Below are 113,361 nucleotides of genomic sequence, written 5' to 3'. Positions count from 1 at the left end.
TCGATCGGATCGCCAATGCCGTATACGGCGAAGAATACGACGACGGAGACCGCCAGCAGCACGAAGACGCTCTGAAGGAGCCGCTGCAGGACGTAGGCCGTCATCGCTGACGTCTCATATTCATTGCGTGGTCGATCTGGCTCACCACGACGGAGCTCACTTGGCCGGCTTCACCGACATGGCGAGCGTCAATTGATCGGTGCGGCCTTCGACCTTGAGCTCGGACTTGTAGGCCCAGATGCCGCTTTCGAAATGCAGCGGAATGAAAGCGTTGTCGGCAAGGACGAGCCTGGCCGCCTGCTGCAGCAGCTCGGAGCGTTTCGCATCGTCGAGAGTCGAGATCGCGGTGCGGATCGTCTTGTCGAACTCCTCGTTCTTGTACTGTCCGTAGTTCGAGCCGCCCATGGTCTTGGCCTCGTCAGGGGTGGCCGGCCACTGACGGAGAAAGGAGGAAGCCTCGCCGCTGCTGGAGCCCCAGCCGCCGAGCGCGACACTGAACTCCTTCTTGGCGCGGCGCGGGAAGTAGATCGCGCGGGTCATCGCGTCGACCTCGGCCTTGATACCAATCTGGGTCAGGTACTGCGCGACCGCCTGGGTGATCTGGCTGTCGTTGATGTAGCGGTCGTTGGTGGTCGAGAGCGTGAGCTGGAAGCCGTTTGGATAGCCGGCTTCGGCGAGCAGCTTCTTGGCGGCCGCAGGGTCGTATTCGAGCTTGGCCGGTTTCGCCATCGTGCCGAACATGCCGGTCGGCAGGTACTGGTAGGCTGGCTCGGCCGCACCGTCCATCAGACGCTTGACGATGGCGTCGCGGTCGATGGCCAGCGACATCGCCTTGCGCACGCGCGGGTCCTTGAGCGGGTTCTTGCCGTCGGGCGCCTTGACGAAGGGGCTCTGGTCGCGACCGACATCGAGCTGAAAGTAGATGACACGGGTCGACGGCGTGATGACATGGCCGAAGCGCTTGTCGCTGCGGATGCGGTTAAGATCGCGCGCGGCCGGGTTCTCGATGACGTCGTAGTCGCCGGCAAGCAGGCCGGCGAGGCGCGGGCCGGCATTGGTCACCGGCACAAAGCGCACCACGGCCCAGGGCTCGGCCTGGCCCCAGTAGCTCGGGTTGCGCTCGAGCTCGATAGCCGAACCGCGGACATAGCTCTTGAGCTTGTAAGGGCCTGTGCCGATGGCGGACTTGCCGTCATTGAAGTCGTTGACCACGGGCCATGCGCCGGTCACGCCGCAGTTCTTGGAGATGTCGTAGCTGATCGGGCCGTGCTCGACGATTGAGGCGCTCAGGATCGGCAGGCCGGTGAGAAGGGTCGGCAGCAGCGGCTCGGGCGTTTTGGTGGTGATGACGAGCGTTTGCGGGTCGGGCGTCTCGACCTTGTCGAAGGCGCCGGTGATGTCAGCAAAGGAGCCGGAGACCTTGGTCTCGTTCTTCAGCGTGCGACAGAACGTGAAGACCACGTCCTCGGCGGTGAAAGGCTTGCCGTTCGAGAAGCTGACGCCGGGCCGCAGCTTGAAGGTCCATGTGGTCTTGCCGTCGTTCGACCAGGAGGTGGCAAGGCCGGGCTTCAGTTGCTGCTTCTCATCCTGCAGGACCAGGGCGTCAAAGATATGGGCGGCGAGCGCGTTGTTCGGGGTGAGGTCGTGATAGTGCGGGTCGACCGCTGTGGGCTCGGAGGCAAGCGCAATCTTCAGGGTCTGCGACCAGGCGGGGGTGCCGTTCAGGCAGGCGCCGGCAATACAGGCGAGCAGGAGCTGCTTGCGCATCTCGATCTCCATTCCCTTGGCTGGGGGCAGTTTTTGACAAATTTATTTTCGTCGATTAGCAAACATGAAAATTATCCAACGTCAATCGGATGGTCGCGTCATGTCACCGGTTCTGAAAGCGACGACGGACCTGGCAAACCGCATCGCCACCGTCTATCCGTCGCTGAGCAACGGGCATCGCAAGGCCGCCGATTTCGTGCTGCAGAACCCGCTCGACACGGCGACGATGACGATCGAGGGGCTGGCGGAGAAGAGCGGCGCCTCGACTGCGACCGTGACCCGTTTCGTCCGTGCCCTCGGATACGCCAACTACGGCGAGTTCCGCGCGGCGCTCTCGGAGGCACTCAAGCTCGCCATGGCGCCGGTGGCGAACATGGTGGATGCGCGCAGCATCACAGCTTCGCCCTTTGCGGCGCTGGTGGGCGCTCTCAAGGACGAGGCGGCCAATATCGAAGAGGCCATTGCCGGGCTTGATGAAACGACGGTTACGCGCGCGCTGGCGGCATTACTCAAGGCGCAGCGCATCTTTGTCGTCGGCATGGGCGCGAGCCATCATGTTGCTTCGTTCCTCGAGGATGGGCTTGCGCTCTATCTCGATGCCGACGTCATTTTCGCCGCCTCGCGCGGCGGACCGACGCATGCGATGCGACACATGCTCTCGGCCGGTCCGGACGATCTCGTGATCGCGATTTCGATGCCACGCTACTCGCGCTCGACGGTCGAGCTCTGCAATTTCGCGAAGAAGCGCGGTACGCCCGTGCTGGCGCTCACCGACGGACTGACGTCGCCGCTGGTGCCGATCGCCGACTTCGCGCTACTCGCTCCAGCGCGGAATCGGCTGCTGCCGAACTCGCCGAGCGCGATCTTCGCGCTGGCCGACGCGCTGGTGACCGCCGTTGCGCGCGAGCGCCCGGATGCGGTCGAGGCCCTGAAAGGGCTGAGCGAGAGCCTGCTCTGGACGTTTCACTACCAGGCGCCTTGAGAGCTGCTTCGATAAATGCGCTGGCAACGGACGCCATTCAGGGGCGAACGACGTTGGAGTCGGCATGGATGACGGGCGCTGCGTCTGCATTTTGCTGAACGTGCGCGGCGCTTCGGTCGACGCCCTGTTCCGCGCGGCCGATAAGGTTAAAGGCCGCAGTTTTGAGTTTCAGAATTTCGCTCGAGTGGAGGGCGGCGAGGTTGCTTAAGTGTATAGCAACCTGTAACAACTCGCCCGGTTAGGGCCACGTGGCGGAGTGGTTACGCAGCGGTCTGCAAAACCGTTTACACCAGTTCAATTCTGGTCGTGGCCTCCACTCCTTCTTCCTTCCAACCTGAGCGCACCGTTTGATAAGGACATTTCGTCCTTTGCAACACGGAGACGCTTTGTTATAGGCAGCGCTCATTGCTGAGGCTGCTTCGCGCCGTTCCCCGGTAGCTCAGTGGTAGAGCAACCGGCTGTTAACCGGTTGGTCGCTGGTTCGAATCCGGCCCGGGGAGCCAAGCAATATCAAGGAGTTGGGCCGAACTCCTGAAAGCCCAAAAATAGCGAAAAATCGATTGGGGCTACGCCGGGGGCCACATTCCGCATAGCTGAGATGCTGGCGAACCGCGCCAGATCATCGCCCCGGGGCGGTGTGCTTGACTCCGTTCTCCATTCGTTCTCTCTAAGCGGGATGGCCCGATCGCCCCGCCATCACAGGCTTCACGACAGCGAGGAATACCTCGCCGCGCTGTCTCGCGCCCGGCATATGACCACGCGCGCCTGCGCCGTGGTGAAGATCCGGGGCGAGACCTGTACGAGCGACTGGAGCGACTGTTGTGGGCGATCGACGACGTCGCCGAGGGGGTCACCGGCGATCGTGAGCATCTTTGGATCGATAATCCAAACCGCACGTCCAGCCGACGGCGTGAATGAGTGACGCTGCGACAAGCAGATGACGGTTTAGCTACACAGCCCAAAATGAAACGGTACGCTATAGTGGCAGCTAAAGGGGCGTTGAGCGCTCCCTGGCGCGTTTAGTCTTAGTCGCTGAGTTGCTGGCGATACTCGAAGTAAAGACCGAGCGCCTCCTCGAGTTTATCAACAACAACCCGCACATCTGCCGTGGCGCGTCCAGCGCGGTCCAATTTGTCGATCTCAAGTCTGAGGCGCTCTATCTCAGCTTGGATTTGTGCTATGTGCCGGTCGACCGTCTTTAAAGCGGCGACCAAAGTTTCCCGGTCCATACGATAAGAACCCGAAACGATGCTGCGCGACGACTTTACCCTCGTGCCGTGACAAACAAGCGTCGGTCTTCGTTTCCGGGATCTTCCCGCCCCCCTTCAAATTCAATGCACCACTTGCGTCCTGGCCTTGCCTGGAGAGCCAAACGGCATTGGCTTGGCGAAGGCGCGCGGAATGCGGCGGCCGCCGTGCTCTTACTTCGTTTGCCCGGTTGGTGGCGTCGTCGGTGCGGTGGTCTCATCCCCGAACCAGCCACCAGACCAACCAAGCAGCGCAAGAACAACGATAGCCGCGGCAACACCCGCGATGACCCGATTGTCCATGTCTCGTTGCCTCCCTGTTTGCTGCTATATCTGTGCAACAAACGCATCATGCAGATGATGGTTCAACTGTGCACTCCAAAATGAACGGTACGCTAACCGCCAACGGGCTGGCGAACAGCATCGGCCAGGCCATCATCCGAGCATCACCAGGCGCGGAAACCGGTCCAAAGGAAGCAGAGGAGACAAAGTGCTTGCCGAGGAGGTAGCAATATGGGCCGTCGTTAGCGTGGCCTTGCTTCTGGTAGCGGTAATGATCTGGCGTGGTGACGGGGCGCCAAAGATCGAGAAGTAGGCTATGATTATTGCAGGATTTAAACTGACACGCCCAAGCAGGTCGGCAAGGCCGACCGACAGATCGGAAGAGAGACCGCCAACTGAGGCGGCGCTAAAAGCAAATGTCCGAGATATTGCTGTTTGGGATGGGGCTTCTGATGATCGTCGGAGCCATTTTTGGCTTTTGGTATGTAGCCAAAGCAACCCGAACTGAAAAAAAGAGACGACCGCTGAGCCGCCATCTTCGCGGCAAAAAAACCCGCCGGGGTGAACCGGCGGGGTAGCGACTTCCGATCGCGGTACGCATACAAATCCGCGAACGCCGCGATGATCGCTGAAAGACGTTAACAATGGATTCGTTCCGCGTTCACGCCGCGATCACCAGGACCGCGGCGCCGTGACGGTTGGTCCGCCTATGCGAACGGCTTGCTCAGTGTCACCAAGTCGGCGGCGACCGACCGCGCTATGGAACGGTTCTTGTTATCCAGGCGCAAGCAGGTCATCGCTTTCATTCGCAGCTCGTCAACCGTCGAAGCAGGCAGCGCCGCGACCACGTTTGCAGCTTCGCTGAATTTTTCCCAGCAGTCGCTCTCTGCGGCCTTCTTTGGACCCTGGCCGACAGCCTGCATCACGCTAACCTTGCGATGGAGCCAATCGGAAGAAGCATCGAAATCATTTGGGTTGTGCTTTTGCCGCTTCTGCACGGTCTTTGCAGCATCCGCGGCTATGCTGTGGGCCTTGAGACATTCATCCCCCCTTGCTTCCAACTCTTCGATTGCCTCGAAAAGCTTGCTTTCTGCCTCTGGGGTCTCCGGTTCATCGCGATCATGCGGCGACTAGGAAAGTCCTTGACCTCGAAAACTTCATCGATATCGCAGCCGGCAAACTCAAATAGAAGTTGACGGGTCAATCGGATGTCCCAATCGCTATCATAGTCGCTGTATTTCCAGTCGCGGCCGAGCACGAAGTTAAAGAGGACCATGAGCTTTGCGCGCTTCCCTTCCGGCGTCTGTGCTTGGACGGGCCACAGATCCTTTACGAGAGCGTCCGCTGCTGCAAAGTGTGGCTCCTGGGCCTTGACTAGGCGCAAGTCGCATGACGCCACGCGCTCAGAAGCCATCCGCCGGCTTGTGGAGCTGGGGTTGAAGGCGAAGCGCTGACGCAGGCTGAGCGCGCTGTGGAAGTTGCATCACTAATGAATGAGGCCGCCAACTGAGGCGGCCTTACCCTTCATCGCGCCAAAAGCCTAAGAGAAATACCTTGCGTCGGCGGCGGTTCTGTCCGGCCTGCGCCTGAATGTCGGATAAATCGACACCTCGCCGCTTCATCCATAGCCTGACGGCTATCCCGAGGACCACGAAGGGCACAACAGTGAGTGCCAAATTCATGAGTGTGAGCGTCATGGCCCGCGGACACTAGCAAAGCAGCTCGAAATCTCAAGTTGAGAGAATGAACTCTGGTCGCGCTGATGGCGGTCGCGGGCATGCTTCGCGTGGATGTCCTTTCGCCGTGAGGCCAATATCCTCAACCGCGAGCTTGTCCGAGTTTTGGACACATGTTGATTGTCGGCGCGGGTTCCATCTTGGTGTTCTGGGCAGGAACAACGGGCTCGGGCACGGCGTTTTCTAAGTTGGACCGGCGTCAAGGAGGAAATCCCACATGATGAAGATCGCTCTTTCCGTGGCGGCAACCGCAGCAGTGCTGACGACTGCGCCTCTAGTCACTCCGGCCAAAGCCCAAGGCGTCAAGATGGCCCAAGTCGATGTTCAGATCGGACGCGACCGTGACTCCCGCTACGACAGGGATAGGGACTATCGCCGGCGGGACAACCGCGACCGGACTATTGGCATCGGTCCAGGCGGTATCACCGTTGGCCCTGGGGAGCGCTGCCGCATGGTGACCACCACAGTTGAACGGCGCGACGGGCGCAGTATCACGCGCAGGGAGCGTCGCTGCGATTAAACGGTAGGGATCTTCCATCTTGAAATGCTGGTCTCGTTGGACAGCTTGAGACCGGGGATGTGAGTTTTGCCGCAGGCGCCTTACATTCGCCCACTCCTATGCCGTGTCTGAGGAGCATACCTTATTGGCAGCGGCGCCCGAGCGGCCCATCAGCAGGTGCCGCGGCCCGAAGGAGGTAGTCATGAGTGACTTCGGCGTTTCCGACGCGGACATGCAGCGCGAAATCAACCGCGGCGCCCTGCAGCAGTTCTGGGACGCATTGCTCGGAGGGCGGAACAAGGAGGCCGTGCAGATCTATCTCGATGACGCCATCGTGCGCATCCCGCAGAGCGAGGACAGCATCACCGGTCGCGCCGACATTGCAGCGCGTGGTCTGCTCGCCGCCGGCGAGAGCCTGGTCAAAGTCAACAGCATCATCGGGGATGGCGGGCTCTGGGTCTCCGAATGTGAGACGCTTTGGGACCAGCAGCCGACGTTGCTCGTCAGCATTACGGAAATGAACGACGGAAAAATCATCCGAGACACCCGCTACCGGGCGCCAAAGCATCAAGCTTAGCGCACCGCGTCAAGTTGAGCGGAGCCCGAGCTCATCCAGCTGGGCCACATCAAGCATGAAGGGGCTCATGGAGAAGGGGCAATTCTCGATGCCCGGACTTGCGCCTGGTGTCCGCAATACGAAGTGCTCTCTGTCGACTACGCCGGTGAGATGGGTCCGCGATTTCCGTCGGAATCACGCTTCAACCATCACGGACGTCTGTCCGGCGCAAAGACGTGCTGGGAAGCAGCGCTGCGCACAAGTCCGCGGTTGACTGCGGCGTACCGCCGGCATCGACGCTGGTCCAGCCAACGGATGCCAGGTCATATCGTTCCTGGGCCTCTGCGACAGCGGCTGTCGCGTCCGAGGCGTCGCTGCTGCGTCGCCTGATCCGCTGCAGCCGAACCTCAAGATCAGCGGTGAGAAATATCCCGACAAAGTCGGCCGCAGCCTGCGTTGACACTGCTTCGATGGCCGATCGCTCGTCCTCTTTTGCAAACACCGCGTCGACAATCACCGAGTGTCCTTGCCGGGCAATTCTGCCAGCCTCCGCAACCAGATGCGCATAGACCTGGGCAGTGACGGAGGGCTCGTAGGCGGATGGTGGCAGCCGGTCCAGTTCGTTTGCGCCGAGCATTCGCTTACGGAGTACGTCGGAGCGCAGCACGACAGCTCCGGGCAGGGCGCCGATTAGCGGCGCTAGCAAGCGTGCCGCCGCGGTCTTCCCGGTACCGGATAGGCCGCCGATCGCAATCACGCAGGCCGGCGGCGGCACGAGAGCCGACTGCGCAAGCGTGAAATAGGACCTCGCGAGATCCAGCGCCGATTGATCCGATCCCTGTTGCGCCGAACGGTAGAGGAAAATGTTTGCGCGCACGGCCGCGCGCAAGGAAACGAACAGCGGGAGCAGGGCCAGCGCCTCGAGATTGTCCGGCGCGGTATCTTCGAGGTAGCGATTTAGAACTGTGTTTGCGGCATCGTCGCAGCCGTAGCGGATGAGGTCCATCAACGTGAAGGCGAGGTCATGCATCACGTCGATCGTGGCCAGGTTCTCGTCGAACTCGATAGCATCGAACAGAACCGGTTTGCCGTCGATCAACACAACGTTGGCAAGGTGCAGATCACCGTGGCAGCGGCGGACAAATCCCTCCGTGTTTCGCCGGGCGAGCAGAGCGGAAAGCTTCACGTAGGCCGACCTGCTGAGACGCTCGAGCCTGTCGCTTTCAGCGGGAGCGAACGCACTTATCGTGCGAAACGCGTCAGCGTTCTGCTGGATGATCGCCGGAATCGATTCCACCCAGGCTGAAGTTCGCGAGACCGCTGCCTTCGCATGGGAATTGGCAATCGCGTCAGCGACCGCGGTGGCCATCGCCGCGTCGATAGCATCGCGTTCTGCAAATCTGTCCAGCGTCGCTGTTTCGTCGAAGCGGGCCATGTCGAGCGCCCACTCCACCGGTTGCCCGGCGCCGTCGATCTTGAGAGTGCCATCCCCCTCACGCGTAATAGGAATGACTCGTCGATAGATGGTCGGAGCGAATGGCTTGTTCACGGCGAGCTCCGCCTCGCAAGCAGCCTTTCGCTGTTCCAGCGTGGAAAAATCGAGAAAGGGCAGCTTGATCGCCCGCTTGATCTTGAGTGCCCGATCGCCGCTCAAAAAGACGACGGCCGAGTGCGTCTCTATGCGCTTGGCCTGCGCGTCCGCGTTCAATGTCCTGCCGAGAAACGCTTCAATCTCATCCTGCATGGCTGGTCCGTGATGCCGATCCAGTGAGCGCCGTCAACGCTCATGATCTTTCCTGTTATGCCGGTCCCGGCGTCGTTGACGTGCTGTCCTCGGCCATCCGAAGCCTTCGTTCGACGGCGGCAATCAGCTCAACGCGACTGATCAGCCCGAGAAGCGATCCCGCTTCTGTGACCGGGATCTGCGCGACGCCGTGAATATCCATCAAGGCGACGACGTCATCCAAGGGGGCGTCCGGGTCCACGCAGATTGGCGCGGGCGTCATAACGCGCCCGACAAACAACGAACGATTGTGCGCGACTTGAGCGCTCGCCTTTTGCAGGAGCCCATCGAGCCAGCTTCGCCGTGGCTCGATGTCCAGTTCCGCACGATTCAGGAAATCTCCTTCGGAGATGATCCCCACAAGTTGGCCGTCTCGGTCGACGACCGGCAACGCACGTTGGTTGGTCTCCAGCAGAAGTCGTGCCGCATCTATCAGGCGCGTGTCCGGAGTCACGGTCGCAACCGATGTTCTCATGACATGGGATGCTTTCATGGCACGTTATCCAAAGTTGAATACCAATGCGCCAGCCATCTTCGGCACGCCGCGACACCTGACGTCAAGCCGCGGAATCCGTTATCGGCCCGACCACTAAATGTGGTGAAGAAACCATCGAAAAAGCGATCGATTTCTTGTCGCAGAATGAGAAACGGATTTGCCTCGCAGGTCGTTGGCACGCGATTTCCAATAGAGAGTGCGTGCGTCGCCTGAACTTCAAAACAATTGCGCAGGGCGAATTGGGCGCGTTTGATCGAAGTCAAGGAGTTCGCTTTGAGGGCACAGGTGTGCTGAACGGAGGCCCGATCATGAAAGCGATGCTGCTATGAGCGCGACGAGCGGGCGCCGTTTGCCCGGCGCCGATGTCGCGAGCGGTCGCAACGGCAGCAACGCGTCTCTCGTCGATATGCGCGCAAGTCCGCGGAGGCCATCATGAACGAACCGCACAGTCAAACAGCCGAGGAGGTCCTGGCAGCACTCGATACGAATGCCGATGCAGGCCTCAGTCAGGTTGAGGCGGCACGCCGCCTGGCGCGCTATGGCAGGAACGAACTCATTGGCGAACCTCCGCGCCCGGCATGGCGCAAGTTTTTAGATCAATTCGCCTCAATTCTGGTGGTGCTGCTGATCGCAGCGGCAGCGATCTCGGCCGGTCTCTGGCTCTACGAGGACAACGCGACACTGCCTTATGAGGCCATCGCGATCATGGCCATCGTCATCCTCAACGCGTTCATGGGCTACATCCAGGAAGCGCGCGCGGAACGCGCCGCTGCTGCCTTGCGGGAAATATCGGCCGCCCGCGCAAAAGTGATCCGCGACGGCGCAGGGCAGGACATTCCGGCAGCCGAGGCTGTGCCTGGCGACATCATCCTCATAGAGGAGGGTGACACCATTCCCGCCGATGCACGACTGATCCAGGCCACCGCGCTGCAGACGGCTGAAGCGGCGCTCACCGGTGAGAGCGTGCCAGTTTCAAAAGATGTCATTCCCGTCGCCAACAAGGCGGAACTCGGCGATTGGCACGACATGGTCTTCAGCGGGACCACGGCCGCTTACGGGCACGGCCGCGCCGTCGTCACGGCAACCGGAATGCAAACCCAGATGGGCCGGATCGCCGACATGCTGGAGAAGGCGCCGGACGAGGTCACGCCCTTGCAGAAGGAGCTTGACCGTGTGGGCAAGGTGCTTGCGGTCACGGTCGTCATCATCACCGTTGTGATGATCGGCACTATCTTCCTTGTCGGCGACGTCCACAGCTATTCCGAGATCTTCGACGTCATGATTTTCGGTGTCGCGCTGGCAGTCGCAGCCGTCCCGGAGGGACTACCGGCAGTCGTCACCGCCGTTCTCTCTCTCGGGGTGCAACGCATGGCAGGAAGGAATGCCATCATTCGTCGCCTTGCCGCCGTGGAGACGCTCGGCTCGGCGACCGTCATCGCCTCCGACAAGACAGGTACGCTGACCCGGAATGAAATGACGGTGAAGCGCGTGGTAACGGCGAGTGGCTGTGCGGATCTGTCCGGCACGGGCTACGCACCGGAAGGAAACGTTGATTTCATCGGCGACCGATCGGTCGGCAATTCCTTGCAGTGTGAGGTCGCCCGTGCGCTCACGGCAGCCGAGCGCGCCAACAATGCCTTATTACAGGAACGCGACGGATCCTGGATCGTCCAGGGCGATCCGACGGAAGGGGCCTTGATCGTCGCCGCGCGCAAGCTCGGCCTGTCCGCAGAAACACTCGACGCCCGCTTTGAGCGGATCGGCGAAGTGCCGTTTTCGTCTGAACGCAAACTGATGAGCACGGTCCATAAAGACGCGATGCGAAACGACCGCCTGATCCTCCTGACGAAAGGTGCACCGGATATTCTCCTCGCACACTGTTCTCACGAGCTCATCGGAAGAGAAGCGGTCCCCCTGACCGACACCCGTCGGGCTGATATTGTGGCGAGTAATGACGCGCTGGCGACCGAGGCGCTTCGAACGCTTGGCGTTGCGTTTCGATCACTGCCGCCGGAATGTGGCGCAGTCGACCATGAGGCCGAGCAGGACCTCGTTTTCATCGGGCTGATCGGGATGATCGATCCGCCGCGTCAAGAAGCGCGTGATGCGGTGTCGCGCGCGAGACGAGCGGGGATCCGCTCGATCATGATAACCGGGGATCACCCCAAGACGGCCGTCATCATTGCTACCCAACTCGGCATCGCAAATGACCAGCGCGTCGTAAGCGGCGCCGCGCTCGAGCGCATGTCGGATGAAGAGCTTGATCGGGCGGTCTGCGACGTCTCGGTCTATGCACGGGTCAAGCCCGAGCACAAGCTGCGCATCGTGGCGGCACTGCAGCACGCGGGGGCCACGGTTGCGATGACGGGCGACGGCGTCAACGATGCGCCGGCGCTGAAAGCCGCCGACATCGGCGTGGCGATGGGCATCACCGGAACAGACGTCTCCAAGGAAGCCGCCGACATGGTTCTTGCGGACGACAACTTCGGCACGATCGTCGCCGCGGTCGAGGAGGGGCGGGCGATCTTCTTCAACATCAGGAAGTTTCTGCGCTACCTGCTGTCGTCGAATATCGGCGAGGTCATGACGATGTTCTTCGGTGTGCTTCTTGCCGACATGCTCGGGCTGTCCGCTGCTGCTGGCGGCGACCTGGTGTTGCCGCTTCTGGCGACGCAGATATTGTGGATCAACCTGGTAACGGACGGCGCGCCTGCGCTCGCGATCGGTGTGGATCCCGCAGATCCGGGCCTGATGGAGCAGCCACCACGCCCGCGCGGCGAGGGCGTGATCACGCGGCGCATGTGGGCCGGTATCTTCTTTGTCGGCGCAGTCATGGCGACGGGCACGCTGCTCGTGCTGGACGCCTCGCTGCCAGGCGGCCTGATTGAAGGCTCAGCCACCGTCGCCTACGGACGGACCATGGCCTTCACGACGCTCGTGCTGTTTCAGCTGTTCAACGCCTTCAATGCGCGCTCCGACGAACGAAGCGCGTTTTTCGGCCTATTCAGAAACGTCTGGCTTTGGGCCGCGGTCGGACTTTCGCTCTTGCTGCACGCCTGCGTCATCTACGTGCCCTTCTTGCAGGTCGCGTTCTCAACCGTGAGCCTCAGTCCGATGGACTGGCTGTTCTGCGTTATTGTCGCGAGTTCTGTGCTGTGGCTGCGTGAACTGAGTAAGGTCGTGACGCGCCATGTCTGAGGGTTGAGGCAGCGCCGAGCGACCTCAGGACAAGCTTTTGTCGTCGATCCAACCAAAAAACTTGCAGTTCTTGGTTGCCTTCCACTTATGGCTTGACCTTGCCCAGGCGTCAGAACGCCCGGTGCAACATTGCGCGGCGTAGTGAGAAATCGTGCGAACGTGCGCAGTATCGCAGCCAATAGCCATTGCGGAGACGGATATCGAGGTGGTGCAATCCTTCCTCGAAGGTTTGAATGGGAGGACCAGCGACCAGGCTGTGCCCCCTCAGGATCGAATCCCAGATCGCACCGAACTCGGCGCCGTCTCGCGCCGCCTGCATGCACTCCTGAACCAAGTCATCGGCTATCTGATTCATGGGCTCCCTCTCGATTTGAAAGGGACTTTGCCCGGATCGGCTGGAGCCTGTGTTGACCCAAGTCAACGACGGCCGCGCGGCCACGAGCCGGCATTCCACCTATTCGCTCGTGATGTTGCGAAACGAAGCATGCTCCGGCATGCGTTGCGCGTGATTTTAGCGGAGACGGCAATGGACGTGGTCAGGACCTGGGGCGGCAAGTATTTCGGCTGGATCGAGGAGGGCGGTCTGTTCGCCCACGACGGCCGCCACGTCGGTGAGTTTCGGAAAGAGAACGTCTTCGGCGAGAACGGCAACTATCTCGGCGAGCTTCGAGACGGCCGTCTGATCACCAGCGAGATCAAGAAAGAGACCCACAGCTCGGTCGGGTTCTGGCCGAACCACAATGCGGTCCCTGGCCCCGCATCTGTTCCTGCGGATGAGCCGCCGCGGGACCTGCCGGAGGGCTACGAGGATTTTCCGGCGCTCTGAGGCGCTGTCGATATGTGACCCGCCGCACAGAGGCTTGCGTGGCCCCGCGTTAATGCGGGCCCATGACGAACGATAACCATCCCTACCAGGTCTATGCACTCGACGCCTTCGGCAACCGGGTGCGTGTCGGCCTCACTTATGCGGAAACACTCGAGTTCGAGCGCCTCGATGCGCTTGAACCGCTTGACGATCAGGGCAACCCCCTGCCGTGGCACGCGCAAAGCGATGACGTTCGTTGCGCCGAGGACCGCTGGTTCGAGCTTTATCGCAAGCATGAAGCCGCCCGGTTCCAGCTGGTCGAGGCGACCAAGCCGCACCTTGCGCGTTCGCGATCGTTCTCGTGGCGGCGCTGACTGGTCGATCCTTATCGCCCCAGCGGCATCATGGAACCGTCGCTATATCGCTGGTTGCGTCACCCCCAAATCTCGCGTGTGGGCCATTGGGCGATCTTCGCGTGATTGGAGTATGATGCGGTTACATCATCCGACTTTGGGCGAACCTGCTCCAGCCCAAAAGTGTGGCTTCTTTGCCCCATCCGGCCAGTTTCGCGCTGCACGGCCCGCCGAGGGGTTTCCCGTCACGAATGTGATGCCTATGGTTATTCCGCGCTTGGGCTCATGAGTCGGGGCGTTGGACGGCACCCGTGTCAACGACATGACCTGCGGGCCGTCCGGCGGAGTGAAAAGAATGGCTTTGTTCGACGGTCGGAAAGCGATCGCGGGGGTCGCCGCGCTGGCGTTCGCTTTTGGATTCGTCGATGTGAGCCGCGCCGATACCATCAATGCCGCGCTCGCCCGTGCCTACCAGAACAATCCGCAACTGAATGCTCAGCGCGCCTCCGTCCGCGCGACCGACGAGACGGTTCCGCAGGCGCTCTCAGGGTATCGCCCGCGCGTGTCCGTCGAGGCCAGCGTCGCTGAACAGTATACTGACGCACTGTCCGTGCAGCGCGGCTTTGGGCAGCAACTAACAACTTACGCGGGCAACCGCGGTTGGAACGTGCCGCGCAGCGTCGGCGCGACCGTCACGCAACCGGTCTTCAACGGCTACCAGACGGCGAATCGAACACGTGCGGCGGAAAGCCAGGTTTCGGCAGCACGCGAAGGCCTTCGTGTGCTGGAACAGACCGTGCTGCTCGCGGCGGCGACCATCTATATGGACTATCTGCGCGACGCAGCGATTGTCGAAGTTCAGCGCAGCAACACCCGCGTTCTTGAACAGACACTCAAGCAGGTACGCGATCGCTTTAGTGTCGGCGAGGTCACGCGCACCGACGTGGCGCAGTCCGAGGCGCAACTCGCAGCCGGGCGGTCGCAGCTTCTTGTCGCGGAATCGAACCTGACGACGACGCGCGCGAACTTCCGCCGCATCATCGGCAACGATCCAACTGCACTCGCGCCGGGCGCGCCGGTGGACCGGTTCCTCCCGCCGACGCTGCCAGGTGCGATCGAACAGGGCCTGATCCGCAACCCGAACGTCACCGCGGCGATGTACGGGATCGACGTAAGCTTTCTGAACGTCAAGGTCGCCGAGGGCGCTCTGTTTCCGACGGTCAATCTGGTGGCCTCGGTGCAGCAGTCTTACGAAAGCACGCTCGTTATCCTGAAGACATTCAGCGCCTCTGTCGGAGCGCAGGTCTCGGTGCCGATCTATCAAGGCGGCGCAGAATATTCGCTGATCCGCCAAAACAAGGAGACGCTCGCACAGCAACGGCTGGTGCTCGAGCAGGTGCGCGACCAGGCCCGCGCCACCGTGGCCCAATCATGGGGGGAACTGCAGGCTGCGAAGTCGCAGATCGCCTCCGCCCAGGCACAGGTCACTGCATCGGAGACCGCCCTCAACGGCGTTCGCGAGGAAGCTCGCGTTGGCCAGCGCACCACGCTCGACGTCCTCAACGCGCAACAGGCGCTGGTCAATGCACGTGTCAGCCTCGTCACAGCGCAGCGCGACCGGGTCGTTGCCTCTTATTCGCTGCTGGCGGCCGTCGGCACGCTGTCGCCATCGGTGCTCGGGCTCGCGACGTCCGTCTACGATCCAACCGTCCATTACCATCAGGTTCGCGACGCCTGGGGCGGCGTCCGCACTCCGGACGGGCGCTGATTGAACTTCGTCAATCGTTCGCCGTTGTCGCGGGCGATAGTGGCGTGCACTCGTCCACTGCTTGCATTCGATTGTTCGCGTGAGCTAGCGTTTTTACCGGCATCGACGCGATTCGGTTTTCGACTCGCGAGGCGCTAGTGCCACCGATCTGGTTTGCATCAAAAGTCCTGCACCAAGGTGCCGGAAGCGTGGTCAGTGGCAGTTGTGGATGGCGTCGATGAAGTGGATCTCCGCATGACGCAACCGGCGAAAGCGCAGGAACCCTCGATGGAGGAAATTCTTGCGTCCATCAGGCGCATCATCGCCGACGATGAAGCGAAGCCCGAGGCGGGGGCGCCGTCGGGTCCGCCACGCGCACAGGTGGCTCCGACCGAACCGGCAAAGCCACCACCAAGACCCGTCGTTGCAACGCCGGCTCCTCGCCCGGAGCCGTCACCAAAGATAGCCCAAGTGAAGCCCGCACCTGCTCCGACAGCGAAAAACAGCCAGGACGAGATCGACGCGATGCTCGCCGGCCTCGATGCGGAGACCACCACCAAGGAGGTCCGCGCCGCTGCCGCGCCGCCCGCTGACGACGTTTTAGAACTGACGGAGCAAATGGCGGTTGCTCAACCGAAGCCATCATTTCGGACCATTGAGCCGCCGAACGATGTCGAGTTTGCCGAGGCGTCCGAGCCGGCGAAACCGCCAGTGCGCGGTGTTGAAGAGCGGGTGAGGGAAAGAATCGCTGATGAAGTTACAGCCGCCTCGCGTCCGCTGATGTCGCAATCCACGGTGACCGCAGTCGATTCGGCCTTCAATGCCCTGGCGCAGACCGTTTTGAGCAACAATGCACGCACGCTGGAAGATCTCGTGAAAGAGATGCTGCGGCCGATGCTCAAGGCCTGGCTGGACGACAATCTTCCCAGCCTCGTTGAGAAGATCGTTCGTGCCGAAATCGAACGGGTTTCACGCGGACGTTGATCCGGCCGCGGCGCCGGCCCCGGCAAGCTGGCGGGCATTTGACCCGCTGTTGACCGTGAATATGTTGACTTGGCACCCGGGCGGGGCTTTTTAGGCCGCGCCCCGACACATTTTTGTTCTGGATATGATCGAAAAAAACTACCAGCCCGCGGATATCGAAGGCCGCATGTCACGACTTTGGGAAGAGGCCGGCGCCTTCCGTGCCGGCCGCGCCGGCGTGCGCGACGCCAAGCCGTTCACAATCGTGATTCCGCCTCCGAACGTCACCGGTTCCCTGCATATGGGCCACGCGCTCAACAATACGCTGCAGGACATCCTCTGCCGGTTCGAGCGCATGCGCGGTCGCGATGTGCTCTGGCAGCCGGGTACTGATCATGCCGGCATTGCCACCCAGATGGTGGTCGAACGGCAACTCATGGAGCGGCAGGAGCCCGGCCGCCGCGCCATGGGTCGTGAAAAGTTTCTGGATCGCGTGTGGCAGTGGAAGGCCGAAAGCGGCGGCACCATCGTCAATCAGCTCAAGCGGCTCGGCGCGTCCTGCGACTGGTCGCGCGAGCGCTTCACCATGGACGAGGGACTGTCGCGCGCAGTCTTGAAGGTGTTCGTCGAACTCTACCGCGCAGACCTGATCTACAAGGACAAGCGGCTGGTCAACTGGGACCCTGCGCTGCTGACCGCGATCTCCGACCTTGAGGTGCAGCAGACCGAGGTGAAGGGCCATATGTGGCACTTCCGCTATCCGCTTGCCGACGATCCGTCGCAATATCTCTGCATCGCCACGACCCGTCCCGAGACCATGCTCGGCGACGGCGCAGTCGCCGTGCATCCGGACGATGAACGCTACAAGCATCTCGTCGGCAAGCTCGTCCGGCTGCCGCTTGCTGAACGTCTGATCCCCGTGATTGCGGACGAGTATCCGGATCCCGAGAAGGGCTCCGGTGCGGTGAAAATCACCGCCGCGCACGACTTCAACGATTTCGAAGTCTGGCAACGCCATCGCGAAAGGGACTACTTCAAGAAGCAGCTCAACGGCGGCCTGATCAACCTGTTCACGCCAGCGGCCGAGCTCAACGAGAACTGCCCGCCACAGTATCGCGGGCTGGATCGCTATGCCGCGCGCAAGCGCATCGTCGCCGACCTGGAAGCGCTCGGCCTCGTCGACAAGATCGAACCGCATGTGCACATGGTGCCACATGGCGACCGCTCCGGCGTCGTGATCGAACCGCTGCTGACCGACCAGTGGTATGTGGACGCGAAGACGCTCGCCCGTCCCGCCATCACGGCAGTGCAGAACGGTTCGACCCGGTTCGTGCCGAAGAATTATGAAAAGACCTATTTCGACTGGATGGAGAACATCCAGCCCTGGTGTATCTCGCGCCAGCTCTGGTGGGGGCATCAGATCCCGGCCTGGTACGGACCGGACGACAGGGTGTTCGTCGCCGAGACGGAGGAAGAGGCCGTCGGCATGGCGCTCGGCTACTACGTCGAGCAGGAGGTCATCACTCCGGAACAGGGGCGCGAAATGGCGCTCGATCCGGCCAAGCGCGAAGGCTTCATCACCCGCGATGAAGACGTCCTCGACACCTGGTTCTCGTCGGCGCTTTGGCCGTTCTCGACGCTCGGCTGGCCGGACGACACGCCGGAGGTGAAGCGCTACTACCCGACCAATACGCTGGTCACAGGCTTCGACATCATCTTTTTCTGGGTCGCCCGCATGATGATGATGGGCCTTCAGTTCATGAAGGAGGTGCCCTTCAAGGACATCTACATCCACGGCATCGTGCGCGACGAGAAGGGCGCCAAGATGTCGAAGTCGAAGGGTAACGTCGTCGATCCGCTGGAACTGATTGACGACTTCGGCGCGGATGCGCTGCGCTTCACCATGGCCTCGCTCGCAACCCCCGGACGGGATGTGAAGCCGTCGCGCCAGCGCATCGAAGGTTACCGCAACTTCGCCACCAAGCTCTGGAATGCAGCGCGCTTCGCAGAAATGAACGCTTGCGCGTTGCCGACCGATTTTGACCCGAAGGGTGCGAAGGAAACCCTGAACCGCTGGATCGCGCACGAGACGTCACGTGCAGCGCGCGAGGTGACCGAGGCGATCGAAGGCTACCGTTTCAACGAGGCCGCAAGCGCCGTTTATCGTTTTATCTGGAATGTCTACTGCGACTGGTATCTCGAGCTTGCCAAGCCCGTGCTGAGCGGACCGGATGGCGCTGCAAAGGCCGAGACCCGCGCGATGGTCGCCTGGGCGCGCGACGAGATCCTGAAGCTGCTGCATCCCTTCATGCCGTTCATCACCGAGGAGCTTTGGGACGTCACGGCGGCTGGAAAGCGTGGTGTGCTGCTCACCCTGACGGAGTGGCCCTCGCTTGCGGCGCTGGACGACGAGGCCGCCGAAGGCGAAATCGGCTGGGTGGTTGATCTCGTCACTGCCGTACGCTCGCTGCGTTCGGAGATGAATATTGCTCCTGCAACGCTGGTTCCGCTTGTGCTGGTGACGCCATCCGCCGAAACCGAGGCGCGCGCGCAACGCTGGACCGACGTCATCAAGCGTCTGGCCCGAGTGTCGGAGATTTCGTCCGCATCCGGTATGCCGCAGGGCGCAGTACAATTGCTGGTCCGCGGCGAGGTCGCAGCGCTGCCGCTGAAGGGTGTCATCGATCTCGCAGCCGAGAAATCGCGGCTGGAGAAAGAGGTCGCCAAGGCCGAAGCCGACATCAAGCGTGTCGACGCGAAGCTCGGCAACGCCGATTTCATGGCCCGCGCGCCGGAAGAGGTGGTCGAGGAGCAACGCGAACGGCGCGAGGAAGCAGAGGCCCGCCGTACGAAGATCCTGGAAGCGCTGGAGCGGCTGAGAAGCGCAGCTTGACGTCTTTTTGCTCGAGGGCCGTTTTTCCCCTAGGCGCGGGGAAAACGCTTGCTGACAAACCGCGAGCCCTTGAGACCAAAACGCCAGGGCAGGTCGGCTGCCTTAGTGATGCCGATCCGCACGTCGATCATCACCTCCGGCTTCGACGTCGCGGCATGCAGCGCGAACGGCAGGACATCCAGCGGCAGCGCGTTGTGCATGTCGGTGACGCCGAGCGCCTGACAGAGCTTGCCGGGCCCTGAGCACAACGATTGCTCGTCCGGCATGCCGCGCCGCCGCCGCATGGCGGGAATGCCATAGGTCGGTTCCAGCGCGCGGATGAGCACGGCGCTCGCCGAGCCTTCTTGCTCGCAGACGAAGTTGAGACACCAGTGGATGCCGTAGGAGCGATAGACATAGGCGAAGCCGGGCGGGCCGAACATCACGCGGTTGCGCGGAGTGGGACCATTGTAGGAATGCGCGGCGGGATCGGTGTGATGATAGGCCTCCACCTCGACGATGGTCCCACCAACACCGCCAAACAGCAATGTTGCGCCGATCAGGTCGGGCGCGACGCGGTGGACGCTGCGGTTGAAGAACGCCTTCGTGAGGCGTTTGCCGAGTTTTGGCGTGACGTTCTGTTGAAGCATCGGTCAAATCTAAAGGCGGAGCGAAACCAACCGGTTGCGGTGCGGCAGAGGACGGATTAGGTATCTGTAACACGGACGGATCGGCTCATGGTTGTCGTCATCGACACAGTTTCCGCAAAGCCCCTGCGCCCCCGGCATCCGGAGAAGGCGCATCGGCCGGATATGCCGTCGCCGGCAAAGCCGGACTGGATCCGTGTGCGCGCCCCGAATACACGCGGCTACGCCGATACCCGCAAGATCGTTCGCGATAACGGGCTTGTCACCGTTTGCGAGGAAGCCGGCTGCCCGAACATCGGCGAGTGCTGGGACAAGAAGCATGCGACCTTCATGATCATGGGGGACACCTGCACGCGCGCCTGCTCATTCTGCAATGTGAAGACCGGCATGCCTGATGCGCTGGAGGCAGCCGAGCCGGAGCGCATTGCCGACGCGGTGGCGAAACTCGGCCTCGCGCACGTCGTCATTACCTCGGTCGATCGCGACGATCTCGCTGACGGCGGCGCTCAACACTTTGCCCAAACCGTTCGCGCCATCCGCGAAAAGTGCTCGTCGACCACGATCGAGATTCTGACGCCCGACTTCCTGCGCAAGGATGGTGCGTTGGAGGTGGTCGTTGCCGCCAAACCCGACGTCTTCAACCACAATCTCGAAACGGTTCCGTCGCGCTATCTTTCGGTGCGACCTGGCGCACGCTACTTCCATTCGATCCGCCTGCTACAGCGGGTGAAGGAGATCGATCCCACCATCTTCACCAAGTCCGGCATCATGGTCGGGCTCGGCGAGGAACGGCACGAAGTGTTGCAGGTGATGGATGATCTGCGTTCGGCGGATGTGGACTTCATCACCATCGGCCAGTACCTGCAGCCGACGCGCAAGCATCACGCGGTCGCGCGCTACATTCCCCCTGACGAGTTCAGCGCGTTCGAGAAGGTTGCCTACACCAAGGGCTTCCTGATGGTCTCCGCAAGCCCGCTGACCCGCTCGTCGCATCATGCAGGTGAGGATTTTGCGAGGCTTCAGGCGGCGAGGGCGGCCGCAGCGCGCTGAAATACCAAGCGATATGGTTCGTGACCGGCGGGTCCATTTCGGCCGCTGAAGGCGCCGGGAACTTCCAAGAGGCCCGCTGATTGCTGATGCCCGCAACGGATCCGCGTCGGGCCTACAACCATGAAGAGCGATGCGGCGGCGATGACAGGCAGGGGGCGTTGCGCCGCGACCGAGGGGTGTCTAGATGGGGCGCAGCACCGTTTGAGTCGTCCTGCCTGCAATGCCTCGATTTACCAACAAGCGCCGCGCCAATCACTCGGCCGAGAGAATGTTCGATCTCGTCGCCGACGTCGAGCGCTACCCTGAATTCGTGCCGATGTGCCATGCGCTGAAGGTGCGCCAACGGACCGCGGCTCCGGACGGCACAGAGACGATCATTGCCGACATGACTGTGTCGTTCAAATTGATCAGGGAAACCTTCACCAGCCGCGTCACACTGGACCGTCCGAACATGAAGATCCTGGTGGAGTATCTTCGCGGGCCGTTCAGCAGCATGGAAAATCGCTGGTCATTCGAACCGCGCGGCGACGATGCATGCGATGTCGTTTTCTTCATCGCCTACGAATTCCGCAGCCGAATGCTGGCGCTGCTTATGGGCGCGATGTTCGACGCCGCGTTCCACCGCTTTGCCGAAGCGTTCGAGAAGCGCGCGGACGCGATCTACCCGCGCCCGGCGCCGGCCGCTTGAGCTTGACGACCTTTGCTGGTCCGCGCGCAAGCTCCGTCAACATCTTCAGCGCCTCGACCACCGAACGCATGCGCACCGCTGTGCGCCCGATCGCTCCGAACCGCTTTTCACGCGTGACGACGCGGCCGTCGCGCGAGGCGACGGCGAGATGGACGAGGCCGACAGGCTTGCCCGGCGTGGCCCCGCCGGGTCCGGCGATGCCGGTAACCGCAACGGACAGACCGGACTTCGCCTTCTTCAACGCACCATTTGCCATGCTCACTGCAGCCTCGCGGCTGACCGCACCGAAATTCTCCAGTGTCTGGCTGCTGACGCCGAGCAGCTCGTGCTTTGCCTCGTTCGAGTAGGTGATGAACCCGGTGGTGACGACCGCTGACGAACCGGGAATATCCACAAGCGATGCACAGACGAGGCCGCCGGTGCACGACTCCGCGGTCGCGATCGTCAGCTTCTTCATCTTGCAGAGGTCAAGCAGCGCGCGGGCCATGGCACGAATTTCACTGGCGCTCACGTCGCAGGCTCCGGATTAAGCGTTAGTAGTGCGGGGAATTTGAAATTCCTGCCAACGTCGCGGCGAACTCGTCCCAGGAATTTCAAATTCGAAACCCGCACTACAGTTATGAGTTAGCTAGTGTCCCGGTTCTAACGTTCGCAACCGAGGTTGCCGCAAAGCAATGCGAACGTTAGAACTGGGACACTAGTCCCACGGCAGCCGAATGGTCGCACTTGCCGTCGCCGCCATGCCTTCCTCACGGCCGGTGAAGCCGAGGCGTTCGCTGGTGGTTGCCTTTACAGATACACGGGATACGGGTACGTCCGCAATCTCCGCGATGCGTGCGCGCATAGCATCGCGCAGGGGGCCGATTTTGGGGCGCTCGCAGATCAGCGTCACTTCGAGACTGGCGACGCGGCCACCGCGTGCGCGGACGCGCCGTACCGCATCTTCCAGGAAGCGATCGGACGAGGCGCCCTTCCATTTCGGATCGCTCGGCGGGAAGTGCGCGCCGATATCACCGTCAGCCAGTGCGCCGAGGATCGCATCCACCAGCGCATGCAAGCCGACGTCGCCGTCGGAGTGGGCCAGGAAGCCACGCGTATGCGGCACGCGGACGCCGCAGATCATCAAATGGTCGCCGTCGCCGAAGGCATGGACGTCGTAGCCGGTGCCGGTCCGGATGTCGCCAAGGGCAGCGCCGAGGCGGGCCTCCTCGCGTGCAAAGTCCTCAGGAGTGGTCAGTTTCATGTTCAGATGATCGCCTTCAAACGTCGCGACTGTCAGTCCCGCCCATTCGGCAAGCGCTGCATCATCGGTGAAATCGTCGCGCCCCTCGCGCGCAGCACGTTCGTGCGCGGCCAGGATCTTGTCAAAAACAAACGACTGAGGTGTCTGCGCGATGCGGAGGTCTGCGCGCGGTGGCGTGCCGACGACATGGCCGGAGGCATCCACCTGCTTGATGGTGTCGGCAACCGCAACCGTCGGGATGGCGGCGCCAGTCTGCGCCGCCGCTGCAATCGCGCGCGTGATCACCGCGCCTGACACGAACGGCCGCGCAGCATCGTGAATCAGCACAATGTCGGGCGCGACGTCCGCCAGCGCCTTCAGCCCTGCAAGAACGGACGCCTGACGGCTTGTGCCGCCGGGGACAGGGGGCAGGTGGCTCAGGCCCTGCGTGGCCGCCGCGAACGGTCCGCTATCATCCGCGTGACAGACTGGCTGGACCCAGCCGACGTCCGGGTGTGCGCAGAACGCGTCGAGCGCCCGCGCGATCACTGATCGCCCGCCAAGTGAACGGAATTGCTTGGGGCCTCCGGGGCCGGCGCGAAGTCCGCGGCCGGCGGCGACAATGATGGCGGCTGTACGGGTCATGCAGTTCTTGCGACGGGCAAAATGGCTGTTCGGTTCAACCACCGGAGGCGATGGCGCCCTGCCCATTACCATGATGTGGCGCAGGAAAAGCATGATTCTGCAGAGCTGTGGGCAGGTCGATAAGTTTTGTGCGCTGCACTTGCATCGACGAAAAAATTGGCTAATGTGTAGGCAACATAGGTTCCTGCCTATTTTTTGCGCGAAGCGGCCACAATGGCGTGGCTGGCCCGAGACACGATCGAGAATGGCGACCAGTCCGGCACATTTGAAGCCTTTGGCCATCGGTGGCGTTGCCGTGGGCGTGCCGATCGTGCTTGCGCCGATGTCCGGCGTGACCGACGCGCCGTTTCGGAAGGTCGCATCCGAACTCGGGGCAGGGCTCGTCGTCTCCGAGATGACCGCGAGCGACGATCTCGCGAAGGGCCGCCCGGTCGCGCGACTGAGATGCGAAGCGTCCGGCATCGGACCCCATGTTGTGCAACTCGCGGGATGCGAGACGCACTGGATGGCCGAGGGCGCGCGGATCGCGGAGAGCGCCGGCGCTGATATCATCGACATCAACATGGGTTGTCCCGCCCGGCACGTCACGAACGGCGAAGCAGGGTCAGCCTTGATGCGCGACCTCGATCATGCGTTGCGGCTGATCGAGGCCACGGTCGGCGCCGTCTCGGTGCCAGTGACGCTGAAGATGCGGCTAGGCTGGGACCACAGCTCGATCAATGCGCCTGAGCTCGCTCGGCGCGCCGAAACTGCTGGCGTCAGCCTGATCACTGTGCACGGGCGCACGCGTTGCCAGTTCTACAAGGGGCAGGCGGATTGGAGCGCAGTTCGCGCGGTGAAGGACGCCATTTCGATCCCGCTCGTGGTCAACGGCGACATCCTGTCATTCGAGCATGCGCAGGCGGCGCTGGCGCGATCGGGTGCTGATGCGGTGATGATCGGCCGAGGTGCGCAGGGACAACCCTGGCTGCCGGGACAGATCGGACGCCGCTTGATGCACGGCACGCTGGACGACGCGCCGTCGCTGCAGTGCCAGCTCGGCCTTCTTCTCTCGCTTTATGAGGGAGTACTGGCCCACTACGGCCTGCGCGTCGGACTTCGCCACGCTCGCAAACATCTTGGCTGGGCGCTCAACGTCGCCGCGAGCGCAGCGGGCGTGTCGCTCGAGATCCTGACGCGCTGGCGTCAAGCCGTACTGACATCGGAGCAGCCTGCCGATGTCAGACGATCGCTCGTCGATGCATTCGAGGATTTCGAGTGGAGAGCTGTGGCATGAACGCTGCGGCCGAACAGCGCGCCCGGTTGCCGAGTGACGGCGAAGCCATCCTCAATGCGCTGCCGAATCCGGTGGTGCTGGTCGGGCCGGACGGCAAGATTGTCGACGCGAATATCGCAGCGGAATCTTTCTTCGAGACCTCCATCCATCTGCTGCAGCGGCAACTGCTTAAAGAGCTGATCCCGTTTGGCAGCCCACTGCTGGCGCTGGTCGATCAGGTGAGGGCGAAAGGCTCGCCGGTCAACGAATACAAGGTCGATCTCGGCACGCCCAAGATCGGCGGCGACCGGCAGGTCGATCTCCATGTGGCGCCGCTCTCCGAACGCCCCGGCCACATCGTCATCATGCTGCAGGAGCGGACGATCGCCGACAAGATGGACAGGCAGCTGACGCACCGTAGCGCCGCCCGCTCAGTCATCGCGCTCGCCGCCATGCTCGCGCACGAGATCAAGAACCCGCTGTCGGGCATTCGCGGCGCGGCACAGTTGCTCGAGCAGTCGGCACCGCCGGAAGATCGCCAGCTGACCCGCCTGATCTGCGACGAAGCCGATCGCATCGTGACGCTGGTTGATCGCATGGAGGTGTTCGGCGACGAGCGGCCGGTCGCGCGCGGGCCGGTGAACATCCACTCCGTGCTCGACCACGTCAAACGCCTCGCGCAGTCGGGCTTTGCCCGCAACATCAAGATCGTCGAGGACTACGACCCGTCGTTGCCGCCGGTGCTCGCCAACCAGGATCAACTCATCCAGGTATTTCTGAACCTGGTGAAGAATGCCGCCGAAGCAGTCGCCGACCTCGAACAGGAGGCGGAGATCCAGCTCACCACCGCATTCCGGCCGGGCGTGCGCTTGTCGCTACCGGGCTCGAAGTCGCGCGTGTCGTTGCCGCTCGAATTCTGCGTCAAGGACAATGGTCCGGGCGTGCCCGAGGATCTGATGCCGAACCTGTTCGATCCCTTCGTGACGACAAAACCGACGGGCAGCGGGCTCGGCCTCGCGCTCGTCGCCAAGATTGTCGGCGATCACGGCGGCATCATCGAGTGCGACTCGCAGCCACGCAAGACCGTTTTTCGGGTGCTGATGCCGATCTTCTCCAGTCCGGCGAAGGACCAAAGCAAGAGCGTTAGCGAACCGGGAACGCTGCCGCAGGCCTCACAGGTTAAACGATGAGGAATTGAGAGAATGCCCGCAGGAAGTATTCTGGTAGCCGACGACGACACGGCGATCCGCACCGTTCTCAACCAGGCGCTATCGCGTGCCGGCTATGAAGTGCGCTTGACGGGCAATGCCGCAACGCTCTGGCGATGGGTCAGCCAGGGCGAGGGCGATCTCGTCATCACCGACGTCGTGATGCCGGACGAGAACGCATTCGATCTCTTGCCGCGCATCAAGAAGATGCGTCCGAACCTTCCGGTCGTCGTCATGAGCGCGCAGAACACATTCATGACCGCGATCCGCGCCTCCGAGCGCGGCGCCTACGAATATCTGCCGAAACCCTTCGACCTGAAGGAACTGATCGCCATCGTCGGGCGCGCGCTGTCCGAACCGAAGGAGCGCTCGGTCCGCATCGCCGATGAAGCGGAATTCGACGCGATACCGCTGGTCGGCCGTTCGCCGGCGATGCAGGAAATCTACCGTGTGCTGGCGCGGCTGATGCAGACGGATCTCACCGTGATGATTTCGGGAGAATCCGGCACAGGCAAGGAGCTGGTCGCGCGCGCCCTGCACGACTATGGCAAGCGCCGCAACGGCCCCTTCGTCGCGGTCAACATGGCGGCGATCCCGCGTGACCTGATCGAGTCGGAATTGTTCGGCCATGAGCGCGGCGCGTTCACCGGCGCAAACACCCGCGCATCAGGGCGCTTCGAGCAGGCCGAGGGCGGCACGCTGTTTCTCGACGAGATCGGCGACATGCCGATGGAGGCGCAAACGCGCTTGCTGCGCGTCCTGCAGCAGGGCGAATACACCACCGTCGGCGGCCGCACTCCGATCAAGACCGACGTGCGCATCATCGCCGCGACCAACAAAGATCTGCGCATTCTGATCCAGCAAGGCCTGTTTCGAGAGGATCTGTTTTTTCGCCTGAACGTCGTGCCGTTGCGGCTGCCGCCGCTACGGGAGCGGATCGAGGATCTGCCTGATCTGATCCGCCACTTCTTTTCGCTTGCCGAGAAAGACGGCCTGCCGCCAAAGAAGCTCGATACGCAGGCGCTTGAGCGGATGAAGCAGCATCGCTGGCCGGGTAACGTGCGAGAGCTCGAAAATCTCGCGCGCCGCCTTGCAGCGCTCTATCCGCAGGAGGTGATCACTGGCTCGGTGATCGAGGGTGAGCTGGCGCCGCCGGCGGTTATTTCGAACGGCAACGCCCCGCAGACGATCGACAACCTGGGCGGCGCCGTTGAACTCTATCTTGCCTCTCACTTCTCCGGATTTCCCAACGGTCTTCCGCCGCCGGGACTCTACCATCGCATCCTGCGGGAAATCGAGGTGCCGCTGCTGACCGCCGCACTCGCTGCGACCCGCGGCAATCAGATTCGCGCCGCAGACCTTCTGGGGGTCAATCGCAATACGCTTCGCAAGAAGATTCGCGACCTCGATATTCAGGTTTTCCGTTCAGGCGGATAAACGCCAAGCGCGCCGGCGCGGATCCTCATATATCCGGCGAGCGCGCAATACACGATGCCGGCAGTTATGCTTGCGTGACCGCTGAAGCTCACAAGGCCAAGGCTCCAGCCCTGTTGGGTAACAAGGATCCCGAGCGCAGATAGCAACGCGGCTCCGCCGGCAACGCGAAGCGCGTATGTCTTCGGCGGCGGCAGCGGGCCACCGAGCACATCGCGCTGGTGGCGACGCATGGCGAACGCCAACGCGGCAAAACCTGCCAAGCACAGCATAAATGCGAGCAGGTGGCTCATCCGACCTCGCCGGACGCGATGATGTTCGGAGCCCGCCGATCTATGTCGCGCCTCGATCGACCGCCGGCTCGCTGTCGAGCCGTGCGTATGGCCAGAACGGCATGAAGCAGGGCGAGCGCCCAGCACATGATATCCATACCGACGAAAACCCAGTCAGCTTCGGACAAGCTGTGCCAGAACGGACGCTGCGTCGTCAGGGTGTTGAGGACTGGCAGCAGAAACAGCAACGCTGATGCCGCCCATAATTGCTCGATCCAGGCCGATTTGGCCGGACGCAGGAGCGCATGCAGCAGCGTCAGGAGCCAGACGATGAAGAACGCGTGAATCTCCCAGTCTGCGCGGTTCTCCAATGCATGTGGCAGCAAGCGGTTGGCCCACAGAAATGCAGTCATCGCGACCGACAAGCCGGCAATGCTTGCAATATTCAACCGTTCTACAAGGCGGAAGCCAAAATGGGGGTGGTCCGGATCGGGCAACTTCTGTCGCCGCTTCACGGTCCACATGACCAGGCCTGTGCCCACCATGGCGGTTCCCATGAAGCTGACAAGAAAGTAGAGCCATCGCGTTTCAAGGTCGCTGAAGCGCCCCAAGTGCAGCGCATAAAGTACGCCGCGGGTTTCTGCCGCAGCACCGACACTCTCCCGGACTGTCAGTAGTTTGCCGGTGGTCCCGTCGAACTCCATATATTGCGGGCTCAGGGACACGCGGCCCACTTCTCCTCGGGTCACGGCCACGCGCGCGGCCGCGTCTCCGGGGTGAACGGCGTTGACGCGCCCGACGTTGTCCTGCCCCCAGCGCTCTTGTGCCTGCCGCACCATATCCGCGACCGATGCCAGCGGCACTTTCTGCCCGCTGGGCCTGCCGGGCTGAATGAAGCCACTGAGTTCGGCGGCGAGCTGCTGGCGCTCTGCCGGAGTCTTGAACGCCACACGCTCGCCCCAGGGCATGTACAGCGCCATCAAAGTCACCAACCCGGTGTAGGTGATCATGAAATGAAACGGCAGACCAAACACCGACAAGGCGTTGTGCGCGTCCAGCCACGAGCGCTGCCCCTTGCGCCAGCGGAACGTGAAGAAATCGACGAATATCTTCTTGTGGGTGATAACGCCGCTGACGATCGCGACCAGCATGAACATCGCGGCCGCGCCTGCAAGCCATCGGCCCCACACCACCGGCATGTAATGGAACTGGAAGTGAAAACGGTAGAAGAAGTCGCCGCCCAGCGTGTCGCGTGAGGCGACTTTTCGGCCGGTCGCGGGATCGAAGTAGGCATCACCGAAGGCGCGCTGGCCCGCGTCGCGTGTGGGTGTGAGCCAGAAGGCAGCGACACTGTTGTTGCGCGCGTCGGGCAGACGCATGCTCCACCGCGAAGTCCCGGCCGCTACCTTGCCAAGTTCGTCCGCGATCCGCTGTGCCACGACGGCCTGATCGGGAATTTGGGCGAGACGCCGGAGCTCCGGTCGCATCCATTGCGAGAGCTCGTCCTTGAAATAGGACACGGTGCCGGTGAGGAACATGGCATAGAGAATCCAGCCGAGCAGAAGGCCGGCCCACGTATGCAGGCTCGCCATGCTTTGCCGGATGCCGCGGGGAGCCGGCAGATCGTCGTCCGCCGCCGTCACGCGACCGACCACGCCGCCAGCGAGAGCGGCGCGCCCACGATGATCAGGCCCGCCCAGGCCTTCAGCGCGCTTCGCACGGCAAAGACCCAGATGACCGCACCGGCGTAGATGGCAAAGCTTGCCAGCATACCGATGAGCACGGCCTGGGGCTTGCTCGTCGGCAATGCGAGCACGGCAACGCTGCCGAGCGCGGCCAGCGCATAGCCGCCAAACAGCGCAGCGACGATGCGCGAGATGAGCGGGCCCGTGGAGCGGGCCCGATGGATCAGCGTGTTCATTTGCCCGGCGTTTTCGGCGGGCCCGCAGGGATTGGTGTCAGGCCGTTGGCATTCACATAGGTCACGGTGGTGGCATAGCTCACGGCATCATACTTTTCAGCGCCGTTCGTCCCCGTACGCTCACCTGGGCTGCGGTCGTTGAAGCTGACTTCAGCGACGTAGACGCCCTTCCAGGGCATATCGAACTTCACGAGGCCCTGCTCGTCCGTGTGACCTTCTTTAGACCAGCCCGATTCAGTAACCAGCGTCACTTTGGTCTTGGCCTTTGGCTCGTTCTTGAAGGTGAGCTTGAACTGACCGTCCTGACCGGTCGGCACGAGGTCCAGGACGAGCCTCGGCTGCTGCGCGGCAAAGCCGGTGATGAAGCGTGCGGCAGGATAGAACCAGTTGATGACCTGCTTGTCCTGTTGCTTCCAGGTATAGAGCGGGTAGCCCGCATCCTCCGCGACAATGCTGTCGCCGTCGGCGGCCTTGAATGGCAGTGTGAAGCCGTTTGCGGTCTTGGTGGCGTCGGACTTTTGCTCGCCCTTGGCGGAGATGATCGTACCAGTCACCTTTGCGAATTTGTCGAGCAGCCCAGGCGACACTTCACGAAGATTCTCGCCGAATTCGCCAAAGCGAACAACAGCATTCTGTCCTTCTTCGGACTGCTCGATCCAGATCTGGTGCGCCTGAACGGGCGTCAGCACTCCAAGCAAGGCAATCACGGCGATGAAGAGCTTTGTCATTGTAAACACCTTGGTACAGCGTCCTGAGTGGGCGGCGCATTCCATTAGAAATCGAATGCGGCAGATACGATGTAGGTTCGAGGAGACGCGACCGTCACAAACGATCCGTCCCAGAGCCAGTAGTTCTCGCCGGTCACGTTCTCGATATTGGCGCGGATCGTGACAGGCTTGCCGGTGAGTGCCGTCGTCGTATAGCGCGCGCCGATGTCGAGACGGGTCCAGTCGTCGAACCGCTGGTGACTGAGATTGGCGTTGGTGAGGTAGGAGCCCGACGTATAGATCACGCGCCCATTCAGAGCGAGGCCCTCGACCCATGGCGTGTCCCAGTCGAGGGCGGCGGAGAATGTCTTGTCCGGCACGCCGGCGGCGTCATTCCCGCGCTCCCAGGCATTGGCCGGATTCGTCAGCTCAGGGCGCAAGAAGGTCGCGCTGACCATGCCGCGCAGGCCGGGCAGCAACAGGCCATAGGCGTTCAGTTCGACGCCGCGATTGCGCTGCTCGCCATCATAGGCCCGCGCGTTGGATGCCGTGGTGATCACGCTGGGACGGCTAATCTCGAATACGGCCGCAGTCGTCGTGATGGTGCCCCAGTCCACCTTGACGCCAGCTTCAGCCTGCTTCGACTTGTACGGAGCAAGCACAGCGCCGGTATTGCTAAAGCCGGGACCGACGATCATGCCCTGGCTCAGTCCTTCCGCGTAGTTCGCGTAGAGCGAAACATGATGCCAAGGCTTGAAGACCACGCCGACAAGGGGCGTCGTCGCGGCAGCGTCGTAGCTGCCCGTCATCGCACCAGTGCTGGTGTTGAAACTGTCCTGCTTCACCATCTGGTGACGGACACCCGCGGTCACGAGGACCGCATCATTCAAGAATGACATGGTGTCGGCGATCGCAACGCTCGTGAGCGTCGTGTCGGACTGTTTCCGCGGAGCGAGGCGCGGGACCGTGACCACAGGAAGGGGGGACGGGTTGTAGATGTTCGACGGCACCGACTGAGCCGGTGGATTGGTCGTAGATGCACTGCCGACTTCGGAATTGAAGCCGGTAAAGGCGACATTGACTGAGTGGCCGATGAACGCCGTGTCGAAACGCGACCGCAGGCCGACATTGCCGCTGACCGTCTTCGTATAGGAGTCATAGTAACCATTGGTGAGCTGGAAATTGCCGAGAGCGTCGATCCCGTTGGGAAAGCCGGGGGTACGGCCGGTCGGGAACGTCTGCCGGCTCTCACCGTCAAGGTAGCCGAGACCTGCATATGCGGTCAGCTGCTCGGTCAGATCATATTCGAGCCCTGAGGCGATGGTGTTGTCCCGTTGCTTGAGCATCGTGCCCGGGTACCAATTGCCGTCTGCGGCAGGCGGCGCCGGAATGAAGGGCACCGTGCTCTGAATCGTCATCTGCGGACGGAAGTTCTTGGTGTCGTCGTTCTGCGAAAAGGCGTCCAACGTCCAGCGCAGGCGATCGCCACGATAGTCGAGCGACAGCGCGCCAAAACCGGACCGCCAGTTTCCGTCGTCAATCGAGGCTTCGCCATTGCGTCCCACCCCGTTGAACCGAACGCCCCACTCCTTGTTCTCGCCGAACCGGCGGCTGGTTTCCAGGTGCAGACCGTAGTTGCCGGCGCTCATGAAGAACGGCGTCACGCGCGTGAAAGGCACCTCGAGCGCGCGCTTGCTGACGATGTTGATGCCTCCGCCAATGCTGCCGCCGGGGGCCATGCCGTTGATGAGCGCGCCGGGCCCCTTGAGCAACTCGATCCGCTCAATGATCTCAGCGTAAACGCGATTGAAGGAAACCAGCCCGTAGAGACCGTTGAACCCGATGTCACTGGCGGGCACCCGAAAGCCGCGGATCTGAAACGTCTCGCCGAACCCGTTGCTGGCTGTGGTGAGGCGCACCGACGCGTCGTTAATCAGCGTATCCCCCGCCGTCCGCGCCTGCTGATTCTCGATCACCTGCGACGTGTAGTTGACCGTGCTGAACGGCACATTCATGACGTTCGTGCTGCCGAGCAGGCCAAGCGTTCCACCCTGCGCCACCTGACCGCCGGCATAGGCTGGTGCCGGAGTTCCGATTGTCCGGGTCGATCCCATCGTGGTGACCGGCGCGATTGGAGCAGGCTGTTCGGTCGGCTGCCGCGGCACGACGCGCGCAGAACGCTGCGACGTGCCACGCGATCGGACGGTGCGCGACACCCGCGACCTCTGTTGAGGCGCATCGACGGACACCGGAGGCAACACCTGCGGCGCTGCGCTCTGCGCGCTCGTTTGAGAGGCTCCGATACCTGTCAGACACAACGAAACAACGCTCGTCGCTACACCAACGTACAAACGGTTCTTATAGTTTTTGAAGTTGCTCACCCAAACGCCCCAATTCACCCGAGGGCGTCTGACTAAGAAATCGAAGGTACGGAAGCAACAGAACCGATTTAGAATTACTTTGCGAATGTGCGTAAGAGCTTCTTAGTCTGATTCTAACATCGACAATTCATCGCTCGGTCTGGCAAATGCTTTGACGCGATGACACGCGTTAGGCGAAAAACTGTATCAGCCAACGCTTGACGTTCGCTCGAGCCAGCGACCTCGCGAAGACGATAGCGCGACGGAGCCTCGCGGTTCGCAATCGTCACGGCAAAAGCAGGAGCATCCCAGGGCCGGCAAAACGGCTGCAAACGCGGTCGCGCCGCCGCATGACCGACGACCACGATCCACAAGTTCGCGCCGAAAACCCAATCGGCCTTGAAATCGCCGGCACGCCGTGGAATTGTCGCAATTAAGCAACAAATGTTGTACAATTGCATCAGTTGATGTTTTGCGTCGTCTGATACTGCCCACAGCGCAACGTACCTCGCTCATGACAACCGCCGAAGCGGCAACTGAGATGCTGGAATCTCCAGCCGCCGAACGTCGCCGCTGGTCGCCACGGCGACTGCTGGCCGGCATTGCCATTGCCCTGGCGGTTCTGTCCGCGTTCCTCACCTTCGTGGTGTTGATGGGTCTGACGCCGATCGTGCCGACTCACGACGTCGTCATGACTTTCCTCGGGATCAATTCGGCGACGATCCTGCTGCTCCTGACGATCATCGGGGTCGAGGTCTGGCAGGTCATCCAGGCGCGCCGGCGGGGCAGGGCTGCCGCACGGCTGCATGTGCAGATCGTGGGCTTGTTCTCAGTGATTGCAGTACTGCCGTCGGTGCTGGTCGCGCTCATCGCCAACATTACGCTCGATCGCGGTCTCGACCGGCTGTTCTCCACACGAACCAAGGCAGTGATCGAGAACTCGGTCATCGTCGCCAACGCCTATCTCAACGAGCATGCGCGCTCGATACGCGGTGATATTCTTGCGATGGCGAGCGATCTCACGGGCGCACGGCCCCTGTTCGATCAGGACCGGGAAAGCTTCCGGCGATATCTCACGTCAGGCGCCCAGGCGCGCAATCTGCCCGGCGCCATGCTCATCGATAAGGACCGTAATATCGTGGAGTCGGCCGCAACCGGCATCCGCCAGACGTTCACGACGCCGGCGCCGGAATTTCTGAGCAACGTGACGGAAGACGAGCCGCAGATGGCGGTCTTCATCGAGCAGAATTATGTGGCGGCGGTGATCCGCCTGCGGGCCTATGACAACACCTTCCTGTATGTCGCACGCCTGCTCGATCCGCGCGTGGTCGCGCGGCTGCAGATCACCCAGGAGGGCGTCGCGGAATTTGCCGAAATCGAGTCACGGCGGCTCGGCATCCAGGTTGCCTTTGCGCTGATGTTCACAGTCATCACGCTTGCGCTGCTGATGTCGTCGGTGCTGATGGGGTTGAATTTCGCCAACTGGCTGGTGGCACCGATCCGGCGGCTGATGGCGGCCGCCAATCTCGTGTCGACCGGCGACCTAAAGGTCCAGGTTCCGGTGAACAAGTCGGAAGGTGACCTCGCCAGCCTCGGCGAGACGTTCAACAAGATGACCGTCGAGTTGCGCACGCAGCGCGATGACCTGGTCCGCGCCAGCGAGGTGATCGACAGCCGCCGGCGCTTCATCGAGGCGGTGCTGTCCTCGGCCAGCGCCGGCATCATCGGCGTGGACGAGGAGGGCAAGATCGGCATCCTCAACCGTTCCGCCGAAAAGCTGATCGGTCATCCAGAATCCGAAGCACTCGGCCGTCCGCTGTCGGACATCGTTCCTGAACTGAACGAGATGATGGGGACGGCGCGCGAGGGCATGCAGCGGCTCGTACAGGGCCAGATCACCATCAGCCGCGGCGGCAAGGACCGGAATTTGTCCGTGCGCGTCAGCGCGGAGCAGAGCGGTCATACCCAGGACAGCTACATCATCACGCTGGACGACATCACGGAGCTCGTCTCCGCGCAGCGCACGTCCGCTTGGGCGGACGTGGCCCGACGCATTGCGCACGAAATCAAGAACCCGCTGACGCCGATCCAGTTGTCGGCCGAACGTATCCGCCGGAAATACGGAAAAGTGATCGTCGAGGATCGAACCGTCTTTGACCAATGTACGGACACAATCGTGCGTCAGGTCGATGATATCCGACGTATGGTGGATGAGTTCTCTCGCTTCGCGCGCATGCCCAAGCCGGTAATCGAAAACGAGGATGTGGCCGACACGGTCCGTCAGGTCGTCTTCCTGATGCGCGTCGGGCATCCGGACATCGACATCGAAAGCGAGATCAAGGAAGACCCGATGCTGGCGCGATTCGACCGGCGGCTGATTTCGCAAGGCCTTCAGAACATTATCAAGAATGCTTCGGAAGCGATCATAGCAGCGCCGCAGGAAGCCGTTGCGGGCAAGGGCCGGATCGACGTGCGGGCGGCGCGCGACGGCGACGATGTCGTCATCGACGTCATCGACAACGGCGTCGGTCTGCCGAAGGAAAGCCGGTCGCGGCTTTTGGAGCCGTATGTGACGACGCGAGAGAAGGGGACGGGTCTCGGCCTCGCGATCGTCGGACGCATTCTCGAAGATCACGGCGGCCGTATTGAACTTAATGACGCCTCGGAAATCGTTCCAGGCCAACGGGGCGCATGGATGCGGCTGCGGTTTGCCGCAGCCGGCATCACGACGACGCCAGCAACCGCCAGTCCAGAAACTGCTGCTGCAAAGTAACAAAGCGAACAGAAACCATGCCCCACGATATTCTGATCGTCGATGATGAGGCCGACATTCGCGAACTTGTTGCGGGGATCCTCGAGGATGAGGGTTTCGGCACACGCACGGCGCGCGACAGCGACACGGCGATGGCCGAAATCGTCAATCGACGGCCCAGCATGGTGTTCCTGGACATCTGGCTGCAAGGGAGCAAACTCGACGGTTTGCAGCTTCTGGAAGTCATCAAGCAGCACCACGCGGAAGTTCCGGTGGTGATGATTTCCGGCCACGGCAACATCGAAACCGCAGTCGCCGCGATCAAGAAAGGCGCCTACGATTTCATCGAGAAGCCGTTCAAGGCCGACCGGCTGATCCTCGTCGCCAACCGCGCGCTTGAGACATCGCGGCTGAAGCGCGAGGTCAGGGAGTTGAAACAGCTCGCGCCGGTGTCCTCGACGATGATCGGCCGCTCACCGAGCATGAATCAGCTTCGCCAGACGGTCGAGCGCGCGGCCAAGGCCAACAGCCGGATCATGATCGTCGGCCCCGCGGGCGGCGGCAAGGAGCTGGCCGCTCGCACGCTGCACAGCATGTCGAGCCGCGCGGAGGGCCCCTTCGTCGTCATCAATGCGGCAGCAATCGTGCCCGAGCGCATGGAGGTCGAGCTGTTCGGCGTAGAGCAGTCGAATGGCGACTTTCAGCGCAAAGCCGGCGCGCTCGAAGAGGCGCATGGCGGCACCTTGTTCATCGACGAAGTCGCGGACATGCCGCGCGAGACGCAGAGCAAAATTTTGCGGGTGCTGGTCGACCAGACATTCCAGCGCGTCGGCGGGGTGACGAAGGTGAGCGTCGATGTTCGTATCGTATCCTCGACGACCCGCAATCTGGAGGTGGAGATCGCCGAAGGGCGTTTCCGCGAGGATCTCTATCACCGTCTCTCGGTGGTCCCGATCCGCGTGCCGCCGCTATCGGATCGCAGGGAGGATATCCCGGAGCTGGTCGAACACTTCATGGACCAGATCTCGCTGGCGACCGGCCTGCCACGGCGCAAGATCGGCGCCGATGCGATGGCGGTGCTGCAGTCGCATGTCTGGCCCGGCAACGTCAGACAACTTCGCAACAACGTCGAGCGGCTGATGATCCTGGCCGGCGGTGATCCCGACGCCACCATCACCGCAGATATGCTGCCGCAGGATGTCGGCTCGATGGTGCCGGCGATGCCGACTGGTCACAACGGCGAGCACATCATGGGATTGCCGCTGCGTGAAGCGCGCGAGGTCTTCGAGCGCGACTATCTGATCGCGCAGATCAGCCGCTTCTCAGGCAACATCTCGCGCACCGCGGAGTTTGTCGGCATGGAGCGTTCGGCGCTTCACCGCAAACTGAAAGCGCTCGGCGTCGGATAAGCATCCCGAACAGGGGCGGGGAAATCATGTCACGTATTGCCTATGTCAATGGCCGCTATCTGCCGGCGCGCGAAGCCAACGTGAACGTCGAGGATCGCGGCTATCAGTTTGCCGACGGCGTCTATGAGGTCTGTGAAGTCCGCAGCGGCAAACTGGTCGACGCACCGCGTCATCTCGCGCGTCTGCAGCGATCACTCCGCGAATTGCGTATCACGCAGCCGATGCCGCTCACGGCCCTCGAAGTCGTTCTTCATGAAACCGTGCGGCGCAATCGCGTCGACTATGGTCTCGTCTATCTGCAGATCACCCGTGGCGTTGCACGGCGCGACCACGCGTTCCCGCAGGCTGCCGTCCGGCCGAGCGTTGTCGTGACCGCCAAAAATCTGAGTTACGACAAAAATCAGGAGACCGCGAAGAAGGGCATCGCCGTCATTACGACTCCAGAAAATCGCTGGCCGCGCGTCGACATCAAATCCGTGTCGCTGCTGCCCAATGTGCTCGCCAAACAGGCGGCCAGGGAGCGCGGTGCTAACGAGGCGTGGTTCGTGGATACCGATGGCTTCGTCACGGAGGGCTCGTCAAGCAACGCCTGGATCGTAACCGCCGATGGACGCGTCGTGACGCGGATGGTCGACAATCACATCCTGTCCGGCATCACGCGCGCCGTGTTGCTGGAGGTGATCGAGGCGCTGCAGTTGCGCCTGGAAGAGCGGCCGTTCACAGTCGCGGAAGCCCAGGCAGCGGCCGAGGCCTTTGTGACCTCCGCCAGCCAGCTTGTGATGCCTGTGGTCAAGATCGACGAGCGCACCGTCGGCGATGGCAAGCCGGGTTCCGTTTCGCAGCGGCTGAGGGAAGAATTCCACCGCTTCGCCCACCTCTCATAAGACCATTTATTGCTTCCCATTTGATGCATCGGCCTTGCCTAACAACACGGCCTGCCATCTAATCGGGGCGTCGGGTTGCCGAACGGGACATTCGGAAACGCGATGATTGGCTATTCCGAGGTGCGAAACTGGAGAAAGGCCAGTCCGAACGACAAAAACAATCACGGGACAACAACGATGGCGGCCGAACGCGCACAAAATCTACAAGACACCTTCCTCAATCACGTCAGAAAAACCAAAACGCCACTCACGATCTTCCTGGTCAACGGAGTTAAACTGCAGGGCATCGTCACCTGGTTCGATAACTTCTGCCTGCTGCTCCGGCGCGATGGCCACTCGCAGCTTGTCTACAAGCACGCGATTTCGACCATCATGCCGGGCGCTCCGATCCAGTTGTTCGAGGGCAGTGAGGACGCACCAGCTTGAGAAAGAACTGATTGGAACCCCGCCAGCGACGAGAAGGGGCAGCTGACCGTCCACGGTCAGCCGGGGGCAAAACTGCAGGTAGGGTCCTCGTCATCGGACCCTACCCGCGGCAACGGCCCGGCGATAGGAGCACCGCATCGGATGCGGCGCATTCGCGCAGCGCGGGCGCGCGCCTCGAAGAAGCCGTTGGACTTGCCCGCGCGATCGATCTCGACGTGCAGGAAGCGATCGTCGCGCCGATCGCGCAGATTCGGCCGGCGACCTATCTCGGCAAAGGCAAGGTCGAGGAAATCGTCGGCCTCGTCACTGCGCACGAAGCCAATCTCGTCGTGATGGACTGCGCGCTGTCGCCGGTCCAGCAGCGCAACCTCGAGAAGGCCTGGAATGCCAAGGTGCTCGATCGCACTGGGTTGATCCTGGAAATCTTTGGTCGACGCGCGAAGACGCGAGAAGGCTCGCTGCAGGTCGAACTCGCGCATCTGAATTATCAGCGGAGCCGGCTGGTGCGATCGTGGACCCACCTCGAACGACAGCGCGGCGGCTTCGGCTTTCTGGGAGGGCCGGGCGAGACCCAGATCGAGGCCGACCGCCGCATGATCGGCGAGCGCATCGTCCGGATCGAAAACGAACTGACGAAAGTCCGTGCGACGCGGCGCTTGCACCGGGCCAGCCGGCAGCGCGTTCCCTACCGAATCGCAGCATTGGTGGGCTACACCAACGCCGGCAAATCAACACTTTTCAACCGCCTGACGCGCGCCGACGTGCAGTCGGCAGACATGCTGTTCGCCACGCTCGATCCAACGCTGAGAGCGCTGACGCTGCCGCACGGCGGCAAGGCGATGCTCTCCGATACGGTCGGCTTCATCTCGGATTTGCCGACAACGCTGGTTGCGGCCTTTCGCGCGACGCTGGAAGAAGTGCTCGAGGCCGATGTCATCATCCATGTCCGCGACATCTCGCAAGCTGACACCGACGCGCAGAAGCGGGACGTTGAAGCGGTATTGCAGCAGCTGGGAATCGACGCCGACAGCAGCGAGCACATCATCGAAGTCTGGAACAAGATCGACCGCTTCGATGAGGCTGAGCGTGGGCGGCTTGCCAACATGGCCGCGCTCCGACCACGCGAGGTACGTCCATATCTGGTGTCCGCCACAACAGGCGAGGGGCTGGAGGCGCTGCTTGAGGCCATCGAAGTGCGGCTAGCGGCTGCGAAGGTGACGATGCGTCTCGTCGTCGATGCAGGAGACGGCGCCGGAATGAGCTGGCTGCATCGTCATACCGAAGTGCTGGAGAAACACCTCGACGAAGGTCGCTACATCGTCACGTTGCGGGTTGACGAAGATCGGCGCCGTGCGGTTGCCCAACGTTTCCACGTATTGTCGCCGATCACGGTGTGAACGATTACGCGGCCGGACCGCGCCTTCTTTGTGGAAACATTCCGGCATGTCTTCGCGACATATCTAGCTTGCCCGATTGGTCGGAACGAACCGCCTTTCAGCCGTTATCTCCGACGCAGGCAGCCGACCGGTTTCTGCGATCGTGACTTGCCGCCCTCAACGTGGAGGGCCCCTGTTCAAGGAAACAGCAACATGCCCCTAAAGCGAAAACTTCTCGCAGCCACACTCCTCTCTGCGGTGTGGCTGGTTCCAACTGTTCCGGCTGCGTACGCTCAAGCTCAAGCCCCATCCCAGCCTGCGCCTTCCGCCAAGGCCAAGGAGAAGGCAAAGGATCTTTCCGATAACAAGCTCGATGCGGTCGCCGCCGCCCTGGGCCAGGTGGCGACTCTCCAGGAAAATTATCAGCAGAAGATCGAATCTGCGCCGCCGTCCGACAAGGAGCGCATTGCCGGCGAGGCAAACAATGCGCTGACGAAGGCCGTGACGGACCAGGGCCTCTCGGTTGACGAATATACCGAGATTCTGGTGGTCGCACAGAACGACCCCACGCTTCGAGAAAAGATCCTTCAACGGGTCCGCTCGTCGACGAAATAGTCGGCGCGGAAGATTAGGGTCGCGCCGAATGGCGGGACGGTATCATCGCTGTCCCGCCGGAACGGTTTGACGTGGCCGCTTACCTCGCTTCTGCGTCCTTCGCCTCGGTCCAAAGGCCATCCATTTCCTCGAGCGAACTTTGCTCGAGCGTGCGGCCGCGCGCCGCGACAGCTTCTTCGATGTAGGCGAAGCGGCGCTCGAATTTGACGTTCGTCGCGCGCAGCGCGCTTTCGGGGTCGATGCCGCAGACCCGCGCCAGGTTGATCGCGGTGAAAATCAGATCGCCTATCTCTTCGCCGATCTCGCCGCGTTCGCCGGAGGCGACTGCCGTCTCGATTTCATCGGTCTCTTCCCTGATCTTGTCGAGCACAGGGCGGGCCTCCTTCCAATCGAAACCGACGCTCGAAGCTTTCCTCTGCAGTTCGAACGCGCGGCTCAGTGCCGGCGCTCCGGCTTTCACTGACGCAAGCAACGACGACTCGTTTGGCTCGCGCGCAGGGTATCGCGCAGCCCGCTCGGCCTTCTCCTGTTTCTTGATGATCTCCCACGTGTCCTTGATCTGTTCATGGGTCGCCGGGCCTGCCGTTTCACCGAACACATGCGGATGTCTGCGGATCAGTTTGCGCGTGATGGCCTCAACCACATCGCCGAAATCGAAAGCCTTCTCCTCCTCGGCCATGCGGGTGTGGAACACGACTTGAAGCAGGAGGTCGCCCAGCTCGTCCCGCAGGTCATCGAGGTCGTTCCGTGCAATCGCGTCGGCAACCTCATAGGCCTCCTCGATCGTATATGGCGCAATGGTCGCGAAGGTCTGCTCGACGTCCCATGGACAGCCGGTTGCCGGTGTGCGTAGCGCGGCCATGATTTCGAGCAGACGGCCGATGTCGCGGGATGGGGTCATTTCACACCTGTTGTTCATTGTCCCCCACTTATGCCTCAGGGGGAGGTCCAGCGCACCCCTGCCGGCTCTGTTGGCCTCGTTCCGCGCAGGTGCTAATCCCTCGATCGAGGAGCTACGACGTGGAACCGCAGGCGGCACTGGTATTGTTTTCGGGCGGGCAGGATTCGGCGACGTGCCTTGCATGGGCGCTGGCGCGGTTCCACCGTGTCGAGACTGTCGGCTTTGCCTATGGTCAGCGCCATTCGGTCGAGCTCACATGCCGCGAGCCGCTGCTCGACGGATTGAAAGCGCTCGATGCGACCCGGGCTGCAAAGCTCGGCGAGCACCACACGCTCGACATCCCGACGCTTGGAGCCGTTTCCGAAACAGCGCTCACGCGCGACGTCGAAATCACGATGAGCGAGGGAGGTCTACCGAACACATTCGTGCCCGGCCGCAATCTCATCTTCCTGACATTCGCTGCGGCGCTCGCCTACCGGCGCGGTATCAAGCACATTGTGGCCGGGGTCTGCGAAACCGATTATTCCGGCTATCCCGATTGCCGCGACGACACCATCAAGGCTTTGCAGGTGGCAATCAATCTGGGCATGGAGCGCCGCTTCGTCCTGCACACACCGTTGATGTGGCGCGACAAGGCCGCGACCTGGACGCTTGCCGACGAGCTGGGCGGCGACGGACTGGTCGACCTCATCCGCGAGCGGTCGCACTCCTGCTATCTCGGGGTGCGGAATGTCCGCCACGACTGGGGTTTTGGTTGCGGCGAATGTCCCGCCTGCCGCTTGCGTGCGGATGGTTGGAACCGCTATGCAGCGCGGGCATCAAGGTAAGAGCAATGTTACTCGAACGGCGCCGCGACGCGGAGGGTTTCGCATTCCTCGTCGCCTATATCGCGTGCATCCCGCTGGCGAACTGGATGATTGGCAATGTGGGAACGGTCTGTGTCCCGCAGGGGCCATGCCTTGTTCCTGTGGCCCCGGGATTGATGGCACCAAGCGGCGTTCTCCTCGTTGGTCTGGCGCTGGTTTTGCGCGACCTCGTGCAGCGGCGGCTCGGCATCGGCTATGCCCTGGGCGCCATCGCCGCCGGAGCGGCGCTGTCTGGCATCCTTGCGCCACTGCCGCTCGTGGTCGCGTCGACCGCGGCCTTTCTGCTGTCGGAGCTCGCCGACTTCGCTGTCTATACGCCGCTGCAGAAGCGCGGGCTGGTTCTTGCGGTCCTGTCGAGCAGCACCGTCGGCCTCATCGCCGACTCGATCGTCTTTCTCGGGCTTGCCTTCGGCAGCTTCGAATTCCTCGCCGGTCAGATCGTCGGCAAGGCATGGATGGTGCTGCTCACGCTGCCGGCAATCGACTGGTTGCGCCGGCGCGACCGCCGCTTGGGGCTGGTGCCACCGACCTGAAAGCCGTTCGCCGCACTGGCACGGCGTCGAACAGCAATGATAGCCTTCCGAAGAGATCAGGGAGGCATTCATGGACGAACAATCACCGGTGCTCGTCGAGCACGACGGCCCCGTGACCATCATTTCGATCAATCGCCCTGAACGGCGCAATGCCGTGAATGGTGCGACGGCAAGGCTGTTGTTCGACGCGTTTCTTGCGTTCGACGCCGACGAGACCGCATCGGTCGCTGTTTTCACCGGCGCGGGAGGCGCGTTCTGCGCCGGCGCCGACCTCAAGATGGTCGCGACGGGCGATCCGGAAAAGAAGCGCAAGCTTGGTGGTCATCGGACCATCGCGCCAATGGGACCGAGCCGTCTCCGCCTGACGAAGCCTGTGATCGCTGCCGTCGAAGGTCATGCCGTGGCGGGCGGTATGGAGCTGGCGCTTTGGGCGGATATGCGCGTGGTCGGCGAGGGGGCCGTATTCGGCATCTTCTGCCGCCGCTTCGGGGTGCCGCTGGTCGACCTCGGCACCATTCGGCTGCCGCGGCTGATCGGTCATTCGCGCGCCATGGATCTGATCCTCACGGGGCGCCCGGTCGAGGCGCGCGAGGCGCTAGACATGGGCATCGCCAATCGGCTGGTACCGAAGGGCGAGGCGCGTGCGCATGCGGTCGCGCTCGCCAAGGAGCTTGCCGGCTTTCCGCAGCTTTGCCTGCGCAACGACAAGCGCTCGGCACTGGCGCAGTGGGACCTCGACGAGGAAGCTGCGATCTTGGACGAGATGAGCGGCGGCTTGAAAGTCATCGCGTCGGGCGAGACCGTGGCTGGCGCAAAGCGCTTCGCTGGAGGCGCGGGGCGTCACGGCAGCTTCAAGACGTGAGGATCCGCTGAGGCAAGCCGCCCGCCTTTGCGTTGCACATGCCGGGCAATGCCTTTGGCAGCCCAAAAATCGAGGGCTACTTCGCCGTGAGGAAATCGAAATCGCAGCCTTCCGATGCCTGCAGCACGCTGCGCCGATAGAGCGCCTGGTAGCCGCGCGGCGGGACTGGAGGGCTTGCGAAATTCTTCAGGCGCTCGCGGATTTCGGTCTCGGGCACCAGCAGGTCGATGCTCTTGTTCTTCACCGAGAGGCGGATGCGGTCGCCGTTCTGGACGGCCGCCAAGGGCCCGCCGATCGCAGCTTCCGGCGTGATGTGCAGGACGATCGTGCCGAACGCCGTACCAGACATGCGTGCGTCAGAGATCCGCACCATGTCCTTCACACCCGCTTGCGCCAGCTTTTTCGGGATCGGCAGGTAGCCAGCCTCCGGCATACCGGCCGCGTGCGGGCCTGCGTTCTTCAACACCAGAACGTCGTTCGGCGTCACATCGAGGCCGGGGTCATCGATGCGATCGCTGAGGTCTTCGAGACCCTCGAAAACGACGGCGCGACCTTCGCTCTCGAACAGCGCAGGCGTTGCCGCGGCGCGCTTGAAGATAGCCCCCTCCGGCGCGAGCGAGCCTTTGAGCGCGATCAGCCCGCCGACCGTCGAGACCGGATCGTCGAACGGGCGGATCACCGACCGATCGACCCACTCTAGCGGCTCGTCGAGCCGCTGCGCCAGAGTGCGGCCTTCGACGTCGATGGTGTCGAGATGAAGCAGCGGCCGCAGCTCTCGCAACACGGCGCCGACGCCACCTGCCGCGAAAAAATCTTCCATGTAGCCTTCGCCAACGGGCTTCAAATCGACCAGCACCGGCGTCTCGTCCGAAATCGCGTTCAGCCGGTCCATCGGGATGCGGACGCCAACACGTCCGGCGATGGCTGTCAGATGAATGATCGCATTGGTCGAACCGCCGAGCGCCATCAGCACGCGAAACGCGTTTTCGACCGACTTCAGCGTGATGATCTGGTCCGGTCTGAGCTTGTTGCCGATCAGTGCCACAGCAGCCCTGCCGCTTTCCTCCGCAGCCAGCAACCGGGCTGAATGCACGGCCGGAATCGCGGCGGTGCCTGGCAGGGAGATGCCGAGCGTCTCGGCGATGCAGGCCATGGTGCTCGCCGTGCCCATCACGGCGCAGGTGCCGGTGGTGACCGCGAGGCGCTGCTCGACGACAGCGATTTCCTCGGCGCCGACGCCTCCACCGCGAAAGCGAGCCCAGAAGCTTCGACAGTCCGTGCAGGCACCGAGCCGCTGTCCGCGGTGGCGCCCGGTCATCATCGGACCGACCGCAAGCTGAATCGCCGGCACGTTCGCCGACGCCGCCCCCATCAGCTGCGCCGGAATGGTCTTGTCGCAACCGCCGATCAGCACCACTGCGTCCATCGGCTGTGCGCGCACCATTTCTTCGGTGTCGATCGCCATCAAATTGCGGAACATCATGCTGGTGGGGGTGAGGAAGACTTCGCCAAGCGAGGTGGTCGGGAAGGCGCGGGGAAGCGCGCCCGCGGCCAGCACGCCACGCGACACTGCTTCAACAAGTTCGCCCATGTGCCTGTGGCAATTGTTGAATTCCGAGGGCGTCATGGCGATGCCGACCACCGGCTTACTCAATAGGTTCGATGATATGCCCATCGAACGGGCGAACGACCGGCGCAGAAAGCGCGCGAAATCACGATCGCCATAGTTGGTCAGGCCGCGGTCGAAACCCTGCGGATCGGTCATTGGCACGCTTCCTCGGTGACGTTGGACCGGCACGGTTCAGCCGGATGATCATCGAAACGAGGTAAGAGCTTGGCGGATTTTGCAAATATTGAGAAGAGGCCGCGGGGGCGCAACTGTGGTGGAAGCCGCGCTTCAAGGCCGCTGAAATTTCACCAGGCGCCACCTATCGCGCGCCGGGCCGCGGTCCCGTATAGCGCAGGATCCAGAGACCCTGATTCTTGTCGCTGATGTAGATGAAGCCGCGACGATCGACGACGACGTCCTCGGTCTGCAGCACCAGCTTGCCTTCGGGCATGGGTCCGTACCGACGGGTCGGCTCCGGCGGAAGAAAGTAGCCGACTTCGATCGGGAGGCGCTTGTTCGACACGTCGTAAATCCGCAGCCCCGCGTTGAAATGGGCAATGTAGAAGAGATCACCCTGGTTCTGGACGTCGGGATGATGCTGGTGGTGGTTGATGTTGTGAGGTCCTCGCCAGCCGCCGCGCGTCGTGAAATCAGAATAGGGCGCCTCTTTCGGCGGCACCGGCTCCGGAAACAGGGACAACAGATAGGGCTCGCGCGGATCGCTGATATCGATGATCGACGCGTGATGTGCCGGCCCATTGGCATATGTCACGTTCTCCGAATTGGCGAAAGCGATGCCTCGTTCCGGAACTGGCAGCACGCTGTGGACGCCGAAGCGTGAATGAAACGGCGGGCTGAACTTCAGACAGCCGATCTGCTCAGGGCGCGACACATCGCTGATATCGAGGACGATCATTCCCGCCGCGCCGTAGGGGAGGTAGGCGAGATTTCCGACGACATAGGGCGGGTCGTGCAGCGAAACGTCTTCGCCGGCACTTGCGCAGAAGGCGCCGCATTGGCATGCAGGCCGCAGACGCAGGCGATAGCGATCAGTTGTTTCCTGCCGGGCTGCAGGCTCCGCGCTGGCGAGTATTTCGCCGCCGGCTTCATGCTGACCCGGCACCCACCAGCGGCCCGCTTCTTTCGGACTGCTGCGATCCGAGATGTCCAGGATCACATAGATGTTGCCTTTGTAGCCCGGCATCCCTGCCGCCAGGTGAACGTAGGGTCCGCCCGCGTAGAGGTTGCGATGGGTCCCGGTACCGCCGGTGCGGTAGTGGCTGAGCCGCCTGGGATTGACCGGATCCGCGATATCCCAGATCAGGACGCCTTCCTGGAACGGAGCATCCGGCCTTCCGCCAAAATTCGCGAACGGCTTTTCAAGCGCCGTCACCATGGTGTCACCGGACAGATCGACCTGCAGCGTCCAGGTGTTATCCGCTTCACCGGGAACGAAGTTCGCCAGATGCGGCCTTTGCGGATCGGTGACGTCGACGACGCTCCAGCCCGAATTCCAGAAGTGACCCGTGTAGAGATACCAGCGCCCGCGCACCTCGCGGATGGCCATCTTGAAAGCCGGCCGATGATCAAGATCGCTGTATCCCACCGCCTCGACGTTGCGCGCATATGCGCCCGGCGGAATGGTCCGCGTTCGACTACGCCCTCGCGTTTGAGCTTGCGCCGAGTCGGTGAGGGCCGTTGGCGACGCGGCGACCGCAGCGGCACCGAGAAGCGGTCCTTGCAGGATATCGCGCCGGGATGGCTTTGGTTCAGTCATAGCGATGGTCCTCAGCGACGCTACGCCGCCACGAAGGGCCGCTTCCGCTAGACGCTCACCACCGGAAGGTCCGGCAGCAGCTTGTCGAGCGTGATCGGAAACTGGCGCACGCGGATGCCCGTGGCGTTGTAGACCGCGTTAGCGACCGCGGGCGCGGCCCCGCAGATTCCAAGTTCTCCGATCCCCTTGGCGCCGAATGGATTGGCCTTGTCGTCGTGCTCGTCGAGGAACACCGCGTCCACATTCGGCACATCGCGATTGACCGCGACGTGGTACTCGGCAAGGTCGTGGTTGACGAAATGGCCGAAGCGCGGGTCCATCACTCCTTCTTCCATCAGCGCCGCGCCGACGCCCCAGACCATTCCGCCGATCATCTGTGAGCGCGCGGTCTTGGCGTTGAGAATGCGGCCTGCGGCAAACACGCCGAGCATGCGCCGCAGCCGGATCTCGCCGGTGTCGCAGTCGACACCCACTTCCGCGAAATGCGCGCCAAAGCCGTGCTGCGAGTAATCCTGATACTCGCTGCCGCGAGTGACCGTCCCTTCAGCCGAGAGCCCATTGGGAGCGATACGGGCCACTGTGCTGGCCAGATCATCTGCAGAGCCGGTGCCGCTCGCGCGGACTGCGTCCGCAATCTTCTGCTTGAGCGCATCGCATGCGTTCCGCAGCGCCCAACCAGAGCTCGTGGCGCCCCAGGAGCCGCCGGAGCCCGCGGTGCGTGGAAAGCGGCTGTCGCCGAGTTCAATCCTGACGCGCGACATCGGCACGCCAAGGCTTTCTGCGGCGATCTGGGTCAGGATGGTGTAGGTGCCGGTACCGATATCGGTCATGTCGAGTTGAGCGGTCACTTGGCCTTTGGCGTCGATGCTCACGCGCGCCGCAGACGGCCCGAGATAGTTTCCCCGGATCGCCGCGGCCATGCCGTAGCCAATGAGGGTACGTCCCTCGCGCCGACTGGCAGGCTTTGCCGGTCGATGTTCCCAACCGAAGCGCTTGGCGCCTTCCTGCATGCACGCGACCAGATTGCGGGTCGAGAAGGGCACCTTGCGCTCCGGATCCTGGTCCGGCTCGTTGCGAATGCGAAGCTCGATCGGGTCGAGATCCAGTTTTTCGGCAAGCTCGTCCATTGCGCATTCGCTCGCGAGCATCCCTGGCGCCTCGCCGGGTGCGCGCATCCACTCGCCCCGGTGCGTGTCGATCGGAAACAGCCGGTGGCGGGTGATGCGGTTCGGCGCCGCATAGAGCGAGCGCGTGAATGCTACAGTCTGCTCGGCGAACTCCTCGGACCTCGCGGTTGCCGACCAGACCTCATGCGCGATCGCGGCAAGACGTCCGTCGGATCCGGCGCCGAGGCGAACCCTTTGCAGCATTGTCGCGCGATGACCGGCATTTGCGAACATCTGCTGGCGCGTCAGGGCAACCTTCACCGGACGATTCAGCGCCCGTGCAGCAAGGCTTGCGAAGATCGCGTCCGGGTGAGCGATGAGCTTTGAGCCGAAACCGCCGCCGATGAAGCGGCTGACGACTCGCACCCGATCCGGCGGGATCCTGAGCGTATTCGCAACACCGGCCTGGATATTCGCCAAGGTCTGGGCGGACGTGTAGAGCGTCAGCTGGTCGCCGGACCAGACGGCGAGGGTCGCGTGCGGCTCCATCGGAGTGTGATGCTCGAAGGGCGTGGTGAGGCTCGCGTCGAGCTTGACCGGCGCCGCAGCGAACGCGCTTTCGAATTCGCCGACGGCTGTGTCCGTCGGGATGCCGGCATTGGCGCGCGCCGGTCGATAAGCGTTTTCCACACCCGCGCGCAGGTCGAAGGGCGCGTCCTCCCGCTTGTAACGTATCCTCACGAGGCCCGCCGCTGCGCGCGCCGCTTCGAAGCTCTCTGCCACAACGAATGCTACCGGTTCGTCGTAATAGCGAACGCGGTCACCGGCGAGGACAGGGCGCGCCCGCGTGAACACCTCCGGCACCGCCGGCGTCACGGGCGGGCCGAAATCCGCCTGCGGCGGCGCGTTCCGATGTGTCATCACGAGCAGGACACCAGGGCTGCGCTCAGCTTCGCTGCTGTCGATGGCGACAATGCGCCCCTTGGTGATGGCCGCACCCAGGATGTAGCCGTAGGCTGCCTTGCCGCCCTCGGCATATTCGTAGGCGTAGGTCGCGCGGCCAGTCACCTTCAATGGACCGTCAACGCGATCGATCGGGCGGCCAATGACATTCGTTGTGGGCGTATCCGTTGTCATGCTGTCACTCAGCCTTGCGCGGCATCGGCGAGCGTGTGCCGCAGGGTTCGCTTCGCCAATGCGATCTTGAAGGCGTTATGATCATGACCGAGTGCACCCTGCAGCGCGGCCTCCGCCGCCGCTGTGAAGGTGCGGTCGGTCGCGGCCTCACCCGTCAGGACGCCTTCGGCTTCGGGTGATCGCCAGGGCTTGGGGGCCACGCCACCCATGGCAACACGAACGCTACGCACGCGACCACCCGCCGCGTCCACGATCCCGGCGACCGACACGAGCGCAAACGCGTACGAGGCACGATCGCGCACCTTCCGATAGATCTGCCGGCCCGATGGCGGTGGTGGCAGGATAACGGCGGTGATCATCTCGCCACGTTGCAGACTGGTCTCCACCTGCGGCGTCGTGCCTGGCAGGCGGTGCAGTTCGCCAATCGGGATTGCTCGGCTGCGTCCGTCCGGCGCAAGAGTTTCAACGCGCGCATCGAGCGCCGTCATCGCGACCGCCATATCGGACGGGTGCACGGCGATGCACGCCTCGCTGCCGCCGAGCACGGCATGCATGCGATTGAATCCCTGCAGCGCCGAGCAGCCGGAGCCCGGCTCGCGCTTGTTGCAAGGCATGTTGCGGTCATAGAAATAATAGCAGCGAGTCCGCTGCAGGAGATTGCCGCCGGTCGTTGCCTTGTTGCGCAGTTGGCCCGACGCGCCCGCGAGCAGGGCCTGCGAGAGCAGGGGATATCGGCTGCGCACGCGCCGATCCACGGCAAGATCGCTGTTGCGCACCTGCGCTCCTACCCGCAGGCCGCCGTCGGGCGTCTCATCGATCTGATCGAGGGGCAGGCGGCTGATATCCACCAGATGCTTAGGCTGCTCGATCTCGAGCTTCATGAGATCGAGCAGGTTGGTGCCTCCGCTGATGAACCGTGCATCGGGCCGCGCCGCCACGCTCGTCACCGCCTGGCGGATGTCCTGGGCTCGCTCGTAGGTGAAACTTTTCATAGACCTGTTCCTCCGGCCGCGTCCCGTATCGCTGCAACGATCTGCGGATAGGCGGAGCAGCGACAGATATTGCCGCTCATGCGCTCGCGAATTTCCTCGTCGCTCAAGGCAACCCGTTCGGTTGCGACGTCGGCGGTGGCATGGCTCGGCCAGCCCGCGGCGACCTCACGCAACATGCCGACTGCAGAACAGATCTGGCCGGGCGTGCAGTAGCCGCACTGGAAGGCATCGCGCGTGACGAAGGCAGCCTGTATGGGATGCAGACTACCTTCGGCCCCGAGGCCCTCGACGGTGCCAATCTCGTCGCCGTCATGCATGACGGCGAGAGTCAGGCAGGCGTTGATGCGCCGCCCGTTTACGAGCACCGTGCAGGCGCCGCATTGGCCGTGATCACACCCCTTCTTCGAACCTGTCAGGCGCAAATGTTCCCGCAACGCGTCGAGCAGGGTCGTCCGCGCGTCGAGTTGCAGCGGATAGTCGCGCCCGTTGACGGAGAGCCTGACGGCCGTCGTCGGCGCTGGAACGGCAGCGGCCCGGAGCACGGAGGTTTGCTGAGCCTGAACGGGAATACCCGCAGCGAACAACAGGGTCGTTGCGCCGCCAGCTTCGAGCACGGCCCGCCTGCTCGGTGCGAGCGAGGATCGATCGTCGTCTGTCGCCATGCGCCATCTCCCGCCGTCGCGCAGCAGCTCTCGGATCCGCCTTGCGACAGGCCGAAAGACTGCGACGCTTGCACCCGGACTTGCTTTTGCTCGCGCCTGTTGCGCTAGCCGTCAGGCGTTCATGATGGGGGCGGGGGCGGGAACTGTCTTTCAAGATCCCGGCCGGACTTCCGGGATTCCGGACAAAACTGCGTCCGGTAATTGCGCGGCGTTGTGCCGCTGAGGCGCCGGAACGTCGTCGTAAAGTGGCTCTGGCTGGAGAACCCAAGCGACAGCGCAATCGCGCCGATCTCGTGATCGGTATCGGCAAGTAGCTGCTCCGCCCGGCGGATACGCCGTTCGATGACATAAGCGTAGGGGGCGCGACCGGTGGTCACCTTGAACTGGCGCGCAAAGGTGTCGCCGGGCAACCTCGCCACCGCGGCCAGATCCGAGAGGGCGATATCGGTGTCCAGATTCGCGTCGATGTAATCCTGCACGCGATTGAGCGCCCGCCGGCTCAACCGGCCGCCGCGCGCGGGCTGCGGGCTCGCGCCGCGCAACATCGCAAGACGAAGCAGGATCAACGCTGCAACGTGCTCCATATAGGCGGCACCGGGGATCCGCTCTTGCGCGATGTCAGTGCGAATGGATGTGAGAAGCGAGCTGATGACGGCATCGTTTCCGTTCACGAACATGCGAGCGTCTGTGCGAAGGTCGGCGACGTTCTCGCCGGCGCACAAGGCCTCCTGAAGCGCGGGATCGATCCACAACGCCGAATAGACGAGATCGGCGCCGCGATAGCTGCATCGTCGTTCGACCGACGCCGGCACAAAGGTGAGGGCGCCTGGCTGATCGCGCCCGTCATAGCGAACACGCCCATCGACACGGACCAGAGTCTGCGCGGATTCGCCGCGTTCAGTCAGGACGACGAGGTGGTGGCCGGAGGTCCAACACACGTCCGCATCCGCGCAGGCCCATCGCCGATGGTCGAACACGATACGCGAACCGTTCCACGCAACCGTGTGAACCGGTTCAGCTTTCACGTCGCGCGCATGAATTCGGCCTTCGCCAACCAACGGCTCAAGCGACATGCCTTCGATCTCCCTGCGCTCGCCACCGTCGTGCCACGGCGACGACCTGCTGTGACGCTTTGCTGTCCGGACGACGTAGGCGAAGACTGATCCGTCGGAAAGTGTGCCCGAAATCAACGAAGTGTGAGGCAGCGGTTCCAGCCTGACCATCTGGCCAGTAGCCGAACACGTGGCAGCGGCTGCAAACTATCGACCGTCGAAAGGAGCCGACCATGTCTCAGCCGTATCCGACCTTCGACCTCAAGGCATTTTCCGACGCGATCGTACAACTGGCCGCCGGTGCCGCGCCCGGGGTTGTGTCGGTCCATTCGCACCAGTCGCACGCCAGCGGCTTCGTGTGGCGTTCTGGTCTGATCGTCACGGCCGATGAGACATTGGCGGACGAGGGGGAGGTCATCGTTACTTTCGCGGGCGGCAAGACTGCACCCGCAGCCATCGCCGGGCGTGACCACACAACGGACGTTGCCCTCCTTCGCATCGATGATGGTGCCGACCATGGTGCAGTATCATTCTCGACCGCGGAGACCGCAGCAGGGTCGCTCGTCGTCACCGTCGGCTCGGACAACGGAGATCCGGTGGTGGGATCAGGCCTCGTAACGGTTTCCGCAGGGCCCTGGCGCAGCATGCGCGGCGGGGACGTCGACCGACGGATCGAACTGGATATGCGGCTTCGGCGCGTTGCTGAAGGGGGCGTGGCGATTGATGCATCGGGACTTGCGATCGGCATGGCGGTGCGCGGCCCGCAGCGAACCTTGGTAATCCCGTCCGCCACAATCGACAGGGTCGCGGCCAAGCTCGCGTCCGATGGTCGGATCGCACGCGGCTATCTCGGGCTCGCACTTCAGCCGGTCCGCGTCGGCGGCGGCGCGGGCGCGATCGTCATGGGAGTTGAGAAGAACGGACCCGGAGCTGCCGCGGACATGCGGCAGGGTGACGTCATCGTCGCATGGAACGGCAAGCCGCTTGCCGACGTCCGGAGCATCAGCCGCGCGTTGGGGCCTGACAGCGTCGGCACCGTCGTCGAGCTGTCGATCCTGCGCGCCGGCAATCCGTCCGCCGCGCGCATCACAATCGGGGAGCGGCCCGCAGCTTGAGCGACCTTACGACCAGCCAACCGATCGTCGTGGCGATTGACATCCGCGAGCCCGAGCTCGCCGGGCGCTTGAGGGCGCTGCTCGCCGATGTTCCCGGCGTTACTGTCGCTGCGGCCAATGACCCGTCCGACGTGAAACTGGTCAGGTCGACGAACAACGTGGAACGCGAAGCTTCACTCACGCCACGTGAGCACGACGTCCTCCGCTTGCTGGTCGAAGGCGCCTCGAACAAGGAGATCGCGCGCAGGCTCGGCATCTCCGCAAGCACCGTCAAGTTTCACGTCAGAGCTGTTGCGGACAAGCTCGGCGCGGAGGGGCGTACCGATGCGGTCGCCAACGCCATGCGGCGCGGCATCGTCCATCTTTGATGCTGGAAATAGGAGGCCCGGGCAGGCGGTGGCTGCCGAATGCGGCGGAGCGATAGGGTCGCACGGCAAGCGTCAGCCTTGCTCTAGGAGATCGCGCGCCAATTCCTCCCATTCCTCATCGAGCGTCAGGATCGACGGAGCTGCGCCGCAACGGCGATACCAATATTCCGCGTTTGAATAATCGCCTTCCTTGCGATGAAGATAGGCGTGCACACGCATGCCCGTCGTATCATCGCGCGCTTGCGCGTGCTCATGCGCCTTGTCCCAGTCGCCCTTCGCATCCCACCACAGGGCCAGCAAAGCGGGCGTCAAGCCGGCTGGCGGCTGTGATTTCGCAATGGAATCTCTGAAGGCTTGCAGGTTCATTTTCCCACCCTCGTCCCGCGCGCACGATCGCTCGTGCAGCCCGGCACTTATGAGCGTCGGGCACGCAAGTGCAAGAACAGGGGCAGGCGCTGCCAACGTCGGCTGCTTTCCGAGGCGATCGCGCAATCTGGAACCCTTGGCTCGCGCAGCGCCTCGACAAGCAGACCGGCCTCTTCGAGCGCGAGGAAATACGTCTCGATCGGCCGATGCTGCCCGTGAAACGTCATTGAAAGTCCGTCTCGCTCCACGGCGTCGGAGTAGCTGCATGTCCCCAGATAGTCTCCCTCAATGACAAACGCGGCATCCGCGGCCGCCGTTTCGAACCGCCCGGCTGAATTGATCGGATGGACAATCGCCAGACAGAATTTGCCACCGGTTTCGAGAACGCGTGCCACCTCGCGAACGGCAGCGAAGACCGGGTCAATGTCGTGCAGGGACATGAAGGCGGTCGCCAGATCTACGCTGGCGTCGTCCAACGGAAGCGCGGCAGCGTCGGCGAGACGAATGTCCATCGACGGGTCCAGTTCCTGGGCGGCGGCAACGAGGGACGGAGAGGCATCAATCCCGACGACGTTATGGCCAAGCGCCTTCAGGTCCCGGGTGAAGCGGCCTTCACCGCAGCCGACATCAACGGTTCGACGACCTGGCGGAGGCAGCAACTGCAGGAACTGCGCGCGATGGAAGCGCCAGTAGCTGTCGTGCGAGGGCTTGCGCGCCCACTCAATCCAATCGTCGGCTTGGGCTTCCCAGCGTTCGCGGAGGTCCATCAGCGCCATCCCAATGAAGCAAGCGCGAGGGCCTCAGCGGGCGTACCTCGGCGCGTTGAGAGCATGTTGGCTGCTGCTTTTCGCACGAGGCCGCCAGGGCGAGAAGTGCTCGGAGGCAACGCGAAGAGGCGCCGCTGAACCATGGGGGCTTTCTCGCCACGCCAATAGCAAATTCGCATAAGACATATTATGGAATATCTATCTATAGGTGGAATGCCGTTAAAATGCAAAGCTTTACGCCGTGAAGCTGCGACGGTCCCGAAGCTGATGGCGATGGTACGAGCCCCGACGCATCGGTCACATGCCGTGCTGGCGAGCCGCGGCCTTCGCGCTTATAGCTTGAGGTCAAGCCACAACAAGATCGTGCTCGAGGACGCCATGGACCAAGCCGTCAGCCAATACGACATCGGGCTCGACAAGACGCCTGCCAATTTCGTGCCGCTGTCGCCGGTCAGCTTCTTGGAACGCTCCGCGCATGTCTATTCGAAGCTGCCCAGCGTCGTTTACGAGAACCGACGCTTCACCTGGGCAGAGACCCTCAGCCGCTGCCGGCGGTTCGCCTCCTGGCTCGTGCGCCAAGGTATCGGTCGCGGCGATACGGTCGCCGCCATCCTGCCGAACGTACCGGCGATGTACGAGACTCATTTCGCCGTGCCGATGGCCGGTGGCGTCCTGAACGCGCTGAACACACGGCTTGATGCCGGCGCAATCGCGTTCATGCTGGAGCATGGCGGCGCAAAGATCCTGCTGGTCGATCCGGAATTCTCGGCCGTCATCACCGACGCGCTCAGCCGCATGAAAGGCTCGAAGCCGCTCGTGATCGACGTCGACGATGCGGCGTTCTCCGGCGGCCGGCGCATCGGCCAGATCGAATACGAGGCGATGCTTGCGTCGGGCGATCCGGAGTTCGTCTGGGCGCTGCCGCCCGACGAATGGGACGCGATCGCACTGAGCTACACCTCAGGCACCACCGGCAACCCGAAAGGCGTCGTCACGCATCATCGCGGTGCCTATCTCAACGCTGTCAGTAACATCCTGTCAGGCGGCCTTGGTCAGCATCCGATCTACCTCTGGACGCTGCCGATGTTCCATTGCAACGGCTGGTGCTTTCCGTGGACGATCGCTGCCGCCGGCGGCGTCAACGTCTGCCTGCGCAAGGTCGATCCGGCGAAGATCTTCGAACTGATCGAGACGCACGGCGTCACCCACATGTGCGGCGCGCCGGTTGTCTATACGACGCTGATCAATGCGCCGCCACGTGGCGACACGACCAAGCAAAGCATGGTGTCCGGGCTGGTCGCCGGCGCTTCACCGCCGGTGGCGATGATCCAGGGCGCTGAGGGCATCGGCATCAAGCTGACGCACGTCTACGGTCTGACCGAGGTCTATGGCCCCGCCTCTGTCTGCGCCGAACAGCCCGGCTGGGACGACCTGCCCGCCGCCGAGCGCGCAAAACTCAAGCGTCGCCAGGGCGTTGCCTACCATCTGCAGGAGGACGTCACGGTGCTCGATCCGCAGACCATGAAAGAAGTGCCGCGCGACGGCGAGACCATCGGCGAGGTCATGTTCCGCGGCAACATCGTCATGAAGGGCTATCTGAAGAACGAGTCCGCGACGCGCGAAGCCTTCGCCGGCGGCTGGTTTCACACCGGTGATCTCGGCGTGCTCGACGCCGAAGGCTATGTGATGATCAAGGATCGCTCCAAGGACATCATCATTTCCGGTGGCGAGAACGTCTCGTCGGTCGAGGTCGAGGACGTGCTCTACAAGCACCCGGCGGTGCTGTTCGCTGCCGTCGTCGCCAAACCGGACGAAAAATGGGGCGAGGTGCCTTGCGCGTTCATCGAACTGAAGGATGGCGCCAAAGCCACCGACGCGGAGATCATCGCCTTCTGTCGCAACGAGCTTCCCGGTTTCAAATCGCCGAAGGCCGTCGTCTTCGGTCCCTTGCCGAAGACCTCCACTGGCAAGATCCAGAAGTTTGAGCTGCGCAACAAGGTAAAGTCGGCCAGCGCGATCGGCGGCGTGTGAGCTCACAGTGAGCGGTGAGTTGTGCTCGCCTGCTCGCTATTCACCCACTTCGATCCGCATGCCGTCGAACGCCGGCACGACACCGTTGGGCAGCTTCTTCCGCAGCACTTCGTAATCGAGGTCCGAGTGCATGTTGGTGATGACCGCCCGGCGCGGTTTCATCAGCTCGACCCACGACAACGCCTGTTCGACGTTGGTATGGCTTGGATGCGGCGCGTAGCGCAGTCCGTCGATGATCCAGACGTCGAGGTCCTTCAGCCGCCCCAGGCTTTCACGCGGAATGTCGTTCATGTCGGGCGAATAGGCCGCGCCGGCGAAACGATAGCCGAGCGCAGGGATGTTGCCGTGGTCGACCAGGAACGGCTCCAGGGTGAGGGCACCACCCTTCCCTTCGATCGTCCGCGTCTCGCCCGCCTCCACACTGCGATGTTCCAGGATTGGCGGATAGTCGCTGCCAGGCGGCTGCGTGAAGCAATAGCCGAACCGGGAGAGCACGTCGCGGGCGGCGGCCTGGCTCATGTACACGGGAATGCGTGCACGCATATGCATCACGACCGAGCGCAGGTCGTCCATGCCGTGAAGCTGGTCGGCGTGCTCGTGCGTCAGGAAGACCGCATCAAGGCTATCGACGCTGGCGTCGATCAGTTGCTCACGCAGGTCCGGCGACGTGTCGATCAGCACGCGCGTAATGCCTGAGGATGACTTGCGCTCGATCAGGATCGAACAACGGCGGCGCCGGTTCTTCGGATTCGAAGGGTCGCACGCACCCCAGCCGAGCGCCGGACGCGGCACCCCTGCCGAGGACCCGCAGCCGAGAATAGTCACGATCACGCTCATGCAGCGGCCGCACTCGACGCAGGGACTTTGCTGAACAGGCGAAAGAAGTTTTCGCTGGTCTGGCGCGAGATCTCGTCCAGCGAGACGCCGCGGGTCTCGGCCAGTACTCGCGCGGTCTCGACCACGAACGACGGTTCGTTGCGCTTGCCGCGATGCTTGCCCGGCGCCAGATACGGCGCGTCGGTCTCGACCATAATGCGATCGGCAGGCAGCTCGGCCGCGATATCGCGCAGAGCTTGCGAATTCTTGAAGGTCAGGATGCCCGTGAACGAAATCGACAGCCCGAGCTCGACCGCACGCATGGCGAGATCGCGCCCGCCAGTGTAACAATGCAGCACGGCCTTGAACGGCCCCCGGGCGACCTCCTCCTCCAGGATGCGCTTGCAGTCATCATCAGCGTCGCGGGTGTGGATCACCAGCGGCAGTCCGGTCGCGCGGGCTGCCGTGATGTGGCTGCGAAAGCCCCGTTCCTGCGCCTGCGGCGAACCGTGCTTGTAGAAGTAGTCCAGCCCAGCCTCGCCGAGCGCCACGACCTTCGGATGTTTCGTCAGGTCGATCAACTCCTGCGCGGAGATGCCGTCTTCCTCGTCGGCGTGGTGCGGGTGAGTGCCGACCGAACAATAGACGTTGGGAAAACGCGCCGCGATGCCGAGCAAGCCGTCAAGCTTCCGCACGCGAGTCGAGATGGTGACGATGCGGCCGATACCGGCGGCCTCGGCGCGCGCCACGATCGCGTCGAGGTCGTCGGCAAACTCCGGAAAGTCGAGGTGACAGTGGCTGTCGACCAGCATCACGCCTCCTCCGTGCGCTCGACATAGCGCGGGAACACCGGTGCCGGTGCCGGCAGCTGGCGGCCCGGCTTCAGCCGGTCCTTAAGCGACGCGAAGTCGCGCGCGTCTGCCGGCAGCGCCAGCAGGTCGAGCAGCTTTGCAGCAGACTCTGGCATGAACGGCTGCGCAAGAATGCCGACCTGGCGGATAACCTCCGCCGTCACGTAGAGTACCGTCTTCTGACGTGGCGGGTCGGTCTTGGCGAGCGCCCACGGCGCCTCGCCCGCGAAATAGCGGTTCGCCTCGGCAACGACCGACCAAATCACGTTCAGCGCCTGATGCAGTTGCTGCGTCTTCATTGCATCCTGCGCCTGCGCCAGCATGCCATCGGCCTGAGCCAGAATCGCCTTGTCGCTCGCGCTGAAGGCGGCCGGTTCGGGCAGCACCCCACCGAACTGCTTGCCGATCATCGACAGCGAGCGCTGCGCGAGGTTACCGAGATCGTTGGCGAGGTCGGCATTGGTGCGCGCGACGATAGCCTCATGGTTGTAGCTGCCGTCCTGTCCGAACGACACTTCGCGCATGAAGAAGTAGCGCATCTGGTCGACGCCATACTGTTCGGCCATCGCGAACGGATCGACGACGTTGCCGACAGACTTCGACATCTTCTCTCCCCGGTTGAGGAGGAAGCCGTGGCTGAAAACGCGATGTGGCACCTCGATGCCGGCTGACATGAGGAAGGCCGGCCAGTAGACCGCATGGAAACGGACGATGTCCTTGCCGGTGACGTGCAGGTTTGCCGGCCAATAGCGTCGGAACGTTTCGCTCTGCGTGTCCGGATAGCCCGCAGCGGTGATGTAGTTCGTCAGTGCATCCATCCAGACGTACATGACGTGCGCCGGCGCACCGGGAACAGGAACGCCCCAGTTGAAGGTCGTCCGTGAGATCGACAGATCCTGCAGCCCACCTTTGACGAAACTCACCACTTCGTTCAGCCGCTCACGCGGCAGCACGAAATCCGGCACCCGCGCATAAAGATCGAGCAGCTTGTCCTGATAGGCAGACAGCCGGAAGAAATAGGTTTCCTCCTCCGTCCACTCAACGGGCGAGCCCAACGGCTCACGCCGCACGCCGTCCTCGCCGAGCGTCGTTTCGCTTTCGTCGAAATAAGCTTCCTGGCGGACGGAGTACCAGCCCGCATACTTGTCCAGGTAGATGTCGCCGTTCTTCTCGATCGCGCTCCACAGGGCCTGGCACGCCAGCTTGTGGCGCGGTTCGGTGGTGCGGATATAGTCGTCGAACGAGATGTTCAGCGCTTGCATCATCTCCCGAAAGCGCCCGGAATTGCGGTCTGCCAGAGCGATCGGCGTCAAGCCTTCGGCGATCGCCGTCTGTTGCATCTTCAAGCCGTGCTCGTCCGTCCCGGTCAGGAAATGGACGTCGAAACCGTCAAGTCTCTGAAACCGCGCGATCGCATCCGTCACCATCGCCGTATAGGCATGGCCGATGTGCGGTACGCCGTTCGGATAAAAGATCGGTGTTGTCACGAAATAGCGCGGACGGGACGTGGTCTTTTCGGTTGTCATGGCTTTTGACTAAATTACCGGAATTGCAGGGTCTGAGGCGGACATAGGAACGCGCTGCGGTCAGCGCATGGCCTCAGCAAGCATTCCGAACACCGAAAAAACCAGCGGTTTGCGTTCCAAGTTGAATTCCTGGGTTTCACGCACTGCGCGGCTGATCTTCTCCCACACCTCGGACAGGCGCGCAAGACGGGGCAAATCCCGACCCGACCCGCCTGAGCGCAATTGCGCCATCATCCAGCGCTCCAGCGTATCGGTGAAGGCCAGCAGGACCGCACGGTCATTGCCCGCCAGGGAGTCGCCAAGTCCGTGCAGTCCCTTCGGATCGAGCTGCGGCAGCGCTTTCAACAAGGCCTCTGTCTTGTGCTGCAGACCCAGCGTCTCACCGCCGAGCAACATCAGCGCGCGCGCAACGCTCCCCTCCGCGCGGTCGGCTGCCTCGGCCAGCGCGCTGTCGTCAGGGCTCGTCCCGGTCGCATCCGCCACCGCACGGGCGACGTCGTTCACGTCGAGCGCGCGCAAATTCAGCTTTCGGCACCGCGACTGGATCGTCGGGATGACACGTGCGGGCGCATGGCTGACAAGCAGGAACAGCGAACGCGCCGGCGGTTCCTCGAGGACCTTCAACAGCGCATTGGCTGAGCTGGCGTTCAATTCGTCGACCGTATCGACGATGCAGACGCGCCATCCGTCATCGGACGACGTCGAGCCGAAAAAAGAGATGGTTTCCCGCGCATCATCGACGGAGATCTCGGTCCGCAGCACGCCGCGATCGTTCAACGTTCGCTCCAGCACCAGCAGGCCGCCATGTGTACCGGCCGCAACGTGCCGCGCCACCGGATGAGATGCATCAAGCCCCAGCGAAATGGCGTTCTGGACGGAGGGCGCCGAAGAAACAGGGTTTGCGAGCACGAAGCGGGCGAAACGGAAAACGAGCGTCGCCTTGCCGATGCCGTGTGGTCCGCCAATCAGCCAGGCATGCGGACATTGGCCGCCGCGATAGGCGTCCAGCAATACCGCCTCGGCCTCCTGGTGACCATACAGCGACACGGTTTCACGCGGCGTGCGTGCCGTGACCTGCGCCTCCTCGCCACGTTTGCTCATGCGCCGTTGGTCTCAAGCAGGTGCGCTTCGCGCAATTCCACAAATCGCTGCTGGACCACGTTCCAGACGTGTTTCGCCGTCACGTCGACTTCGGTCGTCGCGTCAATCAGGATGCAGCGCTCGGGTTCGTCGACCGCAACCTGTCGATAAGCGTCGCGCAGCCGTTGGTGAAAGCCGAAATCTTCCGCCTCGAAGCGATCCGGCGCCTCCTTGCCGCGCCGCTTGGCCGCGCGCGCGAGTCCGACCTCAGTGGGAACATCGAGAATGATGGTCAGATCGGGTTTCAGGTCGCCGATCGTCACACGCTCCATGGCGCGGATCAGGTTGATGTCGGTTGAGCCGAGCTTGCCCTGGTAGACGCGCGTTGAGTCCGTGAAGCGGTCGCACAGCACCCAGAGCCCCTGCTCCAGCGCCGGCGTGATGACGTTGTGCACATGATCGTCGCGCGCGGCGGCAAACAGCAGCGCTTCGCTGTCTGCGCCAAGGACCTGGCCGACACCGGAAAGGACCAGATGCCGGACGATCTCCGCACCAGGAGAACCGCCCGGCTCTCGCGTTACGACGGCGCTGACGCCCTTGCCTGAGAGGTGGTCGGCGAGCAGACGGATCTGGGTCGACTTGCCGGCCCCTTCACCGCCCTCAAATGTGATGAAGCGGCCGCGCTTTCCAGGAGAGGGTACGGTCATTGCGCTGTGGGCGCCTTCGGCTCTCGTGCAAGCGCCTTCTCCACGCCCGTGCGCAACAGGCCGAGCACCATCTCGCCGGCAGCATCGAAAGCCGTTTGTGTCATCGTGCCCTCGGCGATGGAGGTTTCCGCGTAAAGCGGCGTCTCGAGCACCATTATGTCGCCGCGCCAGACCTTCACAACGCCGATCCGCTGGCCCGCCTGCACTGGCGCACGCACCGGCCCGGTGTAGACGATCCTCGCAATGATCTTCTCGGAGCCGTTGCGGTTGACCATCAAGCGGACGGGGTTCGGGCTCGCAAGCCCCACCGACGAATGCGCACCGCCGAAAACCTTGGCTTCACTCACCGCCTGCCCGGCTCCGAACAGCGTCCGCATTTCAAAACTCCGGAAGCCCCACTCGAGGAGCTTCTTGGTTTCATTCAGCCGAGCGTCCTGATCATCAAGGCCATTGACGACGGCAATCAGCCGCAAATCCTTCCTCAGCACCGATGCGACCATGCCATAGCCGCCTTCCTTGGTATGACCGGTCTTGAGGCCGTCGGCGCCCTGCATGACGTTCAGCAGTGGATTGCGGTTCGTCTGCCTGATCTTGTTCCAGGTGAACTCGCGCTCGGAGAACATTGGATAGAACTCCGGGCGGTTCTTGATGAGGTGCAGCGCAAGCTTTGCAAGTTCGCGCACCGACATCTTGTTATCGGGATCCGAGACGCCGCTGGAATTCCCGAACGTCGACTGCGTCAGCCCCAGTTCGCGTGCGCGCTTCGTCATCATGTCGGTGAAGGCGCCCTCGCTGCCGGCGATGCCCTCGGCGAGAATGATGCAGGCATCGTTGCCGCTCTGGACCGCGAGCCCGCGCAGGAGGTCTTCGACCTTGATCTGGCTTTTCAGCGCGGCGAACATGGTCGAGCCGCCAGACGGGGCGCCGCCCTTTCTCCAGGCATACTCGCTGACAGCGTATTCGTCAGTGGGCTTGATCGTGCCCTTCTTCAGTTCGTTGAAGACGACCTCCGCCGTCATCAGTTTCAGCATGCTCGACGGCGCGGTCAGCTGGTCTGCGTTCTTTTCGAACAGCACGCTGCCGCTCTCGGCTTCGATCAGGATGGCGTACGGCGCCTGAATGTCGAAGCCGCCCTGCTCTTTCTTCTGCCCGCCCTGGATGCTGTTGTTCGCGGCCTGCGCACCAATGACGCAGGCAGCTACTACGCCAAGCGTCGCCAGCGTGGCGCAAAGGCCGCGGTAATGCGTCGAAGTGCCCTTGCTGTGGCGCGGCTGTGACGTGCGCATGAACCGATTTCCCGACTAGTGCTCCGTTTCCGAAGTTCGCACCACTTCGCGGCACACTCTACATGCGAACTTCGGAAACATAAGGAGCACTAGCAACTTTATGTTTCTAGTACGGTTTTTGAATTTGAAATTCCTGGGACGAGCTTGCCCTGGATGATGCAGGAATTTCAAATTCACCGCACTAGCCGAATTTACCAGTTCGTCCCGATGCGAACAACAAAGAGGACGGGCGCGGAACAGACCATCCACGCTGCTGTGCGGACGCTACCTGACGCCCGGCCTGGCGGTGCGCGTCGGGCGCCCGTCAGTAAAGCCCTCGACCGGACATCGGGTCGGCCGCAAAGCTGTTCCGAACCGGGGCATACGCCGAAACGGGCCGGGTTGCCGGCATGGGCTCGTCCCGTTCGGCCATGCGCGCGCCGGCCTGGTGCCGCCGCGAAGCCGACATTGCCGAGGTTGCGCCAAGGGACGCTACGTCGGCGCTGGTATGCCCCAGGGTATAGGGTCGCCCTTCGGGCAGCGGAACGTCGCCGCGGACGGTTCCCCGCGCGGGCGTAACCAGAGCGGGGACGAACGGCCGGGCGGAGGCGACCATCACCGCAGACGGTTTCGGTGCCGGCTCGCCTGTTCGCAACGTCGCCATCAGCTGGCGGTCGTCCGAACCGTCGAGCGCCGCGCGGCCGACGTATTCGACGCGAACGCGCGCGGTTCCGTGCCGCTCGAACTCGAGCAAATTGGCCGCGCGATACGAGACGTCGATGACACGGTTGGCGTGGAACGGCCCGCGATCGTTGACGCGCACGATCAGCGACTTGCCATTGCGGAGATTGGTAACGCGGGCATAGCTCGGCATCGGCAGGGTTGGGTGCGCAGCCGAAATCGACGTCATGTCGAAGACTTCGCCGTTGGCCGTCATCCGACCATGAAAGTCATCCCCGTACCAGGACGCGAGGCCCTCCGCACGATAGTTCTGATCCTCTTCTGGCACATACAGGCGACCGGCAACCGTATATGGACGGCCGACGCGGAACGTCCCCCCGCCCTTCGGCACCGCTTCGCCGGATTGCACCACGCGCGGGCTGGCCGCGACGCCATATTTCGGATCGAGCCTGTTGGTGAGTTTGCTGGCGGAGCCGCAATGGGCGAGCGTCAGACAGGTGCCTGCTACGGCAGCCAAACGCGCCGCATGGCGTACCCGTGTCCCCCGAATGATTCCCATCGTCCCCAAAGCACCACGTCCCCAAGCACATGTTTGGCGATTGCCCGACGGCATTCTTGCCAAAGCCGCGAGGCCACCCACATAGCCGCTAGAGCAATCTTCGCCCTTCGCAGCCGGAGCTGTCGAAGAACGACGTTGCTTCGTTCGCCTATGTCCTCACGATACATCTTTATCGCGAGCTGAAGGCGGCGGAAATGGGGCATAGCCGACGGTGGTGAACGAGAGGTTGCCAGAAGCAAGGGCTTGATCTCAATTCTCTTGGTATTCTCTTGGCGAAAGGTGCGACCATGAGCCTTGCCGAAACCCTCGAGACACCGCGCCATAGTCCGCCGTTGATCCCGCCGCGTCCGGCGTTCGCCCCTCCCCGCATGTCGACCTTTGCCCGCATCGCGGCGATGCGCCGGAACGCGATCGACACCTGGGGTGAGCGCGCCTACCAGGAGGATATCGTCAAGGGCTCGTTCCTGGGCAGAGCAAGCTTCACGATCAATGCGCCCGATGCGATCAAGCACGTGCTGATCGACAATTACGAAAACTACGGGCGCACTCACGTCGGCATTCGCGTGCTGCGACCGATTCTCGGCGAGGACGGGCTGCTGCTCGCCCACGGCAAGGCGTGGAAGCATCAGCGCCGGACGCTCGCGCCGGCGTTCTCGCCGCGCGCGGTGTCGATGCTGGTGCCGCACATGCTCGCTGCGACCGACACCATGGTGGCGGAGCTCAAGGACAAGTGCGGCGGCCCGGCCGACCTGCGCGAGGCCATGCAGCGGCTCGCGCTCGACATCGCCGGGCGCACGATGTTCTCTTTCTCCCTCGACCGGCACGGTGCGCGACTTCGCGACTTTGTTAACAATTACGGGGAAAACCTTGCCCAGCCACACTTTTTGGACGTGCTCTTCCCTCTCAATTGGCCCAGTCCGCGCGACTTCGCCCGCCGCGCATTTCGACGTGAATGGACGCAGTTCCTGAGCGTGCTGATCGCCGAACGTCGCGCGCTGGGTGCCAGTGAAAGCGCGCCGCGCGACCTGTTCGACCTGATGGTGGCGGCGCGCGATCCTGAGACCGGCGATGTCTTTTCCGATGCGCAGCTCGCAGATCAGGTGGCGACAATGATCCTCGCGGGCCATGAGACGACTGCAACGGCGCTGTTCTGGTCGCTGTTTCTGTTATCGCTGGACCAGGTCGCGCAAGACAACCTCGCCGCCGAGGCGCAGGCCGAGGGAGCGAACCTGCCCGGCGAGCTCGATATCAGCCGGCTCAAGTTCACCCGCGCCGTGCTCGATGAAGCGCTGCGGCTTTACCCGCCAGCGTTTCTTATCGCACGCGCCGCACTTGGTCCGGATACGATCGCCGGTGAAGCGGTCGACAAGCGCGACGTCATTTTCATTGCTCCCTGGCTGCTGCACCGGCACGAACGCCTGTGGACAAATCCGAATGCGTTCATGCCGGAGCGCTTCCTGCCGGGAGCCCCGCCACCGGATCGTTTCGCCTACCTGCCGTTCGGCGTTGGTCCGCGTGTCTGCATCGGCGCCCAGTTCGCGCTGACCGAGGCCACGCTCGCGCTGGCGAAGATCGTTGCCAGCTTTTCGATTGAGCTGACGAGCACACGGCCGGTGATGCCGGTCGGCATTGTCACGACCCAGCCGGATCATTCGCCGGAATTTCGGATCATGCGTCGCTGAAGCGCGGACGAGGCAGGCCACGCAGCACAGCAGCGTAAACAAGTCTGTAATGTCTTATCAGGAGCGGGCCACCAGGTCGCGGATGTAAGCCTCGAGCGTGGTCACGCCTCGCACCGGATCGTCAGGCATGTCGAAGCCGCCGTCAACGCTAGCAGCGATCATCCGCGCATACGATGCCGCTGCAGCTTCGGAGAAATCGAGACTCAGAAAAGTTTCCGTCCACTGATCGCGCGGCGTCACCTTGACTTCGATTGGCCTGCCGAGCGCTTTCGCGAACGCCTCCGCCACGTCTGCCGAGGAATACCGTCTCGGCCCCTCCACATAACGGATGCCGACATCGTCAACAGAGGACAACAACCTGTCGGCTGCCACCATGCCCAGGTCGCGCGGCGCGGCCATCGGGATGGCGAGGTCAGCTGCGTACATCGTGGGCAGCTTGCCCGTGCTGCGGACAGCGTCGAGCAGCCCGTCCCAGTTGCTCATGTAGTAGGCTGCACGGTTGATGGCGGCCGGAATTGATTGCCGGCGCAACCCCTCTTCGAGCTCCCACAGGACGTTAAGGTCGCCGATACGGTCGCCGGGCTGCGCGCCACCGGTTGATTCCGCGACGACCTTCTTCAATCCTGAACCCTCAAGCGCAGCAAGGATCTTGGCGACCGTTCGCCTCTCGATCGTGTCGGTATCCAGAGTCGTTTGTGCCGGCGGATTGAGCAAGAAGGCGCGACTTCCGCGCTGGAATGCTGCGCGCAGCGAGCCGACATCGTTGACATCAGCCTCAGCGATCTCGGCGCCTTTCGTGCGCCACGCGCCGGCGCGGTCGGCATCGCGGGTGACGATCGTCACCGCCTCACCGCGGCCGAGCAGTCTCTCGGCCGTTGCCGAGCCGACACGCCCTGTCCCACCCATGATGACGTACATCGGCGTCTCCTACCGTTCATCTCGGTGAGCTTGCTCAGTCGGCGTCCGGTCATGCCGTGAAGCGCAGCGACCACGCAGCCGGATCAAATTTTCGGATTGTCGTTGAATAGGCGACGGCGCGAGAGTCGCTTCAAACCGTTTGGAAATGCGACGGCGCCGGGCCACGCGAACCGACTACGGACGAGCCGCGGCCTCGCAACTGTGCCAGCAGGCCGACAGGGGCCGAGGCGCCTCGGCAGACGTCGTCGGCCCGCGACGATTCAACTTCATCCATTGCATTAACAAGTGACAACAACCACCTGTCATTGCATTGGTTCATATCGTCCGTCGAGCTTGGCATTACCCTCGTCCGCCAATTCTGAAACGCCAATGCAAACGCACGCCGGCGGGCGCCTGTTCCAGGTCTGTCTTGCCAATTTAGTGAAGGTTCAAAATCCGTTGCCGTCGCCGGTAAAAGGCCGACGTCAGCACCTGAGGCAGCGACAGCCCGATCACGCAATGATTGGGATATGTGGCGCCGCTCCGCGCGCGCACGTTCCATCGAGGCGAGGATCGTCGGTGACCTCGATCTGTCGGCGAAATGGCCTGAAGCCTGCGCGCTGGTAGAACGCCAGCGCCGATGGATGGTCGAATGTGCAGGTATGAAGCCAAAAGCGACGGATGGGTTTCGACCAGCTCAATTCGAACGCGCGGTTCATCAACCATCGGCCGGCGCCAGTACCGATCAACCGCGCCGTCACGCCGAAAAAAACGAGTTCACATTCCTGCGCGCGACGAAAGTCGAGCTCAAGCAGCCCTTCGTCACGGCCTTCGTGCTCGAGCGCATAAATTGCGACCCCTTGCGCCTGAATGATCGCGGCGAGTTCGGTATCTGACAACGCCAGTCGCGATACCCAGAGCCATTCCTCGCCGACGCGGCGATACAGATCGCGAAACCAGCCGAGGTCGGGATCCGCAACGTGGCGCAGCGTCCACCGTTCGCCACGCTCCGCGAGCGGCGGCGGGCGTTGCGTCATCTCGAGATGGGTGACGACCGCAGCAACCTTGCCGGGCGGCACATCAGCGTAGCCATCGGAAAGCATGCCGGCATCCTGTCATCCAGCCGACCGCCCGCCAAGCCCCGTCGGTCCCACGACCCGCCGCGAGACGCGCTTGCGGACCTTAGTTCACCCCCTTCACGGACCGGCCTTCAGCCGTGATACGCATACAGCTCGATCGGGTCGTTGAAGCCGCGCACCGGATACTCGCCGACCCGTTCGAGCTCGAAATCGTCCTCGACGATCTCGGCGAACGCGCGGGACATCAGCACCGTTCGTCCCAGTTGCTTGGTCAGGGCCTCGAGACGTGAAGCCAGGTTGACCGCAGGACCGATGACGGTGAAGTCGAGCCGCGTGCGCGAGCCGATATTGCCGTACATGACGTCTCCGACATGGACGCCGATGCCGTAGTTCAGCGGCACCCGGCCGGTTTCGCCGTTCCTTTCGTTCAGGGCTATCATGGCCTTGCGGGCCTCACTCACGGCACGCAGCAGATTCGCGCAGGCCGAGGGCTCGCTGAGCGGGAAGATGGCGAGCAGACCGTCGCCGATGAATTTCAGTATCTCACCGCCGTGCCGCACGATCGGCTCCGACATCGCGTCGAAATAGCCGTTCAGAAGGTCAATGACGTCATCTCGCGGCCAGTTATCGGAGATCCTGGTGAAGTCACGCAGGTCACAGATCATGATTGCGGCCCGCACCGTCGTTCCGCTGCCGCGCCTGGTCGCGCCGGCCAGAATGAGATCGCCCGCGTGCGAACCGACATAGGTTTCGAGCAGCGTTCGCGCGAGCCTGTTCTTGACACGGATCTCGCTGACCAGCGCGAGAACCGGCAAAAGCCTCAAGAAGGATGCGATGTGCGCCTGGTCGAAGCCACCGACGCGGTCGGTTGCAAAAGTTACGACATGACGCCTGCCGAGCGTATGGTCCAGCGGCCACGCCGCATAGTCGGTCAAGCCTTTCGCCCTCAGCTCGTCATAGAGGGCGTGCTTGCGGCCGAGCGACGGATCACGCTCGAGATTCTCGCGCACCTCGGCGGCGCCGTCGTAGATCTCGTTGGCGGGACTGCCGATGTATTCGGAGCGCTCCCGGGCGCCGTAGTCGACCAAATCGATCTCGGCCTCGCGCATGCCGTCCGCCCACATGATCCGGGCGCCGAGCCATTGCGGGTGGTGGATCAGGAAATGGAGCGTTGCCCGCTTGACGGGAATGCCGGCCTGCTGGAGCCGGATACACAGCTCGGCGAAGATATTGTCGATGAAGCGCTCGTCGCGGGTGTCGTTTGTCAGCCAACGCACAACATCGCTGTCAGGGTGCGCAGCGACAGGATCGATATTCGGCGGCGCGTTCATGGCTTGCTCCTGAGCAGCGATCTGGGTCGACCGAACCGGATATGTCGTGTCTCCGCTCGACGGCGTCAACGGCGCCTCGGAAAGAGAGGTTCGACCATCTGATGTTATGCAGCAGAGCTCAGGTATTCGGCCGGCGGGGCCTTATGAGCGTGTAGATGACAACTCGCAATGACGGATCATCGTTCGACTGGAAGCTCGCATGCTCGAACGACAGCACGCCCTTCTTCGGATGATGCAAGCGCTTGATTCCGGCTGCTGTGCGCCGGATGTCATGGGTCTTCCACCATACGGAAAACTCAGGGCAGCCTTTTCGGACCCTCTGGAGCAGATCACGAAACGCAGGATCATCTGCCCACAGATCATGCGTTGCTCGAAACTCGGCAACAAGCCGCTTGGCTTGATCGGCCCAGGCAGCACCGAACAATTTCCGCGCTGATGGCCGCGTCAGCATCGAGATGAGAGTGTTGCGCTCGTCACCGGCCAGCTGATCGAACGCGAAAAGGTCATTTGCCGCCTTGTTCCAGCCGAGGAGATCCCATCTCTGGCCCGTCACATAGGCCGGTTGCTTCATTGCGTCGATCATCCGTTGCAATGAATGCGGAATGGACTCCGGCTGAAAGCCCCGTCGTTCGCCGGAGCGCGTCAGGTTTTTGATGTGCAGGTGTTCGACCTTGCTGAGCTTGAGCGCACGGGCCAGCGCGTTGATCGTCGAGATGGACGGATTGACTGAGCGGCCCTGCTCCAGACGAACATACCAATCCACGCTGATGCCCGCGAGCTCGGCAACTTCCTCCCGCCTCAGTCCTGCGGTTCGACGTCTGCGGCCGTCGGTCAATCCGACGTCCTGAGGCTGCAACTTCTCCCTGCGCGACCTCAAGAAATCTCCAAGCTGACTGCGACTGTTCTCGATCACCGACATGGCCGCCTCTTCCATAGGAGCTGGCAATCCTAGGATAATACCATGCCTTCCAGGTGCGCCATAAGCCGCCATATTTGCACTCAACATTCCAGAGCGCGGCCATGAGCACCCATACGAATACCGATGCGGCAGGATCACGAAACGCGGGAAATCCGATTGTCGAACAGCGCATCGCACTTGCGATGACGATCAACGGAGAACGATATGACCTGAAGGTCATGCCGACCGCGACCCTTCTGGACGTGATCCGGGACGAGCTAGGCCTGACCGGCGCCAAGAAGGGGTGCGATATGGGCGGCTGCGGCGCGTGCACCGTCCTTGTCGCAGGCCGCCGCATTGCATCCTGCCTGGCGCTGGCTGCGTCCTTCAGCGAAGCAGACGTGACGACAATCGAAGGCGTCGGATCGGCCGATCGCCTGCACCCAATGCAAGCCGCCTTCATGCGGCACGACGCACTTCAGTGCGGTTACTGCACGCCGGGTCAAATCCTGTCCGCCATCGCGTTGCTGTCGGAAAACCCCCGCTCCATCGAGGAAATTCGTGAAGGCATGAGCGGCAACCTGTGCCGCTGCGGAGCGTATACCAACATCATTGCAGCGATCGCCGAGGTCGCCGGACGATGAGCGGCTCCTCGTTCGAATACAGTCGCGCCACAGACCTCGATGATGCGCTCGCGAAAGGCGGAAGGTGCAATGCGACCTTTCTGGCGGGCGGCACCGACCTGCTGCAACTCTGGAAATCCGGGCTTGCAGCGCCTCAGAACGTGGTCGACATCTCACACCTGCCCCTCGCCGATATCTCCCGTGACGGCGATACGCTCGTTCTGGGCGCCCTTGCGCGATTGAGCGACGTTTCGGCTCATCCAGATGTGAAGACGCACCACCCAATGATCTGCGAAGCCATCCTTGCCAGCGCGAGCGCGCAGGTGAGGAATATGGCGAGCGTCGGCGGCAATCTGCTGCAGCGGACGCGATGTCCGTATTTCCGGGACCGCGCATTGGCCTGCAATAAACGTGATCCCGGTGCCGGTTGTGGCGCCCGACATGGCGAGAACCGCCACGCGGCGCTCTTTGGCTCTGCTGCAGGCTGCGTTGCAACTCACGCCTCGGATCTTGCTGTCGCGCTTGCCGCGTTCGATACAGAGATCACGGTCAGAAGCACGATCGGCGAGCGGCGCCTGACCTTGCAGGAGCTCTATCCGCTTCCGAGTGCGACCGCCGCGTCCGACTCCTCGCTCGCCGCCGGCGACATGATCACCGCCATACGTATCCACCGCGCATCCCGCTTCGCGCCGCGATCGATTTATCTGAAGATCCGGGATCGTGCCTCCTTCGAATTCGCGGTTGTCTCCGTCGCCGCCGCGCTCCGGGTCGAGGATGGCCTCATCGCGGAGGCGAGACTGGCGGCAGGTGGGATTGCACCCCTGCCCTGGCGGCTTCGCGGCAGTGAAGCGGCCCTCATCGGTCGCGCGCCGACGGAACCGGCGTTCCTCGCTGCCGGTGAACAGGCAATAGAAGGCGCCAGACCTTTAGAGAAGAACACCTTCAAAATTCCCTTGCTGCGCAACGCGGTTGTTCGCGCGCTGCAGTCGGTTAGAGGTGGATCGTGAACACCCGATCGGTCGCGCGCTACGAAGGGATTCTCAAGGTCACGGGCGATGCTCGTTACGAAGGCGAGATCGTGCCCGACGGCACGCTGCACGCAACTTTGATCGAATCGCCCGTCGCCTGCGGTGAACTGCTGTCCCTCGATACGTCACGGACTGCGGCCTTTCCCGGATTCGCCGTCATGGTTTCGCATGCCGACGCTGCCTCATTGAAGCCGTCGGCAGCAACTGCATTGATCCGGGAGAAGGCCATCCACTTTCACGGCCAGCCTGTGGCGCTCGTCGCAGCAGGGACATTGGCGGAGGCTCGTGAAGCGGCACGCGCGATCCAGGTCGCGACCACGACCCGGCCTGCCGTGACGGACATCGGGCAGGCCGCGGGCTCAGCCTATACACCCGCGATGGTCGGACGTTTTCCGGCCGTGACCCGACGCGGCGATTCCTCCAAGGCGCTGAGTGAAGCTGAACTTGTCATCCGAAATCGATACACGACAGGCGTCAACAACCATCATCCGATGGAGCCGCACGCCGTCGTGTGCTGGTGGGAGGGCAGCAGAGCCGTCGTGCACACGTCCACCCAGGCAATCTTCGGTACACGCGCAATCATTGCTCATGCGTTCGATATCCCCGCCACCGACGTTCGTGTGCTGGCGCGCTTTCTGGGTGGCGGCTTCGGGTGCAAGGGCCAACTCTGGTGGCCCTGGATGTTCTGGGCGATGCTCGCGTCGCGCAAGGCGAACCGTCCGGTGCGGCTCGAACTGTCTCGCGCCCAGATGTTCACCCTCGTTGGGCGGCGTCAACAGACAGAACAGGATCTTACTCTCGGCTTCGTTGCGGGCCGCTTGACCGCGATCGAGCACGACGTTGTCGCACAAACGTCGACGCACGCGGAGTTTTCGGACTCGACCGCCGTCTACACTCGCCTGCTCTACGCCTGCCCCAATGTGAGCACGCGTCATCAGCTCGTCCCCACGAATGAGCCTCACCCGATTCCGATGCGCGCTCCGGGAACGGCGCCGGGCACGTTTGCACTCGAGTCGGCGATGGACGAGGCGGCGGAGCTGATCGGAATCGATCCGCTGGAGTTGCGCATGCGAAATTTTGCCGACCAGGATCAGGAAACCGGGCGGCCCTGGAGCAGCAACAGCCTGCTCGAATGCTATCGCGCCGGCGCCGAGCGCTTTGGCTGGGCACATCGCCACGCTCGATCGGCGACGAAGGTCGGTCGCTGGAAGATCGGCTCCGGCATGGCAACGACGCTTTACCCGGCGATCCGCCAGGCGTGCCGCGCACGCGTGTCTCTGCGCGTTGATGGTTCGCTTCTTGTTCAATGCGGCACTCAGGACATGGGGTCGGGCACCTACACGGCGCTCGGCCAGATCGCAGCCGACGCGCTCGGCGTGCCGATGGAGAAGGTTACCGTGGAACTCGGCGACACTCTGTTGCCGGACGGTCCCTTCTCTGGTGGTTCGCAGGTCACGGCGAGCATACTTCCTGCCGTCGAAGTCGCGACCTCGAAATTACGTGCGACGTTGGCGAGCATCGCCGTTGCCGATGCCACGTCCCCGCTCGGCGGCAAGCCGCCGCAGGATCTCGAGTTGAGAGACGAAACGATCCGCAGTCGCACGAGCAACGCGGGTGAGCCACTCGTCGACGTGCTTGCACGGGCGGCGCCGGATGGTCTTGAGGCGGAAGGTGAAAGCCCCGCAACCAATCATCAGGAGCTTGCGGCCACCGGTATGGGATATGGCGCGATCTTCGTCGAGATCGGTGTCGACCCTGAACTCGGTGAGATCCGCGTGCGCCGCGTGTGCGGGGCGTTTGCCGCCGGGCGGATCGTCAACCCGTTGTTGGCGAGAGGCCAATATATTGGCGGCCTCGTGGGTGGCATCGGCATGGCGCTTCATGAGGAAACGGTGACCGATCGTCCGACGGGCTGCATCATAGGCAAGTCGTTGACGGATTATCTCGTTCCGGTTCACGCAGACATGCCGGAGTTCGACATCATCATGATCGAGGAGACCGATCCGCACCTACCCGGCGGCGTGAAGGGCATCGGCATGTTGGGCACCGCAGGTATCCAGGCGGCAATCGCCAATGCCGTCTATGACGCCATCGGCAAGCGCGTCCGCAAGCTGCCGATCCGGATTGAAGATTGTCTCTGATCTTCTGGCCTCACGTCGCCCCGCTGGACCGAAAGCCGGGATTTCCGGACTGGCAACCAGATCGCGGTCCTTCTCCACCGCGATCCGGCTCTATGGCTTCCGCGATGAAGGACACGCCTTCAGCGACCGGTCTTGTCCTTTCCTGCACGAACGTCGGCGATCATCATCTTGAACTGCTCTGCGGTCGGAACGCCCGGCACGCGGAACGTGCCGACGATAAATGAAGGCGTACCGTTGAAGCCAAACGCTTCGGCCTGCGCCGAATTGCGTTTCAGGATCGACTTGAGTTTTTCGTCATGTGTCTCGAGCGCGCCGTGCAGTTCCTCGAGCGAGACGCCGGCCTGCTTCAACGTCTCCATGAGGCGCGCTTCAGTGAGCTTGCCGCTGGTTCCCATCAGCGCGTAATACGCGTCGTGGAACTTGCCCTGGAATTTTGCCCCGAGAACGAGTCGTGCGGACTGCACCGAGAGTTCGCCGAAAATCGGCCAGTCCTTGAGAACCAACCGAATGCGGCCATCTTCCTTGACGACATCTGCCAGAATCGGCGCGATCCGCTTGCAGTGCGGACATTGATAGTCGAAATACTCGACGATGGTGACGTCGCCGGCCAGGTTGCCCGCCAGCGGAATGTCCGGATCGCGGAGCACGCTATCCCGGCTGATCGGATTGTCCGCCTGCTCTTGCGCCATGACAGCAGATCGGGCCAGGACCGCCGGCACGACCGAGGCGATACCCGCAAGCATTTCTCTTCTCTTCATTGCAACGTTCTTTTCATTGAAGAATTCCGCCAGTTTAGCCGGCGCCACCGAACCAGCGACAAAAGCCGGAAACGAGGCGACTGGAAGTCAATCTGTCGTGAGCGAGCGCCGTTGACTATTGCAGGATTGTCGCGACGATCTCGGCGCCAGGGCTTGGAGCCTCGCAAATCCGGAGCGGATGATCCTGCCCAAGATTAGTTGAACCGAAAAAGGCGCCGAACATGGGGCATAGTCCTAAACTGCTGGTGGAGAACGATGGACCGGTGACGGTCATCACCATCAATCGTCCGGAGGTTCGCAACGCTCTCGATAACGAGACGGCCGGGGCGTTAACCTGGGCGCTACGCGCCTTCGACCGGGCCGAAGATCAGGCCGTCGCCGTGCTGACCGGTGCCGGCGGCCACTTCTGCGCCGGCGCCGATCTGAAGGAACTCGCGGCCGGACACGAATACAAGCCATGGGCGGGTGATCCTGACGGACCGTGCCACGACATCCTGTCCAAGCCGGTCATCGCCGCCGTTGCGGGCTATGCGTGCGCCGGCGGCCTGGGCATCGCGCTGCGCTGCGACTTGCGGATCGCCGAAGAGAACGCAACCTTTGCCGTGCTTTCACGGCGCTGGGGCGTCCCCATGAGCGACGGAACGACGGTTCGGCTGCCGCGGCTCGTCGGAGCCGGACGCGCGCTCGACATGCTTTTGACCGCGCGAAAGGTCTCAGGCGCCGAGGCGGTGGCGATGGGACTGGCCGACCGTCTCGTTGCAACGGGACAGGCCCTCCCCGCCGCGGTCGAACTGGCGCGGCAGATCGCAGACTTTCCGCAGATCGCCATGCGATCGGATCGAATGTCGGCGATCCGGCAGTGGAATCTCTCCGAGAAGGAGGCGATTGCGCTGGAGGCGAGCCTGTCGCTCGAAGCCCGCCGCAAGGAAGCGCAAGCGGGCGCCGGCCGGTTTGCGGCGGGAGCCGGTCGCCACGGCTCGGTTGGAAAGGACTGAGCATGCGCGCTGTGATCGGCCGCCGGTTCGGCGGCGTCGACGACCTCGTCTGCGAAGAGACGGACGCGCCCACTCTCGCGCCCGGCACGATCCGGATCGCCGTTCGCGCAGCCGGTGTCAGCTTCGCCAACCTGCTGTTCATCGCCGGCAAGCACCAGAACCGGCCGACCATCCCATTCGTGCCGGGCACGGAGATCGCCGGTATCGTCCGTGAGATCGCTCCCGATGTGCGAACCACGCTCAGGGTCGGGGACCGCGCGTGCGCGGGCCTGCCGTCCGGCGGATTCGCGCAGGAAGCGATCGTCGATGCCGCCAACGTCTTCCAGATTCCTAAGTCCTTGAGCTTCGAGGGCGCAACGCTGTTTCCGACGATCTACGCAACGGCCTATGCCGGCCTGACGTGGCGCGCCAATTTGCAGCCCGGCGAAACGCTCCTGATCCATGGCGCCGCCGGCGCAAGCGGATTGGCGGCGGTGGAGATCGGCCGCGCGCTGGGCGCGACCGTCATTGCGACGGCCGGTGGCGACCGCAAGGTTGCCGCCGTCAACGACTATGGCGCCGACCACACCATCGACTACAAGAGAGGCGGCTTTCGCGAACGCGTGCTGGAGCTCACGGGAGGTCGCGGCGCGGATGTCGTCTTCGATCCCGTCGGCGGCGATGTCTTCGACGAGTCCTTGCGGTGCATCGCGCCGCTCGGCCGGATCTTGCCGATCGGCTTCGCTTCGGGCCGCATTCCCGAGATCCCGGCAAACATCCTGCTGGTCAAGAACCTGACCGTGATCGGTCTTTACTGGGGGTTCTACATGGCATGGGGAAAGAGCAAGGCTGACGCGCCGCTGCGGGAGCGGGTGGGCGTCCTGTTCGGCGAGTTGTTCGACCTCTATGAAGCAGGCAAGCTGCGCGCACCGGTGGACCGGTCACTGCCTCTTGCGAAGTTCGCGGAAGCGCTGCGCAGCGTCGAGGCGCGCACCGTCATCGGAAAGATCGTCCTGCTACCGGAACAATGAACATGACCGAACATCTTCAGCCGAGCCATGAAGCACCCTTCCGCGGACTGCGCGTGCTCGATTTCGGTCAGGGCGTCGCCTCCCCCTACACGGGTTATCTTCTCGCCGCCAACGGCGCCGACGTCATCAAGATCGAGCCGCCAGAAGGCGACTGGTCGCGCAAGCTTGGCACGACCTACGGCAGCCAATCCTCATTGTCGGCCGTCTACAATCGTGGCAAGCGCAGTCTTGCGCTGGATCTCAAGCAGCCCGAGGCGATCGAGACCGCGCGCAAGCTGGCGCTGGCTGCCGACGTCGTCATCGAAGGTTTCCGTCCCGGCGTCATGGACCGGCTCGGCCTGGGATACGGCGCCTTGAGCCGTGACAATCCACGGCTGATCTATCTGTCGATCAGCGGGTTCGGACAGCAAGGCCCGTACGCGCAGCGGCCATGCTCCGACTCCGTCGCCCAGGCATTCTCCGGCCTTGTTTCGGTGAACGTCGGTGCGGACGGGATCCCGCACCGGGTCGGCGCGATCCTCTCCGACGTCTCGACCGGCTTGTACGGATTTCAGGCGATTTCGACGGCCCTGTTCGCCCGCGCCACTGTCGGCAAGGGTCGACACATCGACGTCAGTCTTTCGCAATCGACCGCGGCGCTGCTGGGCCACAAGTTCGCCGAGCACGCGCTCGAGGGCGGAACGCCGCGTCTGCTCAACGTTCCAGCCGGAAGCTACAGGACGCGCGACGGCTGGCTGATGGTGACGCTGGTGACGGAGGCTCAGTACGGCCGGCTTTGTTCGGTGCTGGGCCGCGAGGACCTCGGGAACGAGCCGAGGTACGCCAGCTTCGCGCTCCGCGCCGATCGCGCCGAAGAACTCGCCGCCGAATTGCGCAGAGTCTTTGCGACCGACACCACCGACTCCTGGCTATCGCGCCTGCACGCGGCGGACCTTATCGCCGACCGCATCCAGAATCCGTCCGAGTGGCTGGCCAACGAACACGTGCGGGAAACGCGCGGCGCGCTGCAGACCGAAACGCCCGGCATGGGCGCGGTGATCGCCGCGCGGACGCCGGGCATGATTGGCGATGTGGAAGCGTCCTTGCGCCCTGCTCCGGATGTCGGACAGGATTCGGCGTCGCTCCTTGCGGGCATCTGGCGCTAAAGGGGCACTGGAGTCTGTTGGATGCACACGAGGTTGGGGTCCAGGCTCCCGACCGACGACCTACGCATCGCGGATGTAGTTTCCCGCTTCGAACTCGATCGGCTGGGCCGCCTGATCGAAGGAGACGCCAACCGGATCGCGACCAACAGCGAGCGCGTCCAACTGATCCTTGAGCATGCGCCGGAGCATGACGATGCCGCGGTCGGTTTGCCCAAAATGCTCCTCCGAATGGATCGTAACCGGCCCTTGGCCGACCTGCGCCTCGTAGTCTCCCGGAAGCCGCTGATGCTCCTGCTCCGTCATCTCGCTCCAGAATTTCCCCTCGAACTTCGAACGCATGCGGCCGATATCGCCTGCGTTCTTGACCCGGCCGGCGACATAGATGCGGAACGATGTGTCATCCATCGGCAAGACCCAGCCGATTGATTCCACACGCGCGAATTCTGCCACACGCGGATTTGGGACCACACGCAACGTTGGAAGCACAGCTTCCGTGATCCGGTAGAAGATCTTGCCGTTCTCCTGCTTGCGGATCGAACGGACGGTGACGCCACATGATGACTTCTCGAATCTGACCTCTGGCAAGGCGGCCATCATGTTGGTGAATTGTGGACCGCTGAAGGACCCGTGCAATACGGGAACGTGGTACGGATCGACGACGTTCTCGAAATGCTGCAACCAGTTGCAGGGAATGATGGCGGGTCCGCCGCCTCCGACCGACGTGTCATCGGCCTCGACGAACTCGCCCGGCTCCATGCGTTCCAGGCACGCGTAACGCGGCAGCACCGGTCTTTTGTCGGCCGGCCCCATGTAAGCGAAGATCAGCCCGTAGCGCTCCTGCACAGGATACCAAGGTTGCCGTACCTTGTCCTTGAATGAACCGCCTTCGGGTTCGCAAGGCTGCTCCAGACAGCGGCCTTCGGTATCGAATTTCCAACCGTGATAACAGCAGCGGAGCCCATCTTCCTCGACCTTGCCGTAGTAGAGCGTCGTGCCACGATGGCAGCACCGGGCGTGCAACAGGCCAATCCGGCCCTGCTTGTCGCGGAAAAGAATCAGGTCCTCGCCCAGAGCACGCACTTTGTTCGGAACATCGGTGGCATCAGTCGAAACACCCACCGGGTGCCAATACCGCCGCAGCAGTTCGCCCATCGGAGTGCCGCGCCCCACCGAGGTGAGTTCGGTGCGCGTTGCCGCCGGTCGCATCTGGTAGGCCGTTCCAAGTCCACTTTCCGTCTGGGTGGTGTTCATGGGGCGGCTCCCGTTTCCACGATCTTCTGGCTGACTGGATTGGCGATGTTCTGCAGCAGGCGCGGTGCGCCCCGCTGTCCCCTTCCCGCCGCGCCGGTCTCGTGCGTGCCGAAGCGGCTCAATTTGAAGCGCTCACAAGCTGGCGACTCACACTTGAATTTGTCAAGTGTCTTATTTGAGAATCTCAAGTATGATGATCCGATGCGGAGGCGCGCGAGGAGTTTGATGGGAAAGCCGAAACGACACCTGCAGCTCCGGCCTGCTGCCCGAGAACAGCCGACATTTGTCCTCTCGCGCAAGATCATGATCCTTGCCAACTTGCTGAAACGCGCAGCCGGAATTCGTTACCGACGGCTGTTGGGTCTGCCGCAAGGGGAATGGGGCGTGATTGCCCAACTCGGCGAACGAGCACCGCGCACGCTGGGCGATCTCGCAGCTGGAATGGGCCTCGATATCACCCAGATCAGCCGGTCGGTGTCGAATCTGGTCGAACGCGGGCTTGTGACCCGGTCTCCCAATCCATTCAACAATCGGGAGGTTCTGATTGCGTTGACGCGCAGAGGCGAGGCCGCCAACGCGACTATTGTCGCGGCCGGGTCACAAGTGAACGAAGTTCTGCTCGAGGCAATGCCGGCGAGTGAGCGGGCGGAGCTCGCGGAATTGCTGCTCCGCTTCACGGAACGTGCGGAGCGCCTGCTTGCTTCGGACCAGGCGATGGACGCGTCGGACACCGGTGACTGAGTGTCGGTCTGGCTCCGCACACACGAACGACGCCGAGCCTGCGGACGTCACGTGTACGTCACCTGCACCGTCCCGAAAGGTCCGAAATCAGCGGCATAGGTTTCGCCGGACTTCGGGCGCAGCATTCCTGTCAGCGTGCCGGTGCTGATGAACTGGCCTGCCTTCAGTCCGATCCTGGTGCGGGAGAGCTCGTTCGCGAGCCAGGTCAGCGGCACAAGCGGATGGTCGAGCGCTGCCGAAGCGCTGCCTTTGCGACGCACCGTGCCGTTGCAGCGAAGTGTGACCTCTTGTCCCGCGATGTCACGGCTTCGCCAGTTCTCGATCGCAGGCCCGTAAGCGATTCCGCCACTCCCTGCCCCGTCCGCAAGGATCGCCGGCAGTGGCGGAAACGCGGCGTCATGAACAAAGCGACACTCGGCAAGTTCGATACCAGTGTGGAGCGAAGTCACGGCGTCGGCGACCTCTTCCACAACGTAAGGCCGGTCGCGTGGCGGCAGGTCGGCGCCGAGACGCGCCTGGTACTCGACCTCAGGGATGGGGCTGCACTGGCTTGCAAGCTCGACCGTCACGGGCGCGGGCCGGATGCCGGATGCATAGACACGGCCGTAGATCGGCGAATCCGTGCGGAGCTCACGCTGCAGCTCCGCCTTCATGGCGGCAATCTTCCAGCCGCCAACCTCCCAGCCCAGCTCTTCCTCGACCAGGCGCGCCACGCGATAGGCCGCCTCCTTGTCCGTCGGTACGAGGCGCGGGTCGAGTCCGCTCTGCTGGCGTCCCTCGCGGCGAAGGGTCGCGAGACATTGCGCCAGCTCGCGTTCTGCAGGATTGCTCATCACCTCACCCTTGAAGAACTGCGGCAGCCCGGTCGAGCGGCACGGGCGCATCACCAAGCAGAAGGTCGATGGCTTCGTCCTCCCAGCGCTGCTTTTCGAGGCTGAGCGCCGCCTGTTCCTGCAGACGATGCTCGAGCACAAAGCGGGCGAGCAACAGCCGCCGTGCATCCCCGCCCTCGCCGCCCTGGCGCGCACCTTCAGATGCCATCAAGGCAGCGGTCGTCGCATGATAGAGCTTGCCGGCCGCGATGCGCGAGAAGCGCTCGTAGTCCGGATGGCGCGCGACCTCCTCCACAAAAGCAAGCGCCGCATTGATGGCGCCTTCGACTCGCGTGCGGAATTGACCCGGAACGCCGGCGGACGCCTGCAGGCGCTCCATCATGTCGTCGCGCCAGGCAAGGTGCGCGCGCGCCTTGCCGACTGCGCGTTGCACCGCATCGAGCGCGTTGATGTTGCTGGTGCCCTCCCAGAGCAGCCCGAGATGCGCATCCCGCACCAGGCGCGCATTGGGCCAGTCCTCGATGTAACCATTGCCGCCGCGCGCCTCCATCGCGCCGGTGGCGACCGTGACGTTATCACGGCAGGCACGATACTTGGCGATGGGCGTGAGAAGCCGCAGGACGGCTTCCGGCGCAACCGCCGCATGCAGAAGTGCGGACAGCGCCTGCTCGGTCGGCACCATCAACTTGACGAGCTGCCGGCGCATCAGCGGGTGGTCGATCACGGCACGTCCGAAAGCGTTGCGATGCCGCGCGGCCTGCAGCGCCTCGTTGAGGCAGCGTCGCATCATTCCGGCAGCACGCGCCAGATGCGACACACGGCTGGAATTGACCATCACGAGCATCTGCTTCAGGCCCTGGTCGAGCTCGCCGAGCTGATACGCAACGGCGCCCTCGAACACGATCTCGCCGCTCGCCATGGTGCGGCTGCCGAGCTTGTCCTTGAGGCGCACGATCCGGTACGCATTGCGGCTGCCATCCGGCAGCGTCTTGGGCATGAGGAACAGGCCCAGCCCGCGGCCACCGGCGGCTGCCCCCTCGGGCCGCGCCAGCAGCACGGCGACTTCGGCATCGACGTTCGAGCAGAACCATTTTTCTCCGAACAGCAGCCAGTGCTCGCCGCTGCGGACAGCGGTCAAATCTCCAGCGCCAACGTCGGAGCCTCCCGCCTTCTCGGTCATGAATTGCGCACAGCGGTTCAGCTGCGAAACGTCCTGGGACCACATGGCAGGAAGATACCGCGCCTTTAGTTCCTCACTGCCGAACCGGCGCACGAGCTCCGACGAGCTGTCGGTGAGATTGACCGGGCACAGCAAGCCGAATTCGGCCTGCGCAAACACGTAATGGAAAACGTACTTTGCGATCGGCGCAAACGGCGCCGAGGAGCCGAGAACGCCGGCGCGATGCGTCATCGCGTGGATGCCATATTGGCCGAATGCGATGTTCTCCATCTCCCGATAGGCCGGGTGATACTCGATCCATTCCTCGTCGCGACCGAACGAATCTCTGGCATGCAGCACTGGCGGATGCCGCTCCGCGGCGTCCGACAGCTCCGAGAGCCGGCCGCCGGCGACTTCGCCCAGTGAAGCCAGATGCGGCGAGATATGAGCAAGCTGTGCCGGCTCCATGTAGATGGGCAGCAGGCTCTGCAAGCTCAGGTCGATGTCGTAGAAATTCAGGCCGCGGCACGTCGGCGCCAGCGCTCGGGACCTGCTCGCTGTTGCCTGACGGGTGGCGAGATTGACATGAGCGGTCATGAACTCCTCCTCGAGCTGAACGGATCCTGCGGGCGTTACGGCGTCTTTCGTGGTGCAAACGCCGGCAGGCTCTATTCATTGAACCAGCTTGGCGATATCGTCCAATATTGATTTCGGCGCGATTGATACAGATCTTGTATCAATTCTGAGGAGAGGTCCGAATGGACGCACGCAAGCTTCGCTACTTTGCAGTGCTGGCGGACGAGCGGCATTTCGGCCGCGCCGCACAGAAACTTTCGCTCTCGCAGCCCCCGCTGAGCTATGCGATCCGGCAGCTCGAGACAGAGCTCGGCGTGAAACTCTTTGTCCGCAACAGCCGAAACGTACGGCTGACGCCTGCCGGTGTTGTGCTTCAGCGCGAGGCGCAGGCGTTGCTGCGGCGGATGGACGAGACCGAGCAACTGGTCAAGGCGGTCGCGGACGGCCGCGACGGCCAGATACGGCTGGGCTTTGGCGGCTCCATGCTCTACCGCGGGCTGCCGGCCATCGTCGACGAATTCCGCGCACAGCTGCCTGCCGTCGATCTCAGCCTGCGTGAGATGGGTTCGACTGATCAGATCGAGGCGCTCCATCGCGATGAAATCGATCTGGGCTTCGTTCACGTGCGCACGACGCCGACCGGCCTCGACGGATTTCGCTACCATGCGGAGCCTTTTGTCGCGTGCCTTCCGGCGACACACCGGCATGCAAAGGCAAGACGGATCAGCCTTTCACAACTTCATCGCGATGACTTCGTGCTGTTCTCGCGCAAGAGGTCGCCCGACTACTACGAGTCCATCATCGGCAGCTGCCTGTCGGCTGGCTTCGTGCCGAACGTGCGACACGAGCTTGCGCACTGGCTCAGCGTCGTCTCCTGCGTGGCAAACGGCCTGGGCGTGGCGCTGGTCCCGCGCACGCTCGCCAGCTCCCGGTTGGCGGGCGCCGTGTTTTGCACTATCGCTGAAGAGACTATCAAGTCTGAAACCTGGTGTGTCTGGAAGCCGAAAAGCCTCTCCAACGCGGCCGTTGCGAAATCACTCGCGCTCATCAAGGCCTGCGCGCCGGTGCAGCGACCCGCGCGGCAGCGTCGGGCTAGAATGACGCGCGGCGTTAGGAGTCCCCGCGACAGAGCTCTTCGACGAACCAGCTAATCCGATGAGAAGCTCTGTTGCCAGACGCTGACAGCGTCATAGAGATGCTTACCGAGTTACAAAAGATGCCTAGGGCTTTCGACTCGGCGCGACGAAGGGATTGGTCTCTGGCCCTTCACGCACATTCCTTTCGAAACAGGCCTCAAGCCGCTCAAGCGCCAGTGCACTCTTATCCAACGGCACGCGGAGTGTCGCGCCCTCACCTTGGACCACCAATGCATTTGCAATTTTCAGCTTCGCATTCAGCGGCCTGTCGGCCAGAGTGATCGTGACGTTCTTTGTTTCGGCCAGTGCCTTGGCTTCCACGGACTGACCGCCAGCGGTGAGCCGAACGGTGTATGCCTTGGCTCGTTCTAGTTTCCACTTGGGTGAATCGAGAAGCAGCAGCAGCCCATCTGCAGTCCGCACGAAACTGATTCCAAGATCGTCCGCTGTCCGGCTCATCGCACAGCTATCGAACTTGCCACCCTTCGAGTTTGTCGCGATGTCCCACGGTCCTATCGCAATGGCCTGGTTGGCGATGACCTGATCTTTCTGCTGAGCGAATGCGGCAGACGTCAGTAAAAGAAAGGAACCCAGGACTGCATAAGTCTTCATGTTTCGCTCCATAGGCCGTTATTTGTTATTTGCTCCGACCGAAGGCCCCCGCGAAGAGCGGGGGCTTCAGCTCCGTCGATGCGGCGCTTGGCGACGTCGTCCATCCAGACAGCCTCGCCCGTCTCACCCACGAGAACGATCCCGCCCCACAACCCCGCAACGACACGTTGATGCGCGCGTCTTCTTCACGCGCGTCAGCGCTCATCACATGGTCCACGACTGTCCCTGTGCTGGTTGATGTGGCTAGATTGAGTGGGCTGCTCTGATAACGCAGCCGCGCGAACCTGGTTCCTTCCATCCATGCGACTAGTATAATGGGCAATACTGTGAGCGCTTTTTTTTGACTCTCGACGCTCGTCACCGGGAGCCACCCGACGAAAGCCGGCAAAGCACTTTTTTTGACAGACACCAGCCCCCAAGCTCGCTCCCAATGTGGAGGATGCTCGCACCTTGCGGTTTTCGAGGCCGCGGTTATCTATCGTTCAAGCTTCCACAGATCGCGGCACGATCCATCACCGTCGTCCGAGTTTGGTCCGCAAGCCCACTTCATAACCAAGCCGTCATTCATCGCGCATTAAGACGCCGTGCGGCAAACAACGCGCGGGGCTGACTTGAAGGAAACAATCAATGAAGAAGACGACAGTTGGACTCGCGGCCGCAACGCTGCTGGGCCTGGCATCATTCGCATCACCTGCATCGGCATTCCAGGCACCCTTGCCTGGCGCGTCTGCATTGGCGTCGGAAGCCGTTACCCATGTCCAGTTTCGCCGCCGCCCCATTTGCAAGATTCGTACGGTGGTCACGCGCCACCACGGCCACAGGGTCGTGAAGAAGGTTCGAACCTGCCGCTAAGCGTAGTCGAACGCGGATTTTCATAATCAACCTATATTTCAATGCGAGGCGGTCGAGACCAATCTCGGCCGCCTCTTTCCATTTTTTTGCGAATTGTCGTTGCTCGCCGATGCACGACGCAAAGCGGAACCGGGCTTCGGCGGCAATGTTAATCTGTCAAAGGTCGTCGCGCTTCCACCGGGAGATATGACTTCGAAGCCGCCGCCATAAAGACTGCAGTCGGAAGGAGTCTGAAATGACACATTTGCCGAAGATCGTCGGAAGCCTTCTAATGTTTTTGATTGCGGCGTTGATCAGCGTCGCGATGGCCGTGCCTGAAAACATTCCAAAGCAGCTCTTCGTGGCGCTCGTCTGGTATCTGGCCGGCGCGATGACCGTGTTCCTGTTGACGCGTCCATCGCAAGTGGACAGTCAGACGAAATTCAGCCGAACTGATTGATACCGAAGTGACCGCCCTGCCCCAGTGCCGGCGGTTCGAGCAATTGTCCCTCGCCAACATCCTATTTGTCATCCTAAGGTCACCGACGTGCGGTTTGACGGCGCCGTGAACCGCGCTCGCCCTACCCAAGGATGATCTCATGGCACATGGTGAAACGTCGACCGCCGACCGGGTGGTGGTGGCAGTGTTCGACGGGCTTCGGCCCGACATGGTGACCGCGGAATTGACGCCGAACATCCTGAGGCTGGCGGCCCGGGGCACGTGGTTTCGCGAGGCGCGAAGCGTCTTCCCGTCGTTAACGCGCGTCGCGACGACCTCGATAGCCACCGGCGCGCCCCCGACCTTTCACGGAATTGTCGGCAACGCCTTCCTCCACGCCGCCGCCATTCCCGAATGCATCTTCGATACCAGCCGTGCCGAGCTGATCTACCGCGCCGAGGCTCATCACAACGGGCGCCTCGTCGGCGTCGACACTTTCGGCGACATGCTCGCCCGGGTTGGGCGGCGGCTCGCCGTGGTCCATACCGGCTCGGCGGGTTCGGCGCATTTCATCAACCCGCGCGCCCGCGACAACGGACACTGGACCTTCTCGATGCATGGCGCGAACAGCACGCAGACGCCCCATGCCTTTGCCGAGGCGCTGGAGCGGATTGGTCCGTTGCCGGAGCGCGAGATGCCGCGTCTTGGCGAGCTGCGTTATGCGGCGCGGCTCATGACCGAGCACGTGCTGCCTGTGCTCGCGCCGGACGTGGCGCTGGTCTGGTTCAACGAGCCCGACACGACCTTCCACTACAAGGGCATCGGCTCGCCCGCGGCGGCCGCCGGCCTGCAGGAGGCCGACAAGGCGTTCGGCGCGATTCTGGACTGGGTCGAGGCCCAGCCGGACGCGGAGCGCATCGCGGTCATCGCCGCTTCCGATCATGGGCAGATCTCGACGGGCGCGCTCCACCCGCTCTTCGACGAAGCCAGACAGGCGGGCTTCGGCATCGCCTCGTCCAGCGACTTCGCCGATGCCGCCTTCATCGCGACCGGCGGCATCAGCGGCGAGATCCGCCTGCGCAACGGCGATCGTAAGGCGCTCAGCCGCCTCGCGGCATGGCTGATGGAGCAGCCTCATGTCGGACATGTCTTCACTCCCGCCCGCAACGAGGTCGAGGGCCAGGTCGACGGCACGCTGTCGCTCGGCTTGATCGGCAACGGGCACGAGCGGCAACCCGAGCTGATGTTCATCCTGCGATCGGACCTGACCGCGGACCCCTTCGGCCTTCCCGGCCTTGGCGGCATGACACCGGGGGACGTGCCGCTCGGTGGCGGCATGCATGGCGGTATCAATCCACACGAGTTGAACACCGTGCTGATCCTCTCAGCCGCCACAGCAGAGCCGCAGCGCGGCCTGTCATCGGCGCCGGCCGGCATCATCGACATTGCCCCGACCGTCCTCGGCCTGCTGGGTTTGCCGCCCGCGCCGAGCATGCAGGGCCGCAACCTCGCTCAACCGCCTCGTAACGAGCCGCAACGAAGCCGCCACTCCGCCGGCAACGGCGCCTTCACGCAGCACGTCGACCTCGTCGAACAGGACGGGCGGCGCTTCATTCTTGGAGGCGGGCACTAGCGAGAGCGGGCTTCCAGCCGGCGCGAAACGCGAACGCGCCGCCGCTCGGCGCGCCGGCGAAACAATCCTCTGACAATCAATCGATATCGAACAGCGGTCTCACGCCGGCTTCACCAAGAAATGCCGATCCTGTGGCGCCGTTCGCGCTTCCATCTATCGTTGCAGGCCATAGCCCTTTCGATGGAGGACGCGATGAGCAAGGCAACAACTTTTCGATGGGACCCGACCGCGGATCAAACCTATCAAGGCGACGGCGACACCTTGAAGGGACAGGCAAGCAGCTTCAGCAAGGCCTCCGGAAAGTCATTCACAATGGATGCCGCTGGGTCGACGCTCGTCTTGCAGGTCACGCCTCCCGGTGACATCACGACATGGGGAGATGGCGCGGGGACCGCGCCGACCGCTATCAACTTCAAGCGCGGTACGTTCACGTATGACGCCAGCAGCGCGATAACCGAATTGTGGTTCGGATCGCTTGGCACTCCCGAAACGAATTTGACGATTCAGAACGATGCCCGGTTTATCGTCGCAGAACCCGGTCCTGCAGGAACCCTGCTCGTTGGTTCGATCGGGATCTTGAACGTCAATATTCAAGACGAGGGGGTGGCTGACATCGGCTGCATGTTCTTCGCTCTCCCTCGTGACGAAACTTCGTTCGTCAATATGACCCTGTCGGGTATGGCACAGATGGCGGTCGCCACGTCGCAGACCTTCCAGATAAGCTCCGCCACAATAAATGTCGCTTCGGCACCCGCCTCCGGATATTCGTTGGCATGGACCACGTCGGGCACTGATGCCGACGTGGCGATGACACTCGATGGGACCGAGGCGAACTTCACCGGGGAAGCCAGCGGCCTCCTGAAGGCACCCACGCTGACGCTGAGCGACACCCGCGTGAAAACGGCTGACTCCGCAAACATCGATCTGCAGTCCGACTCCATCAGGGTCCGGAGCGGTTCGCAGTTCATTCTCGGACCCGGCACGGCAAAAATGCAGTTCGAGAGTTATTCACCAAAGGGGCAACCCTTTGATTTTCTCAACAGCCCCACGGGCACTTATCCGGAGGGGATGTTCGAGATCAGCTCAAACGGCGTCATCAATGGCGGCGAATTTCTGATCGGCAACGGCAATGCATTTGCAGCAGCCAGGATTCTGAAAGACAAGCTCATTGCGATTGACGGCGTACCGCAAGAGCGTGCCGGCCGTGTCTCATGTCAGCTTGAAAATGATCACTATATCCGCATCCGTCAGATCAAGCCGTGAGGTTGTTTTCGCTGGCTCGCGACAACGCCTGAGGTGGGCACGCCAGGCAGCATAACCGCTCCTGCCCCGCCATCGCCACCACGGTCAAGGCAGTCGGGCGTCACACGAGACGCAAGCAATGCGAACTCCCAGCCTATCCGATGGCGCCCAGAGCAAACAGCAGGCCTCCCGCAGCTGAGCAGGCCGCAAGCGTGATCAACATCCCGAGCTTGAGCTTGAAGATGGCGACCGCCGCCGCAAGCGCCAGCATCAAGGCCAGCCCGTCAACGCTTGTCGGTACCGGTGCGTCGAACGAAAAGCCCCACCCGCGCACGGGAATGACGGATCGGAACAGGGTGTGGATGGCGAACCAGATCGCCAGATTGAGGATTACGCCGACCACAGCCGCGGTGATCGCCGATAGCGCGGCACTGAGGGCCCTGTTGCCGCGCAGCCGCTCGACGAAGGGAGCGCCCAGGAAGATCCAGAGAAAACATGGAGCGAAAGTCACCCATGTGGCGAGCAGTCCACCGAGCGCGCCGGCAAGCATCGGTGGCAGGCCGCCGGCATCGCGGAATGCGGCTATGAAGCCGACGAACTGCAGCACCATGATCAGAGGTCCCGGCGTCGTCTCCGCCATGCCGAGCCCGTCCAGCATCTCCGCTGCGCTGAGCCAGTGATAATGCTCCACCGCTTGCTGAGCGACGTAGACAAGCACGGCATAGGCGCCTCCGAACGTCACCATCGCCGTCTTGGAAAAGAAGACCGCGATCTGGCTGAACACATGGCTAGCCCCGAGCGACGCGAGCAAGACAAATACCGGGATAAGCCATAGTGCCAGCCACACGGCCGCGACCTTGAGCGCGCCCGCAAGGGATGGCCGCGCATGTGGCGGCACCTCCTCTCCGAGCAGGCTATCGACCACGGCTTGCGCGCCACTGCTTGAATGGCCGGCTCGGATCTCGAAGACCTGAAGCCTTAGCATCCCTCCCACGAAGCCGATGATGCCGGCACCAAGCACAATCAACGGGAACGGCACATCCATGAAGAAGATCAGGAAGAACGCAAGCGAGGCGAGTCCGACCATCACGCCGTTCTTGAGCGCGCGTTTGCCGACGCGGAATACCGCCTCGATCACAATTGCCAGCACCGCGGCCTTCAGCCCGAAAAAGAGTGCCGCCACTGCGCCGACCTTGCCGTAGGCCGAATAGATCACACTGAGCGCCATGATTGATACGGCACCCGGCAAGATGAAGAGGAGGCCCGCCATCAGACCGCCGCGGGTCTTGTGCATCAGCCAGCCGATGTAGGTCGCAAGTTGCTGTGCCTCGGGTCCCGGCAGCAGCATGCAGTAGTTCAGCGCGTGCAGGAAACGCGTGTCCGAGATCCAGCCCTTTTCCTCGACCAGGATGCGATGCATCACGGCGATCTGGCCCGCAGGTCCGCCGAACGAGAGGAGTGCCACGCGCAGCCACACGCGGAAGGCCTCCGCCAGGCTGACACCGTGGCGCGTGGCAGGATCGGACGGCACCGGTGCAGTGAGAGAGGTTTCGGACGTCGTCATTGCTGGCCTCACGCTGACTTGGCTGGCCAGTTATGCCGTTCCTCCGCCGCATGGCGCGCCCACGCCAAGAGTCCGTCGTATAAAACGAAGCCGCGTTGCAGGAGACCGTGGTCGTCGTCGCCTGCCAGCGCCGACAGGCCGAGCGAGATCGCATGAAGTCCGGCAGCTTCGGACGCAAGGTCATGCCGCGCCGTATCGGCGCCACGCACGATCAGCGCCAGACGATCGAGCGTCGGCTCTCCTTCGAGCCCGAATACTTTCAGCATGGTATCGAAGCTGCAGCGCGGTCCTTCGTGGGAAAGCTCCACGCCTTCCACATCGAACGGCACCGCGCCGATCTCGGCCGCAACGTGCGTCACCTCCGGCGGATCGACAAACAGGATGGTCGCGTTTGCATCTATGAAGCGCCGGATCAGCCAGGGGCACGCAATGCGGTCAATCTTGGGACGCCGGCGCGTCACCCACACACTCGGCGAGCGTGGCGCATGCTTCTCCAGCGCCGTACGCTCGACCAGGGGAAGACGAGCACCATTCCAGGCCTCGTAGCCCCCCTCGAGCACGCATGCATTGAAACCTCCTGCGCGCAGCAACGCCCCTGTCGACTGGCTGAGCTGATGTCCCGCCTTGCAGGCGACCACGACCGGTCGCGTACGATCGAGCGCATTCATCCAACCGTCACCGGCGGCAGGATCATGCCAGATTGAAGCAGGCAGCACGCCACGCATGCTGTCGTGAACGTCGCGGCGACACACATCGACGATTTGCGGCACCCGCTCAGTGCCGGTCAGGAACCACAGATCTTGCGGAGAAATAAAAAAGCCCGGAGCCATCATCGGTCTCCTCCACAACTGGAAGGAGACGGTGCTTGGGCCAACCGAGCCTTCGACGGGGCGACCGTCATAGGCCCCGTAGGCAATATTGGTCGCGCAACCGATACGGATTGTCAAGGATGACATGCCGAGGCGGCGCGAGCAGCACCATCACTTCAGTTTGCTCGCCGGTCATTGATAGGAATCTGGCCGTTCGGAGCGCCCGACTGCATACGCAGTGCATCCGCTGCCTGCCTGGATCCATCACCCGCAGGACGGCAGCCAAACGGAAGGCTACCCTCCGCTCATTCGTCGTCCGAGATTTCGCGAATAACACGGCACGGGTTACCGGCCGCAAACACACCTTCCGGGATGTCTCGGGTGACGACGCTACCGGCACCGATGACGGAGCGCGCGCCGATACGCACGCCGGGCAGAATAAGTGCCCCTGCCCCGATCCACACATCCGATCCGATATCGACCGGCTTGCCGTATTCCTCTTTCCGGCGTTCTGCCGCGTTGAACGGATGGACGGGTGTCAGAACTTGAGCGCCCGGCCCGAACAGCGTGAAGTCGCCGATGCGGACCTTGCAGACGTCCAGCACAATGCAGTTGAAGTTGAAGAAGACGCGCTCGCCCAGTTCGATGTTGGAGCCGTAGTCACAGAAGAACGGCGGCTGCATCCAGACTGTATCGCCACCCTTGCCAAAGATCTGCCTGCAAAGCTCTCGACGTAACAGTTCATCAGAATCCGGTGCTGCGTTGAGCTGCTGGCAAAGCTCTCTCGCCCTGGATCTTGCCGCAACCAGTTCAGGGTCGAGAGCATCGTAAGGTTGCCCGGATAACATCCTGTCGCGTGCAGTCGGCATGTTGCATCACTCGCGGTAGCATAATCTGTTAATGTTGAAGTCGCGGTGCTCCCGATAAGCTCGACGACCTGCCGGAAAGTAGCACCTTCCCGCCTTACAGCACGCGCGCAAGTTGCGGCATCGTCGAACTTCATGACGCGTTGCTCGATGGCGATCAGCGCGGAACTCAGGAATTTAACCATTCAGCAGGAAACGGCCCCGGTCGGCTCGCGGACATGTGGGTAAAGAGCGCAATCGATTGAACGTAATGCTACGTACGCCAGACGTATGTATATTAACGCTTAGTTAATGAGGCCGGTGAGGCCGGGGGGCGATCTTGAATTCAATCCTCGCAATTGACCAGCACGGCGTCTACCGCCAGGGACTTCGGCGGCTGATAGAGACTCATTTTCCACCGTCTCGCGTGATGGAGTCCGTCTCGCTGGAGGACGTCGCCGTTGTAGCGACACCTTTCGACCTGCTGCTCATCGACGTGGCGAGCCTCAGCGACAGCTCGCCCGGGATCTTGCAGAACGTCCGGGCGATCAACCCGCAAGCGCGCTTTGCGGTCATGTCGAACACCCGGGTAAGGGCTGACGTATTCAAGTTCTTGTCGGCGGGCTTCCACGGTTTTATTTGCAAACTTCAGCCGGACGCAGAATTGCTGATGGGTCTCGGCGACTTGCTGTCCGGTAAGATGTACGTGCCGCGCTGGCTGGTCGATGAAGCGCCCTCCGTGGAGCCGGAAGCCGACATGCATTCCGACCTTCCCAAGCTGACGCCGCGGCAGCGGGAGCTCCTGCCGTTATTGGCGGCGGGAATGTCGACGAAAGAAATCGCAAGGGAGATGGGAATTGCCGCCGGCACCGCCAAGATTCACACGACGGCGGTTCTGCGCGCTCTGAACGCTCGCAATCGTACCGAAGCCGCGTTTATCGCAGCAAAGCTGATGAAGCCTGGCTTCGGGTCACAACAGCGGGGCAGTTTTGCCGCAGGCTTTCTTGGGGATACGGCAGTGTCACTGCCAGGGTCGTATCTCGCGCGGTCTTAGCCTGAGACTTTTCGCATCGGAGCTGGACAGCTTCGAAACGATGATTTCGACGCGTATCTCGGGACCGTACTCCTGACGGATAATCGCCTCGGTCTCTTCTGGAGACGAGCAGCCGACGACATAGGCGGAAACGTCTTTGCTATCGTCCAAATCAATGGAAACGAGGGCGACGCAAGCCTCTTCGAGGTAATCGTCACTCATGGTCATCCATGATCGAATCACATTGACATTTCGCATTGCTGAGAAAGCACCAAGATGTGCGCAAACTTGGGCAATGCGCGCGCCTATCCGTTGTCTTCCTTCTCGCCGCCGGCAACGACCTTGAGTGAACCATCCGGCAGCGGCCTCTGCAACTTTAAGGCTTTATCCCAGGCAGCCGTCATCCAGAGATCGAATTGCTCGCTGGTCGTCAGGATCACCGGCATTGCCTGCCGATGAACTCTCGCAACCTCGGCATTGGGCGCAGAGGTGAGGAAGGCAAAGAGATCCGTCGTGACCTCGCCTTCTCTGGCTTTGCGAACAGACGTCCAGTTGGTCCAGATGCCGGCGAAGCACATCAAGGGCCTGCTTTCATCGGCTGCGAACCATACCGGTACCTTCCTGCCATCGATCGTGTCGTATTCGGCGAACGACGTGAACGGCACGAGGCAACGATTGGCGGGACTGAGCCAGCGCTTCCAATGCGCGCTCGACACGTTGCGAATGTTGGTGACGCCGCTGTCCGGCTCCCTGCGAAGCAGCTCTTTGTAATCGACCTTCTGGCCTTTCGCTTCGAGCTTGCGAATTCTCCTGTTGGTCGCATCCATCATCGCGCGCTGCGATGTCGGCATGCCCCAGCGCATCATCGTGATTTCGCGATCGCCCTTTGCGTTGCGCACCACCGGCGCCGGATAATCGGGGAAGATGCCCGGCAGACCGGGTACGTTGCCTGCATTGTTGCGGCCGCCGAACAGCTTCCGGATCGCATCGACGTTCTTCGTCATGCTGTAGAGATTGCACATCAGTGCCCGTCCAGCTCATCGGGCGCGTACCACGGCCCGCTCGTATCCGGTGCGCGGGAAAGCCTAATCATGTGCACCTCGGCTTTCCAGCGATGTCCGGCGCGACACCTCTCGCAGCTCAGCGATGCCTCCAGCCGCCAGATCTCCGTACTTTCGTGTCGGCGCAGACGTCGCAGGTCGACCGCCCCCTGATGGTTGCAGCGGCGGCACTTCACTTCCAGAAAAAAGAAGCCAGCGCCGACCGCCTGCGCGATCGTCGGAGACGGTTGCGCAGGGCCGCCATAGCCTTCCATTTGCGCGGACCAGACTTCGCACTCGGCCGCGACGATGTCGCTCTCAGCGTCGCGGGACTGCCTCCTGGCAGATTCCAGCCGGATTTTCGCTGCCCGCAGCTTGTCTCCGAAAATGCGGTCGCGTGACCTTGCGCTCATTTTGCCGATCTTGGCCCAGATCCATCTTGCGAATGTTCATGAAATGTTCTCATATGCCGGATGGGTTTCAAGACGATTTGTGGTTGCAGGCGCGGGGCAGAGCGGCCCGGCAAGGCTGCAGCAACGACAGCGTCTTCCCGGTTTTGTCCGCATCGGGAACAGGTGGATAAGACGGGCCGCAGCGCTTTCGAATCCCTGCCCTGTGATAGCAGCGCAACTGATCACGGACCTGATTCCCATATCGCGAACGGTCAAGCGGAGCGTTGCGATGCTGATGTTGAGAGAACGGCGGCCGGCCTATCGAACAATCAAAGGTTGGGCGATCGGCATTCCGCTCGAAGCCGGCGCGATCAAGGAGTGTCCCGAACACGGCTACTTGCAATGTCGGGGAGATCCCGACGCACGCCTGCAGGCCTATGAGACCGCTTGCGAGGCGCCCTTCCCTGGGGCCACTGCCAGAGAAGCCGTGGCGGCCTTGCATGATGTGCTGAGCTCCATTGGAGACACCTGCCCCGACTGCCGGTAACGCGATCACGCAAAGACGATTTCGGAACGACCAGGGCGCTCCCACATTGATTTGCGTAACCGCGTATCAGGAGTTCCGGCATGGCGCCGCGTGCAAACTGGAAGGGCTTTCTGCGGCTGTCACTCGTCACCTGCCCTATCGCGCTCTTCCCCGCGACATCGGAAGCCGAGAAGATCAGCTTTAATCAAATCAATCGAAAAACCGGCCATCGCATCAAATACCAGAAGGTGGATGCGGAGACCGGCGAAGACGTCGACGCCGAAGACATCGTCAAGGGCTACCAGGTCGATAAGGACGTCTACGTCACTTTCGACAAGGACGAGCTCGAAGGCATCGCACTCGAATCGACCAAGACAATCGATATCGACCGGTTCGTGCCGCGAACGGAGATCGACGAACTCTACATCTCGCGTCCCTACTTCCTCGTTCCGGATGGCAAGGTCGGCCACGACGCTTACGCAGTCATCCGTGAGACCATCAAGGCGACAAACAAGGTCGCGCTTGGACGGCTTGTGCTGACGAACCGCGAGCATGTCATCGCGCTCGAACCACGCGATCAGGGTCTCATGGGTCTGCTGCTCAGGTATCCGTACGAAATCCGCAACGCGTCCGAGTATTTCGATGGCATTCAGGACGTGAAGATCACGAAGGAGATGCTCGATCTGGCGAAGCATATCGTCGACCAGAAATCGGGCCACTTCGATCCGTCAAAATTCGAAGATCACCACGAAAGCGCGCTGACGGAGCTGATCAATCAGAAGCAGGCCGGCCGACCGATTACGAAGACCAAGCGTCCGCAAGCTGCGAACGTCGTCGACCTGATGGACGCTCTGCGTCAGAGCCTCAAGGGTGGCAAGACCGCGGCCGCCTCACCGAAGCCGGCGCGCGGCAAGAAAACGGTCAAGACTCGCAAGGCGTCCTGAATAGACCTCCGCAGCGTTTGCGAGGTCGAAAGACCTTCACGCTTGCGAAAGGAGCTGCTTGCGCCCGTCCCATGACGAGGCGCTGTCCGTCAGCTCTTCCCACCGCTCCAGCTTTCGCGCTGGGCAAGGACGCGGCTGACCTCGGCCATATTATCCGTTCCTCAGGCGCACAGCGGCGTCAACGCTTCGGCGAGGCGGTGACCCAAGGGCGTGAGTGAATAATCCACTCCGTCGATCCAGCCGCGAAACACGAACAAGTGGCCGCTGCAGGATGGAGAACTTCAGAGAATACAAGTAAAAGTAGAAAACGGTATTCGCGAACGGACGGACTTAAGCGCACCCTTGCCACCGCGCGAGGCGACCGCAGTCCTGCCCAGAGCGCGGGTAACGCAAAAGGGGTTTCGTTCAGTCCGAACAAAAGGGGTCATCGAACTGCACGGGCCTGCCTCCGCCCTGCTGCGTCGCTCGCCGGGAACGAGATGGTTACAAAAATTCGACGAATAGTCAGTCGTTTGCCGACCCACATCGCCGACATCAAGGAGAATCCCCGATGGTTGCCGATGTTTACGTTGGGGCGCGTGATGCTGTTTCGCAAACTCGCATGGAGGTTGAATGCCCCACCCGCGCAGCTCGACCTTACGAACACGCTTTTCCCGGAAGTTGACACCGAGCAGGTCGCGGAACGGTTGCGGCGAGACGGTCTGTTTCAAGGCTTCAGGCTTCCCGCGGACATCAGCTCAGAAATCTCCTCGTTCGCCCGCCGCACGCCCTGTTTTGGCAATTTCGACCGCAAACTTGAACTGCTCGCCCGAGACCACCGCGCAGCCGAATTTGCGACCGGGAGGGCTATTCTGACCGGCCACTTCTTCGAGCGCGTGCTTGATTGTGAAGCGGCTCGTCGCCTGCAGCAGGATCCGCTCCTGCTGCAGATCGCCCAGAACTATCTGGGAGGCGAGGCGCGCGTCACCGCAACACGGTTATGGTGGAGCTTCCCGACCGAGAGGGCCAGCGACTACGACCTCCACTTCGCATCTCAGAACAGATTTCATTTCGATCTCGATGATTGGAGAATGATCAAATACTTCTTCTACATCGAGGCGGTTGACCAAGATTCCGGTCCGCATCTCTATGTCTTGGGCAGCCACCGGCAACGCCTCCTCCGTCACCAATTCACGCTGCTGGTCGGTCAGTCCTCGGAGGACATCGAGCGGATCTACGGCCGGGAAGCGATCGTCGAGCTGACGGGCGCCCAAGGTTTTGGTTTTGTCGAGGATCCCTTCGGATTCCACACCGGCTCGCTGGCAAGAAGCGGACCGCGGCTTGCCCTCGAAATCGCGTTCGGCGTCAGCGAAAAGCTGCATCGACGCTTCCACGGCGAACCGGTCGTTCGGTCATTGGATTGCTGAACGGGAAGAAGGAACGTCCGCCCGTAGCCCGATGCAAAACTCAGGATTTTCGCGACACATGCGGAGTGACTTTTCTCAGACTGCCCGCCGACCGATATAAAGACTTGTCATCATGTTGCGGACAACGCGATTTGCAAAGTCCTCGCGGGCAATGCGGCCAAGCTCGGCTAACACCGCCTCGCAGTCACGACGGGCCTTCACGTTCGAGTAAGTTGCATACAGCGCAACCGTCTGGTCGGAATCGAGAACCAGCGTCCATCGACTTGTCATCGCCTCCACCGCGTCGAATGCTCGGCTGCGCTTCAAGGCGTCAAGGCGAGCTTCGGCATCCAAGGCGAAGGGAATGCCCCTTTCCCCGGCTGAAGGGCTAGCGGGAGCCTCCAGCAGTTCCTTGGTCGCCTCGTGAAACGGATCGGGCCGGCTATCATCGCCAAACACGTTCCATACGGCGGCCCACCAGCCGCCGGGGCGAAGCAGGCGGGCGATCTTCGCGAGAGCGGCGTCTTCATCGAGCCAATGAAACGCGGTAGCGCTGACGCCGAAGTCGAAGGTCGCTTCTTCCAGCGCCGCGTCTTCGAAGGGCGCGACAACCACCTTCAACGCCTTGTCGGGGTTGTTCGCGCGCAGGAAATCGGCAAGGCGCCGGTCCGGCTCTATTGCCACCAGCGGGTCGGCGCCGATTTCGAGCAGCCGATGTGTGGCGGTCCCGGTGCCTGCCCCGATCTCGAAAACCGCAGAGTTGCGGCGCAAACCGCATTGTGAGTTGAGGGTGTCATATACCCATTCAGGATATTCGGGCCGCGCGGCGTGGTAGCCTCCGGGATTATCGCCGAAGGCCTGACGGCCAAACTCCTTGGCAAGTTTGCTCGTAGTTATATGCATCTTGCTGGCTCCTGCACCTTCGCAAAATTCCCAATTAAAATGCCAGTTCTGCGTCTGACTTCTACGACAGTCATGGTCCAAGTTCACCGGAACGGTGGCAGTCGAATAGACCACGATCATATCCTTGGGTTTGAGGTTGGGGCTGCCCCTGGCGTTAAGCCGAGGCAGCGATTTCCGCAGCGAAGTCGCGATAGGTGCGCAGCGGACGGCCCCTCCATGACCATCCTAAATTTGGAGTGCGACTGAATGGAAAAACATGCTGGAAAACATACGGTCTTCTTTCTGGCGACCGCCCGTGAAAGCTGCCATCCTCGCCCGAAGAAATGAGGACGCAGCAATGGAACCACCAAGATTGGTCGATCCCGAGCAACCCCTTCTGGACGGCTACGTCATCCGCCTTCCATTTCCGATGGCGCGCCGCGTCGAGGATGGTTCACTTGTCTTTTGGCATACGCCGAAAGGGTTGACCTTCTGGATCAGCGCCGGCGAACGCGACCACGCTACCGATCCGCTCGAAGATTGGAAGAGTAGCCGATCCACTGCGGCGCAAGATGAATGCGTCGAGCGTGCAGGCGCGTTGCTTCGTTACGGCTATCGTCTTGAAGAGGAAAGTGACGACGGTCGGCAGTCCGCTTTCTACGGATTTGTCGCCGAGGGACGAGCGGAATTCTCGATCGCAGCCTACTTCGACTCGCCGGAAACGATCGAGGATGTGCTGGAAACGTGGCGCAGCATTCGAGCGGCCAACTGACCGCCCGGACGCAACTGTGCCACCTGCTCTAGTCTATTTTCGGGAAAAGAGCTTCCCTGTGCCGGCCGGAAATGGGCTCGGCATATGCGCCGCTCGAAAAAAGTGAAGCGCGGCGTCTACTTTTCGCGCAATCGGCGGCAGATGGCGGAAGGGGTGGGACCACCTACCCGCCTCAGCAGGCCATTGAAATTCCGACGCAAAAACAGAGGTGTGTGCAGCGTCGTTGTAGCACTGATCTGTAGCAGCACCCACCAGCAGGCGCTGCTCACATCGCGAGTCGGCTCGCGTGCTGCGTCAGCAGTTCTTCCCACATCTCGAGTCACTGCCGCGCAACGGGCGGCGGAGACCACCTGCCCTCAAGAAACTCCGTGCGCGGGGAATAAAGGCGCATGAGGAGCGTGAACGGTGCTTTCGCGATCGGAAGCCAGTTGGCTTCTTTCTCTTGACCGGGACTGTCTGCCTGTATGTAGAGGTCGAGCGAACCATCTGGATTGGCGACGAGGTTGTCGCGATCGCCGATCGCTTGGCGCTTCAGTACGTTCGGGATCAAGTAGCCTTCCATGTCGTAGGCCGTCAGCGACCAGAACGCATCGACGGGCGGCAGCTTGCCCTTCTCGAAGCGCAACACGTACCTACTGTTGCCATCGAGCGGCCGACCTTCGCTGTCGCTCGAAAGAGCGGGATAGACCGCATCCTGTGGCAGATTTTCGCCTAGGCAGCACTGTGCGATTGCCGCACGGTACAAGTAGTCCGCGCCGTAGGCACCGCTGCGAAGCGTGTAGACCCATCCCTTGCCGCCGATGCCGGCGGCCTTTGTGCCCTCGGCAAGCACCAGCGCCCGTCCGTCGGCTAAGCCGCGCTCGAACGCTTGCCGGATGCTCTCCGGCGCCGCTGCGAGGTTGAAGCCGTGGCCAACCTGAAAGCCTACCCGCTCGAGACGGTGAAGGGTCGGGTAGTCCACCGAGTTCGGCGGATTGTCCTTGAGCAACTCTGCGAAACGGTTGAAGTACGTCGCGGCGTCGATCCTATCCACCAACATGGGCGGCGGCGTCTTCATGTCGATCGTCGGATCCACCTTGCCCCTCGGTGGCACGTAGGCCCCTCTGCCCCACGCGGAAAGCGGGGTCAGCCTGAAGCCGTCTTGTACTTTGTGGACGTTCGCGTAGTCAGCAGCACCGTTGGTCTGAGTGCGGCCGATGATCCACACATACCGGGTCGGGCTGCGGATGACCTCCAGCTCTGCTGGAGCGGCCCCACGCCACCGCGGTCCAACGACAAGAAAACTCCGCGCCGCGTTCTTGCCCGTGGTGCGCGTGCCGGGCACGGCGAACACATCAGACCACAGGCTCAGCATCGGGAGCAGGAAATAGCGGTCGGTTGCAGGGACCGAGAGCACCATCGGCTCAGCCTTGAGGTCGATAGTGGCGGCCGAGTACAGCGTATCGACGTTCTCTCGAATGACGATCTTGTCGTCGGGATTGGGGAAAGCGCGTGCATGGTGCATCTGGTTAGGCGGACCGAACGTATCCCCTTGCCGTGGCTCGGCGAAGTTGCTGAGCCGCTGCAACGTCGCATACGTCAACATCAGCGGATAGGCGTACACGTAGGCGTCCTTGGCGATCGCATAGGCTTCGTGCTCGGAAAGCGCTGCATGCTGTGTCGGACGGTTCACCGCCTTACGTTGATCTTGGCCCACTGCCGAGAGCGAGCTGGCAGTGGTAAGAATGGCCACAGCGCTCAGGGTGGCGAACCGTCTCTTGAGCATGCGGACCTCGCTACGATCAATAGAACGGCAACCCGCTGGCTATTTGTGTGCGTGTTGCAAGCCGTCGTCGCAGACGATCTCACGCGCGAGTGTTGGTGGGGTATAGGGGTTTACCCTATAGCGGAATAGGATTTCCCATAGGCAGAGAACGATCAGCGTCAGCCAGTGCATAAACAGGCCGAATGCCTGGAGCTTGAAGTCCATCGCGTGCACTCGCCTTAACCTTTGCTGTCCACTCGTTTGGCAGGCAATTTCTTTCTTGCCCGACCTTCAATCACTGCTCGAGGCCGACCGCCTTCGGCGGGTACTTCTTGAACGTCGCCTCCTCCGCCTTGAGTTCGGCAAGCATCGAAGCGAGCCAGGCGTTCATGCGGTGTCCGACTGGGTACCGCTCCTTGGGATCGACGTAAAGATTGAAGAGCCAGGGGGCTAAGCCCACGTTGCTGACGGTCGTCATGTCGATGTTCAGCCACTGCGCCTGTTCCTGCACGACCTTCGTCATGATCTTGTATCCGTACATGCGCATGGCCGCGAGATTCTGCTCGACCCAGATAAAGACCTTCTCACGTTTCGATTTTCCGTCATCGGCAAGCAGGAACGACGCCTGGTCGATGCCGTCGATATATCGATCGGTTGGAATTTTATCGAGCGCGCCACCGAAACGGATCGACGTATTGAAAAGATCCATCAGGTCGAAGAGGCCATTGCTTTCGCGGCCCGCCTTGATCACGCCCTTCCAGTACGCGATGCCCGGCACGCGTACGGCGCCCTCCCAGGGTGAGCCTTTGGCTCCGCGGAACGGCGTGTAGCCGCCGTCCGGCCACGCATCGAGCTGCGGGCCGTTGTCCGACGTGATGAAGACGAAGGTGTTGTCGGCAATTCCGGCGTCGTCGAGAGCCGCGACGATGTCGCCGATCAGCGCATCCACTTCGACGACATTGTCCTTGTATGGATACTTGGCCGTGCTTTTGCCGCGAAATGCTGTGCTCGGGTGATTGTCCGCATGGACCCGCATGAAGTTGTGCGCAATGAAAAATGGCTTCTCACCTCTTGCATTGCGTTTGATCTGATCGATTGTGAACTTCGCCAGCGTCTGATCGGCTTCCGCAAATTGTTCGATGCTGGTCGTCCGTTCGACAACCCGCTCGTCCTCGCTCTTGCGTCCGTAATACATGTCGATCTTTCCGCCGACCGTTTTGATGCGGGTCGCCATATCCGGGTCAAGAACGAGATCGGGATAGCGCCGGGCGTCGACCTGCTGGGTCAACTCTTTCTGCGATGCGTAGTACCCCTGGAATTCATCAAACCCGACCTCGAACGGACGCATGCTGTTCAGCTCGCCCGTGTGCCATTTCCCGGTCAGCACGGTGTGGTAGCCGGCGTCCGATAGAATTCTTGCGACACTCGTCTCGCCGGCCCAGGGATTCACGCGAACCCTGTCGCCGGCCAGAATAGGCCTCGTCAGGCCGGTGCGCACGGGAAGCCGACCGAGCATCATCGCCGAGCGGGTTGGCGTGCAGGTCGGCTGCGAGTAAGTGGAGGTCAGCTTGAGCCCTTCACGGGCAAGACGGTCGATGTTGGGGGTCGCCGCCCCAATGGCCTCACCGCCGCCGTAACAGCCCGGGTCCCCGTAACCCATGTCGTCAACCACAAGCCAAACAATGTTTGGCCGCTTCCCTGTCCTGGCAAAGAGCTCATCGAGCTTGCGTTGCGTATCTCGTTCCTGCGCCGGGAACGAAAGCGTCGGTTCGGAATGATCGTTCACTCTCACTGCGGCGCTGAGCGCCGAAGTTTGCGCATGCAGCGAGCCTGGATTGAACGTCAACACAGTTGCTAGAGCAGCGCTGGCCGCGAGCTTGGACCGATACATCTGCATCTTCCTCCGAACTGCTTTTGTCCAGTTTTGGAATCAGAGTTAGTCCTGCCACACCCAGCTGGGAGATCTGCTCACGATCTCGAGCCTTCCTCTCCGGGCCACAGGGGCGACTTCATGTCATTTTCACTTCGACTCTCTTGATCTTGCCGTCGAACTTGAACGGCCTGCGGTCGAAGTAGTCCAGCGAGACCGGTGAGCCCAAATCGACTCCGACATCGAAAGTCTCGCTGGCAGTGAACGCGACAGGAACGGTACGCCTCACGAGACCACGCGCAACTTCCCTACCATCGACCGAAACGATCACAGTCGCCGGCGCACCTGGCCTGTCGATCGCGGTGCCCACCTCGATCCGGTGGTGCCCGGCGGCGAGCTTGCCCGTGGCGCGCACGGACGTCCGCTCGATGATCATCATGTTGTATTCGTAGACGAGTTCGCCTTTGTCCATGAAAAGCGTCAGTCCGCCGGACGCGCCACCGAGCGCATAGAGAACGCCGGAGGCGCTTTCGCCCAAATCCGCCTCTACGGTCACATGGCTGCTCTCTCGCCCGATTCCCGGCGCGGTGAACTCCGGCATTCGAGTGATCGTGGCATCGAACACCCAACTTGTGTACGGCGTTTTGATGCGGTCTTCGGGATGCGTGCGCAACCACAGGCCGGCGCCGACCGGAAACACCTTGTTGGCCTTCGCCTCTGTCAGGAATAGCTCCTTTAGTTCGGCGAGCTTGTCAGGATTTTTCGTCGCGAGATCGTCGGCCTGAGAAAAATCTCTGCGCAGGTCATACAGCTCCCACACGTCCTTGTTGGCGTCCCAATTGTTCACCCGTGCGGTCGAGCCCGGTGTATCCCAGGGGATGAATGGCCCGAACGTGCCGGCGTACCACCCGTCGTGGTAAATGCCGCGGCTCGCGTTATTCTCGAAATACTGCGTACGCTTGTGAGTGGGGGCAGTGCCGTCGGCGAACGTGTAGACCATGCTGGTGCCGTCGATCGGGTCTTGCTGAAACCCATCCACAATCTTGGGCGGCGTGATGCCGAGAATTTCGTAGAGCGTCGGCGCGATGTCGTTGATGTGGTGGAATTGTGTGCGCGGCGTCCTGTCGGCCCTGATCCGCGCCGGCCACGAGACTGCCATCGGATTGCGCGTCCCGCCGAAGTGGGAAGCGACCAGCTTTGTGTGCTGAAACGGCGTGTTGCCGGCCCACGCCCATCCGGCATGATACATGTTGTCGACCTTGGGACCGCCGAGGACGTCGAGCCCACCAAGATCGTTCAAAGCAGCAAGTTGCTGTTCGATGGTGTTCGCAATGTTATTTTGCGCCAGCAGCTCGCTGATGCTGCCGCGCTGGCCCTCCGCGCTGGAGCCGTTGTCGCCGAAAATATAGAACACGAGCGTATTTTCGCGAATGCCCAGCTGTTCCAGCTCGTCAACAACCTTGCCGGCTTGCGCGTCTATGTGTTCGACGAAGCCGGCAAACACCTCCATCAGCCGCCGCTGAAAAGGCCGTTCTCCTTCGGGGATGCTGTCCCAGGCCGCCATCGTATCCGCGCGTGGCGTGAGCTTCGCATCAGCCGGAATCAACCCAAACTCTTGCTGACGCTTGAACGTCCGCTCGCGCAGAACATCCCATCCGTCGTCAAACCTGCCTTTGTATTTATCGGCCCACGCCTTGAAAATATGATGCGGGCCGTGCCCGGCACCCGGTGCCCAGTACATCAGAAAAGGCTTGTCCGGAGCGTAGGCGCGACGCTTGCGTAGCCAGGAAATGGCCTTGTCGGCGAGGTCCTCGCTGAGGTGGTATTTCTCGTCGCGCGGGGGCTCGACTGGATTGAAATTCTCGACAAGCCGCGGCTCCCATTGCGAGGTCTCGCCCGACAGGAAGCCGTAGAAGTAGTCGAAGCCAATTCCTTCGCCCGTCGGCCACAGCGTGAACGACCCCATGGCCGTCGTCTGGGTCGCCGGCGTGTTGTGCCATTTACCGAACGCGGCCGTGTTGTATCCGTACGCCCCCAACACCTTTGCGATCGTCGCCGATGTGCGTGGAATGACACCGGTGTAACCATCCCAGTCAACCGCGCGTTCGGCGATGGTTCCCGAGCCGACACGGTGGTGATTCCGTCCAGTCAGTAACGAGGCTCTGGTCGGAGAGCAGATCGACGTGGTGTGGAACGCGTTATACGCGATCCCTTCGTTCAAAATGCGCGTGAACGTAGGCGTGTGAACCGGCCCTCCGAAAGTGTCCGGCACGCCGAAGCCGACATCGTCCAGCAGAATGATCAGGATATTGGGCGCATCCTCGGATAGATGATGTGGCTCGGGACGACGCTGGTGTGTTGATTCCTGCAAAGTCGGCCCGGCAACGCTTGCCGACGGTGACGGAGGGAAAGGCAAGGTCGAACTGTCGGCAGCGGGCTGCGACCTAACGGGCCGCCCAGCCACTGCCAGCGCAGTCGCGGCCGCACCGGCCTTCAAGACTGTACGTCGCGATTGATCGACCATCCATGCTCCCTGTCTGCCGCCGCTTTACAATCTTCTGCAATCTGCGACGGGAACTCAGCTCGCTGACGCGAAGTCCGACAACTTGAAGGCCTTGCGGTTGAAGGCCTCGGTCGGTCCGTAGAAGCGCATCAGACCATCTCATCGACGTCGATATCGTGCGATCAGGTGTTCACCTGGGAACGCGTTCGAGGATCTCCCCAAAAGCGCCGAACTTCTGGTTCGGCTGAGTCCGGTGATCGGCGCCGCGCGTGATGGCCACGGGATGGCGGGTTTGAAAGCGGCTAAAGAGCGATCCTCGGGCAATCGGGATCAACGTCCTGAGCTACTCATGCGCGCCCGCGAACGCCGTGTGCATCTGGTGCAGCTTCGCCTCGTCTTCAGGACTGAGATTGAGCGGTCCAAGCGCGACGTCGATCCGGTCAATCGTTCCCGTGAACGAAAAAGGCGGCTTGTAGGTATCGGTCACCGGGGAGCCTGTATCGGACCCAACGCCGAACGTATCGATACCAAAACGTCCTGCAACCGTGTGCTCGATCCGCGCCCGGCCGGCCGCCTTGCCGTTGATGCCGATGACGACCTCTCCGCCCTTGCCGAGACCGCCGCCGTCATACGCGAACTCCATCACCACGGTCGATTTTCCTGTCGGAAGCGCGATCGACGAAACGAGATTGGTGCGCTCGCGGTCGAACCAGTTGTAGTGGTAGGCGAGCTTGCCGTTCTGCACATACAGCGAATAACCGGCCGAGGCGCCCCCGGCGGCAAGAATGACCCCCTCGCCTCCTTTCGCGGGCATGTTGATCACCGCGCTGATCCGGTGCGAGCGATTCTTGGTATTGGGAGCCGCTGTCTCCGGCAGCCGCGACGCGCCTGCGTAGTAAGTGAAGTTCGTCCGCTTCGGGTCCGATCCTCCCGGCGACGGCTTCGGTACAGCCAGGCGGCCGGCACCGCGATCATCCAGCGGATAGACGTTTCTCTTCTTCGCCTCTTCGTCGAATAATTTCTTCAGTTCCGCGAGCTTGCCTGGATGTTTGGCAGCAAGGTCGTTTGCCTCGCTGAAATCCTCATCAAGATTGTAAAGCTCCCACTTGTCGTTTTCCCAATGACCCGGCGCCAGATCCTGTCGCCATGGGAGCGTGTGCTGGGCGCAGGCAATCCAGCCGCTGTCGTAAATGGCCCGGTTGGTGAACACCTCGAAATACTGCCGCTGACGCACAGGCCTGGCGTGCGGGTCGTCGAACGTACTGGCAATCGAGACGCCATCCATCGGCTTCTGCTCGATCCCCTCGACGCTTCCGGGCGCCGGCAGCTTCGCCACATCGAGTATGGTCGGGACGATATCAATGAGATGGGTAAACTGATCGCGGATCGTGCCGACACCCTTGATGCGTGCCGGCCACGACACCACCATCGGATTGCGCGATCCACCCAGGTGCGACGCGACCTGCTTGACCCATTGAAACGGCGCGTTGCCGGCCCACGCCCATCCGAGGGGATAATGGGGCTCGGTGTCGAGATCACCGATCCTGTCGAGCATTTTCAGATTGTCTTCCAGACGCGACTGCACGCCGTTGAGATTCATCACCTCGTTGACGGTTCCAGTCATGCCGCCCTCGGAACTCGCCCCGTTGTCACCGACGATGTAGAAAATCAGTGTATTGTGGGCGTCGGGCAGCTCCCAGATTGCGTCGATCAATCGGCCGCATTCTGCGTCGGTGAACGCGAGGTATCCCGCGAAGTTCTCCATGAAGCGCGCATAAAGGCGCTTTTCGTCACTCGTCAGGCTATCCCACGGCTTGACCCATTCCGGCCTCGGCGTGAGCTTCGTGTCCTTGGGAATGATGCCCAGCTTGAGTTGGCGCTCGTAGGTCGCCTGCCGTACCGTGTCCCAGCCGGCGTCGAATTGCCCCTTGAACTTCTCGCGCCACTCCTTCGGCGCGTGGTGCGGCGCGTGTGCGGCTCCAGGCGCGAAATAGAGCAGCACCGGCTTCTGCGGCGCGACGGACTTGTTGTACCGGAGCCAATTGATGGCTTTGTCCGTCATGTCCGTCATGAGGTGATACCCCTCTTCCGGGCTTCTGGCGGGCTCGACGGCGGTCGTGTTCTCGAACAGCACCGGGTAGTATTGGTGGGTCTCGCCACCGATAAACCCGTAAAAGTGATCAAAGCCCAGCCCCTGTGGCCACCGATCGAACGGGCCGGCAACACTGCTTTCCCAGTCGGGAGTGTTGTGGTTCTTGCCGAACCACGAGGTGGCATAGCCGTTGTACTTCAGGATCGACCCGACCGTGGCGACGCTGCGCGGGATCATGTTGTTGTAGCTTGGGAAACCCGTCGCCCATTCCGCCAGAAAACCGGCGCCCGCGTTGTGATGGTTGCGGCCGGTGATCAATGCCGCGCGCGATGGTCCACAGATGGCCGTCGTGTGAAAGCGGTTATAGCGCAACCCCCGGGCGGCCAACTGATCGAGATGTGGCGTCGGTACCGGCCCGCCGAACGTCGAGACCTGCCCGAACCCCACGTCGTCGAGCAAGATGATGACGACGTTCGGTGCACCGTCGGGAGGCGCAGGGAGTTTCGGCCATTCGGCTTGGGAGTCCTGGTACGTTGTTCCGATCTTGCCCCCAAAGGGGTGCTGCGGCATTGGAAGCTTGGTGCGGTCGAATTGCTCTGTTCTCTGCTCACGACCCATACCGAAGTCCTTCCCTGTTCTTCATTTCGTGCGGCGCAATCCGCCCCTGATTATGCGTTGGCACGTTCTTCGCGTTCGGATCCGACGCTTGTCAGGCGGCAACTGACAATTGCCCGAGCTCGATCACGACCTTTCCGATCTTGCCGGTGAACGCGAATGGCAGTTCGTAGGTGAAGTCCACTGGCGATCCGATATCCATGCCGATATCGAGGCCTTCACCCAACGAAAACTGAATGGGAATCGTGCGCTCCAGTCTGCCATCGGCGATCTTCTTGTCGTCGGCGCTCATGGTAATCTGGCCGCCCTTGCCCATGCCGCCGCCGTCATACTTGAAATCGACAACGAGCATCGCTTTTCCGGGTGGCAGCGGATCATTCGCCCGGAAGGTCGCGCGATCGACGCCCAGGAAGTTGTAGACGAAGACGGGTTTTCCCTCCTGCAGGTAGAGTCCATAGCCGCCTTCAAGGCCACCATGCGTTACGATCATTCCCTCGGCCTTGCCTTCGAGCACTTCGATGTCCGCGGTAATCGTCCAGGACTTGTTGCACATCGGGGGAGATGCGGCGTCCGGCAGGCCGATTGTGCCGGGATAGTAGGTCATCTTGTTGCGACCTCTGACGAGGCTCGGCCGCCCCATCAGCTCGGCGTTCATACGGACCGTTGCCCGCCAATCCAGCGGCAGCACGTTGTACTTCGCCGCTTCGACCCACCACATGTCCTGCAGTTGCCTGAGTTTCTCAGGAAACTTTGTGGCGAGATCATTCGCTTGCGAGAAATCCTCGTCGATCTTGTAGAGCTCCCACGGCGCCTTATCGGGGTCCCATTCGCCGCGGTTCGGATCCCACGGGACGAACGACGGCGATGACGCCATCCAGCCATCGTGATAGAGGCCGCGATTGCAGCCGAGCTCGAAATACTGGGTCTTGCGGCGGCTCTCGGCGCTTCCGTCTTCAAGCGTGGCAGCGAAGCTGAGGCCTTCAATCGGCTTCTGTTTGATTCCGTTGAGGTCTGTCGGCGCCGTGACGCCGCACAACTCGTAGATTGTCGGCACGATATCGATCGTGTGCAGAAACTGCGTTCTGAGCCCCCCCTTGTCCTTGATGCGTGCCGGCCAGGAGATGATCATCGGATTGCGGGTGCCGCCGAAATGACTTGCGACCTGCTTCGTCCACTGGAACGGTGCATTCATTGCGTGCGCCCACGCGGACGGGAAATGATTGAAGTGCTTCGGCCCGCCGAGCTCATCGATGGCCTTGATGTTGTCCTGCCATTTTTCCGAGAACCCGTTGAAGAACATGTTCTCACAAAGCGATCCTTCCAATCCTCCCTCCGCACTCGCCCCGTTGTCGCCGGCGATGTAGATAATCAGGGTGTTGTCGGCGCCGGGCAGCTGCTTGCAGGCTTCAACGACGCGGCCAAGTTCGTAGTCGCAATGTGCGGCATAGCCGGCAAACACTTCCATCATCCGCGCATAAAGCCGCTTCTGATCAGCGTTCAGCGAATCCCACGCCAGAAGCCCCCTGGAGCGGGCCGTCAGCTTCGTGTCGCTCGGGACGACGCCGAGCTTCTTTTGGCGAGCCAGCGTCTCCTCGCGATACTTGTCCCACCCGCCGTCGAACTGTCCCTTGAACTTCGCGATCCATTCGTTCGGTGTGTGGTGTGGTGCATGCGTCGCACCGGTCGCCACGTAGAGAAAGTAGGGTTTGTCGGGTGCGATGGATTTGGCCTGCTGCACCCAGGCAATCGACTTGTCGGCGATGTCGGTCGTCAGATGATAGTCAGGATCGGTGGAGGCGGGCACGAGATTGCGGTTCTCGTACAGAATTGGATTCCAGTGGTTCATGTCCCCGGCGTTGAAGCCGTAGAAGTAGTCGAAGCCAAGGCCGTTGGCCCAGCGATCGAACGGACCGGCTGCACTCGTCTCCCAGGCGGGGGTGTTGTGGTTCTTGCCGATCCACGCGGTCGCGTATCCGTTCTGGCGCAAGACCTCGCCGACCGTGCCGCAACTTCGCGGCAGGATGCAGGTATAGCCGTCGTAACCGGTTGCAAGCTCGGTAATACCGGCAAACGACGTTGAATGGTGATTGCGCCCGGTGATCAGCGCGGCGCGCGTCGGACTACAAAGTGCCGTCGTGTGGAAATGATTGTACCTAAGGCCCTCGGCCGCGAGCTTGTCCATGGTGGGTGATGGAATGCCCCCACCGAACGTACCGTACTGGCCAAAGCCGCAATCGTCGATGAGTATCAGCAAGATGTTGGGCGCGCCTTTTGGCGCCTCGATCGGCTGAGGAAACTGCGCCGCATCGGATTCAAGGTAGGTGCGGCCTACTTCGCCCGGGAAATGAAAGTCCGGGCGCGGCAGCACGCTCGGCGTCCCTGGAAGCACTGCGTCAGAGTGAGTCGGCGAGGACTTCGCAGGACTGGCCATTTTCAACCTCCCGCACGAGCAACTGCGCAAGTGCTGCCGTGGACGTTCGTCGGCGGCCGTGCATCGCGGACGAATAAAGTATAGTCGCGCCAACACCGCTCCCTCGCCCATTAGGCAATTGCCTAAAAGCGCCTCGGGGTTTTACCCGAAAAGGAATGTCGTGATTCCGGCATGTCCGCGACTGTTGGCCCGCGATGGGTCAAAACTCGAAGAACTCAGTATGAAAAGCTCAGTATAACGACTCCGCTTTCGAGCGCGTCGCGACCAGTTGAGCATGGCTGCAAAACCGTGATTCAAGCTTCCAATTCTGGTCGCACTTCCTTTTCCGACTGCGCAGCCGACTTCGTAGCGACGCTGAACCTTACGCTACGGTTTGCCTAGGCTGGTGCCGATGCTGGCGCATCGATGTCCGCTTAGCCCTCGAAGCGAACGTCAGCGGCGCTGATTGGCATATCCGTTTCAGTGACGGACAAATGAACTTGCCATCGGTGTTGCCGAAGCGCCTAGCCAAGCGGCCGAAATACGATCGCTCGAAGCTGTAGCTATTCGTGCACCGTCGCGCTCACATGCAAGGAGTAAAGCTTGTGACCGGATTCGTCCAATACCTCCATGCACCAGTCGCTTCCGAGCAACAGCTTCCCATCCAGACCCCTGAGCGACTGACCGGCCGAGATCGTCGCCTCGTGCCACGCCTCACGACAGCCCAACAGTACCTCGCCTACGTCGTCTACGTGGCGTTCTGTGCCATTGTAGACATTGAAGAAGTATCTAGGCATGCAAGATGAATGCTGGGTAATTGAAGGTGGCATAAAAATCTGCTGTTCACGTAGTGTCAGGCGAGCTTGGAAATACCGCGAGACGAGATGGAAGATCGTCCTCGGATACCGGGACGGCTTGATCAGAGCATCAAGAGCCCGGTAACCGTGACCAGCAAGGTTTTTTCAACCTTATCTAAAACACTGACTTGCAATTGGCGCTTGATCATTCAATTTTTGAGGAGCTTTCGAAAGAAAGCATGTGGAACTTCTTGGCGGTGTCCCGTGAAAGGACGCCGCCTTTTCTTTGTCAGTGCCATTAAAACTAGGAAGCTCCTCGGGGTATTTCGACGCTGGTGTTTCGTGCATCTGGGCCACCCTCTTGCGTCAGATGAAGTCAGAGCCTGCGCTGCACCCCGGCGATGGCGCTCGGGATCGTTGATCGCGTTTGGATGATGGGCGATCTCGCTGACGCGGCGCTAGCAACGCCATCGGTTGCGCCACCTGAGCCGACTGCGCCTGAGCGGTAATCATTGGGGGCAAACATAGGTGAGGCTCCCACCTACGCAAAAAAAGTGCCCTGCTAAACTATAAGTTTGTACGGGAAATCAAACCTAACTAACTGATATTTCAGTGGCAATATGAGTGGCGGAAGGGGTGGGATTCGAACCCACGGTGCCCTTGCGGGCACGCCGGTTTTCAAGACCGGTGCCTTAAACCACTCGGCCACCCTTCCCTGTCGCTTGCGCTTCTAGCAGATGGCGGCACAGAACAGGAATGCCGTCATGGGCTGCCCATGACCGCCGGCTGTGTATGCACTGCGGTGCAATCCGTCAACGGACCTGGGTACGGAGCCCAGCGCGACAAGCAACATCGCTGCATGACCGTCGGAACCCTCGTGTGACGATCCGCCAAACCGCGATCTGTCGTAAAGAAACCCCGCCGAGGCTATTCGGCGGGGTTTTGGAGATACTCTGCGTCGAGAGGTCCAGTCGCAGGCTTTCTGAATTCTCACCGGCCCCAGAAGAAGCCGTTGAACCGGTAGTTCAAGCCGATTTTTGCAGTGTGGATGCCGTCGAACGAGTGATTGAAGCAGAATGGTCCGCCGCCAACGACGGCCCCACTCGCGAGCGTTGCCGTGCCGCAGCTCCCAAGCGACTCATCGAGGCCGATGAACATGTATTCGCCTTTGAGGCTCCAGTTCGGCGCGAACGCCCACTCGATGCCGCCACCGACTGTCCAGGTCGTGATCGTCTCTGTCGCCCCGGTCGAAATCAGCCAGTTGCCGCACCCGATTGCTGTGGCTGTGCATGTGTCGACCACTGACGAGCGCGCCTCGAGGAAAGCCGCGCCGCCCTTCACGTAGATCATCGTCCGATCCCAGGCATAGCCCAGCCGTCCGGTGACCATCGCGTACCAGTCGCCGATGCCCGCGCTTCCGAGCACGTCGGGTGTCACGGCAACCAGGTTCGGCGCCCGCAGCGGGTCAAAAGCCGATCCGTCGTGGCTCAGGTATCCGCCTTCACCCTCGATGCCAAGAACGAACGGCGACCCCGGGGTTTGCCAATTACATCCCAAGGTGCCGCCGCCGATGAAGCTGGTGTCGTGACTGACACCCCACGCGTGAGGATTCTCCAGCCGGCCTGCCACGAACCCCCCGGAGTATGAGCGGAAGTTTGCGTTACCGAGGTCATTGAAGCTTGGGTCGTCGGCAGACACGGCGGCTCCGGCGAACCCGCCGATGTAACAGCCGCTCCAGGTGAACGGTGGCGGCGCGGGTGGAGGAGGAGCTTTCACGGGCATCCTCATATCGGCGGCTCCAGCCGCCCCGATCGCACCAAGCGCACAGAAAGCAATAGTGAAGGACCTGATGGCGCAGCTTCGCATGTCGCCCTCCCTTAGCGCCCTTTCGCCGAGAACGCTCTATGCACCAATGTACGCTTTCCTCCTGTTAATTTGGTTGCCGGAAGGTCACACCGGAGCAGCAAAATCAATTCTCTGGGCCTTGCCCGGCGGCAAGGGCAGATAGCGATGTATTGCGATGCACTCCGACAACGGGCCCTGCGCGATGCCTTCGCCCATCGTGACAGGCCATACGGCTGCATGACTGTCGGAACCGTCGCGCGGCAATCCCACGGTCGATTTTCTGTTACCGTAAGACGCTCAATCAAAACAAGAAAACGGGGCATTTATGACGACATGGCTTCGGCGTTTCGCCAGCGCGGGCATCGCGCTCTCGCTTGTCCTTTCAGGGACCGCGCTTGCGCAGGATTATCCAAGCCGCCCGATCACTCTCAGCATTCCGTGGGTCGCAGGCGGTCCGACCGACATCGTGCTGCGCGCGGTCGCTGAGGCGGCGCAGAAGCATCTCGGCCAGCCGATCATTGTGGAGAACCGCGCCGGTGGCGGCGGGTCGGTCGGGCCGGCGCAGATGGCGGCCACCGCAAAGCCCGACGGTTACACGATCTCGCAGATGCCGGACGCGGTGTACCGCGTGCAGCTCACCCAGAAGACGACTTATGATTCACAGGCCGACTTCACCTATATCGTCGCCCTCACCGGCTATGCCTATGGCGTGACCGTGCCCACCGACTCGCCGTTCAAGAGCTGGCAGGACGTAGTCGCCTACGCCAAAGAACATCCAGGCAAGCTCAACTTCGGCTCCCCGGGCGCTGCGAGCACGCCGCACATGGGCATGGAGCGGATCCAGAAGCAGCTCGGCATCAGGCTGGTCCACGTACCGTTCAAGGGGGCGGCCGAAGTCAACGTGGCGGTCGCCGGAGGACACGTGATGCTCGGTGCGTCCGGCACGAGCGCCAAGTCATTGGCCGATGCCGGCAAGCTCCGCTTCCTGAACATCTGGACGCCGCACCGGCTGAAAACGCTCCCGGACGTCCCAACCTTGCGCGAACTTGGCATCCCCTTCGAGATCGAGGGCCCGATCGGTCTTGCGGGGCCAAAGGGCATGGATCCGAAAATCGTGAAGATCCTGCACGACGCGTTCAGGAAGACGCTCGACGATCCGAAAGTGCTGGAGGTTCTCGCCAGGATGGATCTCGTCCCGGCCTACAAGAACGGCGCAGACTACAAGGCGATGCTCGCCGAAACGATGGAGATCGAGCGCGGCATCCTGACTGATCTCGGCCTCGTGAAGAAGGATTGATGCCGAGCGCGTGATGCGGCGCCTTTGTTCGGCGCAAGAAGCACGCCGTCATTGCTATAGATGTTCACTAAATCGGTGATTGGATCGCGGTGGTCTTGGTAGCGGCGAATGCCTTTGGGGTTTGTCCTGCGAGGGCCTGATGAGGCCTGTGATTGTTGTAGTAGATCAGG

100 protein-coding genes and 3 tRNA genes (1 of these 103 only partly in view) are annotated in these 113,361 nt (G+C 62.2%); 47 read left to right on the top strand and 56 right to left on the bottom strand.

The annotated features are described in order from the left end of the window. Positions 1-104, bottom strand: partial view of an ABC transporter permease gene (locus RCO31_RS20450; protein ID WP_308970310.1) — the 5' end (the start) only. It extends 874 nt beyond the left edge of the window; only the first 104 of its 978 coding nucleotides appear in the window; its start codon is at positions 102-104; its stop codon lies off the left edge, out of view. Positions 105-156: 52 nt separating this feature from the next. After that, positions 157-1,767 (bottom strand): ABC transporter substrate-binding protein, encoded by a 1,611-nt coding sequence (locus tag RCO31_RS20445; protein ID WP_308970309.1) that lies wholly within the window; start codon positions 1,765-1,767, stop codon positions 157-159. 100 nt (positions 1,768-1,867) lie between these two features. Between RCO31_RS20445 and RCO31_RS20440 the strand changes: the two genes are divergently transcribed. The 4 genes from RCO31_RS20440 (at position 1,868) to RCO31_RS20425 (ending at position 3,252) form a co-directional block, all read left to right on the top strand. Next, positions 1,868-2,749: a MurR/RpiR family transcriptional regulator gene (locus RCO31_RS20440; protein WP_308970308.1), complete on the top strand. Its 882-nt coding sequence runs from the start codon at positions 1,868-1,870 to the stop codon at positions 2,747-2,749. Positions 2,750-2,813: 64 nt separating this feature from the next. Beyond that, the gene (locus RCO31_RS20435) at positions 2,814-2,957 is read left to right on the top strand and encodes a hypothetical protein (protein WP_308970307.1); all 144 of its coding nucleotides are present in this window, start codon (positions 2,814-2,816) and stop codon (positions 2,955-2,957) included. A gap of 34 nt (positions 2,958-2,991) precedes the next feature. Further along, positions 2,992-3,065, top strand: a tRNA-Cys gene (locus RCO31_RS20430). A gap of 112 nt (positions 3,066-3,177) precedes the next feature. Continuing rightward, a tRNA-Asn gene (locus RCO31_RS20425) sits at positions 3,178-3,252 on the top strand. Positions 3,253-3,774: 522 nt separating this feature from the next. On the opposite strand, the gene RCO31_RS20420 is transcribed toward RCO31_RS20425, so the two are convergent. Together RCO31_RS20420 and RCO31_RS20415 are read right to left on the bottom strand one after the other, a co-directional pair. Further along, a complete protein-coding gene (locus RCO31_RS20420) occupies positions 3,775-3,978 on the bottom strand; it encodes a hypothetical protein (RefSeq protein WP_308970306.1) in 204 nt (67 codons plus the stop codon). Positions 3,979-4,985: 1,007 nt separating this feature from the next. Next, positions 4,986-5,276, bottom strand: a complete 291-nt coding sequence (locus RCO31_RS20415; RefSeq protein ID WP_308970305.1) for a hypothetical protein — start codon at positions 5,274-5,276, stop codon at positions 4,986-4,988. Positions 5,277-6,231: 955 nt separating this feature from the next. On the opposite strand from RCO31_RS20415, the gene RCO31_RS20410 reads away from it, so the two are divergent. After that, positions 6,232-6,534, top strand: coding sequence for a hypothetical protein (locus RCO31_RS20410; protein ID WP_308970304.1), 303 nt, complete (start codon positions 6,232-6,234; stop codon positions 6,532-6,534). Between the two features lie 181 nt (positions 6,535-6,715). After that, positions 6,716-7,090 (top strand): hypothetical protein, encoded by a 375-nt coding sequence (locus RCO31_RS20405; RefSeq protein WP_308970303.1) that lies wholly within the window; start codon positions 6,716-6,718, stop codon positions 7,088-7,090. A gap of 181 nt (positions 7,091-7,271) precedes the next feature. On the opposite strand, the gene RCO31_RS20400 is transcribed toward RCO31_RS20405, so the two are convergent. The 3 genes from RCO31_RS20400 to RCO31_RS20390 are packed head-to-tail and all read right to left on the bottom strand — an operon-like array spanning position 7,272 to position 9,611. After that, on the bottom strand, positions 7,272-8,813 hold the full coding sequence (locus RCO31_RS20400) for an AAA family ATPase (RefSeq protein WP_308970302.1): 1,542 nt from the start codon (positions 8,811-8,813) through the stop codon (positions 7,272-7,274). A 55-nt stretch (positions 8,814-8,868) separates the two neighbouring features. Then, a complete protein-coding gene (locus RCO31_RS20395) occupies positions 8,869-9,327 on the bottom strand; it encodes a CBS domain-containing protein (protein WP_308970346.1) in 459 nt (152 codons plus the stop codon). A 14-nt stretch (positions 9,328-9,341) separates the two neighbouring features. Continuing rightward, positions 9,342-9,611, bottom strand: a complete 270-nt coding sequence (locus RCO31_RS20390; protein ID WP_308970301.1) for a hypothetical protein — start codon at positions 9,609-9,611, stop codon at positions 9,342-9,344. Positions 9,612-9,780: 169 nt separating this feature from the next. Here RCO31_RS20390 and RCO31_RS20385 point away from each other — a divergent pair, with 169 nt between their 5' ends. Then, the gene (locus RCO31_RS20385) at positions 9,781-12,546 is read left to right on the top strand and encodes a cation-translocating P-type ATPase (RefSeq protein ID WP_308970300.1); all 2,766 of its coding nucleotides are present in this window, start codon (positions 9,781-9,783) and stop codon (positions 12,544-12,546) included. Positions 12,547-12,655: 109 nt separating this feature from the next. On the opposite strand, the gene RCO31_RS20380 is transcribed toward RCO31_RS20385, so the two are convergent. Beyond that, on the bottom strand, positions 12,656-12,901 hold the full coding sequence (locus RCO31_RS20380) for a hypothetical protein (RefSeq protein WP_308970299.1): 246 nt from the start codon (positions 12,899-12,901) through the stop codon (positions 12,656-12,658). Between the two features lie 171 nt (positions 12,902-13,072). On the opposite strand from RCO31_RS20380, the gene RCO31_RS20375 reads away from it, so the two are divergent. The 5 genes from RCO31_RS20375 to RCO31_RS20355 all read left to right on the top strand — a co-directional run bounded on the left by RCO31_RS20375 (position 13,073) and on the right by RCO31_RS20355 (position 19,307). Then, complete coding sequence (locus tag RCO31_RS20375; RefSeq protein WP_308970298.1) at positions 13,073-13,372, top strand: 4-fold beta flower protein; 300 nt, start codon at positions 13,073-13,075, stop codon at positions 13,370-13,372. 62 nt (positions 13,373-13,434) lie between these two features. Next, the gene (locus RCO31_RS20370) at positions 13,435-13,725 is read left to right on the top strand and encodes a hypothetical protein (protein ID WP_308970297.1); all 291 of its coding nucleotides are present in this window, start codon (positions 13,435-13,437) and stop codon (positions 13,723-13,725) included. Between the two features lie 334 nt (positions 13,726-14,059). Further along, complete coding sequence (locus RCO31_RS20365) at positions 14,060-15,472, top strand: TolC family outer membrane protein (protein WP_308970296.1); 1,413 nt, start codon at positions 14,060-14,062, stop codon at positions 15,470-15,472. A 234-nt stretch (positions 15,473-15,706) separates the two neighbouring features. After that, positions 15,707-16,435, top strand: coding sequence for a DUF2497 domain-containing protein (locus RCO31_RS20360; protein ID WP_308970295.1), 729 nt, complete (start codon positions 15,707-15,709; stop codon positions 16,433-16,435). A gap of 124 nt (positions 16,436-16,559) precedes the next feature. Then, on the top strand, positions 16,560-19,307 hold the full coding sequence (locus tag RCO31_RS20355; RefSeq protein ID WP_308970294.1) for a valine--tRNA ligase: 2,748 nt from the start codon (positions 16,560-16,562) through the stop codon (positions 19,305-19,307). A gap of 29 nt (positions 19,308-19,336) precedes the next feature. Here RCO31_RS20355 and RCO31_RS20350 read toward each other — a convergent pair whose 3' ends face one another. Beyond that, positions 19,337-19,936: a DNA-3-methyladenine glycosylase gene (locus RCO31_RS20350; RefSeq protein WP_308970293.1), complete on the bottom strand. Its 600-nt coding sequence runs from the start codon at positions 19,934-19,936 to the stop codon at positions 19,337-19,339. Between the two features lie 87 nt (positions 19,937-20,023). Between RCO31_RS20350 and lipA the strand changes: the two genes are divergently transcribed. Both lipA and RCO31_RS20340 read left to right on the top strand, forming a co-directional pair. Continuing rightward, the gene (gene lipA, locus RCO31_RS20345; protein WP_308970292.1) at positions 20,024-20,983 is read left to right on the top strand and encodes a lipoyl synthase; all 960 of its coding nucleotides are present in this window, start codon (positions 20,024-20,026) and stop codon (positions 20,981-20,983) included. A 220-nt stretch (positions 20,984-21,203) separates the two neighbouring features. Beyond that, positions 21,204-21,671 (top strand): type II toxin-antitoxin system RatA family toxin, encoded by a 468-nt coding sequence (locus RCO31_RS20340; RefSeq protein WP_308970291.1) that lies wholly within the window; start codon positions 21,204-21,206, stop codon positions 21,669-21,671. Here the strand turns inward: RCO31_RS20340 and RCO31_RS20335 are convergent. Next, positions 21,574-22,182, bottom strand: coding sequence for a nicotinamide-nucleotide amidohydrolase family protein (locus RCO31_RS20335; protein ID WP_308970290.1), 609 nt, complete (start codon positions 22,180-22,182; stop codon positions 21,574-21,576). The two genes, RCO31_RS20340 and RCO31_RS20335, sit on opposite strands and share 98 nt — an antisense overlap. Before the next feature lie 186 nt (positions 22,183-22,368). Beyond that, the gene (locus tag RCO31_RS20330) at positions 22,369-23,538 is read right to left on the bottom strand and encodes a bifunctional 2-C-methyl-D-erythritol 4-phosphate cytidylyltransferase/2-C-methyl-D-erythritol 2,4-cyclodiphosphate synthase (protein ID WP_308970289.1); all 1,170 of its coding nucleotides are present in this window, start codon (positions 23,536-23,538) and stop codon (positions 22,369-22,371) included. 244 nt (positions 23,539-23,782) lie between these two features. On the opposite strand from RCO31_RS20330, the gene dusB reads away from it, so the two are divergent. The 3 genes from dusB to ntrC are packed head-to-tail and all read left to right on the top strand — an operon-like array spanning position 23,783 to position 27,438. Further along, positions 23,783-24,814 carry a tRNA dihydrouridine synthase DusB gene (dusB, locus tag RCO31_RS20325; protein ID WP_308970288.1) on the top strand — a complete coding sequence of 344 codons (1,032 nt, stop codon included), beginning with the start codon at positions 23,783-23,785 and terminating at the stop codon, positions 24,812-24,814. Next, positions 24,811-25,983 (top strand): nitrogen regulation protein NR(II), encoded by a 1,173-nt coding sequence (locus RCO31_RS20320; RefSeq protein WP_308970287.1) that lies wholly within the window; start codon positions 24,811-24,813, stop codon positions 25,981-25,983. The genes dusB and RCO31_RS20320 overlap by 4 nt, the downstream gene beginning before the upstream one ends. Positions 25,984-25,995: 12 nt before the next feature. Further along, the gene (gene ntrC / locus RCO31_RS20315; RefSeq protein ID WP_308970286.1) at positions 25,996-27,438 is read left to right on the top strand and encodes a nitrogen regulation protein NR(I); all 1,443 of its coding nucleotides are present in this window, start codon (positions 25,996-25,998) and stop codon (positions 27,436-27,438) included. Here the strand turns inward: ntrC and RCO31_RS20310 are convergent. Genes RCO31_RS20310 through RCO31_RS20290 form a run of 5 tightly spaced genes read right to left on the bottom strand, consistent with a single transcriptional unit; the run spans position 27,414 to position 32,716 of the window. Next, positions 27,414-27,728 (bottom strand): DUF3325 domain-containing protein, encoded by a 315-nt coding sequence (locus tag RCO31_RS20310; protein WP_308970285.1) that lies wholly within the window; start codon positions 27,726-27,728, stop codon positions 27,414-27,416. The two genes, ntrC and RCO31_RS20310, sit on opposite strands and share 25 nt — an antisense overlap. Further along, positions 27,725-29,299 (bottom strand): PepSY-associated TM helix domain-containing protein, encoded by a 1,575-nt coding sequence (locus RCO31_RS20305; RefSeq protein ID WP_308970345.1) that lies wholly within the window; start codon positions 29,297-29,299, stop codon positions 27,725-27,727. Before RCO31_RS20305 ends, RCO31_RS20310 begins: the two co-directional genes overlap by 4 nt. A 47-nt stretch (positions 29,300-29,346) precedes the next feature. Next, positions 29,347-29,628 (bottom strand): DUF3649 domain-containing protein, encoded by a 282-nt coding sequence (locus RCO31_RS20300; RefSeq protein WP_308970284.1) that lies wholly within the window; start codon positions 29,626-29,628, stop codon positions 29,347-29,349. Next, positions 29,625-30,356 (bottom strand): cobalt ABC transporter substrate-binding protein, encoded by a 732-nt coding sequence (locus tag RCO31_RS20295; RefSeq protein ID WP_308970283.1) that lies wholly within the window; start codon positions 30,354-30,356, stop codon positions 29,625-29,627. The genes RCO31_RS20300 and RCO31_RS20295 overlap by 4 nt, the downstream gene beginning before the upstream one ends. A 44-nt stretch (positions 30,357-30,400) precedes the next feature. Further along, entirely contained in the window at positions 30,401-32,716 is a 2,316-nt protein-coding gene (locus RCO31_RS20290; protein ID WP_308970282.1) for a TonB-dependent receptor, read from the bottom strand. Between the two features lie 493 nt (positions 32,717-33,209). Between RCO31_RS20290 and RCO31_RS20285 the strand changes: the two genes are divergently transcribed. The 6 genes from RCO31_RS20285 to RCO31_RS20260 all read left to right on the top strand — a co-directional run bounded on the left by RCO31_RS20285 (position 33,210) and on the right by RCO31_RS20260 (position 40,157). Then, positions 33,210-35,468 (top strand): PAS domain-containing sensor histidine kinase, encoded by a 2,259-nt coding sequence (locus RCO31_RS20285; RefSeq protein WP_308970281.1) that lies wholly within the window; start codon positions 33,210-33,212, stop codon positions 35,466-35,468. A gap of 17 nt (positions 35,469-35,485) precedes the next feature. Next, positions 35,486-36,856, top strand: coding sequence for a sigma-54 dependent transcriptional regulator (locus tag RCO31_RS20280; protein WP_308970280.1), 1,371 nt, complete (start codon positions 35,486-35,488; stop codon positions 36,854-36,856). Positions 36,857-36,882: 26 nt separating this feature from the next. After that, a complete protein-coding gene (locus RCO31_RS20275; protein ID WP_308970279.1) occupies positions 36,883-37,740 on the top strand; it encodes a D-amino-acid transaminase in 858 nt (285 codons plus the stop codon). A gap of 177 nt (positions 37,741-37,917) precedes the next feature. Beyond that, entirely contained in the window at positions 37,918-38,166 is a 249-nt protein-coding gene (hfq, locus tag RCO31_RS20270) for an RNA chaperone Hfq (protein ID WP_034470836.1), read from the top strand. 11 nt (positions 38,167-38,177) lie between these two features. Next, on the top strand, positions 38,178-39,563 hold the full coding sequence (hflX, locus tag RCO31_RS20265) for a GTPase HflX (protein WP_308970278.1): 1,386 nt from the start codon (positions 38,178-38,180) through the stop codon (positions 39,561-39,563). 192 nt (positions 39,564-39,755) lie between these two features. Then, on the top strand, positions 39,756-40,157 hold the full coding sequence (locus RCO31_RS20260; protein ID WP_308970277.1) for a DUF4168 domain-containing protein: 402 nt from the start codon (positions 39,756-39,758) through the stop codon (positions 40,155-40,157). Positions 40,158-40,236: 79 nt separating this feature from the next. Here the strand turns inward: RCO31_RS20260 and mazG are convergent, their stop codons facing one another. Beyond that, complete coding sequence (mazG, locus tag RCO31_RS20255) at positions 40,237-41,058, bottom strand: nucleoside triphosphate pyrophosphohydrolase (RefSeq protein ID WP_308970276.1); 822 nt, start codon at positions 41,056-41,058, stop codon at positions 40,237-40,239. Between the two features lie 119 nt (positions 41,059-41,177). On the opposite strand from mazG, the gene queC reads away from it, so the two are divergent. From queC to RCO31_RS20240, 3 genes are all read left to right on the top strand, one after another. Next, complete coding sequence (gene queC, locus RCO31_RS20250; RefSeq protein ID WP_308970275.1) at positions 41,178-41,885, top strand: 7-cyano-7-deazaguanine synthase QueC; 708 nt, start codon at positions 41,178-41,180, stop codon at positions 41,883-41,885. Positions 41,886-41,890: 5 nt separating this feature from the next. Beyond that, on the top strand, positions 41,891-42,457 hold the full coding sequence (locus RCO31_RS20245; protein WP_308970274.1) for a VUT family protein: 567 nt from the start codon (positions 41,891-41,893) through the stop codon (positions 42,455-42,457). A gap of 70 nt (positions 42,458-42,527) precedes the next feature. Beyond that, positions 42,528-43,319, top strand: coding sequence for a crotonase/enoyl-CoA hydratase family protein (locus RCO31_RS20240; protein WP_308970273.1), 792 nt, complete (start codon positions 42,528-42,530; stop codon positions 43,317-43,319). Positions 43,320-43,395: 76 nt separating this feature from the next. On the opposite strand, the gene RCO31_RS20235 is transcribed toward RCO31_RS20240, so the two are convergent. The 6 genes from RCO31_RS20235 to RCO31_RS20210 form a co-directional block, all read right to left on the bottom strand. Then, positions 43,396-45,084, bottom strand: coding sequence for a dihydroxy-acid dehydratase (locus tag RCO31_RS20235; protein ID WP_308970272.1), 1,689 nt, complete (start codon positions 45,082-45,084; stop codon positions 43,396-43,398). A 163-nt stretch (positions 45,085-45,247) separates the two neighbouring features. Beyond that, positions 45,248-46,705, bottom strand: coding sequence for a hypothetical protein (locus RCO31_RS20230; protein WP_308970271.1), 1,458 nt, complete (start codon positions 46,703-46,705; stop codon positions 45,248-45,250). A gap of 47 nt (positions 46,706-46,752) precedes the next feature. Further along, positions 46,753-48,948: a xanthine dehydrogenase family protein molybdopterin-binding subunit gene (locus RCO31_RS20225; protein ID WP_308970270.1), complete on the bottom strand. Its 2,196-nt coding sequence runs from the start codon at positions 48,946-48,948 to the stop codon at positions 46,753-46,755. An 8-nt stretch (positions 48,949-48,956) separates the two neighbouring features. After that, on the bottom strand, positions 48,957-49,940 hold the full coding sequence (locus tag RCO31_RS20220) for a xanthine dehydrogenase family protein subunit M (RefSeq protein WP_308970269.1): 984 nt from the start codon (positions 49,938-49,940) through the stop codon (positions 48,957-48,959). Further along, positions 49,937-50,602 carry a 2Fe-2S iron-sulfur cluster-binding protein gene (locus RCO31_RS20215; protein WP_308970268.1) on the bottom strand — a complete coding sequence of 222 codons (666 nt, stop codon included), beginning with the start codon at positions 50,600-50,602 and terminating at the stop codon, positions 49,937-49,939. The genes RCO31_RS20220 and RCO31_RS20215 overlap by 4 nt, the downstream gene beginning before the upstream one ends. Positions 50,603-50,721: 119 nt before the next feature. Beyond that, entirely contained in the window at positions 50,722-51,675 is a 954-nt protein-coding gene (locus RCO31_RS20210) for an AraC family transcriptional regulator (protein ID WP_308970267.1), read from the bottom strand. Positions 51,676-51,887: 212 nt separating this feature from the next. On the opposite strand from RCO31_RS20210, the gene RCO31_RS20205 reads away from it, so the two are divergent. After that, positions 51,888-52,769, top strand: coding sequence for a S1C family serine protease (locus RCO31_RS20205; RefSeq protein WP_308970266.1), 882 nt, complete (start codon positions 51,888-51,890; stop codon positions 52,767-52,769). Then, positions 52,766-53,137: a helix-turn-helix transcriptional regulator gene (locus RCO31_RS20200; protein WP_308970265.1), complete on the top strand. Its 372-nt coding sequence runs from the start codon at positions 52,766-52,768 to the stop codon at positions 53,135-53,137. The genes RCO31_RS20205 and RCO31_RS20200 overlap by 4 nt, the downstream gene beginning before the upstream one ends. 72 nt (positions 53,138-53,209) lie before the next feature. Here RCO31_RS20200 and RCO31_RS20195 read toward each other — a convergent pair whose 3' ends face one another. Next, positions 53,210-53,503 carry a hypothetical protein gene (locus RCO31_RS20195; RefSeq protein WP_308970264.1) on the bottom strand — a complete coding sequence of 98 codons (294 nt, stop codon included), beginning with the start codon at positions 53,501-53,503 and terminating at the stop codon, positions 53,210-53,212. Positions 53,504-53,550: 47 nt separating this feature from the next. Further along, positions 53,551-54,270: a class I SAM-dependent methyltransferase gene (locus RCO31_RS20190; RefSeq protein ID WP_308970263.1), complete on the bottom strand. Its 720-nt coding sequence runs from the start codon at positions 54,268-54,270 to the stop codon at positions 53,551-53,553. 378 nt (positions 54,271-54,648) lie between these two features. On the opposite strand from RCO31_RS20190, the gene RCO31_RS20185 reads away from it, so the two are divergent. Further along, positions 54,649-56,301 (top strand): acyl-CoA synthetase, encoded by a 1,653-nt coding sequence (locus RCO31_RS20185; RefSeq protein ID WP_308970262.1) that lies wholly within the window; start codon positions 54,649-54,651, stop codon positions 56,299-56,301. 36 nt (positions 56,302-56,337) lie between these two features. Here RCO31_RS20185 and RCO31_RS20180 read toward each other — a convergent pair whose 3' ends face one another. The 7 genes from RCO31_RS20180 to RCO31_RS20150 all read right to left on the bottom strand — a co-directional run bounded on the left by RCO31_RS20180 (position 56,338) and on the right by RCO31_RS20150 (position 63,786). Beyond that, positions 56,338-57,138, bottom strand: coding sequence for an MBL fold metallo-hydrolase (locus tag RCO31_RS20180; RefSeq protein WP_308970261.1), 801 nt, complete (start codon positions 57,136-57,138; stop codon positions 56,338-56,340). Further along, positions 57,135-57,929, bottom strand: a complete 795-nt coding sequence (locus tag RCO31_RS20175; RefSeq protein WP_308970260.1) for a TatD family hydrolase — start codon at positions 57,927-57,929, stop codon at positions 57,135-57,137. The genes RCO31_RS20180 and RCO31_RS20175 overlap by 4 nt, the downstream gene beginning before the upstream one ends. Then, positions 57,929-59,494, bottom strand: coding sequence for a methionine--tRNA ligase (gene metG, locus RCO31_RS20170; protein WP_308970259.1), 1,566 nt, complete (start codon positions 59,492-59,494; stop codon positions 57,929-57,931). The genes RCO31_RS20175 and metG overlap by 1 nt, the downstream gene beginning before the upstream one ends. A gap of 60 nt (positions 59,495-59,554) precedes the next feature. Then, positions 59,555-60,595, bottom strand: a complete 1,041-nt coding sequence (locus RCO31_RS20165) for a DNA polymerase III subunit delta' (RefSeq protein ID WP_308970258.1) — start codon at positions 60,593-60,595, stop codon at positions 59,555-59,557. Next, the gene (gene tmk / locus RCO31_RS20160) at positions 60,592-61,281 is read right to left on the bottom strand and encodes a dTMP kinase (RefSeq protein WP_308970257.1); all 690 of its coding nucleotides are present in this window, start codon (positions 61,279-61,281) and stop codon (positions 60,592-60,594) included. Before tmk ends, RCO31_RS20165 begins: the two co-directional genes overlap by 4 nt. After that, positions 61,278-62,567, bottom strand: a complete 1,290-nt coding sequence (locus tag RCO31_RS20155; RefSeq protein ID WP_308970256.1) for a D-alanyl-D-alanine carboxypeptidase family protein — start codon at positions 62,565-62,567, stop codon at positions 61,278-61,280. The genes tmk and RCO31_RS20155 overlap by 4 nt, the downstream gene beginning before the upstream one ends. A gap of 304 nt (positions 62,568-62,871) precedes the next feature. Next, the gene (locus RCO31_RS20150) at positions 62,872-63,786 is read right to left on the bottom strand and encodes a septal ring lytic transglycosylase RlpA family protein (RefSeq protein WP_308970255.1); all 915 of its coding nucleotides are present in this window, start codon (positions 63,784-63,786) and stop codon (positions 62,872-62,874) included. A gap of 287 nt (positions 63,787-64,073) precedes the next feature. On the opposite strand from RCO31_RS20150, the gene RCO31_RS20145 reads away from it, so the two are divergent. Continuing rightward, positions 64,074-65,468, top strand: coding sequence for a cytochrome P450 (locus RCO31_RS20145; RefSeq protein WP_308970254.1), 1,395 nt, complete (start codon positions 64,074-64,076; stop codon positions 65,466-65,468). 57 nt (positions 65,469-65,525) lie between these two features. Here the strand turns inward: RCO31_RS20145 and RCO31_RS20140 are convergent, their stop codons facing one another. The 4 genes from RCO31_RS20140 to RCO31_RS20125 all read right to left on the bottom strand — a co-directional run bounded on the left by RCO31_RS20140 (position 65,526) and on the right by RCO31_RS20125 (position 69,688). Then, positions 65,526-66,386, bottom strand: a complete 861-nt coding sequence (locus RCO31_RS20140) for an NmrA family NAD(P)-binding protein (protein ID WP_308970253.1) — start codon at positions 66,384-66,386, stop codon at positions 65,526-65,528. 491 nt (positions 66,387-66,877) lie between these two features. After that, positions 66,878-67,468, bottom strand: coding sequence for a GNAT family N-acetyltransferase (locus RCO31_RS20135; protein WP_308970252.1), 591 nt, complete (start codon positions 67,466-67,468; stop codon positions 66,878-66,880). A 107-nt stretch (positions 67,469-67,575) separates the two neighbouring features. Continuing rightward, positions 67,576-68,775, bottom strand: coding sequence for an adenylate/guanylate cyclase domain-containing protein (locus RCO31_RS20130; RefSeq protein WP_308970251.1), 1,200 nt, complete (start codon positions 68,773-68,775; stop codon positions 67,576-67,578). Positions 68,776-68,893: 118 nt separating this feature from the next. Further along, entirely contained in the window at positions 68,894-69,688 is a 795-nt protein-coding gene (locus RCO31_RS20125; protein WP_374991514.1) for a helix-turn-helix transcriptional regulator, read from the bottom strand. Between the two features lie 107 nt (positions 69,689-69,795). On the opposite strand from RCO31_RS20125, the gene RCO31_RS20120 reads away from it, so the two are divergent. From RCO31_RS20120 to RCO31_RS20110, 3 genes are read left to right on the top strand one after another with little or no spacing between them, the layout of a single operon-like run. Continuing rightward, positions 69,796-70,317: a (2Fe-2S)-binding protein gene (locus RCO31_RS20120; protein WP_374991512.1), complete on the top strand. Its 522-nt coding sequence runs from the start codon at positions 69,796-69,798 to the stop codon at positions 70,315-70,317. Then, positions 70,314-71,303, top strand: coding sequence for a xanthine dehydrogenase family protein subunit M (locus RCO31_RS20115; protein WP_308970249.1), 990 nt, complete (start codon positions 70,314-70,316; stop codon positions 71,301-71,303). The genes RCO31_RS20120 and RCO31_RS20115 overlap by 4 nt, the downstream gene beginning before the upstream one ends. After that, positions 71,300-73,465, top strand: a complete 2,166-nt coding sequence (locus RCO31_RS20110) for a xanthine dehydrogenase family protein molybdopterin-binding subunit (RefSeq protein WP_308970248.1) — start codon at positions 71,300-71,302, stop codon at positions 73,463-73,465. Before RCO31_RS20115 ends, RCO31_RS20110 begins: the two co-directional genes overlap by 4 nt. A gap of 119 nt (positions 73,466-73,584) precedes the next feature. Here RCO31_RS20110 and RCO31_RS20105 read toward each other — a convergent pair whose 3' ends face one another. Next, complete coding sequence (locus RCO31_RS20105) at positions 73,585-74,223, bottom strand: DsbA family protein (RefSeq protein ID WP_308970247.1); 639 nt, start codon at positions 74,221-74,223, stop codon at positions 73,585-73,587. A 221-nt stretch (positions 74,224-74,444) separates the two neighbouring features. Here RCO31_RS20105 and RCO31_RS20100 point away from each other — a divergent pair, with 221 nt between their 5' ends. The 3 genes from RCO31_RS20100 to RCO31_RS20090 are packed head-to-tail and all read left to right on the top strand — an operon-like array spanning position 74,445 to position 77,373. Next, entirely contained in the window at positions 74,445-75,218 is a 774-nt protein-coding gene (locus RCO31_RS20100) for a crotonase/enoyl-CoA hydratase family protein (protein ID WP_308970246.1), read from the top strand. 2 nt (positions 75,219-75,220) lie between these two features. Beyond that, a complete protein-coding gene (locus RCO31_RS20095) occupies positions 75,221-76,228 on the top strand; it encodes an NADPH:quinone oxidoreductase family protein (RefSeq protein WP_308970245.1) in 1,008 nt (335 codons plus the stop codon). 2 nt (positions 76,229-76,230) lie between these two features. Continuing rightward, positions 76,231-77,373 (top strand): CoA transferase, encoded by a 1,143-nt coding sequence (locus tag RCO31_RS20090; protein ID WP_308970244.1) that lies wholly within the window; start codon positions 76,231-76,233, stop codon positions 77,371-77,373. A 60-nt stretch (positions 77,374-77,433) separates the two neighbouring features. Here RCO31_RS20090 and RCO31_RS20085 read toward each other — a convergent pair whose 3' ends face one another. Then, positions 77,434-78,624 carry an aromatic ring-hydroxylating dioxygenase subunit alpha gene (locus tag RCO31_RS20085; protein WP_308970243.1) on the bottom strand — a complete coding sequence of 397 codons (1,191 nt, stop codon included), beginning with the start codon at positions 78,622-78,624 and terminating at the stop codon, positions 77,434-77,436. A 225-nt stretch (positions 78,625-78,849) separates the two neighbouring features. Here RCO31_RS20085 and RCO31_RS20080 point away from each other — a divergent pair, with 225 nt between their 5' ends. Next, positions 78,850-79,365 carry a MarR family winged helix-turn-helix transcriptional regulator gene (locus RCO31_RS20080; RefSeq protein ID WP_308970242.1) on the top strand — a complete coding sequence of 172 codons (516 nt, stop codon included), beginning with the start codon at positions 78,850-78,852 and terminating at the stop codon, positions 79,363-79,365. 47 nt (positions 79,366-79,412) lie between these two features. Here the strand turns inward: RCO31_RS20080 and RCO31_RS20075 are convergent, their stop codons facing one another. Continuing rightward, positions 79,413-80,198 (bottom strand): fumarylacetoacetate hydrolase family protein, encoded by a 786-nt coding sequence (locus tag RCO31_RS20075; RefSeq protein ID WP_308970241.1) that lies wholly within the window; start codon positions 80,196-80,198, stop codon positions 79,413-79,415. Positions 80,199-80,202: 4 nt separating this feature from the next. Further along, positions 80,203-81,954 (bottom strand): acyl-CoA dehydrogenase family protein, encoded by a 1,752-nt coding sequence (locus RCO31_RS20070; protein ID WP_308970240.1) that lies wholly within the window; start codon positions 81,952-81,954, stop codon positions 80,203-80,205. A gap of 161 nt (positions 81,955-82,115) precedes the next feature. Here RCO31_RS20070 and RCO31_RS20065 point away from each other — a divergent pair, with 161 nt between their 5' ends. Next, positions 82,116-83,084 carry a LysR family transcriptional regulator gene (locus tag RCO31_RS20065; protein ID WP_308970239.1) on the top strand — a complete coding sequence of 323 codons (969 nt, stop codon included), beginning with the start codon at positions 82,116-82,118 and terminating at the stop codon, positions 83,082-83,084. A 69-nt stretch (positions 83,085-83,153) separates the two neighbouring features. Here RCO31_RS20065 and RCO31_RS20060 read toward each other — a convergent pair whose 3' ends face one another. Continuing rightward, positions 83,154-83,681: a hypothetical protein gene (locus RCO31_RS20060; protein ID WP_308970238.1), complete on the bottom strand. Its 528-nt coding sequence runs from the start codon at positions 83,679-83,681 to the stop codon at positions 83,154-83,156. Positions 83,682-84,777: 1,096 nt separating this feature from the next. On the opposite strand from RCO31_RS20060, the gene RCO31_RS20055 reads away from it, so the two are divergent. The 3 genes from RCO31_RS20055 (at position 84,778) to RCO31_RS20045 (ending at position 87,847) form a co-directional block, all read left to right on the top strand. Next, on the top strand, positions 84,778-84,972 hold the full coding sequence (locus RCO31_RS20055; protein ID WP_308970237.1) for a hypothetical protein: 195 nt from the start codon (positions 84,778-84,780) through the stop codon (positions 84,970-84,972). A 139-nt stretch (positions 84,973-85,111) separates the two neighbouring features. Then, positions 85,112-86,584, top strand: a complete 1,473-nt coding sequence (locus RCO31_RS20050; protein WP_308970236.1) for an alkaline phosphatase family protein — start codon at positions 85,112-85,114, stop codon at positions 86,582-86,584. Positions 86,585-86,776: 192 nt separating this feature from the next. Further along, positions 86,777-87,847: a hypothetical protein gene (locus RCO31_RS20045; protein WP_308970235.1), complete on the top strand. Its 1,071-nt coding sequence runs from the start codon at positions 86,777-86,779 to the stop codon at positions 87,845-87,847. A 133-nt stretch (positions 87,848-87,980) separates the two neighbouring features. Here RCO31_RS20045 and chrA read toward each other — a convergent pair whose 3' ends face one another. The 3 genes from chrA to RCO31_RS20030 all read right to left on the bottom strand — a co-directional run bounded on the left by chrA (position 87,981) and on the right by RCO31_RS20030 (position 91,068). Then, entirely contained in the window at positions 87,981-89,390 is a 1,410-nt protein-coding gene (chrA, locus tag RCO31_RS20040) for a chromate efflux transporter (RefSeq protein WP_308970234.1), read from the bottom strand. An 8-nt stretch (positions 89,391-89,398) separates the two neighbouring features. Beyond that, complete coding sequence (locus tag RCO31_RS20035) at positions 89,399-90,220, bottom strand: chromate resistance protein ChrB domain-containing protein (RefSeq protein WP_308970233.1); 822 nt, start codon at positions 90,218-90,220, stop codon at positions 89,399-89,401. Positions 90,221-90,504: 284 nt separating this feature from the next. Continuing rightward, on the bottom strand, positions 90,505-91,068 hold the full coding sequence (locus RCO31_RS20030; protein ID WP_308970232.1) for a sugar O-acetyltransferase: 564 nt from the start codon (positions 91,066-91,068) through the stop codon (positions 90,505-90,507). Between the two features lie 316 nt (positions 91,069-91,384). Between RCO31_RS20030 and RCO31_RS20025 the strand changes: the two genes are divergently transcribed. After that, the gene (locus RCO31_RS20025) at positions 91,385-92,098 is read left to right on the top strand and encodes a response regulator transcription factor (RefSeq protein WP_308970231.1); all 714 of its coding nucleotides are present in this window, start codon (positions 91,385-91,387) and stop codon (positions 92,096-92,098) included. On the opposite strand, the gene RCO31_RS20020 is transcribed toward RCO31_RS20025, so the two are convergent. The 3 genes from RCO31_RS20020 to RCO31_RS20010 all read right to left on the bottom strand — a co-directional run bounded on the left by RCO31_RS20020 (position 92,066) and on the right by RCO31_RS20010 (position 93,530). Continuing rightward, positions 92,066-92,299, bottom strand: coding sequence for a hypothetical protein (locus tag RCO31_RS20020; protein WP_308970230.1), 234 nt, complete (start codon positions 92,297-92,299; stop codon positions 92,066-92,068). The genes RCO31_RS20025 and RCO31_RS20020 overlap by 33 nt on opposite strands. Before the next feature lie 83 nt (positions 92,300-92,382). Next, a complete protein-coding gene (locus tag RCO31_RS20015) occupies positions 92,383-93,099 on the bottom strand; it encodes an SOS response-associated peptidase family protein (RefSeq protein ID WP_308970229.1) in 717 nt (238 codons plus the stop codon). Next, positions 93,099-93,530, bottom strand: coding sequence for a hypothetical protein (locus RCO31_RS20010; RefSeq protein WP_308970228.1), 432 nt, complete (start codon positions 93,528-93,530; stop codon positions 93,099-93,101). Before RCO31_RS20010 ends, RCO31_RS20015 begins: the two co-directional genes overlap by 1 nt. A 268-nt stretch (positions 93,531-93,798) precedes the next feature. Between RCO31_RS20010 and RCO31_RS20005 the strand changes: the two genes are divergently transcribed. The 3 genes from RCO31_RS20005 (at position 93,799) to RCO31_RS19995 (ending at position 96,385) form a co-directional block, all read left to right on the top strand. Continuing rightward, entirely contained in the window at positions 93,799-94,056 is a 258-nt protein-coding gene (locus RCO31_RS20005) for a hypothetical protein (protein WP_308970227.1), read from the top strand. A gap of 80 nt (positions 94,057-94,136) precedes the next feature. After that, the gene (locus RCO31_RS20000) at positions 94,137-94,979 is read left to right on the top strand and encodes a Ku protein (RefSeq protein WP_308970226.1); all 843 of its coding nucleotides are present in this window, start codon (positions 94,137-94,139) and stop codon (positions 94,977-94,979) included. Between the two features lie 257 nt (positions 94,980-95,236). Next, positions 95,237-96,385 (top strand): hypothetical protein, encoded by a 1,149-nt coding sequence (locus RCO31_RS19995; RefSeq protein WP_308970225.1) that lies wholly within the window; start codon positions 95,237-95,239, stop codon positions 96,383-96,385. A gap of 75 nt (positions 96,386-96,460) precedes the next feature. Here the strand turns inward: RCO31_RS19995 and RCO31_RS19990 are convergent, their stop codons facing one another. Next, entirely contained in the window at positions 96,461-97,381 is a 921-nt protein-coding gene (locus tag RCO31_RS19990) for a class I SAM-dependent methyltransferase (protein WP_308970224.1), read from the bottom strand. A 223-nt stretch (positions 97,382-97,604) separates the two neighbouring features. Here RCO31_RS19990 and RCO31_RS19985 point away from each other — a divergent pair, with 223 nt between their 5' ends. Next, on the top strand, positions 97,605-98,018 hold the full coding sequence (locus tag RCO31_RS19985) for a hypothetical protein (RefSeq protein WP_308970223.1): 414 nt from the start codon (positions 97,605-97,607) through the stop codon (positions 98,016-98,018). 319 nt (positions 98,019-98,337) lie between these two features. Here the strand turns inward: RCO31_RS19985 and RCO31_RS19980 are convergent, their stop codons facing one another. The 8 genes from RCO31_RS19980 to RCO31_RS19950 form a co-directional block, all read right to left on the bottom strand. Further along, positions 98,338-99,783, bottom strand: a complete 1,446-nt coding sequence (locus tag RCO31_RS19980; protein WP_308970222.1) for a DUF1254 domain-containing protein — start codon at positions 99,781-99,783, stop codon at positions 98,338-98,340. A gap of 274 nt (positions 99,784-100,057) precedes the next feature. Further along, entirely contained in the window at positions 100,058-101,653 is a 1,596-nt protein-coding gene (locus tag RCO31_RS19975) for an arylsulfatase (protein WP_308970221.1), read from the bottom strand. 118 nt (positions 101,654-101,771) lie between these two features. Then, positions 101,772-104,156, bottom strand: coding sequence for an arylsulfatase (locus tag RCO31_RS19970; protein WP_308970220.1), 2,385 nt, complete (start codon positions 104,154-104,156; stop codon positions 101,772-101,774). Between the two features lie 322 nt (positions 104,157-104,478). Beyond that, positions 104,479-106,797, bottom strand: a complete 2,319-nt coding sequence (locus RCO31_RS19965; RefSeq protein ID WP_308970219.1) for an arylsulfatase — start codon at positions 106,795-106,797, stop codon at positions 104,479-104,481. A gap of 139 nt (positions 106,798-106,936) precedes the next feature. Continuing rightward, a complete protein-coding gene (locus RCO31_RS19960) occupies positions 106,937-109,273 on the bottom strand; it encodes an arylsulfatase (RefSeq protein ID WP_308970218.1) in 2,337 nt (778 codons plus the stop codon). 542 nt (positions 109,274-109,815) lie between these two features. Next, the gene (locus RCO31_RS34775; RefSeq protein ID WP_374991511.1) at positions 109,816-110,049 is read right to left on the bottom strand and encodes a hypothetical protein; all 234 of its coding nucleotides are present in this window, start codon (positions 110,047-110,049) and stop codon (positions 109,816-109,818) included. A gap of 625 nt (positions 110,050-110,674) precedes the next feature. Continuing rightward, positions 110,675-110,764: transfer RNA gene (locus RCO31_RS19955), tRNA-Ser, on the bottom strand. 275 nt (positions 110,765-111,039) lie between these two features. Continuing rightward, positions 111,040-111,825, bottom strand: a complete 786-nt coding sequence (locus RCO31_RS19950; RefSeq protein ID WP_308970217.1) for an outer membrane beta-barrel protein — start codon at positions 111,823-111,825, stop codon at positions 111,040-111,042. A gap of 394 nt (positions 111,826-112,219) precedes the next feature. Here RCO31_RS19950 and RCO31_RS19945 point away from each other — a divergent pair, with 394 nt between their 5' ends. Next, a complete protein-coding gene (locus RCO31_RS19945; protein WP_308970216.1) occupies positions 112,220-113,191 on the top strand; it encodes a tripartite tricarboxylate transporter substrate binding protein in 972 nt (323 codons plus the stop codon). The last annotated feature ends 170 nt before the right edge of the window (positions 113,192-113,361 follow it).

Origin of the sequence: Bradyrhizobium sp. LHD-71, from assembly GCF_031157255.1 — a bacterium.
Lineage (GTDB): Bacteria > Pseudomonadota > Alphaproteobacteria > Rhizobiales > Xanthobacteraceae > P52-10.
The sequence above is the reverse complement of the archived record's forward strand: the minus strand, read 5'-3'. Positions and strand labels throughout refer to the sequence as shown.

Excerpts from the sequence above, each read along its gene's own strand:
- RCO31_RS20350 (WP_308970293.1), bottom strand. The coding sequence starts at position 19,936 with ATGCTTCAACAGAACGTCACGCCAAAACTCGGCAAACGCCTCACGAAG.
- RCO31_RS20220 (WP_308970269.1), bottom strand. The coding sequence starts at position 49,940 with ATGAAAAGTTTCACCTACGAGCGAGCCCAGGACATCCGCCAGGCGGTG.
- RCO31_RS20135 (WP_308970252.1), bottom strand. The coding sequence starts at position 67,468 with ATGCTTTCCGATGGCTACGCTGATGTGCCGCCCGGCAAGGTTGCTGCG.
- RCO31_RS20240 (WP_308970273.1), top strand. The coding sequence starts at position 42,528 with ATGGACGAACAATCACCGGTGCTCGTCGAGCACGACGGCCCCGTGACC.
- RCO31_RS20180 (WP_308970261.1), bottom strand. The coding sequence starts at position 57,138 with ATGAGCGTGATCGTGACTATTCTCGGCTGCGGGTCCTCGGCAGGGGTG.
- RCO31_RS20195 (WP_308970264.1), bottom strand. The coding sequence starts at position 53,503 with ATGAACCTGCAAGCCTTCAGAGATTCCATTGCGAAATCACAGCCGCCA.
- RCO31_RS20305 (WP_308970345.1), bottom strand. The coding sequence starts at position 29,299 with ATGGCGAGCCTGCATACGTGGGCCGGCCTTCTGCTCGGCTGGATTCTC.
- RCO31_RS19970 (WP_308970220.1), bottom strand. The coding sequence starts at position 104,156 with ATGGTCGATCAATCGCGACGTACAGTCTTGAAGGCCGGTGCGGCCGCG.
- RCO31_RS20100 (WP_308970246.1), top strand. The coding sequence starts at position 74,445 with ATGGGGCATAGTCCTAAACTGCTGGTGGAGAACGATGGACCGGTGACG.
- RCO31_RS20260 (WP_308970277.1), top strand. The coding sequence starts at position 39,756 with ATGCCCCTAAAGCGAAAACTTCTCGCAGCCACACTCCTCTCTGCGGTG.
- RCO31_RS20185 (WP_308970262.1), top strand. The coding sequence starts at position 54,649 with ATGGACCAAGCCGTCAGCCAATACGACATCGGGCTCGACAAGACGCCT.
- RCO31_RS19980 (WP_308970222.1), bottom strand. The coding sequence starts at position 99,783 with ATGCTCAAGAGACGGTTCGCCACCCTGAGCGCTGTGGCCATTCTTACC.
- RCO31_RS20140 (WP_308970253.1), bottom strand. The coding sequence starts at position 66,386 with ATGTACGTCATCATGGGTGGGACAGGGCGTGTCGGCTCGGCAACGGCC.
- RCO31_RS20355 (WP_308970294.1), top strand. The coding sequence starts at position 16,560 with ATGATCGAAAAAAACTACCAGCCCGCGGATATCGAAGGCCGCATGTCA.
- RCO31_RS20420 (WP_308970306.1), bottom strand. The coding sequence starts at position 3,978 with ATGGACCGGGAAACTTTGGTCGCCGCTTTAAAGACGGTCGACCGGCAC.
- RCO31_RS20235 (WP_308970272.1), bottom strand. The coding sequence starts at position 45,084 with ATGACCGATCCGCAGGGTTTCGACCGCGGCCTGACCAACTATGGCGAT.
- RCO31_RS20370 (WP_308970297.1), top strand. The coding sequence starts at position 13,435 with ATGACGAACGATAACCATCCCTACCAGGTCTATGCACTCGACGCCTTC.
- RCO31_RS20365 (WP_308970296.1), top strand. The coding sequence starts at position 14,060 with ATGGCTTTGTTCGACGGTCGGAAAGCGATCGCGGGGGTCGCCGCGCTG.
- RCO31_RS20105 (WP_308970247.1), bottom strand. The coding sequence starts at position 74,223 with ATGAAGAGAAGAGAAATGCTTGCGGGTATCGCCTCGGTCGTGCCGGCG.
- RCO31_RS20445 (WP_308970309.1), bottom strand. The coding sequence starts at position 1,767 with ATGCGCAAGCAGCTCCTGCTCGCCTGTATTGCCGGCGCCTGCCTGAAC.
- RCO31_RS20320 (WP_308970287.1), top strand. The coding sequence starts at position 24,811 with ATGAACGCTGCGGCCGAACAGCGCGCCCGGTTGCCGAGTGACGGCGAA.
- RCO31_RS20440 (WP_308970308.1), top strand. The coding sequence starts at position 1,868 with ATGTCACCGGTTCTGAAAGCGACGACGGACCTGGCAAACCGCATCGCC.
- RCO31_RS20020 (WP_308970230.1), bottom strand. The coding sequence starts at position 92,299 with ATGAGTGACGATTACCTCGAAGAGGCTTGCGTCGCCCTCGTTTCCATT.
- RCO31_RS20275 (WP_308970279.1), top strand. The coding sequence starts at position 36,883 with ATGTCACGTATTGCCTATGTCAATGGCCGCTATCTGCCGGCGCGCGAA.
- RCO31_RS20070 (WP_308970240.1), bottom strand. The coding sequence starts at position 81,954 with ATGACCGCTCATGTCAATCTCGCCACCCGTCAGGCAACAGCGAGCAGG.
- RCO31_RS20000 (WP_308970226.1), top strand. The coding sequence starts at position 94,137 with ATGGCGCCGCGTGCAAACTGGAAGGGCTTTCTGCGGCTGTCACTCGTC.
- RCO31_RS20225 (WP_308970270.1), bottom strand. The coding sequence starts at position 48,948 with ATGACAACGGATACGCCCACAACGAATGTCATTGGCCGCCCGATCGAT.
- tmk (WP_308970257.1), bottom strand. The coding sequence starts at position 61,281 with ATGACCGTACCCTCTCCTGGAAAGCGCGGCCGCTTCATCACATTTGAG.
- RCO31_RS20280 (WP_308970280.1), top strand. The coding sequence starts at position 35,486 with ATGCCCCACGATATTCTGATCGTCGATGATGAGGCCGACATTCGCGAA.
- RCO31_RS20205 (WP_308970266.1), top strand. The coding sequence starts at position 51,888 with ATGTCTCAGCCGTATCCGACCTTCGACCTCAAGGCATTTTCCGACGCG.
- lipA (WP_308970292.1), top strand. The coding sequence starts at position 20,024 with ATGGTTGTCGTCATCGACACAGTTTCCGCAAAGCCCCTGCGCCCCCGG.
- RCO31_RS20215 (WP_308970268.1), bottom strand. The coding sequence starts at position 50,602 with ATGGCGACAGACGACGATCGATCCTCGCTCGCACCGAGCAGGCGGGCC.
- RCO31_RS20035 (WP_308970233.1), bottom strand. The coding sequence starts at position 90,220 with ATGGCTCCGGGCTTTTTTATTTCTCCGCAAGATCTGTGGTTCCTGACC.
- RCO31_RS20375 (WP_308970298.1), top strand. The coding sequence starts at position 13,073 with ATGGACGTGGTCAGGACCTGGGGCGGCAAGTATTTCGGCTGGATCGAG.
- RCO31_RS20360 (WP_308970295.1), top strand. The coding sequence starts at position 15,707 with ATGACGCAACCGGCGAAAGCGCAGGAACCCTCGATGGAGGAAATTCTT.
- RCO31_RS20230 (WP_308970271.1), bottom strand. The coding sequence starts at position 46,705 with ATGACTGAACCAAAGCCATCCCGGCGCGATATCCTGCAAGGACCGCTT.
- RCO31_RS20405 (WP_308970303.1), top strand. The coding sequence starts at position 6,716 with ATGAGTGACTTCGGCGTTTCCGACGCGGACATGCAGCGCGAAATCAAC.
- RCO31_RS20115 (WP_308970249.1), top strand. The coding sequence starts at position 70,314 with ATGAGCGGCTCCTCGTTCGAATACAGTCGCGCCACAGACCTCGATGAT.
- metG (WP_308970259.1), bottom strand. The coding sequence starts at position 59,494 with ATGACAACCGAAAAGACCACGTCCCGTCCGCGCTATTTCGTGACAACA.
- RCO31_RS20285 (WP_308970281.1), top strand. The coding sequence starts at position 33,210 with ATGACAACCGCCGAAGCGGCAACTGAGATGCTGGAATCTCCAGCCGCC.
- mazG (WP_308970276.1), bottom strand. The coding sequence starts at position 41,058 with ATGACCCCATCCCGCGACATCGGCCGTCTGCTCGAAATCATGGCCGCG.
- RCO31_RS19975 (WP_308970221.1), bottom strand. The coding sequence starts at position 101,653 with ATGTATCGGTCCAAGCTCGCGGCCAGCGCTGCTCTAGCAACTGTGTTG.
- RCO31_RS20310 (WP_308970285.1), bottom strand. The coding sequence starts at position 27,728 with ATGAGCCACCTGCTCGCATTTATGCTGTGCTTGGCAGGTTTTGCCGCG.
- RCO31_RS20435 (WP_308970307.1), top strand. The coding sequence starts at position 2,814 with ATGGATGACGGGCGCTGCGTCTGCATTTTGCTGAACGTGCGCGGCGCT.
- RCO31_RS20145 (WP_308970254.1), top strand. The coding sequence starts at position 64,074 with ATGAGCCTTGCCGAAACCCTCGAGACACCGCGCCATAGTCCGCCGTTG.
- RCO31_RS20080 (WP_308970242.1), top strand. The coding sequence starts at position 78,850 with ATGGGAAAGCCGAAACGACACCTGCAGCTCCGGCCTGCTGCCCGAGAA.
- RCO31_RS20190 (WP_308970263.1), bottom strand. The coding sequence starts at position 54,270 with ATGGACCTCCGCGAACGCTGGGAAGCCCAAGCCGACGATTGGATTGAG.
- RCO31_RS20010 (WP_308970228.1), bottom strand. The coding sequence starts at position 93,530 with ATGAGCGCAAGGTCACGCGACCGCATTTTCGGAGACAAGCTGCGGGCA.
- chrA (WP_308970234.1), bottom strand. The coding sequence starts at position 89,390 with ATGACGACGTCCGAAACCTCTCTCACTGCACCGGTGCCGTCCGATCCT.
- RCO31_RS20380 (WP_308970299.1), bottom strand. The coding sequence starts at position 12,901 with ATGAATCAGATAGCCGATGACTTGGTTCAGGAGTGCATGCAGGCGGCG.
- RCO31_RS20095 (WP_308970245.1), top strand. The coding sequence starts at position 75,221 with ATGCGCGCTGTGATCGGCCGCCGGTTCGGCGGCGTCGACGACCTCGTC.
- RCO31_RS19945 (WP_308970216.1), top strand. The coding sequence starts at position 112,220 with ATGACGACATGGCTTCGGCGTTTCGCCAGCGCGGGCATCGCGCTCTCG.
- RCO31_RS20130 (WP_308970251.1), bottom strand. The coding sequence starts at position 68,775 with ATGAACGCGCCGCCGAATATCGATCCTGTCGCTGCGCACCCTGACAGC.
- RCO31_RS20245 (WP_308970274.1), top strand. The coding sequence starts at position 41,891 with ATGTTACTCGAACGGCGCCGCGACGCGGAGGGTTTCGCATTCCTCGTC.
- RCO31_RS20030 (WP_308970232.1), bottom strand. The coding sequence starts at position 91,068 with ATGCCGACTGCACGCGACAGGATGTTATCCGGGCAACCTTACGATGCT.
- RCO31_RS20165 (WP_308970258.1), bottom strand. The coding sequence starts at position 60,595 with ATGAGCAAACGTGGCGAGGAGGCGCAGGTCACGGCACGCACGCCGCGT.
- RCO31_RS34775 (WP_374991511.1), bottom strand. The coding sequence starts at position 110,049 with ATGCCTAGATACTTCTTCAATGTCTACAATGGCACAGAACGCCACGTA.
- RCO31_RS20400 (WP_308970302.1), bottom strand. The coding sequence starts at position 8,813 with ATGCAGGATGAGATTGAAGCGTTTCTCGGCAGGACATTGAACGCGGAC.
- hfq (WP_034470836.1), top strand. The coding sequence starts at position 37,918 with ATGGCGGCCGAACGCGCACAAAATCTACAAGACACCTTCCTCAATCAC.
- RCO31_RS20050 (WP_308970236.1), top strand. The coding sequence starts at position 85,112 with ATGGCACATGGTGAAACGTCGACCGCCGACCGGGTGGTGGTGGCAGTG.
- RCO31_RS20090 (WP_308970244.1), top strand. The coding sequence starts at position 76,231 with ATGACCGAACATCTTCAGCCGAGCCATGAAGCACCCTTCCGCGGACTG.
- RCO31_RS20210 (WP_308970267.1), bottom strand. The coding sequence starts at position 51,675 with ATGTCGCTTGAGCCGTTGGTTGGCGAAGGCCGAATTCATGCGCGCGAC.
- RCO31_RS20120 (WP_374991512.1), top strand. The coding sequence starts at position 69,796 with ATGAGCACCCATACGAATACCGATGCGGCAGGATCACGAAACGCGGGA.
- dusB (WP_308970288.1), top strand. The coding sequence starts at position 23,783 with ATGGCGACCAGTCCGGCACATTTGAAGCCTTTGGCCATCGGTGGCGTT.
- RCO31_RS20395 (WP_308970346.1), bottom strand. The coding sequence starts at position 9,327 with ATGAGAACATCGGTTGCGACCGTGACTCCGGACACGCGCCTGATAGAT.
- RCO31_RS20060 (WP_308970238.1), bottom strand. The coding sequence starts at position 83,681 with ATGAAGACTTATGCAGTCCTGGGTTCCTTTCTTTTACTGACGTCTGCC.
- RCO31_RS20065 (WP_308970239.1), top strand. The coding sequence starts at position 82,116 with ATGGACGCACGCAAGCTTCGCTACTTTGCAGTGCTGGCGGACGAGCGG.
- RCO31_RS20075 (WP_308970241.1), bottom strand. The coding sequence starts at position 80,198 with ATGAGCAATCCTGCAGAACGCGAGCTGGCGCAATGTCTCGCGACCCTT.
- RCO31_RS19965 (WP_308970219.1), bottom strand. The coding sequence starts at position 106,797 with ATGCCGCAGCACCCCTTTGGGGGCAAGATCGGAACAACGTACCAGGAC.
- RCO31_RS20085 (WP_308970243.1), bottom strand. The coding sequence starts at position 78,624 with ATGAACACCACCCAGACGGAAAGTGGACTTGGAACGGCCTACCAGATG.
- RCO31_RS20175 (WP_308970260.1), bottom strand. The coding sequence starts at position 57,929 with ATGCTGGTCGACAGCCACTGTCACCTCGACTTTCCGGAGTTTGCCGAC.
- RCO31_RS19960 (WP_308970218.1), bottom strand. The coding sequence starts at position 109,273 with ATGGCCAGTCCTGCGAAGTCCTCGCCGACTCACTCTGACGCAGTGCTT.
- RCO31_RS20330 (WP_308970289.1), bottom strand. The coding sequence starts at position 23,538 with ATGACCCGTACAGCCGCCATCATTGTCGCCGCCGGCCGCGGACTTCGC.
- RCO31_RS19985 (WP_308970223.1), top strand. The coding sequence starts at position 97,605 with ATGGAACCACCAAGATTGGTCGATCCCGAGCAACCCCTTCTGGACGGC.
- RCO31_RS20005 (WP_308970227.1), top strand. The coding sequence starts at position 93,799 with ATGCTGATGTTGAGAGAACGGCGGCCGGCCTATCGAACAATCAAAGGT.
- RCO31_RS20155 (WP_308970256.1), bottom strand. The coding sequence starts at position 62,567 with ATGCGCACGTCACAGCCGCGCCACAGCAAGGGCACTTCGACGCATTAC.
- ntrC (WP_308970286.1), top strand. The coding sequence starts at position 25,996 with ATGCCCGCAGGAAGTATTCTGGTAGCCGACGACGACACGGCGATCCGC.
- RCO31_RS20340 (WP_308970291.1), top strand. The coding sequence starts at position 21,204 with ATGCCTCGATTTACCAACAAGCGCCGCGCCAATCACTCGGCCGAGAGA.
- RCO31_RS20295 (WP_308970283.1), bottom strand. The coding sequence starts at position 30,356 with ATGACAAAGCTCTTCATCGCCGTGATTGCCTTGCTTGGAGTGCTGACG.
- RCO31_RS20410 (WP_308970304.1), top strand. The coding sequence starts at position 6,232 with ATGATGAAGATCGCTCTTTCCGTGGCGGCAACCGCAGCAGTGCTGACG.
- RCO31_RS20045 (WP_308970235.1), top strand. The coding sequence starts at position 86,777 with ATGAGCAAGGCAACAACTTTTCGATGGGACCCGACCGCGGATCAAACC.
- RCO31_RS20385 (WP_308970300.1), top strand. The coding sequence starts at position 9,781 with ATGAACGAACCGCACAGTCAAACAGCCGAGGAGGTCCTGGCAGCACTC.
- RCO31_RS20300 (WP_308970284.1), bottom strand. The coding sequence starts at position 29,628 with ATGAACACGCTGATCCATCGGGCCCGCTCCACGGGCCCGCTCATCTCG.
- RCO31_RS20015 (WP_308970229.1), bottom strand. The coding sequence starts at position 93,099 with ATGTGCAATCTCTACAGCATGACGAAGAACGTCGATGCGATCCGGAAG.
- RCO31_RS20150 (WP_308970255.1), bottom strand. The coding sequence starts at position 63,786 with ATGGGAATCATTCGGGGGACACGGGTACGCCATGCGGCGCGTTTGGCT.